The 115,343-nt window shown below is 32.4% G+C and carries 66 protein-coding genes, 4 tRNA genes, 3 rRNA genes, 1 other RNA gene and 1 pseudogene (1 of these 75 cut by a window edge); 37 read left to right on the forward strand and 38 right to left on the reverse strand.

The genetic code is table 11. The features are described 5' to 3' along the window. Positions 1-142 carry the beginning of an arginine--tRNA ligase gene (gene argS, locus KTT71_RS02580; RefSeq protein WP_216782304.1) on the reverse strand. The gene continues 1,589 nt to the left of window position 1, outside the view, so 142 of the gene's 1,731 nt are visible here — the first part of the coding sequence; its start codon is at positions 140-142; the stop codon falls past the left edge of the window. A gap of 570 nt (positions 143-712) precedes the next feature. Between argS and ppk1 the strand changes: the two genes are divergently transcribed. From ppk1 to KTT71_RS02595, 3 genes are all read left to right on the forward strand, one after another. After that, on the forward strand, positions 713-2,779 hold the full coding sequence (gene ppk1, locus KTT71_RS02585; protein ID WP_216782305.1) for a polyphosphate kinase 1: 2,067 nt from the start codon (positions 713-715) through the stop codon (positions 2,777-2,779). Between the two features lie 23 nt (positions 2,780-2,802). Beyond that, the gene (gene ppx, locus KTT71_RS02590; RefSeq protein ID WP_216782306.1) at positions 2,803-4,323 is read left to right on the forward strand and encodes an exopolyphosphatase; all 1,521 of its coding nucleotides are present in this window, start codon (positions 2,803-2,805) and stop codon (positions 4,321-4,323) included. Positions 4,324-5,576: 1,253 nt separating this feature from the next. Next, positions 5,577-6,437 carry an N-acetylmuramoyl-L-alanine amidase gene (locus tag KTT71_RS02595; RefSeq protein ID WP_216782307.1) on the forward strand — a complete coding sequence of 287 codons (861 nt, stop codon included), beginning with the start codon at positions 5,577-5,579 and terminating at the stop codon, positions 6,435-6,437. A gap of 584 nt (positions 6,438-7,021) precedes the next feature. Here KTT71_RS02595 and KTT71_RS02600 read toward each other — a convergent pair. Continuing rightward, positions 7,022-7,765 carry a YebC/PmpR family DNA-binding transcriptional regulator gene (locus tag KTT71_RS02600; protein WP_216782759.1) on the reverse strand — a complete coding sequence of 248 codons (744 nt, stop codon included), beginning with the start codon at positions 7,763-7,765 and terminating at the stop codon, positions 7,022-7,024. A gap of 478 nt (positions 7,766-8,243) precedes the next feature. Further along, positions 8,244-10,028 carry an aspartate--tRNA ligase gene (aspS, locus tag KTT71_RS02605; protein ID WP_216782308.1) on the reverse strand — a complete coding sequence of 595 codons (1,785 nt, stop codon included), beginning with the start codon at positions 10,026-10,028 and terminating at the stop codon, positions 8,244-8,246. A gap of 1,054 nt (positions 10,029-11,082) precedes the next feature. Between aspS and thiB the strand changes: the two genes are divergently transcribed. From thiB to tilS, 4 genes are all read left to right on the forward strand, one after another. Then, a complete protein-coding gene (thiB, locus tag KTT71_RS02610) occupies positions 11,083-12,084 on the forward strand; it encodes a thiamine ABC transporter substrate binding subunit (RefSeq protein WP_216782309.1) in 1,002 nt (333 codons plus the stop codon). Continuing rightward, complete coding sequence (gene thiP / locus KTT71_RS02615; protein ID WP_216782310.1) at positions 12,060-13,664, forward strand: thiamine/thiamine pyrophosphate ABC transporter permease ThiP; 1,605 nt, start codon at positions 12,060-12,062, stop codon at positions 13,662-13,664. Before thiB ends, thiP begins: the two co-directional genes overlap by 25 nt. Beyond that, positions 13,661-14,380 carry a thiamine ABC transporter ATP-binding protein ThiQ gene (thiQ, locus tag KTT71_RS02620; RefSeq protein WP_216782311.1) on the forward strand — a complete coding sequence of 240 codons (720 nt, stop codon included), beginning with the start codon at positions 13,661-13,663 and terminating at the stop codon, positions 14,378-14,380. The genes thiP and thiQ overlap by 4 nt, the downstream gene beginning before the upstream one ends. 1,551 nt (positions 14,381-15,931) lie before the next feature. Further along, positions 15,932-17,266, forward strand: a complete 1,335-nt coding sequence (gene tilS / locus KTT71_RS02625; RefSeq protein WP_216782312.1) for a tRNA lysidine(34) synthetase TilS — start codon at positions 15,932-15,934, stop codon at positions 17,264-17,266. Between the two features lie 406 nt (positions 17,267-17,672). Here tilS and acpP read toward each other — a convergent pair whose 3' ends face one another. The 6 genes from acpP to rpmF form a co-directional block, all read right to left on the reverse strand. Further along, the gene (acpP, locus tag KTT71_RS02630) at positions 17,673-17,909 is read right to left on the reverse strand and encodes an acyl carrier protein (protein ID WP_216782313.1); all 237 of its coding nucleotides are present in this window, start codon (positions 17,907-17,909) and stop codon (positions 17,673-17,675) included. Positions 17,910-18,059: 150 nt separating this feature from the next. Then, on the reverse strand, positions 18,060-18,794 hold the full coding sequence (gene fabG / locus KTT71_RS02635; RefSeq protein ID WP_216782314.1) for a 3-oxoacyl-ACP reductase FabG: 735 nt from the start codon (positions 18,792-18,794) through the stop codon (positions 18,060-18,062). A 7-nt stretch (positions 18,795-18,801) separates the two neighbouring features. Next, positions 18,802-19,743: an ACP S-malonyltransferase gene (gene fabD, locus KTT71_RS02640; protein WP_420885575.1), complete on the reverse strand. Its 942-nt coding sequence runs from the start codon at positions 19,741-19,743 to the stop codon at positions 18,802-18,804. 97 nt (positions 19,744-19,840) lie between these two features. Continuing rightward, positions 19,841-20,791: a beta-ketoacyl-ACP synthase III gene (locus KTT71_RS02645; RefSeq protein WP_216782315.1), complete on the reverse strand. Its 951-nt coding sequence runs from the start codon at positions 20,789-20,791 to the stop codon at positions 19,841-19,843. Then, positions 20,782-21,825, reverse strand: a complete 1,044-nt coding sequence (gene plsX / locus KTT71_RS02650; protein WP_216782316.1) for a phosphate acyltransferase PlsX — start codon at positions 21,823-21,825, stop codon at positions 20,782-20,784. Before plsX ends, KTT71_RS02645 begins: the two co-directional genes overlap by 10 nt. Before the next feature lie 28 nt (positions 21,826-21,853). Then, a complete protein-coding gene (gene rpmF / locus KTT71_RS02655) occupies positions 21,854-22,024 on the reverse strand; it encodes a 50S ribosomal protein L32 (protein ID WP_216782317.1) in 171 nt (56 codons plus the stop codon). A 1,201-nt stretch (positions 22,025-23,225) separates the two neighbouring features. Between rpmF and KTT71_RS02660 the strand changes: the two genes are divergently transcribed. The 4 genes from KTT71_RS02660 (at position 23,226) to znuC (ending at position 27,417) form a co-directional block, all read left to right on the forward strand. Then, positions 23,226-26,133 (forward strand): 23S ribosomal RNA (locus tag KTT71_RS02660). A 106-nt stretch (positions 26,134-26,239) separates the two neighbouring features. Then, positions 26,240-26,355, forward strand: a 5S ribosomal RNA gene (rrf, locus tag KTT71_RS02665). Between the two features lie 40 nt (positions 26,356-26,395). Further along, a tRNA-Asp gene (locus KTT71_RS02670) sits at positions 26,396-26,472 on the forward strand. A gap of 210 nt (positions 26,473-26,682) precedes the next feature. Then, positions 26,683-27,417: a zinc ABC transporter ATP-binding protein ZnuC gene (gene znuC / locus KTT71_RS02675; RefSeq protein WP_216782318.1), complete on the forward strand. Its 735-nt coding sequence runs from the start codon at positions 26,683-26,685 to the stop codon at positions 27,415-27,417. A 970-nt stretch (positions 27,418-28,387) separates the two neighbouring features. Here the strand turns inward: znuC and ruvX are convergent. The 6 genes from ruvX to potA all read right to left on the reverse strand — a co-directional run bounded on the left by ruvX (position 28,388) and on the right by potA (position 34,959). Further along, a complete protein-coding gene (ruvX, locus tag KTT71_RS02680) occupies positions 28,388-28,813 on the reverse strand; it encodes a Holliday junction resolvase RuvX (RefSeq protein ID WP_216782319.1) in 426 nt (141 codons plus the stop codon). Then, positions 28,813-29,376, reverse strand: a complete 564-nt coding sequence (locus KTT71_RS02685) for a YqgE/AlgH family protein (RefSeq protein WP_216782761.1) — start codon at positions 29,374-29,376, stop codon at positions 28,813-28,815. Before KTT71_RS02685 ends, ruvX begins: the two co-directional genes overlap by 1 nt. A gap of 2,214 nt (positions 29,377-31,590) precedes the next feature. Beyond that, entirely contained in the window at positions 31,591-32,022 is a 432-nt protein-coding gene (tadA, locus tag KTT71_RS02690) for a tRNA adenosine(34) deaminase TadA (RefSeq protein ID WP_246543826.1), read from the reverse strand. A 162-nt stretch (positions 32,023-32,184) separates the two neighbouring features. Next, on the reverse strand, positions 32,185-32,979 hold the full coding sequence (gene potC, locus KTT71_RS02695) for a spermidine/putrescine ABC transporter permease PotC (protein WP_216782321.1): 795 nt from the start codon (positions 32,977-32,979) through the stop codon (positions 32,185-32,187). Further along, the gene (gene potB, locus KTT71_RS02700; RefSeq protein WP_216782322.1) at positions 32,979-33,836 is read right to left on the reverse strand and encodes a spermidine/putrescine ABC transporter permease PotB; all 858 of its coding nucleotides are present in this window, start codon (positions 33,834-33,836) and stop codon (positions 32,979-32,981) included. Before potB ends, potC begins: the two co-directional genes overlap by 1 nt. Next, complete coding sequence (gene potA / locus KTT71_RS02705; protein WP_216782323.1) at positions 33,829-34,959, reverse strand: spermidine/putrescine ABC transporter ATP-binding protein PotA; 1,131 nt, start codon at positions 34,957-34,959, stop codon at positions 33,829-33,831. Before potA ends, potB begins: the two co-directional genes overlap by 8 nt. A gap of 3,106 nt (positions 34,960-38,065) precedes the next feature. Here potA and rplY point away from each other — a divergent pair. The 5 genes from rplY to minE all read left to right on the forward strand — a co-directional run bounded on the left by rplY (position 38,066) and on the right by minE (position 44,175). After that, positions 38,066-38,362, forward strand: coding sequence for a 50S ribosomal protein L25 (gene rplY / locus KTT71_RS02710; RefSeq protein WP_216782324.1), 297 nt, complete (start codon positions 38,066-38,068; stop codon positions 38,360-38,362). A 1,282-nt stretch (positions 38,363-39,644) separates the two neighbouring features. Further along, the gene (trmB, locus tag KTT71_RS02715; RefSeq protein WP_216782325.1) at positions 39,645-40,358 is read left to right on the forward strand and encodes a tRNA (guanosine(46)-N7)-methyltransferase TrmB; all 714 of its coding nucleotides are present in this window, start codon (positions 39,645-39,647) and stop codon (positions 40,356-40,358) included. A gap of 2,017 nt (positions 40,359-42,375) precedes the next feature. Then, on the forward strand, positions 42,376-43,065 hold the full coding sequence (gene minC / locus KTT71_RS02720) for a septum site-determining protein MinC (RefSeq protein WP_216782326.1): 690 nt from the start codon (positions 42,376-42,378) through the stop codon (positions 43,063-43,065). Between the two features lie 26 nt (positions 43,066-43,091). Beyond that, on the forward strand, positions 43,092-43,919 hold the full coding sequence (gene minD / locus KTT71_RS02725; RefSeq protein ID WP_216782327.1) for a septum site-determining protein MinD: 828 nt from the start codon (positions 43,092-43,094) through the stop codon (positions 43,917-43,919). Continuing rightward, a complete protein-coding gene (gene minE, locus KTT71_RS02730) occupies positions 43,906-44,175 on the forward strand; it encodes a cell division topological specificity factor MinE (protein WP_216782328.1) in 270 nt (89 codons plus the stop codon). Before minD ends, minE begins: the two co-directional genes overlap by 14 nt. A gap of 795 nt (positions 44,176-44,970) precedes the next feature. Here minE and hha read toward each other — a convergent pair. Further along, on the reverse strand, positions 44,971-45,174 hold the full coding sequence (hha, locus tag KTT71_RS02735; RefSeq protein WP_216782329.1) for a hemolysin expression modulator Hha: 204 nt from the start codon (positions 45,172-45,174) through the stop codon (positions 44,971-44,973). Positions 45,175-46,061: 887 nt separating this feature from the next. Between hha and aroQ the strand changes: the two genes are divergently transcribed. The 12 genes from aroQ to rpsI all read left to right on the forward strand — a co-directional run bounded on the left by aroQ (position 46,062) and on the right by rpsI (position 63,428). Further along, the gene (gene aroQ / locus KTT71_RS02740) at positions 46,062-46,535 is read left to right on the forward strand and encodes a type II 3-dehydroquinate dehydratase (RefSeq protein ID WP_216782330.1); all 474 of its coding nucleotides are present in this window, start codon (positions 46,062-46,064) and stop codon (positions 46,533-46,535) included. A gap of 274 nt (positions 46,536-46,809) precedes the next feature. Continuing rightward, the gene (gene accB, locus KTT71_RS02745) at positions 46,810-47,226 is read left to right on the forward strand and encodes an acetyl-CoA carboxylase biotin carboxyl carrier protein (RefSeq protein ID WP_216782331.1); all 417 of its coding nucleotides are present in this window, start codon (positions 46,810-46,812) and stop codon (positions 47,224-47,226) included. Between the two features lie 11 nt (positions 47,227-47,237). Continuing rightward, positions 47,238-48,581: an acetyl-CoA carboxylase biotin carboxylase subunit gene (accC, locus tag KTT71_RS02750; RefSeq protein ID WP_216782332.1), complete on the forward strand. Its 1,344-nt coding sequence runs from the start codon at positions 47,238-47,240 to the stop codon at positions 48,579-48,581. Between the two features lie 1,823 nt (positions 48,582-50,404). After that, the gene (gene pth / locus KTT71_RS02755) at positions 50,405-51,025 is read left to right on the forward strand and encodes an aminoacyl-tRNA hydrolase (RefSeq protein WP_216782333.1); all 621 of its coding nucleotides are present in this window, start codon (positions 50,405-50,407) and stop codon (positions 51,023-51,025) included. 70 nt (positions 51,026-51,095) lie between these two features. After that, entirely contained in the window at positions 51,096-52,187 is a 1,092-nt protein-coding gene (gene ychF, locus KTT71_RS02760) for a redox-regulated ATPase YchF (RefSeq protein WP_216782334.1), read from the forward strand. 756 nt (positions 52,188-52,943) lie between these two features. Continuing rightward, positions 52,944-53,477 carry a peptide deformylase gene (def, locus tag KTT71_RS02765; RefSeq protein ID WP_216782762.1) on the forward strand — a complete coding sequence of 178 codons (534 nt, stop codon included), beginning with the start codon at positions 52,944-52,946 and terminating at the stop codon, positions 53,475-53,477. Positions 53,478-53,479: 2 nt separating this feature from the next. Continuing rightward, entirely contained in the window at positions 53,480-54,433 is a 954-nt protein-coding gene (gene fmt, locus KTT71_RS02770) for a methionyl-tRNA formyltransferase (protein ID WP_216782335.1), read from the forward strand. A gap of 1,638 nt (positions 54,434-56,071) precedes the next feature. Then, positions 56,072-57,733, forward strand: coding sequence for a glutamine--tRNA ligase (gene glnS, locus KTT71_RS02775; protein WP_216782336.1), 1,662 nt, complete (start codon positions 56,072-56,074; stop codon positions 57,731-57,733). Positions 57,734-58,890: 1,157 nt separating this feature from the next. Continuing rightward, entirely contained in the window at positions 58,891-59,844 is a 954-nt protein-coding gene (tal, locus tag KTT71_RS02780) for a transaldolase (protein ID WP_216782337.1), read from the forward strand. A 944-nt stretch (positions 59,845-60,788) separates the two neighbouring features. Beyond that, positions 60,789-61,451, forward strand: a complete 663-nt coding sequence (gene rnt, locus KTT71_RS02785) for a ribonuclease T (RefSeq protein ID WP_216782338.1) — start codon at positions 60,789-60,791, stop codon at positions 61,449-61,451. Between the two features lie 1,140 nt (positions 61,452-62,591). Next, entirely contained in the window at positions 62,592-63,020 is a 429-nt protein-coding gene (gene rplM, locus KTT71_RS02790) for a 50S ribosomal protein L13 (protein ID WP_216782339.1), read from the forward strand. A gap of 15 nt (positions 63,021-63,035) precedes the next feature. Further along, positions 63,036-63,428, forward strand: a complete 393-nt coding sequence (gene rpsI / locus KTT71_RS02795; RefSeq protein ID WP_216782340.1) for a 30S ribosomal protein S9 — start codon at positions 63,036-63,038, stop codon at positions 63,426-63,428. A gap of 811 nt (positions 63,429-64,239) precedes the next feature. Here the strand turns inward: rpsI and ffs are convergent. From ffs to dolP, 13 genes are all read right to left on the reverse strand, one after another. Beyond that, positions 64,240-64,336: signal recognition particle sRNA small type (ffs, locus tag KTT71_RS02800), an RNA gene on the reverse strand. An 807-nt stretch (positions 64,337-65,143) separates the two neighbouring features. After that, on the reverse strand, positions 65,144-65,785 hold the full coding sequence (gene udk, locus KTT71_RS02805; RefSeq protein ID WP_216782341.1) for a uridine kinase: 642 nt from the start codon (positions 65,783-65,785) through the stop codon (positions 65,144-65,146). Positions 65,786-69,055: 3,270 nt separating this feature from the next. Beyond that, complete coding sequence (gene rlmB, locus KTT71_RS02810; RefSeq protein ID WP_216782763.1) at positions 69,056-69,832, reverse strand: 23S rRNA (guanosine(2251)-2'-O)-methyltransferase RlmB; 777 nt, start codon at positions 69,830-69,832, stop codon at positions 69,056-69,058. A gap of 673 nt (positions 69,833-70,505) precedes the next feature. Further along, entirely contained in the window at positions 70,506-71,921 is a 1,416-nt protein-coding gene (pykF, locus tag KTT71_RS02815) for a pyruvate kinase PykF (protein ID WP_216782342.1), read from the reverse strand. Between the two features lie 1,409 nt (positions 71,922-73,330). Then, positions 73,331-73,407 (reverse strand) — tRNA-Val (locus KTT71_RS02820). A gap of 194 nt (positions 73,408-73,601) precedes the next feature. Continuing rightward, positions 73,602-74,975 carry an MATE family efflux transporter gene (locus KTT71_RS02825; protein ID WP_216782343.1) on the reverse strand — a complete coding sequence of 458 codons (1,374 nt, stop codon included), beginning with the start codon at positions 74,973-74,975 and terminating at the stop codon, positions 73,602-73,604. Positions 74,976-77,336: 2,361 nt separating this feature from the next. After that, on the reverse strand, positions 77,337-79,331 hold the full coding sequence (tkt, locus tag KTT71_RS02830) for a transketolase (RefSeq protein WP_216782344.1): 1,995 nt from the start codon (positions 79,329-79,331) through the stop codon (positions 77,337-77,339). A 286-nt stretch (positions 79,332-79,617) separates the two neighbouring features. Beyond that, the gene (gene cysB / locus KTT71_RS02835) at positions 79,618-80,595 is read right to left on the reverse strand and encodes an HTH-type transcriptional regulator CysB (protein WP_216782345.1); all 978 of its coding nucleotides are present in this window, start codon (positions 80,593-80,595) and stop codon (positions 79,618-79,620) included. 762 nt (positions 80,596-81,357) lie between these two features. Further along, complete coding sequence (locus KTT71_RS02840) at positions 81,358-82,974, reverse strand: peptide ABC transporter substrate-binding protein (protein WP_216782346.1); 1,617 nt, start codon at positions 82,972-82,974, stop codon at positions 81,358-81,360. A 1,898-nt stretch (positions 82,975-84,872) separates the two neighbouring features. Next, positions 84,873-84,945: transfer RNA gene (locus KTT71_RS02845), tRNA-Ala, on the reverse strand. A 96-nt stretch (positions 84,946-85,041) separates the two neighbouring features. Continuing rightward, a tRNA-Ile gene (locus KTT71_RS02850) sits at positions 85,042-85,118 on the reverse strand. 70 nt (positions 85,119-85,188) lie between these two features. Then, positions 85,189-86,731: ribosomal RNA gene (locus KTT71_RS02855) — 16S ribosomal RNA — on the reverse strand. Between the two features lie 450 nt (positions 86,732-87,181). Further along, positions 87,182-87,778, reverse strand: coding sequence for a division/outer membrane stress-associated lipid-binding lipoprotein (gene dolP / locus KTT71_RS02860; RefSeq protein WP_216782764.1), 597 nt, complete (start codon positions 87,776-87,778; stop codon positions 87,182-87,184). A gap of 1,585 nt (positions 87,779-89,363) precedes the next feature. On the opposite strand from dolP, the pseudogene KTT71_RS03495 reads away from it, so the two are divergent. The 4 genes and pseudogenes from KTT71_RS03495 to KTT71_RS03510 all read left to right on the forward strand — a co-directional run bounded on the left by KTT71_RS03495 (position 89,364) and on the right by KTT71_RS03510 (position 91,674). After that, positions 89,364-89,597 (forward strand): annotated as a pseudogene (locus KTT71_RS03495) (hypothetical protein). A gap of 456 nt (positions 89,598-90,053) precedes the next feature. Further along, positions 90,054-90,185 (forward strand): hypothetical protein, encoded by a 132-nt coding sequence (locus KTT71_RS03500; protein ID WP_420885576.1) that lies wholly within the window; start codon positions 90,054-90,056, stop codon positions 90,183-90,185. Next, positions 90,179-90,586 carry a hypothetical protein gene (locus KTT71_RS03505; RefSeq protein WP_420885577.1) on the forward strand — a complete coding sequence of 136 codons (408 nt, stop codon included), beginning with the start codon at positions 90,179-90,181 and terminating at the stop codon, positions 90,584-90,586. The genes KTT71_RS03500 and KTT71_RS03505 overlap by 7 nt, the downstream gene beginning before the upstream one ends. A gap of 827 nt (positions 90,587-91,413) precedes the next feature. Beyond that, positions 91,414-91,674 carry a hypothetical protein gene (locus KTT71_RS03510; RefSeq protein ID WP_420885578.1) on the forward strand — a complete coding sequence of 87 codons (261 nt, stop codon included), beginning with the start codon at positions 91,414-91,416 and terminating at the stop codon, positions 91,672-91,674. A gap of 528 nt (positions 91,675-92,202) precedes the next feature. On the opposite strand, the gene yciA is transcribed toward KTT71_RS03510, so the two are convergent. The 8 genes from yciA to lolC all read right to left on the reverse strand — a co-directional run bounded on the left by yciA (position 92,203) and on the right by lolC (position 104,053). Continuing rightward, positions 92,203-92,631: an acyl-CoA thioester hydrolase YciA gene (gene yciA, locus KTT71_RS02870; protein WP_216782347.1), complete on the reverse strand. Its 429-nt coding sequence runs from the start codon at positions 92,629-92,631 to the stop codon at positions 92,203-92,205. Between the two features lie 120 nt (positions 92,632-92,751). Next, positions 92,752-93,288 (reverse strand): septation protein A, encoded by a 537-nt coding sequence (locus KTT71_RS02875; protein WP_216782348.1) that lies wholly within the window; start codon positions 93,286-93,288, stop codon positions 92,752-92,754. A gap of 369 nt (positions 93,289-93,657) precedes the next feature. Further along, a complete protein-coding gene (gene glyS / locus KTT71_RS02880) occupies positions 93,658-95,727 on the reverse strand; it encodes a glycine--tRNA ligase subunit beta (protein WP_216782349.1) in 2,070 nt (689 codons plus the stop codon). Between the two features lie 17 nt (positions 95,728-95,744). Beyond that, positions 95,745-96,662: a glycine--tRNA ligase subunit alpha gene (glyQ, locus tag KTT71_RS02885; RefSeq protein WP_216782350.1), complete on the reverse strand. Its 918-nt coding sequence runs from the start codon at positions 96,660-96,662 to the stop codon at positions 95,745-95,747. Positions 96,663-99,355: 2,693 nt separating this feature from the next. Then, positions 99,356-100,201 (reverse strand): NADPH-dependent 7-cyano-7-deazaguanine reductase QueF, encoded by an 846-nt coding sequence (gene queF / locus KTT71_RS02890; protein ID WP_216782351.1) that lies wholly within the window; start codon positions 100,199-100,201, stop codon positions 99,356-99,358. 703 nt (positions 100,202-100,904) lie between these two features. Continuing rightward, positions 100,905-102,143, reverse strand: coding sequence for a lipoprotein-releasing ABC transporter permease subunit LolE (gene lolE / locus KTT71_RS02895; RefSeq protein ID WP_216782352.1), 1,239 nt, complete (start codon positions 102,141-102,143; stop codon positions 100,905-100,907). Positions 102,144-102,156: 13 nt separating this feature from the next. Further along, the gene (lolD, locus tag KTT71_RS02900) at positions 102,157-102,861 is read right to left on the reverse strand and encodes a lipoprotein-releasing ABC transporter ATP-binding protein LolD (protein WP_216782353.1); all 705 of its coding nucleotides are present in this window, start codon (positions 102,859-102,861) and stop codon (positions 102,157-102,159) included. Beyond that, positions 102,854-104,053 carry a lipoprotein-releasing ABC transporter permease subunit LolC gene (lolC, locus tag KTT71_RS02905; RefSeq protein ID WP_216782765.1) on the reverse strand — a complete coding sequence of 400 codons (1,200 nt, stop codon included), beginning with the start codon at positions 104,051-104,053 and terminating at the stop codon, positions 102,854-102,856. Before lolC ends, lolD begins: the two co-directional genes overlap by 8 nt. A 2,479-nt stretch (positions 104,054-106,532) precedes the next feature. Between lolC and hfq the strand changes: the two genes are divergently transcribed. The 3 genes from hfq to hflC all read left to right on the forward strand — a co-directional run bounded on the left by hfq (position 106,533) and on the right by hflC (position 109,971). Beyond that, on the forward strand, positions 106,533-106,784 hold the full coding sequence (hfq, locus tag KTT71_RS02910) for an RNA chaperone Hfq (RefSeq protein WP_216782354.1): 252 nt from the start codon (positions 106,533-106,535) through the stop codon (positions 106,782-106,784). Positions 106,785-107,719: 935 nt separating this feature from the next. Continuing rightward, complete coding sequence (hflK, locus tag KTT71_RS02915) at positions 107,720-108,970, forward strand: FtsH protease activity modulator HflK (protein WP_420885586.1); 1,251 nt, start codon at positions 107,720-107,722, stop codon at positions 108,968-108,970. Further along, a complete protein-coding gene (gene hflC, locus KTT71_RS02920) occupies positions 108,970-109,971 on the forward strand; it encodes a protease modulator HflC (protein ID WP_216782355.1) in 1,002 nt (333 codons plus the stop codon). The genes hflK and hflC overlap by 1 nt, the downstream gene beginning before the upstream one ends. 858 nt (positions 109,972-110,829) lie before the next feature. Here the strand turns inward: hflC and gap are convergent. Continuing rightward, on the reverse strand, positions 110,830-111,825 hold the full coding sequence (gene gap / locus KTT71_RS02925) for a type I glyceraldehyde-3-phosphate dehydrogenase (protein ID WP_216782356.1): 996 nt from the start codon (positions 111,823-111,825) through the stop codon (positions 110,830-110,832). Positions 111,826-112,460: 635 nt separating this feature from the next. On the opposite strand from gap, the gene KTT71_RS02930 reads away from it, so the two are divergent. Both KTT71_RS02930 and KTT71_RS02935 read left to right on the forward strand, forming a co-directional pair. After that, complete coding sequence (locus KTT71_RS02930) at positions 112,461-113,138, forward strand: Bax inhibitor-1 family protein (RefSeq protein ID WP_216782357.1); 678 nt, start codon at positions 112,461-112,463, stop codon at positions 113,136-113,138. Positions 113,139-113,647: 509 nt separating this feature from the next. Further along, positions 113,648-115,039: an MFS transporter gene (locus KTT71_RS02935; protein WP_216782358.1), complete on the forward strand. Its 1,392-nt coding sequence runs from the start codon at positions 113,648-113,650 to the stop codon at positions 115,037-115,039. The last annotated feature ends 304 nt before the right edge of the window (positions 115,040-115,343 follow it).

The raw sequence follows: 115,343 nt of genomic DNA on the forward strand, positions 1-115,343 counted from the left end.
CAACACCTATTATTCCATTAACCTGATAGTCCCCGAATTGTTTCTTCATAGTTTGAGAGACAAGAGGATTACTGTGTGCAGGAGCGCCCGCATCCTCCAGTGCCTGAATTACTTTAACTGAGATAATTTCTTTAATATTCAAATATTTACCTTAAATTTTAAAGGTATACTATGCAATCATCGATGTTATATTTAAACTATTAAACAGTGTATGAAGCACTAGTATAATATATAAGCTAAATATCTAAACTAACGGCATGAATATACGCACATCTCTTGAGAGATAGATATTAATATAGCAAGATTCTTTAAAATACATTGTACATTAGGATATTATTTTTAATAGATGTTTAGACAATCTATTTTCACTGAAAATAATTAGAATCAATTTATATGGTAAGACAATGGCTGAAATCACCCAAATAGGGCATTAATTCTTAATTTAGTTTTATATCTCTAGTTCAATGCAACCAAAAGAGAAAAAATGATAAAAGTAAAAATTGAAAAATCTATTAATCTATAGTTTATGAAATTTTAAAAAAATATTTTTTCAGGAAAAACGAGCAAAGCAGAATATAGTCCTAAAAATTATTAGTAGCTGTTAAAATAGAATTGACTATCTTAGTTAACTGTATTTCAAGGCCAGAGTACCTCTATAATAAGGAGAATGTATATTTCGCTTATATGATCACTATCTAATATTGGAGCAGAAATGAGCCAAAAAAAACTCTATATCGATAAAGAACTCAGCTGGTTATCCTTTAATGAACGTGTTTTACAGGAGGCAGCAGACAAGAAAAATCCTCTTATAGAGCGCATGCGTTTTCTAGGAATTTACTCAAGAAATTTAGATGAATTCTACAAGGTTCGTTTTGCCGATCTAAAACGCAGTATTCTTATAAGAGAATCACAAGGTGCTACCGATTCCTCGAGTAACTTACTTAAAAAAATTCAGGCCAAGGTTTTAAAGAACGATCAAGATTTTGACTGTTTGTATAACAATCTATTATTAGAAATGGCACGCAATAAAATTTTTTTAATTAACGAGCACCAGCTCTCTAAAAACCAAAAAGGATGGCTCCGTCAATATTTTAATGATCATTTGCGCCAGCATATTACACCGATCATAATAAATGATGAAACCAATTTAGTATCTTTTTTAAAAGACGATTATGCTTATCTGACTGTAGAGATTATTTCTGGTTCAGAAATCATATACGCCCTGCTTGAGATTCCATCCGACAAAGTAGAACAATTTATCATTCTACCACCGGAAACACCTCGCCGACGCAAGCCAATAATTCTAGTGGATAATATTCTGCGCTACTGTCTAGATGATATTTTCAAAGGATTCTTCGATTATGATGCACTTAATGCTTACTCAATGAAAATGACACGTGACGCCGAATATGATTTAATTACGGAAATGGAATCTAGTTTGATGGAGCTTATGTCTTCGAGCCTAAAACAGCGACTCACTGCAGAACCGGTCAGGTTTGTCTATCAGAGGGACATGCCTGATGAGCTAGTAGATCTGCTGCGATATAAATTAGGTATTTCCTCTTACGACTCCGTGATTGCTGGTAGTCGTTACCATAATTTCAAAGATTTTATAAAATTTCCGAATGTCGGCAAAGTTCATTTGGTCAATAAGCCCCTACCACGTCTGAGGCATATCTGGTTCGATAAATTCCGTAACGGATTTGATACCATTCGCGACCACGATGTTTTACTATACTATCCATACCACACGTTTGAGCACGTATTGGAATTGTTGCATCAGGCCTCGTTTGATCCTAGTGTGCTTGCGATAAAAATTAATATTTATCGTGTTGCTAAGGATTCTCGCATTATAGAATCTATTATACACGCAGCACATAACGGCAAAAAAGTTACCGTGGTTGTAGAATTACAGGCACGTTTTGACGAAGAAGCAAATATACACTGGGCAAAGCGTTTAACTGAAGCTGGTGTACAAGTTATTTTTTCAGCCCCAGGCCTAAAGATTCATGCCAAGTTATTCTTAATTTCACGCAAAGAAAAAAACCATATAGTTCGTTACGCACATGTAGGCACGGGCAACTTTAACGAAAAAACTGCACAACTTTACACTGACTATTCGTTATTAACTGCGGATGCACGCATCACTAATGAAGTGCGACGCGTATTTAATTTTATAGAGAATCCATACCGTTCCGTCAGTTTTGAACATCTAATGGTATCTCCACAAAATTCACGTCGTGTACTTTATCAACTTATTGATCAAGAAATTGCTAGCGCACAATCCGGGATTAGCTCTGGTATTACACTAAAAATAAATAACTTGGTTGATAAAGGTCTAATCTCTCGTTTATATACAGCTTCTTCAGCTGGAGTAAAGATTAGATTACTTGTCCGAGGTATGTGTTCTCTTATCCCAAATGCTATTGGTATTAGCGAAAACATTCAGGCAATAAGCATAGTAGATCGCTTTTTGGAGCACGCTCGTGTGTATGTTTTTAAAAATCATGGAGACCCGCTGGTATATCTATCGTCTGCTGACTGGATGACGCGAAATATCGATTATCGCATTGAGGTCGCTGTCTCCTTACTAGATCCAACTTTAAGGAAATGTGTATTAGATCTACTAGAGCTACAATTTAATGATACTGTTAAAGCCCGTTTTCTTGATAAAGAACTGAGCAACCGCTATGTGCCGCGTGGCAATAGACGCAAGATTCGTTCTCAATTAGCTATTTATGATTACCTAAAAGCTCTTGAACAACCTAGTCAAAAATAACCATTTAGCATTATAGGACTTTTATGTTGCTTACTAATCCTAATAATAAACCGCAAGAAATAGCTGCTATAGATTTAGGTTCTAACAGTTTTCATATGGTAATTGCCCGTATAGTTAATGGCGCCCTTCAAGTCCTAGGACGATTAAAAAAAAGAGTACATCTGGCCGATGGTCTTGATAGCAAAAATAATCTTACCCAAGCAGCCATGGAGCGTGGTATCTCTTGTCTGGCATTATTTGCTAAGCGCTTACAAGGATTTACTGAAGAAAACGTCTGTATCGTTGGAACACATGCGCTGCGTCAAGCAGAAAATGCAACAGACTTTCTCAAGAGAGCAGCAAAGGTTATACCTTATCCTATTAAAATTATCTCTGGACAAGAAGAAGCTCGTCTAATTTTTATGGGCGTAGCACATACACAGCCAGCAGAAGGACAAAAGTTAGTAATAGATATTGGTGGAGGATCTACGGAAATTATTCTTGGTACAGATTTCTGCCCGCTACTTTTAGAAAGCCGCCAGATGGGATGTATCAGCTTTGCACAACAGTTTTTCCCTTGTGGTAATATCAATAAAAAAAACTTCCAGAACGCGCGCGTAGCAGCAGCACAGATATTAGAAAATATGGCATGGAAATATCGTATTCAAGGATGGCAGGAAGCGCTCGGCGCCTCTGGGTCTATAAAATCTATTCATGAAGCCCTGATTGCAATGGGTAAAAAAGATGGTATGATTACATCAGGGCGTTTAGAGCTATTGTGCAAGGAAGTACTAAAATACAAAAGATTTAGTGAGCTCAATCTGCCGGGAGTATCAGAAGATCGATGCAGATTATTTGTACCGGGCCTTTCAATTCTATGTGGAGTATTTGACGCATTAGCGATTAAAGAGTTACGCTTATCGGGTGGCGCTCTACGCGAAGGGGTGCTATATGAAATGGAGGGTCGTTTCCACCATCAGAATGTTAGGAGTCGTACCGCGCTCAGCTTATCAGAACATTATAATATAGACCTAGAGCAGGCTCAGCGCGTTCTAAGTACGGTGCAACAACTGTATCCACAATGGATGATTCAAAATAATAAACTGGTACACCCACAGTTAGAAGGGCTTCTAGAGTGGGCGGCAATGCTCCACGAAGTCGGTCTTAGTATTAACCAAAACGGCATGCATCGCCATTCTGCTTATATCTTGCAGAACACAAACATGCCAGGCTTTAATCAAGAACAGCAATTACTATTAGCAACTTTAGTGCGTTTTCACCGGAAGAGTATAAAAATAGATGAACTACCAAGTTTAGCCCTTTTTAAAAAGAAACAGTATATTCCACTAATTCAGATTTTACGTCTTGCCACAATGCTAAATAATCAGCGTCAGTCTACTACCAAGCCAGCATCTCTAGAGTTAGAGACTGATGATTTTAATTGGATACTGCGTTTCCCAAAAGGATATCTCCAAGAAAATCAGCTTGTGCGATTAGATGTAGGGAAAGAACAGTTATATTGGAAGGATGCAGAAGGTAGGCGCTTATTAATTGAAGAACAATAAGAGATCAAATATCCAAATTATTTTTTCTAATCCATAAATAAAATGTAGACATTATTGCTTTAAAAATAATCTTTAATTATAGTATAATTTAATGAATAGAAGTACATAGCTTATAAAAGCTCTATAGTATTATTTTATAATACAAACATTCTACATAAGTAAAAACATACGATTAATCCTCTTCAATAAGTAGATAACCATGTTAAATATAAGATCGGGATTATTCCTATATCATTTAGATAATTATATAAATTTCATATAATAAAAACTAAAAGATAGAAGAAGGTGTATAACGATAATTTTCTAATTGATATTAGAAAGTATTAGAATTATTATATCCATGATAATTAGAAACATCTAGGAATCTGCAAGTACTATTAGATATTCATTTTATATGAGACCTACATCCCATAAGATGGGGTTATGCATAAAATGACAAAATTCTTATTAAGAATCTTTATCTTTACTAAAGATATTATTTAAATCAAAATATCGTTAAACATAACATGTTGCTAATCTAGCATTAGAATAATAAATTATGTTTTATATTAAAACTTAAGCACATCCAGCACCCTTATCTTACTCTCTTACTAAACTACAAAATATCTTATACATAGATTATGCTTGTTAGTTTTAAAAGTAATATTATTCATTATAAAATCTCCAGATTAATTTATATAACTTTAACTATCTTGTATTCTGATTATCGATTCATATGAAATATAAAATTATTTATTGTTCTTCATATATATCAGGAATCTTTCAGTCAGTAGGAAAAATGATTCAATGCATTATATATCACATATATATAGAGAAGATAGTTCTAAAAAACTCCGTGATTATCTTTTGGTATAGACTAACAAGGTTCTCATAAATATTCTGATGAATATTATATTGAATATCTATTAAATAGGCTAAAATAGTTCAGTAAACCTGCATTTCATCTAATGCAGAATGTAATTTTTTTATTACCTAATTACTGAGGTACTTAGTAAATCAGGGAAATCATTCTAATCAAATAAACAATATCTAGAAATAATAGATTTAATTGTTTATAGAAAAGTCCTTACAATATTCGCTAATTGAACTAAAATATTCAAGCAAATGATACTGATAAAATAAACTACGACATATGCATCCTCTATTAAAGAATGCTGGCAGTTAAAGGCACTGATTAATAACACCGGATTATATTTATCTGGTATTGATCATGAGATCATCTTTTTAAATATTAAATCTCGGAAATTTAAGATATGCAAAAACTAGTTAGGTTCGCTGCTATAGGGGCATTATTCACGATGTTATTGGTGGGATGTCAGAGTAATACACAAAGAAAAAATTATTTCATCGATCGTGGCACATATATGGTGGAAAATCACTATCGAGCACAGGGGAGTGATGAAAGAATTCGCTTCTTGTTTTTTCATTATACAGCTGAAGACTTTAATTCGGCACTTAAGACTTTAACAGATGAGAACGTAAGCGCGCACTATTTAGTGCCTGCAGATCCACCACAAAAAGATGGTAAATATGTTGTCTGGCAGTTAGTACCGGAATATCAGCGGGCGTGGCACGCCGGAGCCAGCGCATGGCGCGGGCGCACTAATTTGAACGATACTTCCATTGGGATCGAGATCGAAAATAAAGGCTACCAAGAAAATATACTAGGACGAATTTGGTCACCATATAATGCGCAGCAAACAGAGTTGGTCATTGCATTAAGTGAAGATATAGTAAGAAGATATTCAATACTACCACAAAATGTTGTAGGACATATGGATATAGCACCGCACAGAAAACTTGATCCAGGACCATTATTTCCATGGAAAAAACTTTATGAACATGGTATTGGCGCATGGCCAGATCAGGCCACAGTGCATAAGTATCTAGCTATGCGAGCTAAAGATGAACCAGTAGATCTTCTAAAGCTACAAAACAAACTTGTAGCGTACGGATACAGCATTGAAGCAAACAGAACTAACGATATAGAATCTCACAGCATAATAGCAGCATTCCAAATGCATTTTAGACCTGCAGACTTCCGCGGATTACCTGATGCTGAGACAGAAGCGATAGCAGATGCTCTCTTAGAAAAGTACGGAAGTAATCCCTAATAATCAATAATTTATAAAAGTTTATATTATCTTAGGAATTGCGTAAGAAAAAATCATAGCTGTTATCTCTACAAAGGAGATCCTTTACTCTTTACTTAACTCTGGTCTCATAAAACAATGAGACCAGAGTTAAGTAAAGAGTAAAGGTAATCAAGTTAAGGGCAGACCTTAAATATAGATTTAAGTAAAATATTTACAAGATAAGTCAATATAATAAAGACATATGATGTCATACATGATACATAAAACTGCAATGCATTATCATTAATATATAATATACCCTTGTATATACTACTATTTTTCATAGACTAGAAGGGTAGAGTTACATTTAAACTTATAGGTCTGCATAAACTATTTTACAGGATTTTATGTGTTATGTATTTACCATAATTAATTGCTAAATTAATAAGATATAGTAAAATACTCAATGATCTAATTCGCAAGAGAATATAAAACATTTGGAGAAGTAGATAAATCTCAGCATAATATATAAATAAGTAGGTTATCATATATAATATATTTAATAAAAATTATTTTGTATTCTACAAAATATTTATAGTGCTTATGAATACTATTATGTTATATCACGCATCAGCCCTAACCTTGATAGATAATTCACAATTATGATAGACTGCCTGAACATCATCGCAGTCTTCTAAAATATCAATTAGATGGGTTAATTGAGATATATCTTCTAAATCCATGTTTGCCATTATGCTAGGGATCATTAAAACTTCTGAGCATTCAGCTACTAGACTTTTCGAATATAATGCATTTTTGACTACACTGCATCTTTCCCATTGGGTAAATACATCGATAGCACCGTCATCATAAGCTACTACATCATCAGCTCCTGCCTCTAGCGCCGCATAAATCATAGTATCTTCATCTAGAGCAGGTGCGTAGGAAATTACTCCTTTTTTATTAAATAAATAAGATACGGAACCCTCAGCTCCTAGATTGCCCCCTATTTTAGTAAAGGCATGACGCACGGTAGCTGCAGTGCGATTACGATTATTACTGAGGCATTCAACCATTACAGCAGCACCACCGGGGGAATATCCTTCATAAATGATGGTTTCCATATTAATATCATTATTACTACCGATTCCGCGTGTTATTGCGCGCTTTAAGGTATCGCGAGTCATGTTATAGAATAGTCCTCTATCGATAGCGGATCGTAGACGTGGGTTGGCAGAGGAATCGCCACCGCCTAATCTAGCAGCAGTAACTAATTCTCGAATAATTTTAGTGAAAATTTTATCTCTTTTATAATTTTGTTCTGCTTTACGATGTTTAGTATTTGCCCATTTACTATGACCTGCCATATGCTTCTCCCGTATAAGAGTAAGAATTTTTAACATTACATTTTATTGATGATTCAATATTAGGAATGTCGTTGACAGAACATGTCTATAATACATTCTTTAGACAGAAGTGCATGAATAACAGTATTTTTAATCATCTGATCGTTGCTATATAACTTCTTGATCATCGTAGATTATTTTAGAATATTTATTCTATAATAAATCCATCAAACACAGAAGCAGCATTAATAGCAATACATCGCTATAAACGAATATACTACAGAATGTAATACATCTAAACCACCCATAAATGATTGTATGTCATCATCATGCGTAATTTAACTTATACTTAACGAAAATACAGAGGAGATTCTAAATATTTTAGATTACTAATATATGTCACTGTTATAAATAAATATTATTTTATGCTGTATCTGAATGAGAGGTAATTCAAAATTGCATGGACAGATTTATAAAATAAATTAATATTTTATATGTACTAAAATTTAGTCTCATCATCTTTTTGTGTATTGAGTAAATAGATATTGAGGTTTTGAAGTGATTTGGTATTCACAGAACTGGGTGCATCTGTCAAAAGATCAGCAGCAGCTGTTGTTTTAGGAAAAGCTATAACATCACGTATGTTAACTGCGCCAGTCAACAACATAGCTAAACGATCTAAACCAAATGCTATACCTGCATGTGGTGGTGTACCATATTTTAACGCATCGAGCAGGAAGCCAAACTTATCAAGTTGTTCATGCTTTGGAATTCCAAGAATAGTGAATACAGTTTCTTGCATTTCTCTGTTATGTATACGAACAGAACCACCGCCTACTTCATGGCCGTTTATAACCATGTCATATGCATTAGCAATTGCGCAAGCCGGATTTTCTTTCAGATCAGCTGCAGATAAATTCAGTGGTTCTGTAAATGGATGGTGCATTGCTACTAATCTTCCTCCTGTATCCTCTTCAAATGCTGGGAAATTGATTACCCATAAAGGTGCCCAGCTATTTTCATTAATTAATTTCAGATCATGTCCTACTTTCATGCGGAGTGAGCCCATAGCATCTGTAGCAATCTTGTAAGTATCTGCGCAAAAACAAAGGATATCTCCGTTTTGTGTACTAGTGCGCTTCAGAATCAAGTCTAATACCTCAGCATTGAGAAATTTACATATTGAACCCTGAACTCCTCTTATGCCTGCTAAGCAATCGTTAACCTTAATCCATGATAGTCCTTTAGCACCAAAGGTTTTAACAAACTGGGTATATTTATCCATCATATTGCGATTTATACTCTTTTGGCCACTTAATCGCATTGCAATTACGCGACTTTTCAAATCATTTGCTGGGATTGATAAAAAATTACAATCTAATTTTTTAAGTAGATCTGCAACATCTACAAGTTCTAAGGGATTGCGTAAGTCAGGCTTGTCAGATCCATAATATCGCATAGCTTCAGCAAACGTGATAACTGGAAACTTTCCTAGTTTCACACCTTGTATTTCATGCCATAGGGAACATATTAGTTCTTCCATTAGTTGACGAACTTGTTCTGCGCTCATAAAAGAAGTTTCCATATCGATCTGAGTAAACTCAGGCTGACGATCAGCACGCAAGTCTTCATCTCGAAAACATTTAACAATCTGATAATAACGATCAAAACCGGATATCATAAGCAACTGTTTAAATAGCTGTGGGGATTGCGGCAATGCATAAAACTTACCTTTATGTACACGGCTTGGAACTAGATAATCCCGCGCACCTTCCGGTGTTGCCTTAGTTAGCAACGGAGTCTCAATATCTAGAAAGCCATTCCTTTCCATAAAACAACGAATAAATGAAGTAATACGAGCGCGTACTCTGAGACGTGTGGCAATCTCTGGACGACGCAGGTCAAGATAACGATATTTTAGACGATTTTCTTCGCTGTTAATCTGGGCACAATCTATTGGCAAAGGATCAGAGCGATTAATAATAATGAGCTCGTTACCGAGGCCTTCTACTACACCGGTAGACATTTGTTTATTTTTTTGAGTATTTGGACGAGCATTGATGATACACTTAATTTGCACACAAAATTCGTTACGCAGCTCTGAAGCCTTCTGGAAGAGTTCCTGAGAATTTGGATCAAATAATATCTGCACTATTCCTTCACGATCACGCAGATCGATAAAAATTAAACCACCAAGATAACGTCTGCGATGCACCCAACCGCAAAGTACGACCTCTTGACCCTCATGGGATAAATTTAACTGCCCACAATAATGAGTACGCATACCAAGATCCCCTATATTTCATTTTTAACTTCATAGATAATGCCCCAAAAGCGAGCAAGATGCATACCTTTCTTAGTCCTGTTGATCTTTCCTTGCTATATAACTATTTCAATTATCTTGGTGTAATTAAATAAAATATTATAATATGCTTCTTTATTAGTAAGGAGGTCCAGAGACATTTAAGAGATTGATGTTAATTATTAAAATCCCCTTTTTTCTAATCTATAATCTATTCATAAGTTATGATAAGGTTATTGTGTTCATTATATAAACTAAGATTGCAGACCGCATAGTCATCACTTCACATCATATGTGATAAAATAATAGGCTATATAAAATATAACAAAAGAAGAGATATCAGATAGTATGTACTATGGAGATATAAATATGTAAGCTAAAAACAACTACACTTTGTAGATTATTTTTTTATTCCGTTGCCTTCTTAAAAGAGAACTAGCACTGGTTTAATACCATTTAATAAAATGTAAAAAAAGAAAAGCAGGAAAATAATAATAATTTTCTCTTAAATAATAGAGTTATTATATGGTTAACCAATAATTAGTTTGATTACTATCCCAAAAATATACTCAGTATAAAAAGCGATGGGTATGAGTTGTATTAAATAATCTATTAGGTTCTTTTTAAATAAGGCATATTTTATATTACTAGAATAGTACTATGAGTATAGTATAAATAAGACCATAGTTCTCAATAACTACAAATCCTGGATGCTATCATTAATGATTTATAATATTGTAATATTATATTTATAAACTGTGCTATTTAAATTAGATTAAAATTCTTTCTATGAAAGATAGCTAATAATAATTTTACATTATATTAGATGTCACAGACATACGTTCCTTTATATAGAAAAAATATTTAATTAATAACGACAATACACTGTATATGCAAGCCTGAACAGTAATTATTCCTGCTACAGGACGTCAAGCATCAAATACTTATCCATAGAATACCCATATAGATATGGTAATGGTATGATTTATGTTTACTTGAAAAACTTTGCGAACTGATCTAACTCACGGAGTGCAAAGTGTTAAAATTAATAATTGCTGCATTGATGATTATATCAACCTCTTTTAGAAGTAACGGTTCTAGCAAAAAACCCGTATTGACGGTTTATACATGTAATTCTTTTGCTGCTCAATGGGGTCCTGGTCCAAAAATAAAAGAATTTTTTGAAAAAAAATATGATTGTGAAATAAAATTTATAACACTAGAGTATGGAATATCGTTATTAAACCGAATACGTATGGAAGGTAAAAAAAGCAGCGCTGATATAGTTCTAGGGCTAGATAACAATATATTAAAGTCAGCGAAACAAAGTGGACTGTTTGTTCCTCATGGTATCGATACAAAGGAAATAATAATTCCTCATTACTCTCCTGATATTTTTTTTATGCCCTATGATTATGGCTATTTTGCTTTTATTTATAACAAAAATATGCTAAAAAACCCTCCAACTAGCTTAAAACAACTGATAGAAAGCCCCGCGAGGCTGTGGAGATTGATATATCAAGATCCACGCACTAGTAGTATGGGATTAGGATTGATTTTATGGATGCAAAAAGTCTATGGAGACCAAGCATCGAGAGCATGGACACAGCTAGCAAAACATACACTTACAATCACCAAGGGTTGGAGCGAGTCTTATGGTTTATTTCTAAAAGGAGAATCAGATTTAGTACTAAGTTACACTACATCTCCCGCGTATCACATAATTGAAGAGAAACAATATAACTATGCCGCTGCTGATTTTAGCGAAGGACACTATATGCAAGTAGAATTTGCCGCGCAATTAGCAAGCAGTAAACACCCTAATCTTGCACATAAATTTATGCAATTTATAATAACAGCTGATTTTCAAAATCAAATTCCAACTGGAAATTGGATGTATCCAGTCATAGCAAATATCCTGCCCGAAGGATTCAAACAGATAAATACTCCCCGAAAAGCACTTGAATTTAACCAAGAATATGTAGCTAATAATCGTGCGCAATGGATCCATACATGGCAAACCTCTGTAAGCCGTTAATACCATTATGGTTAATCCCTGGACTTGTAGCTACAATTACGATTATTGTAGTAGCGACGTCAGTATTCATTTCGCTATGGACTCATGCGCCACAATTAGAATTGTATAGTATGTGGCAAGATGATTATCTATGGTCTGTTGTACGTTTCACCTTTTGGCAAGCATTTCTATCAGCTGTTTCTTCAGTGTCCCCCGCGCTACTTTTAGCGCGTGCACTATTCTATCGCAGGTTTATAGGAAGACAACTATTCTTGCAGCTATTTGCTATGACTATAGTATTACCAATACTAGTGGCGATCTTCGGAATCCTAAAAGTTTATGGAAAACAAGGTTGGCTAGCACAAATTTATGGATTATTTGGAATTCATTATACCTTCTCTCTATATGGATTACAGGGCATTTTGCTAGCGCATATTTTCTTTAATATGCCCCTAGCAACACATCTATTACTACAAGCACTAGAGGAGATCCCTACAGAACAACAACAACTTGCTGCTCATCTTAGAATGAATAACTGGCAGAAGTTTATTGTTGTAGAATGGCCTTATCTCAAAAGACAGTTTCTCTCTGCTGGGGTGCTAATATTCATGCTTTGCTTTTCAAGCTTTGCTATAGCACTCTCTCTAGGAGGAGGTCCTCAGGCAACTACGATATCGCTCGCTATCTATCAGGCCTTGAGCTATGACTACGACCTAGGACGCGCTGCGTTTTTATCTATGCTGCAAATATTCTCCTGCTTTAGTCTGGTGCTATGTATCAAAAAAATAAGTGGTATTCTGCCAATATCTCATACACAACATATAAAGTGGCGAAATACAATAACAGGGTTGCCGTCACTATTCTGTGATATGCTTATAATTTTCTGTGCTCTACTACTGATTCTACCTCCACTAATTGCTGTAGTTATAGATGGGGTAAATCAGTCTGTTCCTGATACATTAATTCACCCCATTTTATGGCAGGCAATACTCACATCATTAAAAATATCTGTTTGTTCTGGTGTACTCGCAGTGTTTTTGACAATGATGTTACTATGGACTAGTCGTGAACTATACTTACGCCAACTAGGTTGGGTAGGGCAGAAGATTGAAATTACTGGTATGATGATATTAGGTATTCCGAGTATTATACTCGCGACTGGTTTTTTTGTCATGCTAACCGATACCATCGGTATTCCACAATCAGCATACGGAGTAGTTATTTTAATAAATGCGCTTATGGCTATTCCTTATACTCTAACAGTGTTAGAAAACCCTATGCGGGATCTCGCTCAACGATATAATCCAATATGCCTATCACTTCGCATACATGGCTTCAACCGACTTAGAATAATTGAACTAAAGCTACTAGCGCGCCCATTGTATCAAGCAATGGCTTTTTCTTGTGTGCTATCGATGGGAGATTTTGGTGTGATAGCACTATTCGGCAATGAAAAATTCCTTACACTACCCTTATATTTGTACGAACAAATTGGTGCCTATCGCACTCAAGATGGCTCAGTTACTGCATTATTATTGTTGATCTTATGTTTCTTACTATTTACGTTGTTACAATTACTCTCTGGGCGAGATAGATTATGATTACATTAGATAATATTAATTACGTTAATGAGCATCAGCAGATGCTTTGTTCTCTTCATATTTGTGCAAAAGAACAAATTACCATATTAGGACCTAGTGGAGCAGGTAAAAGTACTCTTCTTGCTTTAATTGCTGGTTTTATAATAACAAAGCAAGGCACTATTTTTCTTGATGGCATTAATCATACTAGAACCCCCCCAGGAAAACGCCCAGTATCTATAATGTTTCAAGAAAATAATCTATTTCCTCACTTAAACATTGAAAAAAATCTAGGTTTAGGATTAAGTACAACGCTAAATTTAAACAAAATACAAAAAAATAGGCTAAATGAAATTGCAGAACAAATAGGTATCCTTAATTGTTTGCATAGACTCCCATCACAGATTTCTGGCGGGCAGAGACAAAGGGCTGCCCTAGCGCGCTGCTTGCTTAGAGACCAGCCTATATTACTACTAGACGAACCATTATCTGCGCTGGATCCTGTTCGAAGAAATGAAATACTACAATTATTAGCGCAAGTATGTTCGCAAAAAAACATAACACTATTAATGATAGTACATAATTTAGATGATGCAGCGCGTATTTCTTATAGAACTCTTCTTGTATCCGATGGAAGATTTGTCTACGACGGTAGTACACAAGACCTGCTAGGTGGGAAAGATCCACAGTCAGCATCACTAGTGGGATTAGTAGCTAATAATAGAAATTTAATCTGAACTAATCGACGCCATACACTGAAGATATTTAATAAGAATCATCTTTATAGCAGCAAGTTGCTTTTACGAGAAAATTATTATAAAACCAGGTTATTTGAAATAATTATAGGAAATTATTATATAATAAAATCTGATATCTAGAACTAATAAGTTCTATATGCGCAGTAACATTTATTCACTATATCATGCAGATGATGACATATATTGACTTAATAAACTCTATCAAAAGAAAAAATAATATTTATTTAATAATAATTTTCAATTTTTATAAATCTTTTTAGCAGGCTGTATAATTAGAAACGTCTAGAGTTAATTTAAATAGAAGAGTGACATATAATAATTTGATGTAAAATATCTAATTAATCTTATAATAATAATTATAATAATTCATTAAACTTTAGATGCTACAATTAAAATATATTTTATTAATATATCGCATGTTAAGAATATACATATCTTTAGGAATTGAATTTATGAATATATGAAATTCATGCCAATTCAAACATAACGTATTATCTTCTGTAATAAAACAATATCGTCATATCATATTCTCCTATTAACTCCTAAAATGAGTATTATACTAACTATCTAATTCAATATTTAAGAAGTAAAGTAAACTATATTGCAATATTAATGGTCTAGATTATCATATCTTTGCTAATTCTAAAAACTACTACATTAATTAGAATAAATAGATTGATCTCATCGCGAATAGCTAGAAAGAAGCGTGCTTAAAATGATAAATGTTAGTTATTATGCAGCATATTATTTATAGATCTTCGATAAGCATTATCTAATTCAGGACTATATGCGGTGTCAATAAGAAAGTATATTCTTATATAAACCTTATGGCAGGAGGGAACGCAGCAACATATGGATTATCTCAAGAGATCTTATAAATAAGTAGAGCATATTAAAGCAATAGCTTTACTATAAATAAGATAAATCAATTAACAACAAATATAATTTTTTACTGTAAAACTTAGATGTTAATAAGATATATAATGCTTTGATGTTAAAAAAGTATTTAGCCACTTACCCCAAAATAAACGGAAATATTCTAACTAAAACAGATCAATATCGCAAAATATGGCAAAACATATTAAAACAGGGCAGATAATCAGCAGACTGAGTGAAATAGATCAAATTCTCTTAATGCACTAAGATAGATAGCTTATATATTAGATAATATATTTTATAATATGTTCTAAGCTCATGAATATTATGTAAATAATACATTAATCGAGATATCATAATGTTCGAAATTTGTAAGCAACACACAAAAATAACCTATTTCTGAAAACACAATGATCGGACATATATTGATTTTATATCAATGTATCACATGTTCAAGAAAGACGATCTGCTGTTCAATAATACCCAATAATATCTCATCATATTTAGCAATAAATTATAGAAAACATCCTAAAAAATCTATAGTAATTGGAATCCGTCATAAATTTATATAAGTCTAATAATATAGCTGATTATTTGATATAGAACAGATGGTTAACATGTTCAGATTAACTTAGCAGGAGTTATGTAAGCAATATGAACGGCGCAAGAATACAAATGCAAATTGCCAGCAAAATTACAGGATATTCGCATCTTATGGTTGCATTTAGCGGTGGTCTTGATTCAACCGTACTACTTCATGCTCTAATAGAACTTCGAATAAAGACTTTTCCTGACTTAAAACTACATGCAGTACATGTGCATCATGGACTCAGTCCACATGCAGATTCGTGGGCAGATCACTGTAAGTTAGTGTGCCGTGAATGGATGGTTCAGCTCAATGTGGTGAAGGTGAATATTGACTCCAAGCTCGGTGGGGTAGAAGCAGCAGCTCGCAACAAGCGATATTGGGCAATTGCTAACACTATGAATAAGCAAGATATTCTTCTTACAGCTCATCATCTGGATGATCAATCTGAAACTTTCTTCCTAGCTCTCAAGCGCGGTAGTGGTCCAGCTGGACTCTCTGCTATGGCTAGTTGCATAACATTCTTTAATAGCCAACATATACGCCCACTACTAGATATTAGCCGAGCACAGCTAGAAGAATATGCCAAATACAAAAATATTAAATGGATTGAAGACTACAGCAACCAAGACAATCGCTTTGATCGAAATTTTTTACGCTTAGAGGTTATTCCTAACCTGCGCAATCGATGGCCACACTTTACAAAGGCTGTAGCTCGCAGCGCTAAATTGTGTGCTGAGCAGGAAGATCTGCTCGATGAGTTACTCCAAGAATCTTTAAAAGCACTAACAAACAAAGATACATCAATTAACATTAATGGTCTGCTACAAATTTCTGAAGCTAAAAGATATGCTATATTACGCCGTTGGATCGCTTATTTTAAAGTCATGCCGCCCAGCAAAAAACAGTTGCAACGGGTCTGGTTTGAAGTAGCCATGGCTCGATTAGATGCTAAGCCACAACTCAAACTAGGAGAATACCAGATCCGTCGCTACCATCAACATCTTTATTTATTACCAATGTTGACCGTCTTAAAGGAAAAAGTTATCCAATGGAATCCAGACACCATTCTTCTGCTACCCGACGGTCTTGGAACATTACAATTAGATCACAGAGGTATATGCGTGCGCCAGCCAAAAGTAAATGAGGTCGTTTCTCTTCGTTTTACGGCTCATAGTAGAATATGCATCATTAACCGAACGCATTCGAAACAGATAAAAAAAATCTGGCGAGAGCACAATATTCCTCCGTGGGAACGAGAGCGCACACCTATGCTTTATTATGGTGAAGAACTCATCGCAATTTTAGGTATTTGTATTACTAAAAATGGGGAAGCTATGGTTCATGAGCCATTTTGGAAAATAAACTGGACTAAAAACATATGTAAATCTATCATACTTTAATTACAGCAGGTCATCTTATACGGATTATTTTAAATATTTTATCTTAGAATAGACTAGTAATAGCACACCTAAAATATAGGATATTCTTAATTAATTTCACAAGCAAAATATTTTAATAACTAGCAATATTTAGCAAATCTATATTCTTAGTGAGCATAGTACTTTATAAGAGATAAAAAATAAATTGCATAATCTCTGAATCAAATTACCAATTAAGTGCTTATAGCTCTTTGATTGCTTTCGAGCAGTGACCAGATTCATTATAGATCATTACAGATAAAACATAAATTATAATCCAGAGCGTAACATAATATTATAGATTAATTTTATCCTCCTATACATTAAATTAATACAAATATTATACAATAATATCAATATTACTGATATCTATCATCTCCTCCATGTATTAGTGATTGGCATACTCTATGTAATCAATTGCTGCTTGAACTGTAGTAATTTTTTCTGCTTCCTCATCTGGAATTTCAGTATCAAACTCTTCTTCAAGAGCCATAACCAGTTCAACAGTGTCAAGAGAATCAGCACCTAGATCATCAACAAAAGAAGCCGTATTTACAATCTCATCTTCTTTGACACCCAACTGTTCGATAATGATTTTCTTAACGCGTTCTTCTATAGTGCTCATACTATTAAATTTCCTGTCAAAACTCGCTTTCGCGGTTATTTTCGTTTGTATTGAAAATTGAACAAAATTCAACTTAAGTATACCGGCTAGTTACATTACAATATTGCACTATTTTGTAGTCATTACGACTCAAAAATAAATTTTTTAGTTTTAAATCATATAAATTCCACCATTGACATTTAAGCTCTCACCAGTGATATAGCCAGCATCATCTGATGCTAAAAATGCAACAGCGCTAGCTATTTCTTTTACATCACCCAAACGCTTCACTGGGATTTGTGAAAGAATGCGTGCACGCTGTTCTTCCGTTAATGCACGTATCATATCAGTCTTAACAAAACCAGGTGATACAATATTAACGGTAATGCCACGAGATGCGACTTCTCGTGCTAGAGACTTACTCAACCCAAGCAACCCTGATTTAGCAGCAGAGTAATTTGCTTGCCCTACATTACCCATTGCACCAACAACAGAACCAATAGTGATAATGCGTCCATAACGTTTTCTAATCATAGCGCGTAACACTGCTTTTGATAAGCGAAAGACAGAAGTAAGATTTATATCCAGAACATCCTGCCATTCGTCATCCTCCATACGCATTAATAGATTATCACGAACAATGCCGGCATTATTAACTAAAATGTCTATCTCGCCAAATTCAGCGCGAATACTATTTAAGACTAAATTAATAGATGCCAAGTCAACGACATTTAGGTTATATCCTTTGCCATGTTTAATGAGAGAAGCGCTAATATCTGCAGCACCATTATCGCTAGTTGCAGTGCCAATAACGAACGCACCACGAGCTACTAAAGTTTTAGCTATAGCTCGGCCGATACCACGACTGGCACCGGTAACTAATGCTATTTTTCCTTCTAAATTCATCGTTTCCTCATCTTACTGCTGAAAGAGCAGCTAATAGTGATGCAGAATCATTCATGGCCGTTGCTTTCATGGTTGCAATAATACGCTTGGTTAATCCTGTCAGGATTTTACTTGGTCCAACCTCTAGCAAATGATGTATGCCTTGAGCTTCCATGAATTCTACTGACTCGATCCAACGAACCGGGTTATACATTTGATAGACAAGTGCTTTACGTATGTCTTCAGGGGCAGTGATAAATTTCGCGTCCACATTACTGATAATCGCAAACTGAGGGGTATTAAATGTAACTCCTTGTAACGCTTCAGATAATTTATCTGCAGCAGATTTCATCATAACACAATGTGACGGCACGTTGACTTGTAGTTGCAGGACACGTTTTGCACCTGCAGACATACATGCTTTACTTGCATATTCAACAGCATCTTTATGTCCGGCTATAACAGACTGCCCAGGGGCATTAAAGTTCACCAAAAAAACCTCACCCACTGGAATTGAATACTCGCATATTTTAGCAATGGCCTTATCATTTAGGCCAATAACTGCAGACATTGCGCCAGTTCCTGCAGGAACTGCTGCTTCCATCAGTTTTCCACGTAGCTCAACTAGACTAATTGCCTCTTTAAAATCGAGCACTCCGGCACATACCAAGGCAGAATATTCACCTAAGCTATGGCCCGCCACAACAACAGGTGGCGGGCCATTCTGCTCTCGCCATACATAATAAATAGCGGTGGAAGAGGCTAGCAGAGCAGGCTGAGTCTGATGAGTTTTATTTAATTCTTCCGCTGGACCCTGTTGAACTAGTTGCCATAGATCGTAACCCAACACATCAGAAGCTTCAGCAAAAATCCGTTTTACAATAGCAAAGTTTTTGGCTAGATCAGAGAGCATACCAACAGATTGTGAACCCTGACCAGGAAATACCATACCGAATTTAGACACTTTCATATTTTATATATTATATGTTCGACTAAATAGATTAAGAGCTAATGATGCTGTATCTTAAAATACTTATAGCCATTTAGCATTAGAAAACTGTTAAAACTTAAAAACGCACTAAAGCAGCACCCCAGGTAAAACCGCCACCGAAAGCTTCAAGGAGAATTAACTGACCACGTTGAATGCGGCCATCGCGCACCGCTTCATCTAAAGCAGAAGGAACTGAGGCAGCAGAAGTATTTCCATGACGATCAAGCGTAACCACTACATTGTCTAATGTCATACCTAGCTTTTTAGCTGTGGCTCTAATAATACGCAAATTTGCCTGATGAGGAACCAACCAATCCAAATCACTGCGCTCCAGGTCATTAGCAGCAAGAGATTCATCTACTATATGCGTTAATTCTGTAACGGCTATCTTAAAGACTTCATTACCTGCCATGGTTAAGTACGCTTGATCGTCTGTATAACGCTGGCGATTTGGCAGAGTTAGCAATTCACCGTAATGTCCGTCGGCATGAATATGGGTAGATAAAATACCGGCTGTTTTAGATACGCCCAACAATACAGCCCCTGCTCCATCACCGAATAAAATAACTGTACCACGATCTTGGGGATTTAGAGTACGGCTTAAAGTATCCGAACCGATAACTAGGGCATACTTTACTGCACCGTTCTTAATATATTGTTCAGCAATGCTCAGCGCATATGTAAATCCAGCACAGGCTGCCGCAACATCAAAAGCTGCACAACCTTTGATCCCTAACATACTTTGAATTTGGCAAGCAGCGCTCGGGAATGCATGAGTAGCAGATGTTGTCGCAACAACTATAAGGCCAATATCATCTTTAGCTAGACCAGACATCTCAAGAGTGTCTTTTGCTGCCGCAAAACCCATGGTTGATACATTTTCATTAGAAGCTGCAATACGACGCTCACGGATACCAGTGCGCGAAACAATCCAGTCATTAGAAGTGTCAACCATACGTTCTAAATCAGCGTTGGTACGCACTTGTACGGGTAAATAACTCCCCGTACCGAGAATTCTTATATACATGTACTCTTATCTATTACTCTTGAGTATATAGCTTTGAGGCGCAACGCAATTCGCTGAGATATATGCCTTTGCACTGCCTGTTCGATAGCTACCTTGAACGCTTGCTGGTTTGCTGAACCATGGCTTTTAACAACTGTGCCACTTAATCCTATTAAGCAAGCTCCATTATATTGGTCAGGATTGAAGCTTTCTAAACGCTTAATGATAGTTACTTCTGTAAAGATCTGTAGAAGCCGTGACCATAAAGAAAGATTTCTTTTATCTTCAGGTGATTTAAGAAGAGAAAAAAACATACGAACTACACCTTCTATTGTCTTTAATGTAACGTTTCCTATAAAGCCATCACATACCAAAACATCGGTTTTACCAGTTAATACATCATTACCTTCTAAATATCCGACATAGTTAATATCTGGTGCATTTTTTAACATTATGGCAGCTTCGCGTATATTATTTAAACCTTTATATTCTTCTTCACCAATATTTAGCAGGGCAACTCGAGGAGTTTTAATGCCAACGAATTCCTCTGCAATCACTGAACCCATTACGGCAAACTGGACTAACATCGTACTACTACTGTTTACATTAGCTCCTAAATCTAAAACTACTGTCTGACCTTTTTTTTGATTTGGTAAGAGCGTCATTAACGCTGGACGTTCAATGCCTTCTAGAGGCTTAATAATAATTTTTGCTAAACCCATCAATGCACCAGTATTCCCCGCGCTAACTACGGCCTGAGCATGGCCATTACTAACCAAGTCTAGAGCAATGCGCATTGATGTGCCTTTGCTCACACGAATAGCGCGCGAAGGTTTGATATCATTAGAAATTATAAGATCAGCAGGAACTACACAGAGACGTCGTTTAAGAGAATAATTTGCTGTAGCAAGATAAGGCGCCATGGTCTTAGGTTGTCCAACAATTAGAAGATGTAGCGACGGCATAGATGCTAGTGCTTGTAACGCAGCAGGTACTGTGATACAAGGACCAAAATCCCCACTCATAGCATCTAAAGCCAGAGTTAGATCAGTCAAATGATCTCCTTATAAAAATATCTAATTATTATTTAATAATAATCTTACGACCGCAATAAAAGCCATCTGCAGTAGCATGATGACGCAAATGGTTCTCACCAGAGATCTTGTCAACAGAGATAGCATGTGTACCAAGCATATCGTGCGAACGACGCATGCCACGGCAAGAACGAGATTTTTTGTTTTTTTGTACAGCCATTAATCGTACTCCTCAATTGCAATACATTTATGTTATAGATGCTTCACTATAAGTTAATTTCAATTCTATAAGCTGCATAAAGATATTTCATAAAATATTATACTTACTTCAGTCTATTCAGACAATTCATAATTATTTTATCAGATATTAGAATACTTCAGTATCTAAGATATATTTAGTCATGAAGTTATTCGAGTATAATAAGTTATTAAAAGCTACAGTTAAAATTTATGCTTACTTCAAATTAACATTATCCCAACAAGTATTATAGATAATTACTATTGTTGACTTCTTAAGAACATGTCAATAAACATAATGTAATCTTCTTATATGATGCATAACTTTTATGAAAACATAGGTAGTGACGTTCATATTTTTACGATATTACAGAAAATACAAGACCTTTGTATCAAAGTGTCTGCAATAATAAATGCTTTACCTGAATTAATTAAAGTTTGATTATTTAGGAGAGATGTAACGTCTGAATTATAGCGTTATTTCATGAGAAATGGTAATAACATTAGTCATCTAATAAATGTAACCCTATTATATTGATGATGAATTTGATTACTCAATTCATGTATCTTATAACTGAATCAGCTTTCTAATGATTACCACAATAGAATTTTAAAAGAATTGTGAACCTATAAAAATTAATAATCTTCTCTATCGGCAGAAGATACTGCAATTAACTAGAATATCCAAAAATCTTATAGACAAAAATCCTAAAATTATATCTTGACTTCAAAAAAAAAAGGCTTATTATGTCTAGGTTAGAGTTAATCAGTATCTTCTTACAATTCATTAAACTATTATTTATTGCGATTAATAAAATTATATACAAGTATTCAACTGACCTAATATAATTTAATCTCTAATGCATTCTTGATAAACTTAAAAATTATAAAAATTTTAATGAGATTCTCTAATACAATGACTAGACATATTCTAGTAGAAAGCTGTTAATCCTTATTAAAACTAAGGCGTATTTTTAAAAAGATATAAAATAAAGTAAAAATGTCATCCCTAAAAATATCTTAAATTAAGTCTAAGATATCGCTCTTTTAACAATATGGAAAGCTGAACTTAAAAGTTATATAGACTACTAAATAAAGTCTATATAAAGCAGTCCTCAATTTTTTACAATTTTGAAGGTTATCCCGAAATATTATATTTACAAAGAGACATCTTCGGGTTGTGAGGTTAAGTGAATAAGCGTACACGGTGGATGCCTAGGCAGTCAGAGGCGATGAAGGACGTGTTAATCTGCGATAAGCGTCGGCAAGCTGATATAAAGCGTTATAACCGACGATTTCCGAATGGGGAAACCCAGTGCAATTTATTGCGCTATCATTAAGTAAATCAATAGCTTAACGAGGCAAACCAGGGGAACTGAAACATCTAAGTACCCTGAGGAAAAGAAATCAACCGAGATTCCCTTAGTAGTGGCGAGCGAACAGGGAACAGCCCAGAACCTTAATCAACGCATATGTAAGAGGAAAAAAATGGAAAGTTTTGCGATACAGGGTGATAGCCCCGTACTTTAAAATGCATGCGTTGTGAGTTCAATGAGTAGGGCGGGACACGTGATATCCTGTCTGAAGATAGGGGGACCATCCTCTAAGGCTAAATACTCCTGACTGACCGATAGTGAACCAGTACCGTGAGGGAAAGGCGAAAAGAACCCCGGCGAGGGGAGTGAAATAGAACCTGAAACCGTGTACGTACAAGCAGTGGTAGCGCCCTTGTGGTGTGACTGCGTACCTTTTGTATAATGGGTCAGCGACTTATATTTTGTAGCAAGGTTAACCGCATAGGGGAGCCGTAGGGAAACCGAGTCTTAACTGGGCGTCTAGTTGCAAGGTATAGACCCGAAACCCGGTGATCTAGCCATGAGCAGGTTGAAGATTAGGTAACACTAACTGGAGGACCGAACCGACTAATGTTGAAAAATTAGCGGATGACTTGTGGCTAGGGGTGAAAGGCCAATCAAACCGGGAGATAGCTGGTTCTCCCCGAAAGCTATTTAGGTAGCGCCTCGTGAACTCATCTTTGGGGGTAGAGCACTGTTTCGACTAGGGGGTCATCCCGACTTACCAACTCGATGCAAACTACGAATACTAAAGAATGTTATCACGGGAGACACACGGCGGGTGCTAACGTCCGTCGTGAAGAGGGAAACAACCCAGACCGCCAGCTAAGGTCCCAAAGTCATAGTTAAGTGGGAAACGATGTGGGAAGGCATAAACAGCCAGGATGTTGGCTTAGAAGCAGCCATCCTTTAAAGAAAGCGTAATAGCTCACTGGTCGAGTCGGCCTGCGCGGAAGATGTAACGGGGCTAAACTATGCACCGAAGCTGCGGCAACAACACTAAGTGTTTGTTGGGTAGGGGAGCGTTCTGTAAGCCTGTGAAGGTAGCTCGTAAGAGTTACTGGAGGTATCAGAAGTGCGAATGCTGACATAAGTAACGATAAAGCAGGTTAAAAACCTGCTCGCCGGAAGACTAAGGGTTCCTGTCCAACGTTAATCGAGGCAGGGTAAGTCGACCCCTAAGGCGAGGCCGAAAGGCGTAGTCGATGGACAACAGGTTAATATTCCTGTACTTTGTGTTACTGCGAAGGGGGGACGAAGAAGGCTAGGCTATCCAGGCGACGGTTGTCCTGGTTTAAGCGTGTAGGGGGTCAGAATTGGCAAATCCGTTCTCTCATCAACCTTGAGGCGTGATAACGAATCATTACGGTGATGAAGTAGTTTATGCCAAACTTCCAAGAAAAGCCTCTAAGCTCTAGGTAACATGAAATCGTACCCCAAACCGACACAGGTGGTCAGGTAGAGAATACCAAGGCGCTTGAGAGAACTCGGGTGAAGGAACTAGGCAAAATGGTGCCGTAACTTCGGGAGAAGGCACGCTGGCATGTAAGTGCAATTCCTTGCGAATGAAGCTGAAGCCAGTCGCAGATACCAGCTGGCTGCAACTGTTTAATAAAAACACAGCACTGTGCAAACACGAAAGTGGACGTATACGGTGTGACGCCTGCCCGGTGCTGGAAGGTTAATTGATGGGGTCAGCCGCAAGGCAAAGCTCTTGATCGAAGCCCCAGTAAACGGCGGCCGTAACTATAACGGTCCTAAGGTAGCGAAATTCCTTGTCGGGTAAGTTCCGACCTGCACGAATGGCGTAATGATGGCTAGGCTGTCTCCACCCGAGACTCAGTGAAATTGAACTCGCTGTGAAGATGCAGCGTACCCGCGGCAAGACGGAAAGACCCCGTGAACCTTTACTATAGCTTGACACTGAATATTGAACATTGATGTGTAGGATAGGTGGGAGGATTTGAAGTGTAGACGCCAGTCTGCATGGATCCAGCCTTGAAATACCACCCTTTAACGTTTGATATTCTAACTCCGGTCCCTAACCGGGATCGAGGACAGTGTCTGGTGGGTAGTTTGACTGGGGCGGTCTCCTCCTAAAGAGTAACGGAGGAGCACGAAGGTTAGCTAATCACGGTCGGAAATCGTGAGGTTAGTGCAATGGCATAAGCTAGCTTGACTGCGAGAGTGACTGCTCAAGCAGGTACGAAAGTAGGTCATAGTGATCCGGTGGTTCTGAATGGAAGGGCCATCGCTCAACGGATAAAAGGTACTCCGGGGATAACAGGCTGATACCGCCCAAGAGTTCATATCGACGGCGGTGTTTGGCACCTCGATGTCGGCTCATCACATCCTGGGGCTGCAGTAAGTCCCAAGGGTATGGCTGTTCGCCATTTAAAGTGGTACGCGAGCTGGGTTTAGAACGTCGTGAGACAGTTCGGTCCCTATCTGCCGTGGGCGTTGGAAGATTGAGAGGGGCTACTCCTAGTACGAGAGGACCGGAGTGGACGCATCACTGGTGTTCGGGTTGTCATGCCAATGGCATTGCCCGGTAGCTATATGCGGAAAAGATAAGCGCTGAAAGCATCTAAGCACGAAACTTGCCTCAAGATGAGTCTTCCCTGAGACCTTGAGTCTCCTAAAGGAACGTTTAAGACTAAGACGTTGATAGGCTGGGTGTGTAAGCGTAGCAATATGTTGAGCTAACCAGTACTAATGATCCGTGAGGCTTAACCTCACAACACCCAAGATGTTTTGATTGAGAGACTAATATTAAATTTCAGCTTATTTAGCAAATAAAATTAACTAGCTATATTACATAAGCTAGTTAATCAACAAATTTGCTTGGCGGCTATAGCGCAGTGGTCCCACCTGAACCCATGCCGAACTCAGAAGTGAAACACTGTAGCGCCGATGGTAGTGTGGGGTCTCCCCATGCGAGAGTAGGAAACTGCCAAGTTTCACATTAACACAAAGCATATAGCAGAAAGCAAATAGGTGGAGCGGTAGTTCAGTTGGTTAGAATACCTGCCTGTCACGCAGGGGGTCACGGGTTCAAGCCCCGTCCGTTCCGCCACTCATTTGCAATACAATAATATTTTATATCTAATTAATTATCTTCCACTAAAAAATAATATAAATAAATGACTATCTAAAAAATCAATTATCAAAATAGCCCTCATAACTTCAATAATTTAGATTCTAATAATATATTTTATAAGATACTATCTTGCAAGAAGTATAATAGTATCTCTCTCAAGATATTGCACCTAATAAGCAATATAAAATGTTAAATAAAAATAATATCTTAATATCCCTCCAAGACATTACCGTAAATTTTAATGATCGTAATGTACTTGCTCATATATCACTTGAACTCAGACCGGGACGAATTATTACTATTCTAGGACCAAATGGCGCCGGCAAATCAACTCTAGTACGTGTAGTATTAGGATTAATTAAGCCAACAGCTGGTTCTATTACTATCGCAAATAATTTAACTATTGGATATGTCCCACAGAAATTTCATCTAAACTCTGCCCTACCGCTAACGGTTAGAAGATTTATGTCTCTACATTCTAATGTAAGAAAAGAAGATATTCTGCCCGCTTTAAAGCGGGTTCATGCAGAACATCTTCTAAATCTACCAATGCAAAAGCTATCGGGTGGAGAAAATCAACGCATTTTACTAACACGGGCCTTGCTAAATAAGCCGGCCTTACTTATCTTGGATGAACCTACGACAGGTGTGGACGTTAATGGTCAGCTTGCGCTATACGATTTGATTCATCAATTCAGACAAGAAATTAATTGTTCTATTTTAATGATTTCACACGATTTACATTTAGTAATGGCAAAAACAGATGAAGTATTATGCCTTAATCAGCATATTTGCTGTTCTGGTACACCTGATATGGTTTCAATGCATCCTGCATTTATTGCAATGTTTGGCCATCATAAAGCTGATCAATTAGCTATTTATCGTCACAATCACAGCAATAGCAGAGATAATATTACTTAATATTTATTATCAGAGCTCCTACTTATATCAATTATTACTTCACTAAATATTTAGTAGCCTTTCTCTATTTCCCTTCTTAACTTATTGTTAACATTTTCTAGCAATTACAACGCGCAAGTATATTACTGCTGTATTTAGTTAATATATGCATATATCTTAAGTGATTACTCTTATAGAGTATAGGGGGTTAAGATTATCTTTTACAATTATAAAATAATTATCATGAGGAACAAGGGTATAGTCATTCAAAAAAACTACTGCTAGTATAAATACTAATAATTTTAATAAAAACTACAATTACAAAATACATAGTACTCAATAATTTTTAGATATAAGATAAATTATTTACTGAAAATCAATTCAAGTACAAAAATTACACAGATATATTTCTTCAATATAGCAACAGAGCAAAAAGATATATTTATCTATATTTGTATCATGTACAAAGCAAACATGCATACTAATTTAATAACATATTGTTCATGATACATAAAACTTATCATCAGATAAGTCATTAACTAGAATGCGATCAAGAGAGGTTCTAATAGTTTTAAGTAAAAACTAAATTACTAAAATAGGATAGTATTCAAAAAGGAAATAAATTAATAGTATCTACAATGATATACTATAGCCTAACAGGGCTAGTTGAGATATCAGCTATATCAATAAAAATAAGAATAATTTTAATCTAGATATGAATATCTTCATATGCAATATATGTTCACGAATATATTAAAAAATTATTTTTATCTTTTATTTGGATTGAAAAAATTTTAAGTTATATATAATAATTTTATATATTGTATACTTTTGCTAGTGAATATTCTTAATACTTTTAAGCCAAATAATATCTATTTGTTATAGAACAGCACGTTAGTTAGCACTTGATCTGTTTCTTAACAAATAAATATAAAAAGAACACATAACTTTAATATAATATGTTATCAGACTAGATACTGTGTTAAAATTTTTATAACTGCTGTCTGAACCAACTCTCCAAAATTATAACTGCTGAAACTGCATCTATATTGCTTTTCTTTAAAGCACGATAACCGCGATTGTTTCTAGAAAGAATATGAGAACGAGCTTCAGCAGTACTAAAGCGCTCATCGTGTAAAGCAATTTCTATCCCAAAACGACCATGAATACGATTAGCAAATTTTCGCGCCTGAACAGTAATTAGTTGTTCTGTACCATCTATATTTAGTGGTAAACCCACAACAACTAAATCTAGATGCCACTCTGTTAAAATTTTTTTTATTTTGGACCATTCAGGGGATCTTTGATTAGATTTAAATGAACCAAGCGGGCGTGCTATACCTGTAATTTTGTGTCCGATTGCAACACCAATATTTTTAGTCCCAAAATCAAAAGAGAGCACTGTTCCGTTTCTCATCAAGAATGTCCTATTGAAGTAACCATTTTATGAATATCTATCCCTAGTTTTTGGGGAGCATTAACCCAACGTTCTGCAATAGGAGTATGAAACATCAATTGATTATAGGCCATTACAGTAAGCCAAGAATTATCTAATAACTCTTGTTCTAGCTGACCAGAATCCCAACTACAATAACCAAGCGAAACTAAGACATCTTTTGGCTGATCTTTTGTTCCTAAAGTTTCTAGGACATCACGAGAAGTAGTCATCATGCATTCAGAAGATATTGCTACGCTAGAAGCGAAATGTAACTGTGGAGTATGTAATACAAAACCTCTATCTTCTGCTAAAGGACCACCATACATAACTGGTTTATCCAAATTATTATTGATGTCTCTCTGATCTAGATTAATTTTTAGTTTTTTTAATAATTTTTCTAAAGTCAGTCCCTCTAAGGGCTTATTGATAACTAATCCCATTGCTCCTTCTTTATTGTGTTCACATATATATATCACAGTTCGCTTAAAACGTATATCCTGCATAAAAGGCATTGCTATAAGAAAATGATGCGTTAGATTCATCATATTACGTTAACTCGCTATATTATCTGCATTTCTACTTAAATCTGTCTGGAGAATACTAGTTTTATTTTTCATTTCTAGTATAATAATTTATTTCCTCAATATTACCGAGGAGCCTCACATACATACTAGATTAAACATATATATGCAGAAAATTACATTTATAAAATTACATAATCACTATATTGAATAAATTTAAATATATTAATTATGTAATAAGGGTAATCTATAAAAGTATTAACTTATCTATGATGTATTAGCTATATTTTTAAAATAAAAGTATGAAAAATTCTTACTTAAATTGATATGCATACTGTTAATAATATAACTTCTCTATCAGAGTAATTGTTGATGAATTAGCAAACACAGAAACTATTTATAATGTAAAACATACTAATTACAAAAAGAAAAATACATTAATTCTTTTTATTTAATATCTTTAATGCTATATAATAAGAGATAGATATCCGAATGACTAGACTATATAGCGCATTCTATCAAATATATCGCATCAAATAAAATTATATATAAGAGCAAAAATAGTAGTTCTACACAATGATCTTTATGAAAAATTATCAAGTCAAAAAGTAGAATTATTGACACAAGACTCCCGACTAGCAGATAATAGAACATGCATTCTATGAAATACAACTGTAATACTTATAAGTAATATAAATAGTAATATTAGCATACAGAAATGACACGATAATTACTACAAAAGAAGGTAGATAACTAATTAAAGCAATCAATATAGAATACAAGTAAGAGTAGTACAGGTCTTAAAAGAAAAATAGAAGTACACTAAAACGCTAATTAATTTATGCGATAATATTAAAGTGTAAGATTTTCTTAAGTACAGCATTAATTTTAATTTAATATAAACATTCTTAATTTCTATTTTTCAATAAAATATCATTATAAATTCTCTAGGTAAGATATTGCAGAAGAAAATTTTAAAGAAAATTAAATATCCTCAGAATTGGCCTATAGCCTTACATTTCTTCTTTATGTTACAATAAGTACTATCCGTGGTCTAACGTCTCACATATATTAGTTCAGAGAATATATGATAAGACTATCTAATACGTATCAACATAATAAAAGTTCATAATAATCTAGCAAGTACCATAATAGTTAATACTATTATGGTAGATTACATATTGAATTATTTTGTTATGTAAGGTAAATATAAGAAGAAAATTTCTTAAAAATATCTTCTAAGAACATAAAATTATAGAGATAACAAATCTTAAAAAAGAAAAGACTGATTATATTATTTCAATAAGTGCCTGTGTTAGACACTATAATGCATAGAATTATGATAATATTATCTAATTACATTATAACTTATGATAAGTTTTAGTAATGAAAATCAGATTAAACGGTAAAATATAAACATTATCTTAATAGAGTAGTTTATAAAAATATTGCATATCGGATTATTTATTAGACGAGAATCTGCAATAAATAATCTTATAATTATTAAATATAATCATTAGATGTATAAAATTTTTGTAAAAATAACTACAAATAAAATATAACCATATTAATTAATATTAAAAAATTTACCACTCAGCTATAATATACTAAGAAACTAGATCAATAATCTAAAAATTCTTTATAAGCATTTGATTAAACTTCTTTTCAAAAAGAAAACGCAGCCTTAAATTCAGCACAACAAAAATTTATTCTAGTCTTTTTAAATAAATAAATTCATAAATAACACAAGAAATAGAAAGAGAAATATATAAAAAAATTTTTTTAGATAAATCTCTAAAATTAGATCTGGGATATCTCTAATAATATTAACTAGGATGTTAATAAATATTTTAAATACTACCATCATAAATATATAAGAAGTAAAATAATTATGTCGGCTATTTATAGCTTTAGTACCATCAATAAAATATCTCATCTAGAAAGAAAAAGGGATCAAATGTCATTGATATTACCTAAACTCATTATAAAATAATGAGACATTTAAAACTAAAATAGTATAATATCCAAATAAATTTAGATCATGAGAAAGGATATGCAAGCTATCTAATAGTTACAGCGTATAGTATAAGTATAAATTCAGAGGATCTTTTCTACATTTAGTAAAATTACCCTATGCATAATGCTAGATGAACAGTACAATAAAATTAAGACCAAGAAAAATGTCTTGAACTGCTACGATATTTTATGAAAATTAGGCACTAATATATCCAAATACTAAAAGCGTGTTCTATTTCTTTTACGAAGCTGCCGAAAAAAATCACTTAAAATATAAGAACACTCTTCATCCATTTCTCCTGAAGTTATTTCAATCTGATGGTTTAGCCTGGGATGCTGTAAAATGTCAAATAAAGATGAAGCCGCGCCAGTTTTTGTATTACTAGCACCATAAACTAAACGCTTAATACGACTATGGATCATAGCTCCTGCACACATTACACAAGGTTCCAACGTAACATACAGGGTAGAATTTAACAGACGGTAATTATGCAATATTTTCCCACCCGCCTTCAAGGCTATAATTTCAGCGTGCGCGGTAGGATCGTGGCGATTGATAGTGCTATTCCATCCCCGCCCTATCAATTGATAGTCCAGCACCAAAATAGCTCCGACTGGAACTTCACCTTCATTCCAAGCTCGTTTTGCCATGATTAATGCTTCCTGCATCCAATAGTTATCATTTATTTTATTTCGTTTTCTCAGGGCATTAACCTCTTGTATTTAAATCAGTTATTATGAATTTATAATCAAATTATTTAATAAATACCTCAGAAAACTAGCTCCTTTATATTTTAATGTTAGTAACATAATTTATGAAATCTTGCCTCGCCTATGTCCTGATCTATCACGAAGCATAACATAGCTTCCTAACACTAAGATAAGAGATAAAAATAGCAAAATAGTTGCAAGTGCATTTACAACAGGAGAGACGCCAATTTTAATCATCGAATAAATTTTTAACGGTAGAACATCATAGGTAGGACCACTTACAAATGAGGAAACCACGACATCATCCATTGAAAGAGTAAAACTTAGCAACCAACCTGCTATAACTGCAGGCATAGCAAGTGGTAAAATTATTTTTCGCAAAATAATTACTTCGCTAGCTCCGAGATCTTTAGCTGCTTCCAATATACGTACGTCGAACAATTTCAACCTAGAATATACGGTGATTACTACAAAAGGCAAGCAAAAGGTAATATGTGAAAACAATAAAGACCAAAAACCCAAAGAAATACCGATCACAATAAAAAATACCAGTAAAGAAATTGCCATAACGATGTCTGGTGATATCATTAATACAAAGAGCATGCTACTAATAAAAGGCTTACCGCGAAAATTATAACGGAAGAGTGCTATGGCCGTTAGTGTACCAATAAATGTTGCAAAAGTAGAAGAAAGTACTGCCATGGTAATAGAATTACCGGCCGCCTGAAGAAGTGTATCATTGTTGAGCAACTTTGAGTACCAATATACAGTAAATCCCTTCCATTGAGTCCCAAAACGAGAAATATTGAATGAATTGAATATTAAAATAATAATAGGAATATAGAAATAAGCGTAGACTGTGAATATAAATCCAAAACGTAACAGGCGTCCTACCACTAGAGTTCCACCTTATTGTTAATTAATTTTCCAACACGATAATAAATATATAGTAGAAATCCCATAACTAGAGTTAAGCATATACTAGTAGCTGAACCAAAAGGCCAATCAAGAATGTTTAAGAACTGACTTTTTATTACGCTACCTATTAATAGGTTATTTGCTCCGCCCAGAAGATCTGAAACGTAGAAAAGACCCAAAGCTGGCAACATAACTAGCAATGAGCCTGCGGCAATTCCCGGAAGTGTTAATGGAAGAATAATTCTTATAAATATCTGTAACTTGCTGGCACCCAGATCGCGAGCTGCTTCTAGCACTGCTTGATCAAGTTTCTCAATGCTAGAATATAGCGGCATTACCATAAAAGGCTGCATAATATAAATCAATCCAAGAATAACCGCTTCAGGCGTATACATGATTCTTAGAGGAATATCTATAATTCCAGTCCATATAAGAAACTCATTAAGATATCCTCGTGTACTTAAAAATATTTTTAATCCGTAAATGCGAATTAAAGAATTAGTCCATAACGGTACTATGATTAAGAATAGTAGAAGAGGACGCACTCTATTTGGCAACCGGGACAGAATAAAAGCAAAAGGATAACCTATCATTAAACAACAAAATGTAGCAAGAAAAGCCATATTTAGCGAGTGCAATAATATTTGGGCATACAACGGATTAAATAAACGTGTGTAGTTATCTACAGAAAACACCGGTTTTACTAAAGAGGCATCATCACGAGTCATAAAGCTAGTTACAAGAATCATCAAATTAGGAATAAAAACGAATAGGACAAACCAAGCAAGCACTATGATTATAGAAATTTTTTTAAAATAATTGAGCAATTTATTCATCAGCTAATACTACTTCCCAACTTTCTACCCAAGTCACCGACATTTTTTGATTCAATGGATGATCCACATCAGGATCATCTTCGTTAAAAAATTCGCTTACTAAAACTATCCTACCGCTTTCTAGTTCAACGGTAGATTCTAGAGTCATCCCTTTATAGTTACGTTCGCGCACGTAACCTATGATTCCGTCAAACTTCTCACTAGAATGCATTTCTTCAACACGCAAATCTTCAGGGCGTAGTAATACATTTAACTTATCTCCTGCACTTACTTTTATCGCTGCGTTAACGTAAATATTGCAATCACGTCCTTCAATACTGGCTCTGACACGGTGCTCATCAATACGATGCAAAACTTTGGCATGAAAAACATTAATCTCACCAATAAACTTAGCAACAAACAGATTTTTAGGATCCTCGTAAATTTCACGCGGCGTACCATCCTGTTCTATTTTTCCAGCACGCATAACTACTATACGATCTGACATCGTTAGCGCTTCTTCCTGATCGTGAGTAACAAAAATAAATGTGACTCCCAAATTACGCTGCAAAGCTTTGAGCTCATTCTGCATCTGCTTGCGTAGTTTATAATCTAGACCTGACAGAGATTCATCTAATAGAAGAACCTTGGGGTTATTTACTACAGCACGCGCAATAGCAACACGCTGCTGCTGACCACCGGATAGTTGGTGGGGCTTACGTTGTGCGCAATCTTCTAATTGCACCATGCATAGGGCCTCCAAAGCTCTCGGTAAAATTTCAGACTTTGGTCTTTTTTGCATCCGTAACCCGAAGGCTACATTTTCGAGCACGCTCATATGAGGAAATAGAGCGTAACTCTGAAATACGGTATTAACATGGCGATGCTCTGCTGGAAAATGAGTTATATCATCACCATCTAAAATTACTCTTCCGTCATCTACTTCTTCTAGCCCAGCAATAAGACGCAAAACAGTTGTCTTACCACAGCCAGAAGGTCCTATAATTGTCAAGAACTCTCCATGATTGATAGTAAGATCAAATCCATTGATAATATTTTTTCCATCGAAAGATTTTTTGATGCCTATCAAACGCACTACAGGCTTTGATTCCGAATTGTGATCTAGATAGGATATCTCTGTCATTGATTTTGTTACTCTATCTTATTGCTTATTATAGATAGAAAAGTCACTGAAAATACCAGCGAAATAGACTAATTGAAATTATATTTGGAATAGTTAAAATTATAATAATTTATATCTACAGATATATTATAATAAGTAAATTTATTTGTTTGCTATTATCATAATTATATAACTTAGCATAAGTTCATGATTTTTGAGTATCTTGTAGGGCAACTGCTCTAATCAAAAATTTAGGTCAGCATAATAGACTGTGTTCAGTGTAATTCAGAAAACATCTGAATATATTTTACTGTCTATAATTATATTTCAGCTTAAACAAAATAGTTTTGTGAAAATAATACATATTGTAAAATACTTTTCCTATGATCATTACATATTTCTTGTCAGGGCTTTGAAACTAGTCTTTATGTAAAATATATAAAATATTTTCTAATACAATATATCTAGAAAATCTACAATAACAAGATCTTACCTCATAAGTAATAAAGTTTTCTCAAAACTTATTATATAAATATATAGACATATTGCATAAATAAAGTCTAAAAATAAAATTATTATATCTTAATCTTCTAGAATAGAATTTTTTAAAAATAATTATTTTAATAATATACTAATATGATAATAAATTTTGCAGATCTAGCAAGTGACCAGAATACTTATTTTTTATTACAAATTAGTAATATATTAAAATTTGCTAGTCGTATCGAAATATCTATTCCGGGCCAGTATAATAATCTTTTAGTGAAAAGGTGTATAAAAAGGAATCACTAAAACCAAATATTTTTTAATCATCTTTCAGAGAAAATAAACTATAATAGCAATTTACTGCGCTACTCTAGTTGAATCACAGTATATTAGTAACAGAGAATTTTTGATTGAGTCAATATCATAAATACTAAAAAATTGTTTAACTTTTTAATTAATATCGACTGACAGAAAATATGTGATACATTTACTTATCTAGATTAATATCAGTAAAAAGATATTTAAAACTAAGTCTCTCTCAAATATGTAAATACGGAAATTCAGCTTAATACCTAATATTTATCTACGTATTTAAAAGAAAAAATTGGTGAAATAGAGCGCAATTTAAATATAATAAACAAATAGTGTTAAACTATTTAAAGCTGCGCTCATATCTTGATACACCATTTAAAATTGGATATATATCAAAGATATACTTGCAACTATTAACAATGAATTTTATGATATCGCCCCATAAGAAAAGAAGCTTTTTAGAGGATTAATAAAGGTATCATTATATATTAAACCTAGTTACTTTCAGGATAGATATTTTTTAGAATTATATGAATAAAATATCTAGAGTCACTCTAGAATCTTCTTGCTTTAAAATTAATCTACTCCTTATTAACCAAAACTTAGGCAAAATAACTTAAAGAAGTTCTTGATTAATAGAAGCTGCCCTTAAACACAAAGGAAAAATATATCTAGCGGATACTATGGATAAAACAATTTGTTTTTCTTACAAGTATCTGGAGCATCTTTATAAAAGATGCCTTGTTATATTTATTGATTAAACAACTTCCCGATCAAATAACTCTCTTTAAAACTAATGCAGCTATTGATAGAATGTAATTCTAATAATGTTAACTTTTAAAAAAGAAAGTAAATATTTTCCTAAATAATGATGCTTATTCAAGAGATAAAAGGTTTAATTATTAATAAAATCAGTTTTTAGACGTGATCATATAAGTTAACAGAATTAGATCTTGTCAATCTTGTATAAGAATTGCATTACTCAACGTGACAAAGAAAACCCGCAATAATAGAGATAAAATAGAATAAAATTGAATTTAGAGCGTAAACTTTCATGGTTCTAATATGAGCAGCATGAGCACTAAATATTATGCTTTCTAATAGTTCATTTGTAAATATCTTGTTAAGATTTTAGTAGATAGTATCATTATACAATAACGTGAATTAGTTAAAAAAGAAATATTTATTCTGTTATCATATTTAATAGACAAATAAAAACTGATTGTTTTAGTTATAATTTGACACATAACGCAACTCAAAGGATGCAAGAATTTACCAATATTTATTATTTTAAAATAAATCAGGATATAATAATTTTAAATAATAAGTATGCTCTAAAGAACTAAATTATGACTTATATGTAATATTTGATACTAATGCTTACCTTCCTCTTGAATAAAAGATAAGTATTATTTCATCGACATACAAGTTTAGAGTAACCTATTAATATACCCTAGGGATCTGTCCTAAAACTAAAACATATGCTTTATGTAGAATATAGGGATCGGCAAGCTATAGATGTGTTCTACTGGATAAAATGAGCATCTTATCTCTACCTTTATGACTAAATATATAAATAAATACTATCAGTAATAACTATGAATTTCATATTTTAAGTATCACACAACAAGGATGTCTTATTCATTATTTCTTTTACTATAGATCTTATCCTATCAATTATATATGGCAATGCTCATCATAATATTTACTAAACTTTAATGCATGCAACAACCTTAAATAAGGTCAAAGACTTTAAATTTATTATCATTATATTTATTGAATACTATACACACGCTTCCTAAAAGCTATTCTTACAGAGATGATACTATCAAATTTATTTAATCTTATTATATTGCAATTAGATTCATAAAATATGCTTAAATAACTCACTGTAGTATCATGTCTTATAATATCCTGTTATCATAAGAGGTCATGCAATGTAAATTAAGGTCTCTTCCTTTAAATACAATAATCCTTACTCATAGCCGTAGAATTGCTATATTAATGATATGTATCTAAAAATAGCTTGATTAGAATGATTTTAAGAAATCTTCTAATAGTATTTCACCAAAAACGCGTAATATTCCTTTTGTATTCCATTTTTATAGAAGTTTTTCTCTATAAAAAGAAGCATATAAGTTTATAAAGAAGATTAATGTAAGATACTGCTAAAAATTATAAGATAGTATTAACCTTATTTGTCGGATGCATTTGTCGTATATTGGGTATTTAGTTAGCATTTTTATTTTAATTATTTAAGATCAGCATTATCCTTTTATTTTTCAGATTAGTCTATCATACATCTAAGTCATATTAAGAGATATAAAATATGTATACTATTGAAGCAACTACACGCAAAGAACAAGGTAAAAGCTCTAGCCGCCGCTTGCGTACTATTGGTAGGTTACCTGCGGTTATTTATGGTGGCAAGGAAGAGGCAATATCCGTATCAATAGAACATGATATTATTTGGAACATGCAAGAGAAAGAAGATTTTTACAAAAAAGTAATTTCTTTAATAATTGATGGTAAGGAACACAGAGTTAAAATACAAGCTGTTCAGCGTCATGTCTTTAAGCGTAGATTAACTCATATTGACTTTTTCAGGTGTGCATTGCCGCAGTAATGAACTGTGTTTATAATCTAACTACTCAAAAACTTTGCGTTAATTAATTATAATTTAGTAAATATTATGATGAGCATTGCCATATATAATTGATAGGATAAGATCTATAGCAAAAGAAATAATGAATAAGACATCCTTGTTGTGTGATACTTAAAATATGAAATTCATAGTTATTACTGATAGTATTTATTTATATATTTAGTCATAAAGGTAGAGATAAGATGCTCATTTTATCCAGTAGAACACATCTATAGCTTGCCGATCCCTATATTCTACATAAAGCATATGTTTTAGTTTTAGGACAGATCCCTAGGGTATATTAATAGGTTACTCTAAACTTGTATGTCGATAAAATAATACTTACCTTTTATTCAAGAGGAAGGTAAGCATTAGTATCAAATATTACATATAAGTTATCACCTATTTATATATTAAAATGCATATTTTACAATGATGTTATAAAAAAATAATAAAAGATGGGGTACCAAAATTCTGGAGGATAAATGCAATCATCCTGTAAAATACGTCTAGTATAAAGACATCATAAGACATAAAATAACGCATGCACTTATTGATTACTTAGCGGTATCAGTGACCCAAATATTTCAATCTATTTTATATAACTTGTCCTTAGCTAGTTTAATTAAACAGAAATATCATACTCATAGTGTTATAAGATGTATTTCCCAAGATAATAATATAAGAAGCATAGTTCCTCTAAAAACTCGGCAGATTAATACTATTAAGAAAATAGTGATGGATTAGAACAACACTTAATAACAAATAAATTTCTGGAAAATACTTAGGCATGTAAAAGAAATATGCTCATTCTTCGTCCCCCTTATTATAATTGATAATATCAGGGAATATTTTCCCATTAAATCCTACTGAATAGCTAACTGATCTGAAAGAGTATTTAAATATTTAGGGTAAAAATGCATTAAATAAATATCATGACAAATTTCTTTTATTAAAAATATTATACTACTCAAGATATATTTCCCGATCCTAATGGATTTAATAAGCACCAGGAAATAATAAAATTTATATCTAAAATATACTAGTAATTATCGTATTGATATATCGTTGTAAACGAATAATAAACATAAATTATTTAATCTGCTTTAATAGACTATTATAATCTATAATAGCGTATCATTATTTATGCAAATGACTAGTGTATGCGAAATTGATTATTTTTTATTAAAAAATAGGCTTACGCCGAATGATATGTAATAACTTTAGTCTAACGAATCATTTCAAAGAAGATTAACGGTCTATCATGCATGAGATAATAACATCTACATTAGATAATCGAAATCATACTACTGACCGTATCCGGAGTTTTGTTTGCCGTCAACGGCGTCTTACCAAGAAACAACAATTTGCTATATATAATTACTGGCCAATGATTGGTGTGAATTTTCAACATCATGCACTAGATCTAATTTCATTATTTGGACGTGAAGCACCTACTGTACTGGAAATAGGTTTTGGTACGGGATTGTCTCTTGTCACTATGGCAGAACAGCATCCAGAAAAAAATTTTCTTGGAATTGAAGTTTACTATCGAGGAATTGCTGCATGTTTAGCGGCTGCTCATCAAGCGAACATCACTAATCTGCGTGTAATGCATCACGATGCAATTGAAGTTTTAGATAAAATGATCTCAAGGCAATCCTTGGACATGGTTCAATTGTTCTTTCCAGATCCATGGCCGAAAACTAGGCATCATAAGCGTCGAATTGTACAGACGATCTTTGCTCGGCAAATAAAGAGCAAGTTAAAATTGGGAGGATTTTTCCATATAGCAACTGACTGGGATAAATACGCTGAACACATCTTAGAAGTGATAAATAATATACCAGGTTACAAAAATATGTCTTTATACAATACATACATTCCTCGACCTGATTCACGTCCGGTAACAAAGTTTGAACTACTTGGGCAAAATTTAGGACATGCTAACTGGGATTTGTTATTTAAGCGTATCTAATAGCTAAATAATACACTTATATATCATAAAAATTTTTAATGCACTTATTTAGTGACCAAATATAATATTTTATAAAAATAATATATATTTTTAATGTTAAATCCTTTGTAGTAGATTAGTATGGTGAATAAATTATTAGAAAATAATTATAACAAAATCATATCATCCTTATTTATAACAAAAATAATTTTTTGAATCAATATCCTCTAGGTACTAGATATTTTTCTAGCTAAGAGATATCTAGCATAGATATGCTATATCATATTCGTGATATAAATAATTAATATCAACCAACACAATCTTAACTACCGAATATTTAACAATCTATAACAAAACCATTATTTATACTCGAATAAGATTATCGCATTTACAAGATTAGGGAGATATGCAATATAACATCCGGTTTGTAACAGTGCATTCAAATTATTCTATCTCAGGCATGAAATCTTCAGAAATATACTGAGTTAGTCAATGAAAATTGAGATTCGAATAGACTAATTCTATTTTATATGCAAATAGGAACACAATTTTATAAAATCTATTTTATCACCTCAAACATGCTACAACAGTACATCCAGATTACATAAAATATATATTAAATAAAATAGTATTTACCTTTAAATTATTTTTTGATATATTACAATGGGCAATGTAATTGTTAATATATTTGACCTGATGCTACTATAATACTTTTCAAGTACCAGTATGAAATTAGATAAAAATAAACTAATCATTGCAATCATCAATTATGACTAGTAAACCTGAATAAAATTATCTTTCTTATGATTCACATGAGAGTAGCAATATATTGATTACTTTCAGAGTATATAATAACCTCTAGAATTATTATAGTTTTGAGGGTTCAAACATATTGATGTTATCTCTATGTATCTGTAAATTATTTCGTTCTAAATCGTATTAGCAAAAGATAAAAAGCTATACTGTATTATAGCTAAATCAAACGATACAGTAGGTATCATATTCATGATCATTAAAGATGATATACCTTTATTTTAAAATAAACATATCATTATTAGATACAGCATATATAGTGCATTTTCAGAATTTCCTTCATTATGAAAAATTAGCAAAAGAATGTAATGAGGCGAACAATACTACCTGATATAACATGCAAGAGATAGCCTATAATTATTTCTTATAGTATTACAGGATATCTTATGATTCTTAGTAAAACATCTCATAGGAGATGATAACATGAGTACATATAATCTTTTCCTTGATATATATTTTATACTTATATCAACTATCTTAAAAGATTAAAGACTAATGAATCATGCCGATAAAAGTTATTACTACAGATATATATGATTGATGATAAAGTAGTTTAAATTCTTATATATAGCTGCCGATGTACAATCAAAGACAATATTAACCGTGAACTATAATGATCATAGCTATATAAATTAATATGAATAACTTGCCATTAAGAAGATATGTTTCTTCTTGTCCTTAATAAGGGCTGCATGATCTACTTAATATAATCAATGATTAATATATTAAAAGCGAGGTTGTAAGCAGTAATGATTCATGTAAAAAATTTTAATATATTAATATGACTTTTGAGGAAATAGAAGTAATAGTATTAAAGAATAGCTAAATTTATCTTTCACAAAGAGAGTTACGCGACTTATCTTAATAAAATTCTTGTGAAACCAACTATTAATCATAGCTATACTTTTCAGTCATAATTAATGCTCTAAAATCGAGCAAGGCACATTTCTATTCCCTCTTGAAATTTATTAAAATAAATATTTTATCTCATAGAAAGTTGTAGAAAATTTAAGCATCTAGCAATTGTATGTTTTCTTATTACATAAAGATATCTGTTAGATAACATAAATACTGAGAATAATAAAAAATATTTTTGTTTTAATTAATTTAGAAGACTGCTTATCTACATATAAGGCTGAATCTAACATACTTAATATATCAAATATTATGAAACCCTTATTAGGAATTATTGAAATTTAAAATTACTAAAATCGAGTCAATATAGATGACACAATCGCCAATAGAATTAAAAGGTAGTAGTTTTACTATTGCGGTAGTCTATTTATACAATGCACAACCCGAGATAATACGTGAGGCATTAATTAAAAAAATTACGCAACCCCCCGCTTTTTTAAAAAATGCACCTGTTGTAATTAACATTACACACGTTCCTCAAGATGCAAATTGGCAAAAATTACAACATGCTATCAGTGAAGCAGGGCTTCATGTCATAGGCGTGAGTGGTTGTACTCATAAAGGTCTTAAAGACGCGATAAAGGATGCAGGTCTACCCTTGCTGAGTGAAGGACAAATTATTAAAAAAACAATGGCTCCTGTGAATTTGCCAGAGCAATGTGCATCAGTCAAAACACGTATTATCAGTACACCTATAAGGTCTGGGCAACAAATATATGCACGAGACTGTGATTTGATTATTATCAGTAGCGTAAGTGCTGGTGCTGAAGTAATAGCCGATGGAAATATTCATATTTACGGTATGATGCGCGGACGCGTTCTTGCCGGTGCTAGCGGAGATACATCCAGTCAGATTTTTTGTACACACCTTGCCGCTGAACTAGTATGTATAGCTGGTCATTATTGGCTGAGTAATCAGATCCCTAAAAAATTTTATGGACACCCCGCTAGACTCAATTTTAGTGATAACGCTTTAACTATACAATCTCTTTTACTATAGCCCTTCCAACAAGGAATCCAGATAAAATGGCACGCATTATTGTTGTTACATCCGGCAAAGGAGGCGTTGGTAAAACCACATCTAGCGCAGCTATAGCCACCGGATTAGCACAAAAAGGGAAAAAAACAGTTGTTATCGATTTTGATATAGGATTGCGTAATCTAGACCTTATTATGGGCTGCGAGCGCCGTGTAGTATATGATTTCGTGAATGTTATTCAGGGTGATGCAAATCTTTACCAAGCGTTAATCAAAGATAAACGCACAGAAAACCTTTATATACTTCCTGCATCACAAACTCGTGACAAAGAAGCATTAACTCATAATGGCGTAGAAAGAACTCTAAAAGATTTAGTTGATATGGATTTTGATTTCATTGTCTGTGACTCTCCTGCAGGTATTGAAACAGGTGCTCTTATGGCACTATATTTTGCCGATGAGGCGATTATCACTACAAACCCTGAAGTTTCTTCTGTACGTGATTCCGATAGAATTCTTGGGATTTTAGCTTCTAAATCTCGACGCGCAGAGCAAGGTGCAGAACCAATAAAAGAACATTTATTACTGACAAGATATAATCCAGGACGCGTTCTCAACGGCGATATGCTGAGCATCGAAGATGTACTTGATATTTTACGTATTCCATTAGTTGGTGTTATTCCTGAAAGCATATCAGTACTGCGCGCATCAAACCAAGGAAAATCTGTTATACTAGATCAAAAGTCAGATGCTAGCCAATCTTATCAAGATATGGTTGATCGTTTGCTAGGTGAAGAACGTGCATTCCGATTTATTAAAGAAGAGAAAAAAGGCTTCTTAAAACGCCTTTTGGGGATAAAACATGGCATTACTTGATTTTTTCTTATCGAGAAATAAACCAACAGCTAATATAGCCAAAGAGAGACTGCAAATTATAGTTGCGGAGCATCGACGTCATTACTGCGAACCACAATATCTCCCTCACTTGAAAAGAGATATTTTATCTGTGATTTGTAAATATATTCAAATTAACCCAGATATGTTAAAAGTACAATTTGAACAAAAGGGCGATGATATTTCAGTATTAGAGCTAAATATCACTCTACCTGAAATAGGAGAAGATGATAAATGACTATATCAGTCTAAATTTTAGAAGATAAAATATACCTCATATGTATTGTAAAGAACTTTTAATAAAAAAGATATAAATCTCGTGAGTTAAAAACCTTATAACTGAGATGAATAATTGATTACTATTCTCTACAATAATTACAATAAAGTATGCTTTTTAAATATCTATTTTCCATAAAAATATATTTTATATAGCATTTAGTAATTATGATATATTAAAATGCAAGATATAAGATTATCTCTTTTATGCCTAAACACAGTAAATAGAGCAAACTTCATGCTTCATCTTATATTAATAAGATAACTATATCTTGAGAAAACACCGTTTAGAACAGGTACTGTGATATCAATCATCACATGTATCATTTATATTACTCCGCTATTAATGAGCATACTTAATATCTTGCTTGATGATTCAGGAATACAAGAAGCAGGATAGTATCCACATACATGAATAAATATACACGCATTAAATGTATAAGATACTTAAACAAATATCTTTGATTATATTATCTTAAATATGAACAAAAAGTTCATCTTTTAGATGATATAAAATATATTGCCGTATTAAAATTAACCGAACATTAGTGTAGGAACAGATGCTCGAATGGCTTATAACTAAATGTATGAAGTCATTTACTTCAGTTTGAATAAGACTAACTATATATAATATAATTAGTTAGTAATATTATTACTTTTATAAGCAATTCACTTCTGCACTGGCGGCATACTATGCTGACCCATATACTCAGCAAGCTGAAATAAAATCTGTTCTACTAAACCTATGTTGAAATTATTATTTAATATACTTCCAGACCTCGGCAGGGATCTTGTCATAAAGCTTGTTCATCGTTATCTCTGCTAAACGATGATCAGATGCCGAGTAGAAAGTTTCTAGTTCATCGTTTGAAAGCTCATACTTATTTTTTTCTATTAGGCGCTCAAGAGTGTATAGTGTAGTACACTTGCGCAAACGCATAAGGTAATATTTTTTAGTCATAATAAGTTTTAATACCAAAGTAAAATGAAATACAGATAAGAGCATCTCATCTGCTCAATCATAGAAATACATACTTCTACTACTTTTAGTCAATAAAATTAAACTATAGAAAGACTATTTTCTGCATTATGTGATAATACGCTATCGATGCAATCCCAAATAACGGGAATTTTTATTAGGGTTAGTGCTATACGAATTAATTTTGATAAATCAGTCTAATGGTGCCATAAAGTCAGGTGACTATATCAATATTTGATATCTAAATGTTACAATTCTATTAATCAACATAGCTATAAGACAGAGTGATATACTTAAATTCATATATTTTTGGCCACAAGACCCTTTAATAAAACGCAAATATTGCGCCAATTTATAATCAATGACATAGGTTGTATATATTTTATTGATAATCACAAGTAATACAGTCTATAAAAGCCGCTTAGGTACTTAAAAAAAGTTCATGTAATTTTGATGTTAATGATCTAAAAATAGAGATATCCTTAGGAGCTATTAAAATCTACGTGATACCTGAAAATGAGAGCAGGTAGCTAATCAATAAACATAATTGTATTACTGAATAGAAGAACTTATTAAAACCCATATTTCTGTGTTACTTTATTAAAGTTTATTTACCATATAATACAAGTATAGTTGTAGAATTATTAATATTTTTTCTAAATTGACCTAACTAATTTAGCAATTACACAGTTACTTCCTAAATCTTGTACTGATTATGTCAATATATACTAGCAATGTTGCCTAACATTATTATAATTTTCTTGGATCTTATAAGCTAATAGTTGTTATAAATTTATATCAAGTGATAAAATCTGTAATATGAATTATTTTATCTAATTATCGTCTAATTATCAGGAGACACCAAAATTATGGTAGATAAGTTCAATATTCTGCTTTTAAACGGACCTAACCTTAATTTATTGGGCACGCGTGAACCAGATAAATACGGTAGCACTACGTTAAAGGAAGTTATTAATTCTCTAGAAGATACTGCTAAGATACTAAATGTTTCTTTGACTCATGTGCAGTCTAATATCGAATTTGAACTCATCGATCGTATTCATGCCGCAAATAATAAAAGCGATTTTATTCTTATTAACCCGGCGGCATTTACTCATACTAGCATAGCGATGCGAGATGCAATACTGGCAGTAAATATCCCCTTTATAGAAATTCATCTATCGAACATACATGCTAGAGAATCTTTCCGTCATCATTCATATTTTTCTGATATTGCTATTGGCATAATCTGCGGTTTAGGTATTAATGGATACACGTTAGCACTGCAAGCGGCAGTGAATTACTTAAAAATTAATTTAAAACATTACAATAGCCTGTATTAAAAATATTCTTGATCAAAAAATATCAGCCAATTCCCTAAGCACTTATTCTTTTCAAGATAACCCGAAAGATATGCAGTTATATAATAGGGTATAACGGTACATTACTCTTTGACTAGTACTTAGGTGATTTAATGTTATATACTCGATAATAATTTTTATAAATATCCAAAATATTATCTAAAGATATCAATAAGTCTTATACAGATGGTTCTGCTTATAATTAAAGCCACTTGCATAAGCTATTCTAAGACATAATAAAATTACGGAATTACACATGGATATTCGTAAAATAAAAAAACTGATCAGACTAGTTGAGGATTCTAGCATTTCTGAGCTAGAAATTGCTGAAGGTGAAGAATCAGTACGGATTAGCCGTACTACTGCACCTATCGCCTTACCAGTAACACAATCTTACTGTAAGAAAAATTCTACTGAAATATTACCAGCGGAAATTAGACACCATATTGTACGTTCTCCTATGGTAGGAATTTTCTATAGCAGCCCACATCCAAATTCAAAATCATTCGTTGAAGTTGGGCAAAAAGTGCATTTAGGAGATATACTATGTATAGTAGAGGCAATGAAAATGATGAACCATATTGAAGCGGACAAATCTGGTGTGGTAGCAGCAATTTTAGTGGAAAACGGTCAACCTGTTGAATTTGATGAGCCCCTCGTCCTGATAGAATAAGGAAGCGATTTATGCTAGATAAAATTATTATCGCAAACCGAGGAGAAATAGCGCTCCGCATTTTACGAGCATGTAAAGAACTGGGTATTAAAACTGTTGCAGTACACTCCACGGCTGATCGCGATCTAAAGCACGTTCTACTGGCAGATGAAACTATTTGTATTGGTCCTGCACCATCAGTGAAAAGCTATTTGAATATACCTGAAATAATTTCTGCAGCAGAAATTACTGGTGCAGTAGCTATTCATCCGGGTTATGGATTCCTGTCCGAAAATGCTGATTTTGCTGAACAAGTCGAGCGTTCTGGTTTTATCTTTATTGGTCCACGCTCTGAAACTATACGCTTAATGGGTGATAAGATTTCTGCTATTAACACTATGAAAAAATCCGGTATACCTTGCCTGCCAGGCTCTGACGGTCCATTAAGCGACGATATTTTAAAGAATAAAGCCATTGCTGAACTTATAGGATACCCAATAATTATCAAAGCTTCTTCAGGTGGTGGTGGACGTGGAATCCGTGTTGTTCGAAAACCTCAAGAACTCGAAAAGTCTATTAATATCATTAAATCAGAAGCTAAGGCATCTTTTGGAAATGCAACCATTTATCTAGAAAAGTATTTAGAAAACCCAAGACATATAGAAATACAGGTAATAGCGGATGAGCAAGGTAATGCAATTTCTTTAGGTGAGCGTGACTGCTCTATGCAACGTCGCCACCAAAAAATTATTGAAGAAGCTCCTCCGGGCATTCATAGATCACTCAGCTCTTACATCGGAGAACGTTGCTCTGCAGCCTGTATAGATATTAACTACCGCAGCGCAGGTACTTTTGAATTTCTATTTGAAAACGAAGAGTTTTATTTCATAGAAATGAATACCCGTATTCAAGTTGAACACCCAGTTACTGAAATGATTACTGGAGTTGACCTAATAAAAGAACAGCTACGCATAGCAGCCGGCTATCCTTTATCTGTAAAGCAGCATGAAGTTCAGGTGCACGGGCATGCAGTAGAATGTCGCATCAATGCTGAAGATCCTGATACTTGGCTACCAAGCCCGGGTAAAATAACGCGCTTTCATGCTCCTGGTGGATTTGGTGTTCGATGGGAATCTCATATTTATGCAGGCTATACCATACCTCCATACTATGATTCAATGATTGGCAAACTTATTTGTTACGGAGAAACACGAGACGTTGCTATCGCTCGCATGAAAAATGCCTTAGCAGAATTAATTATAGATGGAATAAAAACTAACATTAATCTACAACAAAAAATCATGAATGACGAGAATTTTCAAAATGGCGGCACGAATATTCATTATCTAGAAAAAAAACTAGAATTGCTTAAATAATTGATTAGTATTGCCTCTCTCTTTTAAGCTCAAATATCGTTATTAGTAATATATCACATAAATCCTCAAACTTTATAATCTTTATTATGCACATACCAGTTGATATTTCTATTGTAGAATATTCTATAGCCATTGATTCTGTTTATGAATAGAGAATCATAGATATGCAGATGCATCCAAAAATATGTTCTGCATAATTTCTATAATAAAACAATTTACTGTATTATTGTCTCATGCAGTATTTTATTTTTGACTAATCTGCTTATAACTTTTTCAGGTTACAGATCAAAATGATCATTTCTAGTATGAGATGTATTGCGTACTACCTGGAAAATACATATATATTTAAAATCTAAAATAACTTACTTTATCCTTTTAAGAGGATTATTCGGATATCTTTAATAGACAACATGTTTGTAGAAACAACCCATAGACTATGATAATTGTTCTGAACATGTAAATTAATATTTCATGAGTCTGTACTAAGAGTATCTAGTTATGTAATTTGACTCCTTCTTATACGCATTTTATCTAAAACTAATTAATATGCATTTGTTTTAAAAGTCAAGATTATGAGTAATTTTCATAAAATAAATTGTATAAAAAATATAGTTATAACTTAACAGGATTTTATCCAGAGCAATATTGATAAAAATTTGGTCAATCTTACACTAATATTATCAGATCTTTTCAGGATATATGATACTACAATACAGTATTTATATTCACAGATTTGTTTATTATATACATTCAGTAAGTTCATTAACATATACATAGAAGAGACCGCTAAGAGTATAGTGATAAGATGATTATATAAATTTATCTAAATAAATATTGATAATATTCGTTATGTAAAAGTGCTGCTGAGAGATAAAGTAAAATAATAAAAAATACGATATATAAATTTTAGTGGTATTTTAAATATATTATATTGTCTTTATGCCTTCTTCCGGCAGGCACTTATAAAAAATTTTCTTACAACGTAAGGGAATATATTTATCAGAATATATCACTTCGCATCTAATCAATGCTTTATTGAGCAATAATTTTAGGAAAAATAAGACGTTCGAGGTAAAATGAAGAAATATATTGCTTCACATTTATTTTTTTGATAGAGAGATATTCTAGATAAGATCCTTTAAAATCCTGACCTGAGTCTATAAAGTATAAGTCCAGCATGATTAGTCAAGACATTAACATTCTCAGGCCTTATCTACTGCATTGTATTATCTAATATAATACGGATAAGCTACAAAACAAATCGTTAAAGATCTTTCTTCTGATCCATTCCTAGAATAAATGAATTTTATTTTATATGACAATAAAATAAATTCTTAAGGTAATACCGATAAGCAACACTAAAAAATAAATATTAATACAGCAACATATTCTTAATTATAATTAAATGACGTAAAATTTATTATTTTTAACATCTTATGGATAAAGATGTAGTATGTTTGATGTAAATACAAAATACTTGCAACGATCAAAACTAAGATAAAAATAATATCATAAGATTCAGGAGCTAATTTTAATAAATACTATTTTTGTTTACGCGATAGTATTTATAATAACGATGCTGACAGGAGAACATTTATACTTAAAACCAGTTATAATTAACATTTTGGCATAAAACAATCAAACATATAACAACACAACTCAGATAAATAATCATAAGTTTTTATTATTAGTGTATATACTAATTAATACTTATCATGTTGAAATATTTCAAGTACATGAGCCTTCAAACTTATTTTTGCATCAATATTACATATAAATTAAATGCAAATTTAAAGCTCTATCTATGATAGGTGGAACCAAATTTGACTATTAAACTTATTGTTGGACTTGCAAACCCCGGTGCAATTTATGCTCACACTCGCCATAATGCAGGTGCATGGTTTGTCGACATGCTCGCGAAGCGTAATGGAACTTCCCTGAAAGAAGAAAAAAAATTTTATGGTTATACTGCTCTCATCAGGTTATTTGGTCAGGACCTTCGGTTACTAATACCGACCACTTTTATGAACTTAAGTGGCAAAGCAGTTGCTGCATTAGCGACTTTTTATCATATTCAGCCTGACGAAATTCTAATAGCTCACGATGAGCTAAACCTCCCTCCAAGAGTAATCAAATTCAAAATAGGCGGAGGTCATGGAGGTCATAATGGGCTAAAAGATATTCAGAATAAACTAGGTAATAACTCAGAGTTTTATCGTTTGCGAATTGGTATTGGTCATCCAGGAGATAAAAGTAAGGTTATCGGCTTTGTACTAGATAAACCATTAAATAGTGAGCTGAAGCTCATTGAAAACGCTATCGATGAAGCAATTAACTGTACTACAATACTAGCAAAAGAAGGCATAGATCAAGCGATGACCCGCATGAACGGATTTAAATCTATATCGCACCGATTAATTCAGAAGTCTTTTGTAGATAGATAACTAAAAATATACTTTTAATATCCAATAAATAGATATTTTATTGATTATTAAACAAATAAGGTTATAAGATATGGGCTATAAATGCGGTATTGTGGGATTACCAAATGTTGGTAAATCCACCTTGTTTAATGCACTTACTAAATCATGTGTTCAAACAGCGAACTTTCCGTTTTGTACTATCGATCAAAACACTGGAATTATTCCCATACCTGACACACGCCTAGATGAACTAGCTGCGATAGTAAAGCCGAAACATATTATACCAACTATCATAGAATTTGTTGATATAGCAGGTTTAGTAAAAGGTGCCTCTAAAGGAGCAGGTTTAGGTAACAAATTCTTAAGCAACATCCGGAATACCGAAGCTATTTGCCATGTAGTGCGCTGTTTTAAAAACGAAGCTATCATTCACATTAATAATAAAATTAATCCTTTAGAAGATATCGATATCATAAATATCGAGCTAGCGCTAGCTGATCTAGAAATATGTGAACGTGCAATCCAACGTGCACAGAAAAAAGCGAAAGGAGGTAATAAAGATGCAAGAACCTTATTAAATATACTAGGAAAATGTTTAGCACAACTAGAGAAATCTGGTATGCTGCGTGTACTAGATTTAACAGAAGCAGAAGAACAAAGTATTAGCTATATAAATTTTCTTACTTTAAAACCCATAATGTATATTGCTAATATCAACGAAAATGGATTGCAAAATAACCAATATTTAAACCATGTCTATGAAATAGCTGCTAAAGAAAACGCTGTGGTAATTCCTGTATGTGCTACTACAGAATCTGATATGGCTAAATATGATGATAATGAACGCAATGAGTTGATGACTCAGCTTGGACTAAAAGAAGATGGTGTCAAGAAAGTGATTTGTGCTGGTTACGATCTACTGAATTTACAGACTTACTTTACCGCAGGTATGAAAGAATTACGTGCATGGACTATCCCTGTTGGCGCTACAGCATCACAAGCGGCCGGTAAGATACATACTGACTTCGAAAGAGGATTTATCCGTGCTCAGACCATTTCTTTTAATGACTTTATAACCTACAAAGGTGAGCAAGGTGCGAAAGAAAATGGTAAGATGCGTTCAGAAGGAAAGAACTATATTGTTCAAGATGGTGATGTCATTAATTTTTTGTTTAAGGTATAATTTAATTTAAATGTTTTTAATTACATCCGAAATATATCGATAGTCAAACTATTTTATGAAATAGTTTGACTATAACTAAACTAAATACACCAAGATCTGTCTAAAATAAAGACCATATCTATATCTTCTTATTATAAGATTATCAGATTCAACCATAAATCATAATAAACTAATAATCTATAAAGAGCATAATAGTATTGTAACAATATTTATTGTTGCAATCACTGCATTCTAGAAAACACTAGTATTTTATTATAATAAAATACATTAATAGATATAGCATCTAACCATATCTGCTAATGTACCATTATACCAACTAATATTTTATTCATAGTACTATTATAGTTATAATATAACTTGAGTCTGCTTGCTCTAAACTATCTTCAATCTAAGAAGTTTTGTCTTTATAAGAAATTAGTAATTATTTATTAAAATATAAACATCTAATACTATGTTTTAAAAATAGCAAAGAATAAAATTCCATGCTTTTAGTAAGTCATGACCAAGACGTATTTCTTCAAAATTTAATCTATTTAATTACTAAAAGTATATCAATAATTAATTAAATGTATTATATTGATCTCTAATGCAGGACAATATACATAATGTATTTTTATCACTACATGTGAATAGATAAAGATATATTTTGTTTCAATACTGCTGAATCTTCATAAGATAAATCATCTTTGATAAAAACTACTTTATCTATAACCAGTAAGTAGTAAAATATTTATTTTAGAAACAATAGAATAATTTATAATGGTTTTGCAGTTACTACATTTTCCTGATGCACGGCTTCGCACTGTAGCAAAGCTGGTAAAAGAAGTTACACCTAAAATCCAGTATATCATTGATCAGATGATCTATACTATGTACGTAAAAGAAGGTATCGGTTTAGCTGCTACCCAAATAAACTTTCATTATCGTATTATTGTCATTGATATTTCTGGAAAAAAAGAAAAACCTTTAGTGCTAATCAATCCTGAATTAATATCAAGAAGCGGGGAAGCAGCCATAGAAGAAGGTTGCCTTTCAATTCCGATATATCGTGCGCTAGTTCCACGGTCTGCACATATACAAGTTCAAGCTTTAGATCGTTATGGAGCTCCTTTTGAATTAGAAGCAAATAATCTTCTGGCTATTTGTATACAACACGAAATAGACCATTTACTTGGAAGGCTATTCATTGATTATATCTCGCCTCTTAAACGACAGCGTATAACCAAAAAGCTGCAGAAACTTTATAAAACAGAGGATAAAAATAATTTTTTACAATTGGTAGGAAAATAATATTGTCTAATTTTTTGCGCATTATTTTTGCGGGAACCCCCGATTTCGCAGCCCATCATCTAAGTGCTCTTTTAGCCTCAAGACATAAAATAGTGAGTGTATTTACACAGTCAGATAAACCAGCAGGGCGTGGCAATCAGATAAAAGCAAGTCCTGTAAAGATTTTAGCAGCAAAATATGATATACCTGTGTTTCAACCGGTATCTTTAAATCTAATAGATAGTCATAAATTGATTTATGATCTTCACTGTGATGTAATGGTCGTAGTAGCTTATGGCATAATCTTGCCTAAAAATATACTAAATGCACCAAGATTAGGATGCATAAATGTGCATGGTTCATTACTTCCCCGCTGGAGAGGTGCAGCACCTATACAGCGCGCTTTATGGGCTGGAGATAGTAAGACTGGCGTGACTATCATACAAATGAACGCTGGTTTAGATACCGGAGATATACTACATCAGGTTTCTTGTGTGATCACGAAAGAAGATACTAGTAGATCAATATATGATAAACTAGCAAATATAGGTCCTCCTGAGTTACTCAGCATACTTGCAAAATTAGCCGACGGCACTGCAACCCCTAAAAAACAGAATGAACTACTTACTACTTACGCAAAAAAGCTAACTAGAAAAGAAGCTCTTTTAGATTGGACTCTGCCGGCTAAATATCTTGAACGTTGCATTCGTGCTTTTAATCCATGGCCTGTAAGCTTTTTTATTATTCATGGCCAAGCAATTAGAGTGTGGAAAGCAGAGGTCATCTCCGACAAACATAGTTATACTCCTGGGACTAACATAAGAGCAGATAAAAATGGCATTGCCGTTGCTACATCTGAAGGCGTTTTACTAATGACTAATCTACAGCCTTCAGGAAAAAGAAGTATGTCCGTGCAGGATTTTCTGAATTCTAGGAGAGACTGGTTTATTCCAGGAAATATATTAAATTCTGTTTAAGAAATAATTCTCAAGGTAAGAGATAAAATATTGAGTTTATGAAATATCAACAAAGAATTATATACTAGATTAGTATTTAGTGAATGTATCTAATCTTAAAAATATTCTTGTCATAAATCTATTCGCAATGCATCTTAACTGAAAACTCAGATGAATTACTAAAGCATATCACTCAATAACCATACAACATAGCGCATCTTGCTATATTTAGACATTGTATATCTCTGTACTCTTACCGTATATCTTGGCTGAAAGTATGTTAGGATCCCATAATATCCAATATGTAATAGCAAATAGTTATAACTTCAGATATACAGCTAACTATCAAAATATTAGAGCAATAATATATTTACAAAAATATCTAAAAAATATAAGACATACCTAGCTTGGTCTATCAAGTATTTATTTTTATCATGATGGAAATACAGTCATATCTAAATATGTATAACAAAGATAATATAATTATTTTTCTTTCTAAGAGTCCTCTTGCATGATTGTTATATTCATCTATCACGATTTTATCGTTTTACTCAAAACTATACTATTTATTCTATAAATCTCTGTAGTTATAGTTATATAGATGAATAAACATGATATCTCGCTATTTATTATATAGCAACATTCTCGTCAGATAATTTAGATGCTACAAGTAGCTACAAAATTTTATATACAGGTATAGTAAAACCGCGAAAATCACTGTCAATAATTTAAATAGAAGAGTTCTACAAGAGACCTGCGATTTATAATATAGATATCATCTAATAGATATCTTGCAAATATATAAATATAAGATATAAAATGATCATTTTCTTGGATATAACAATCATAGAATAATAAAAATATTTGCAGTTTCTCTTTAAAGAGACAGCAGGTACGATCTAAAGATCAAACTAAAAAGATTCATACAAAATACACCTATTTTAATTATTTATATTATTTACTCAAACTATATCAGGAAAAATATAAAAATCTAAGCGCATATTATATAGATACATTTTCTAAAAATACTAGATATGCAGTGAAAGTAGACTAGAGAATTAGAATATATATTTCTTAAGAGTACAAGTAAGCATAGAGCAAACATCATCATATGATAAAACTGAATACATTATTAAAACTCTCAGACTTTTTTACCATAAGGTATTTATGGATTAAGTTTTCTAATAAAATCTTATTAATTCTGGAATACATCTAAATAAAATAAAATTTGTAATAATACATCAGCTCTCCTGATAAATATTTTATTAAATAACTAAAAATATCATAAATTTAATAACCTGTATTTATTCTTATCTTGCAAAGATAAGAATAAATCGGCAAGTCTGATATACAATATATCAATATTATCGAATCTAATAGCTTAATATGATATCCAAGAAATATCTAATAATATGCTTATTGTGTAAATACCATATACCAAATAGGAGAGCTGGAGTGTTTGGACTTTATTTTTCAAAATATACTATTATAGATTTATTGCATGCATATTAAGTGTGTTAATAACTCTAGAAAAACGATAAATATAAATTAAAAAATAGAGCATCTGTTATTTAATATCAGACATGTAAAAAGAAAACAGCAGTAGATAGTTAATACTAACTAATATAGTGTGAACATAGATATAATGCAGGAAAAAAAATGAGTACCAGTAAATTACGCACAAATAACTTTATCTACCAAATTATTAATCAAGATCTAGAATTTGGCAAACATCATGAAATTCATACACGTTTTCCACCAGAACCTAATGGTTACCTGCATATTGGTCACGCTAAATCTATCTGTCTGAATTTTGGTATTGCTAAAAGATATCAGGGTCAATGTAACCTACGCTTTGATGATACAAACCCTCTGAAAGAAAATATTGAATACATTCAGTCAATTAAACGTGATATACAGTGGCTAGGATTCCAGTGGAACGGTCCAGTACGTTATTCTTCAGACTACTTTGATCAACTATACCAGTACGCTATAGAACTTATATTAAAGGGTCTTGCATATGTTGATGACCTAACACCTGAACAGATCCGCAAATACCGTGGTAGCCTTACTTCACCGGGCAAAAATAGCCCATATCGCAACCGAAGCATTAAAGATAATTTAGCACTTTTTGAAAAAATGCGTAACGGCAAGTTTGCTGAAGGCAGATCATGCCTTCGAGCCAAAATAGATATGTATTCTCCATCAATAGTTATGCGGGATCCCGTTCTCTATCGCATTAAACTTGCAGAACACCACAATACGGGTACTAAATGGTGCATTTACCCTATGTACGATTTTACCCATTGTATTTCCGATGCACTTGAAGGTATAACACACTCATTATGTACTATGGAATTCCAAGAAAATCGTCGCTTGTATGACTGGGTGCTAAATAATATCAGTATCACAGCACATCCACGTCAATATGAGTTTTCTCGTCTAAATCTTGAATATACGATCATGTCAAAGCGCAAATTAAAAATACTTATTACAAAAAATATAGTAGAGGGTTGGGATGATCCACGTATGCCAACAATTGCTGGCCTGAGACGTCGTGGTTACACTCCGGCATCTATCCGTGAATTCTGCCGCCGCATAGGAGTTACTAAGCAAGATAATAATATAGAAATGGCTCTTCTAGAATCTAGTGTTCGTGAAGATTTGAATACAATTGCACCACGTGCAATGGCAGTCTTAAATCCTGTAACAGTAGTCATTCAGAATATGCCCTCGGACACAATAGAGATAATAAACGTACCAAATCATCCAAATAAGCCAGAAATGGGTTATCGTGATGTACCATTTACTAAAAATATTTATATAGATAAATCAGATTTTCGCGAAGAATCCAACAAAAACTATAAGCGTTTAGTGCTGGGTCAAGAAGTGCGCTTGCGCAGTGCCTATGTGATCAAAGCAGAACATGTTGATAAAGATGAGTACGGCAATATTACTACTATTTACTGCACCTATAACCACGATACATTAAAAAAAAATCCTTCTAACAAAGTGAAAGGAGTTATTCACTGGGTTTCTGTAAGTTATGCAATACCTGCTGAATTTCATTTATATGATCACTTGTTCAGTACTGCTAACCCAGATGCAGCAGAAAACTTACTATCTGTCATTAATTCTAACTCTTTGATTATAAGGAAAGGTTTTGTAGAATACAGCCTGAGGAAAGCAACTTATAATACTACATATCAGTTTGAGCGTGAAGGTTATTTTTGTGCAGATTACCGTAAATCCAGACCAGAACATCTAGTGTTTAACCGCACTGTGCGTCTGCGTGATATCCGGACTAAAATCTTAGCATAACTATCATAGATTTATCTGACATACTTATATTAAAGTTATTTAAAGAATAAAATGATATTAATATAATTTAAACTATTTCCTACTTTACATAAAGTATTGGTTTTTTACAAGAACATAAACATTAATAGTAATTAATGCAGTGTTTTTTAAATTTACAGATCATATCTTAAAAATTAATATTGCTATTAATTTTTAAGATAAAGAAATGAGACATAAAAACAAAGCAGAATCGATCAGGCAACTGGTAATCCATAGACATATATCACTTTTTATATAAATAATTTTAACAGTTATGATCTTAAGAGGAGGGGACTGATATTCACAACAGGTTAGCAAACTTAATCTTTAGAGATGGCATGTTTTTAATGACAAACAAATTTATTACCATTTTACGCAGGGGCTGCTTTTGATAAGATCAAAAAACGATATATAGAAGTAAATCCTCTATACAGAAAATTTCAAATACTATTGCTATTGGTAATTACGTGAAAAAATTAATAAATACAGATAATTTTATAAGTACTTTCATCTTGTAACTAATTCATTCTTTTATGATAAACTATATTTGATAGCTGATATCTAATTTTCTATAACCCCTTTTAAAAGATTTTTAAAGTAGGTGATATGTAAGCTTACATGAAAATGTGAATATTTATTCTTTAAACTAATATTTATATTCTATCTCACAGAAAGATGCGTGAACAACAATATGCAATCAGCAAAAATGTATGATTACAGCAACTACTTGTATAAGTATAGTTAAAAAATTCAAAATGCTTTATATGAGTATAAAAACTAATAGTAATCCTATACAGCAGGATAAAATATCCTCAAGGAGTAATAGAATAAAATAATTAGGAAATAATTAATATGAAACTCAATTATGCCAAACTTCAAAATTCATAAAAGATATAAGTTGCAATACAGAAAATCTATTATTACTATATAATCATACAATAACATTTAATTTCTTACCTATATAATGATACACAAAAGATAAGATCTTTTATGATGTGATATAGCTAGATAATAAACCGCCAATAATTTATGCGTAATGGCATTATTCCTTCAGGTTATCAGTATCATAGTTTAATAATTTAAGAGCAAACCATAATTAATTTTGCAATGGTTTGCTAAATAATAATGGAAACCCTAACATGACCGATAAACTAACATCCTTACGACAACTGACTACAATTGTGGCTGATACTAGTGATATCAATGCAATTAAGTTATATCAACCAGAAGATGCAACTACCAATCCTTCTTTAATTCTTAATGCAGCACAAACTGACGAATATAATAAACTAATTTATAAAGCTATAGATTGGGCGCGCAGTCAAAGCAAATATAAAACTCAGCAAATTATAGATGCATCAGATAAACTAGCAGTAAATATAGGCTTAGAAATTCTAAAATTGATTCCGGGCCGGATTTCTACCGAAGTTGACGCTCGTCTATCCTATGATACCGAAGCTAGCATAGTCAAAGCTAAACGTATAGTTAGAATGTACAACGATGCTAATATTAGTAACGATCGTATTTTAATCAAACTCGCTTCTACCTGGCAAAGTATTCGTGCAGCGGAATACTTAGAAAAAGCAGGAATACATTGCAATCTAACGCTATTATTCTCGTTTGCACAAGCCCGAGCTTGTTCAGAAGCAGGCGTATACCTAATTTCTCCATTTGTTGGCCGTATCTTAGACTGGCACCAAGCAAGAGCTAATAAACAGGAATACGCACCAAATAAAGATCCAGGAATCATATCTGTAAGCCAGATATACAAATACTATAAACAATATGGATATAATACTATTATTATGGGAGCAAGCTTCCGTAATATCAATCAAATTATAGAACTAGCTGGTTGTGACCGACTAACTATCGCTCCAGCCTTGCTCAAAGAGCTTTCTGAGGCTAATGGTGAAGTTGAACTTAAGCTACGTTATAACGATGAAATCAAGCAGCGTCCAGCACGCATGAATGAAACTGAATTTTACTGGAACCACAATCAGGATCCAATGGCAGTTGAAAAACTATCTGAAGGTATACGTAAATTTGCTATAGATCAAATCAAGCTAGAAGATATGATCTCTCAGTTGTTGTGATTCATTATTTAGGCATTTAGAAGTGCGTGTGATTTTTAGATCTAAAAATTACTTTTGTCATTATGACTTATGTATATCTTACCTAGATACAGTTTAGTTATTAAATTATGGATTAATTTAGATAAATATAAAATGATATAATTGCTACTACTGACATCTACATAAGATCAAAATATACTGCATACCGAAGTATTAGCTATATTGCCTTACAAGCATCTTCTGAATTACTAATAATTAATGTATTACAAAAAGAATCATGATATTTCTAGTATACCTATAAACTATTCATCTTTCTTTTCAAAATACAGGGCTCTCTCATACCTTGTATTTTGTCGGTACTGGAACTATTCATTCTCTAAACCCCATAAGATCTAAGGATCATACTATAATTAAATAAGCAATAATATCAATCTGTTAATGCACTAGTCTAATGCAATTAATATATATTGTATTGATGGTTCAATACAATATATTGCAATCTTTTATGTTATATAAATGTTTATAAATTCATATTAATCACGCACAGAATACGTATTGCTAACATCAAAATACTATAAAATAATCGTAGTGCGCTAGTAGTAATTCAACACTATATATAAAAAATAGTATTTTAGGATAGAAAAATAAACATTATTTAGTAAATCACATTGCCCAGGAAAGCAAGTAAAAATTTTAATATAATAGAGATATTCTATTATATTTTATTTAATATTAATAATCCTTGTATAATACTTACAAAGTATCATTTAAAATATCATTTTTAGCATAAAAATTAACTATATACTTTAGCAAAGTTTGGGATCAAAACTTTCGAAACAAAATAGAGCTAGTATATTGATCTGTATTTGTATATATTACAAAATAAGATAATATTTCTTTTGCTGCTTGCAACCTTCAAAAGTTGACATCATTAATATCGCATTTTATAAAGCAGAAAATTAACAATGGCTGAGACCAGCAATATAAATAAACTAAATAAGAGATTTCGCGGATTCTATCCTATTGTTATTGATATAGAAACTGCAGGATTTAATGCTAATAAAAACGCGCTGCTTGAAATTGCATTAATCACATTGCGCATGACTCACGATGGATGGTTAGAAACAGACGAGAAACTACATTTTCATATTGAACCTTTTCTTGGATCAGTCATGATACCTGAGGCTCTGGCATTTAATGGCATTGACCCAGAAAATCCGCTACGAGGCGCAGTAAGCGAAGACAAAGCGCTACACGCAATTTTTAAAGTAGTCCACAAAGGGATACGGGAGCATGATTGTAATCGTGCAATTATAGTAGCACACAACGCTCATTTTGATCATTCATTTTTGATGGCAGCGGCTGAACGTGTTGGATTAAAACGCAACCCTTTTCATCCTTTCGCTACCTTCGATACCGCGGCGTTAAGTGGATTGGTTTTCGGTCAAACTGTACTCGCTAAAGCTTGCTCTGCAGCTAATATACCTTTCGATATTGCACAGGCACATTCAGCTCTTTATGATACCGAACAAACCGCAACACTATTCTGCGAACTAGTAAACCGCTGGAAACGCATGGGAGGATGGCCACTGCCTATAAAAAATAATACAGCACAAAATCATTATTAATATCTTTAATTTTGAAACAATCTTCTAATCTAGATTATCTCTCTAATATTATTTAATTCACTTATATATAAATAATTATTTTCTGTGTTAACAGTTTTGTTGAGAATAATTCAAATTAACTTATTATATAATGAAAGGACAAGAATAACATATGAATGAATAAATAAAACTAACATCTAAAACTATAGAGCTAAGATCCAGAATAGACTGACTTATTCATAATGAACTAGTACATTGCCGATAAATATGCCTTCTTAAAGCTACTATTATCTGTTTATTATATTGTAGTTATATTACCACTGTAGTTATCTTCTGCCTATAAGATTAGGAGAAGTATTTCAATCTATGGTTTATAGATTAAGATCAAGAGTATAAACTATAACTTAAAATTTATGCGATAATATCACTCATTTTCTTAATAAGTCCATAGACAAAGATTGAGTATGGTGTACAATGTATCTCAAAGAAGGAAGCGAGACCTATATAATGATTTATTAAGACTTAGACAGTTATATCTATAAAAATACTGCGCGGAGTCAAGATAAATAAGATTAGTTCGTATCAAAAATAAGTAGTGTGTTAATTATTAATTACTGTTTTCTGTAGTTATTTATTGAAAATACATATCTAATTCAAATTAATGTAATGCAAAAAGCATGACTTAAGAAACAAATAAAGACAAATAACCTTGAATTAATCAACAAGAAGATGAATAAGCCAAAATCAAAAATATCTATATAAAGATATAGATTGATAGAGTAAACTAGCTAAGTTACTCAGCAAACAATTTCTTATAAATCTAACATACGTACAGTGATTTGATCTAAACATAATAAAAAGAAAAACACTCATAAAATAGCTTAAGCTAATAATATTAATTAGAAAGAAGTTCAAAATCTTTTTTATAATATAATTAACTTAATCAAAAACATTAAAAAGATTTTATCTTTAGATCCTTATTCTTTATACTATGCACAACGCATGATTAAATTTTATTTCAAATAAAACCTGAAAACATTAATTATTACAAAATTATTTCTTTATTGAACTATGATTATGCTATTTTTAATGCATTTACTTTTAAACCGGTAAACATTCAGTTAATATCCCATTTCTGTGATTTGAATCGGGTAAGTTTTCATGAAAACTTTTACAGCTAAGTCAGAAACAATCAATCGTACATGGTATGTAGTTGATGCTACAGGAAAAAAATTAGGACGTTTGGCTACTTCAATCGCTTCTCTCCTCCGTGGCAAGCACAAGCCGGAGTATACTCCACATGTAGATACCGGTGATTATATAATAGTTATAAATGCAGAAAAAGTTGCTATTACAGGAAATAAGCGTTCTGACAAGATATATTACCATTACAGCGGATACATCGGTGGCCTCAAACAGGTCACATTTGAAGAAATGATTAGTCGCCACCCTGAGCGTGTACTTGAAACTGCGGTTAGAGGTATGTTACCTAAGGGATCATTAGGTGGTGCTATGTACCGTAAATTAAAAGTTTATGCAGGAAACCTACATAAACATACGGCACAGAAACCACAAATTCTTGACATTTAATTGGAATAGAAAGCAATGTCTGAAGAGAAATATTACGGCACTGGACGGCGAAAAAGATCTGCTGCTCGAGTTTTTATTAAGAAAGGTAGTGGTGATATTTTAATTAATCAGCGCAACTTGGAGCAGTATTTTGGTCGTAAAACTGCTCATATGGTAGTACGTCAACCTCTAGAACTTGTAAAAATGGTTGATAATTTCGACCTTTACATTACAGTTAAGGGTGGCGGTATATCTGGTCAAGCTGGTGCAATACGTCACGGAATTACGCGTGCTCTAATTAAATACGATGCACTCCTGCAAGGTACATTGCGTACAGCTGGGTTCGTTACCCGTGATGCTCGTCAGGTTGAACGTAAAAAAGTAGGACTGCGTAAAGCACGTCGTCGTCCTCAGTTCTCTAAACGTTAATCAATATATATTGCAAGCGACAAGTAATATTGTAATTTACAGCTTGCCGGTAGGCATGCAAAAAGAATCCATGCTAATAAAATTGCACAAAATATTTCGGTAAGCTATTGCGACATTATTAAAAATGCACTAATAAGTGTTCTCATTCTGTACAGGGGAGATAATAAGATATTATCATTTTAAGGTCAGTAACAAATTTAATAGATAAATTATTTATCTCTAAATATTTATATAATGAAATAAATATAATTAGTACCTTACAATATACTTATTTTCTGTAAAATATAGTTATGTACATTATTTATGATAAGTTAATGATATTAACTAACGTAGTGTACTAGCCTGATTTAATCAATTATATAATCTATTGCATAGATAACTAGGCTGTAATCCTTATATTGATATCCTCAGCCAGGAATTATTATTCTACATAAAAATGAGTAGGATCATTTAATTTCTTTATCCTTATCAAGGCACCTACTACACTAATTTTAGGTGATTCCACTTACATAAAAGACCTAATTTGCAGGATCTGCAGATATTTCTCTTTTAAGAAATAGAAAGTACAAAATATTATTTACTATAATAGGGGGTTTATTTAATCAATTTCTTATCTATGTCAATCATCATTTATAATGATTGTTACGCAGAAAACCTAAAATAAATCCAATAAAATCATAATAATCCCTTTAAGGGATTCTATAGTCCTAAAGACTAATTTAAAAGATCTACATTCTATTTACATATGTCTGAATAAATGGATGATATATTATTAGATAATCTAAATAAATATTTGAGTGAGAGGTGAAGGAACTGCTAGCTTAAAACCAGCACCCACTTATCTTGCTACGGCTGCTTCTTTCCAGATCTGACCGAGTTCACAATTTAGAGTTGCAGGGAAACTAACAGAACCTTCGTTGTTAGATTTTTTCTAACTAGACATAATCACATAGTATCATAGAATATACTACATTACAATTATTATTTTATATTCAACTGGCTCACTGAGCTTAATATGAACAAGACTTTATTTGCTGATAAAGTAATTAATAAAGAATTAATGCATAAAATTATGCTGTTATTTAGAGAGCAATCCTTCTTAAATCACATTATCTACTATATAAACATCTATATAAATATTCTTAATATCTTTATTTTATATGAAATATATTTATATTTCTTGTTGAGCTATTATTAATATTGAGTTATTTTTATTTGAAAAGACTTAAAATATCAAATTACTTTTTCTGCATAAATTATACGACAAAAATAACTTAATGTGCTTCACTGAAGATATTATAATGTATTCAGGAAATTATACAATTTTTTATCTTTATTAAGGAAATATAAAAATTTAGATAAAATATAAAATAATTCAGGAATATAGTACTATGCAGAAGTAAACTATATTCCGTGAGTTATTTTATTTTAAAAAGAGTATGAAAAAGCATGAAGTCATCTTGATTGATCTATGCCTCCAGAAAGAACTTGTATAATATTTCTGCTAGAAATATTATACAAACAAAAAAATACGAAAAACATAAAAGAGATGATTTTCTTAAAATACCAATATGTCTATAATACAGGAATATCATATACTTCAATAATATAAAATCTTAGAACTGATTATGCAATAAAATATATCATATTCTATCATTCAAACAGTGCTAATAGACACAAAGAGCCAAAATACTGTTTAATGTCTTTTAATTATCTTATTTGAAAAACTCACTAATTTTTGCCTTAAGGATGTCTATAGCAATACGGTTCTTACCGCCACGTGGCACTATAATATCTACATATTGTTTAGAAGGTTCAATGAACTGCAAGAACATAGGGCGAACTGTTCTCTGATATTGATCCATAACTGAATCCATTGAACGACCGCGCTCTTTTACATCACGTCTAATACGGCGCATCAAGCAAATATCTAACGGTGTGTCAACAAAAATAGAAAAATTGAGTTCATTACGCAAACGAGCATCTGTTAACAATAAAATTCCTTCCAAAATGATAACTTTTTTAGGCTCTATATGAATAGTACCTTGCTTACGCGTATGTTCCACATAACTATATTGTGGAAGCTCCACGGATTGACCCACTTTAAGTCTTTGTAAATGCTGAAGTAGTAAACTATGGTCCATCGCATTTGGATGGTCATAATTAGTTCTAATACGGGCTTGCATTGTAAGCTCAGTCTGATCTTTATAATAACAATCTTCTGGGATCACACCGATGTTTTCTTCACCTACTTTCTCGGATAACTCAAGATAGAGTGTATTTGCGATCAAACTCTTACCTGAAGCAGATGCTCCTGTGATCCCAATAATAACGCAATTATAGGAATTATTAGTCATATATAAAGACCTATTGTTAAATATCTAACGGGAGGCTTAGTAAAGAGATCATTATTTACTGCCTGCCTATTATAATGTATCATTGAAGAGGTGAATAAAATTCATACATTATTCTATAAATTATAATAATCTTTTTTCAATAAAAAACCAGAGAAGATTTATTACATAAGAATAGATGGGATAAACGATATGATCTCTTATTCTAGATAAGATTAAGATAGGATTAGTAAAATTTCTCATAATAGCGCTTTACCAGGTGTCTTTGTTATCCCAAATAATTAGATACTAAGACGTGTTATCTCCCTAAGTTCACTAACTATTCCTAAAAACTAGTAAATAAGTATTCTATAATTATCTATCAATATAGATTCAAAGAACATTTATATATCTTGGTAGATATCATATAACTAAAGAGAATTGGAGTAGTCTGATCTTTTTAAAAGATTATCACCTATACATTAATATGATAGATATTTATTTGCATGGTAATATAAAATATGATTAGAAAATCTATGGATTTCTCTGGTTATTTGAAATTACGAGAGAAAATATCAATATCTCTGTAAAAACAACTAAAAATAAAAATATGTTTTCTATATTTTATAAGTCAATAGGAATTGACCTTAAGAAGGTTATGAATAATTTAGTTAATAAACTTAATAGGATTTTATATAGTATGCAGATAATCTGCAGTTCCTGATTCTTGACATTGATGTTAATTATCACATACAGACATATTGCAAAATATCTGATAGGAGTTATCTGGAAGATCTCCTATAAGTATTTTGGAAATGCATATCTCCTCATACATTAATCATCAATTATATCTAAGAGATTATCCAATTAATATGATCTTACTGTTACAGTAACATTAATACTAATCTTTTGGAATCCTAATATATACAGAAGTTTTTCATAATATCTAATATCGATAATCTAAAGTTACTCAGGATTAAAGAAAACTGCTTAATACCATAATATCGTAACTGATATTATTCATAAACTAATAAAAACTTTAATAATACAGAAAGATGTTGACCTGACAGAGAAAGTAAAGTTATTTAATTGATTCAAAAGTGTATTTTTAAAAATATGTTAAGCTTATAATCACCATGAATTACTAGAGTGTATTCTATAATGGGATAAAAAAGGAGCTATATATTTTATAAAAAAGCATGTGAATTTCTTTCTTTAATAAATATTAAGGAATAGCTTAGCAAGTATCAGACATAGATAATCGTTATATTTCATATGATTCTTTTAAAAATTATATTGGCTTTGCAATATATTAACTGAATGATATTTATAGATAACGGTTTCGGCGCTGCTCTCAAAAGATTTTACATAAAATCAATACTGTTACAGTAGTAAGATGTTAAGTATAAAATACAGGAAATGACTAATATTTTAATCTAAAAATTATAATAATCTATAAAAAATGAAATGCGATGAGTAATACTAATCTATTATGTTATGTATGTAGCTGACTAACATATTAAAACTAAATATTATAAGCATAATCTATACTCGCTACAGTATCTTATCTTTCTGATCTGTGCTTACTTTGATATAAGGAATGTATTTCTTAAAGAACTCATTCAAGTAATAATAATTAGTTCTATGGTCTCTACATAGAATATAGATACCTAGTATTAAATAAATAATAATCTTAAAATTTAGTACTTTAAATATGATAGAATATCAGATCCAGGTAAAATATACTCTGCGCTAATAAAATTAATATTAATCCTTTAAAAGGAATAATCTTAACAAGATTGTTACGTTATTAGCAAATCAAAAAGTTCTAGAGTTTATTAAAATCAGCAGCAATTGATCTATATCTTAAATTAGAAGAGTATTTAATTATGCTTCTTTTTAAATGTATATTTATTAAGGGATAAATCCCCGTCCAGGAGGAATTGATCATGGTGAACTGTATAATAAAAGTCTTCAACTGATAAGATCATCTTTATATCTTAGCAAAAAAATATATTAGTAGAAATTATCTTATATCATATAAAATAAATCCTACAGTAACTAACTTTATAAGTTAATATTCAAATGTTTATGAAATGTTTTATTAATTATACAAGAGCATGGTAGCTTAACTGATTTTTAATTAAAATATATACTTAATTTATTATGGTACTAACCGAATAAAAAAATTAAATATCACAAACAGCTGATGTTTACTTTGGTAAATTGCAGCGAAGGTAGTCTTCGAGACTTAATATATGTAAGGTGGAAGCAATAAATATTCACACAATTATTATTACTAGCAGGAATCATGTTCAGTTAGAAAAGGAAATAATGCTTTGTCTGATCAAGTAAAAAGACAGCTATTACTCTCCTCTTGTGTTCTATACGATGCAAACCATAGGATAATATCCACAAGAGTTATACAAAATGATTGTTTAAATATGCATTTAAGATGATTAATATAAGAGCTTAATGCATTAGCTAATAAGTATTTAATCAATTAACATATCTTTATTAACTATAAAGATATCTGTTTTCTCCTTTATGTGATCTTTTCTGATTTCCTGAATCATAAAACATCATATTAATAATTCTTTTATAATGCATCTAGTGTGTAAACATAAAACAGATCCTCAATGATATATTATTGCATACTTCATACTAAGTTATACTAGCGCAAATGCAGCAAAAAATTTTCAGAAAGTATGATTTTAACACCCTTGTTTAAAAAAATATTGTTATATTTAAAGAGTAATTTCAATGACTCATCATTCCATGATGATCTCACTTATCTAGAAATAGACTGCACGACTTTACTTGTTTGGTTTATTTAAAATATTTTACATGGTTGCAAATAGGAGCGACTTAATACACAAGAATATACTATAAAATAAATACAAAAAGCTAATATTATTACTAAAGTCATTCTAAATAAACAGAATATATATTTCCTCTTAATAGTTATGTTTAAACTTTAAGGATGATACTAATATATAGAGTATAGCCTAGTATGGCTACTATAATAGCAAAACTCAAGCAACATATTTTAAATCTTTCTTATGGTAATACAGGAGACTATGTCTCCTTACAGATAAATCATCTGTCTAACAGAAGATCCTTAGTATATATTTATAATTTTATATATCTCACTAGTACATACATAATATTTGAGAGAATTTTATTTTCAGAGCAGATTGCAATAGTAATATCGTGCTCTTCAGTGCTTTTACTAAGATTTTATCCTTATTTGTATGAGGCTTTTTTTGTAAAAAACACATAAGATACTAGAAACTACTCTACATTAATAGTTAAATCCTTACAGGAAAACTGGCTACGCTGACGGACTAATTCAAACAAGCATATACCTGTTGCAACAGAAACGTTTAGAGAAGCAAGGCTACCAGCCATTGGAATTCTAATCAACTCATCACAATGAGCGCGAGTTAAACGACGCAAACCATTACCCTCAGAACCCATTACTAATGCCAGCGCAATTTGGCTAGTGATGTTAATTTGGTATAAGCTTTTATTAGCTTCAATAACAGTTCCAAAGATCCAGACTTTATGATCCTGCAAATAACGCATAGTGCGTGCTAAGTTGGTTACGGGAATTAATGGAACAGTTTCCGCGGCACCACAAGCTATTTTTTTGGCTGTTGCATTCAATTGTGCAGACCTATCTTTGGGAATAATAACCATATCGACAGCGGCAGCATCAGCGCTACGCAAACATGCTCCGAGATTATGCGGGTCGGTTACTCCGTCCAGAATCAGGAGTAATGGAGGATTCTTCGACTGTTTAAGCAAAGAGGGCAAATTTTTTTCCTGATACTCTCTACCTTGAAGAACACGTGCGATAATCCCCTGATGCACCCCACTTGCCGCTTCTTTATTCAACCAACGACGATGAGCTAACTGAACAACAATACCTATTTTCTCAAGTTTTGCGATTAGCAGCATAAGATTACGATCTTTATGACCATGCATTACAAAAACCTCAAGAAAACGATGCGGTTCGCATGTAAGTAAGGTTTGAATAGAGTGAATACCGTAGATAATTTGATTCATCATTTGTCATACTATAATATTAACTACCTATATCAATTTCTTATAAAATATATAAGTATTAGATTTTAGGTAGACATAAATTTATCCTATTTCTCACTAAAATCATATCATTGCTTCTAATGATTTTATAAAATTTTTTTATTTTTTAAAGAAAAAATAGATGAATTGTGCTAATTGCTAGAATTAATAAAGCTATTCCGATCTAAAGATTGTATATTAGATAATTATCAGATATCTAAGAATACTTTTATTCAAAAAAGTACCTAATAAATCACAATACTATTTATGCTTTCCCGACTACCTTATATACTTATCCATGAGAAATGATAAAATATTACTCTAAATATGGATATTACGAATATCTAACTAATACTAAATATATTAGAAATAAAAAGTTCGCTCAATAAACAAAAGATACTTAAATTATATTTTGTTATGAAATATATAATTCAATATTATTGAGCATAACTATATTAATATTAAGGATAAGCATCAATAATAGTTAGTTTAATAATACAATTTATCCCTTGCTCTATCACTACAAGTCTTATGATATGCGTTATTTATTAATGAGTATATGACGATATCTATTAACAAATTAAGGAATTAAAATATTATATACAGATATGATAATAATAGAGAGTAACTATTTGTGACCTCTATTATTTATATACTAAAGTACGTGCACGGAAACTGTATTAACCGTATTATTTGACACTAGCGCACCAGAGATCATAACTACAATATCACCCTTTTGAGATAAACCGCTTTCAATTGCAATTTTTTTACCTATAAGGTAAAAATGATCTATAGAAGAAATATCTTTAATAAGTATAGGCACGACGCCTTTACTTAATAACAGCTGGCACGAAGTTACTGGATCAGTAGTCAAGGCTAGGATCATCGCATTCGGGAAATATTTGCGCACAGCTTTTGCAGATTTGCCACCCAAAGTTGCAATAACAATCAGTGGTGAATGTAATTTTTCAGAAGTTTTAACTGCTGCACAGCAAATAGCTTCAGTAATATTCATCTGATAATTACGATCAGTAGTCTCTATGCGGCTCTTCATGACACGGTCTGTACGCTCACATATAGTCGACATAATAGTTACTGCTTCCACTGGATATTTACCCTTAGCACTCTCGCCGGAGAGCATAACGGCATCAGTGCCGTCTAGGATTGCATTAGCAACGTCACCTGCTTCTGCGCGAGTTGGACGTGGTTTTTTAATCATTGAGTCTAGCATCTGAGTAGCAGTGATAACTACTTTACTTGCTCGATTACATTTTGCAATCATCATTTTCTGCGCGAAGATTACTTCCTCAATAGGGATCTCAACACCGAGATCACCACGAGCGACCATAATACCGTCAGAAACTTCTAATATTTCTTCGAAGTTTCTGAGACCTTCTTGGTTTTCTATTTTGGAGATAATTTGGATATTTTCACCATTATGTGCCTGCAGATGTTTACGTATTTCCATAACATCGGAACCTTTACGTATAAATGAAGCTGCGATAAAATCAACACCTTGCTCACATCCAAAGAGCAAATCACTCTTATCTTTTTCTGCGAGAACTGGAAGTTTAATAGACACTCCTGGAAGGTTAATACCTTTATTTTCTCCTAAATCACCTGCGTTCAATACCTTACATACAACTTCACGTTCCAAAACTGCAGTAACTTCCATAGAAATTAAACCATCGTCAACTAAGATAGTATCACCTTTTTTTAGATCACAGACAAAACCGGGGTATGTCACAGCAATACGATTTGCATCCCCTGGCATACTATAAGGATCAGTTGTAAATGTAAAGGTCTGCCCTAGAGTCAAGACTGCATCTTTGCCATCCTTTAGCTTCATAGTACGAATTTCTGGACCTTTAGTATCTAATAAAATAGCTGCTTTCTTGCCAGTATTTTTCATTACAGCACGGAGATTTTTGATACGATGACCGTGTTCTTCATGATTACCGTGCGAGAAGTTTAATCGCATAACATTCATACCTGCATTCAGCATTTTATTAAGCATGGCTTCTGATTCAGTCTTAGGACCAATGGTGCATACTATTTTAGTCTTTTTCATAAAATTTACTTTCTGCAAATTATTATATTTTATTCAAAATGCGCTTCTAGAGCACCAATAAAATTCTGAGGTGATATATGATATATTATATGGTTGCAAGGTTATCAGTCTAAGACGATAAATCTTAGGCATCAGCAATATAAAAATAATTTAAAATAGACCTTTACTCTGCAATACTTTTATTCAATTAATTAGTCTAATAAGGATATACTAACTTGGCGTAATATTTTTATGCGTTAAAGCGCTATCCAGTATTTTTTATTCTCTATAACGTGAATAGTACTGATTATAGATAGCTACAAGATTATCTTAAGATAAGATCAAGCTAAAATTAGAACTGATAAGTTATCTAAACTAATTATTTACCATCCTAACCTGTCTATATAAATAATAGTGTAATTTAGTATGATAGACCAGTTTATATTACCACCCAAATTCTTCTTTTGCCAATTAATAGTAATATTTTAATATTATTGATCTAGCAAACATATTATAATAATATATTACTCTTATATATGGATATATCATGTTTATAACTCTTTTATCGCAGCAATAGAGATTATCAATACTATTAATAGAGCAAACCCTTTTTTATTTATCACCATAAGGTTCGTAAGATTGCAGAACCATATGCGAAGTCACACAACATATAAAAATAAATAATCTTATATCATTGATTACCTTACATCCTGTTTTGGCTAAAGCGCATAATCAATATCTTTTATAATCGATGCTATTATATATCAATGTACTTTCCCTCTTGTTTTATTACAGCAGTTTTACGGAAGAGGGTTTTAACATTATATAGACAAGATAGTATCTAAAAATATTTATCCTCATATTTATATTTTTTTCTCGCCCAATACAATGCTGCTAGGAAATATAAAATAAGTCATTATATATTGAAACATATCTCGAAGAACATAGCAGGATAGCAAATAATAATAATTATTGAGATGGAACATGCATGGAAATGCATAGTTTAATTATTAATGAATCAACCATACCTTTAGAAAAGGCTTGCTACAGGATTGTGTCCTTTTAGGAGATCTCTGTATTAATTTTAAATCTTCTGTTCTTTTATTTTAAGTAATTTTTTAAAAGACCATAATAATGGCGATAAGAACACATGCTATAAGTTTGATATATTTTAACAAAATGATATATAAAGAGGATAATAAAATAATAAAATTATTAGGGCGTATTTAATATATATATACTTGATATGTCTATATTGCTTAGCAATAAACATTGTTATAATAGACATTATAACTGATCGATATAATAATACTAAAGTTTATATGCAAACAAAAAGTCTATGATTATTTAACCTTTAGGAGTCATCTACCTGCAATCAGATCTTTTAACATCCATTAATTAAATAAAAATGAATGCATAGACAAAATAAATGGTGCGTCCGAGTGAATTTGAATCACCGACATCCACCATGTCAAGGTGGTGCTCTAACCAACTGAGCTACGGACGCATCTTTATTTTGAACTACAAAATATTATACAGCAATATATTATAAATAAAATTAACAGAACATTAAAGCACTGATAGCTTAAAATGCTATATTTATTAAATTTATATAATTATTAATTATAGGAAAATCTTGCTCAAACTAGAATTTGAGACCTTGAAGATTCTAGTATATTAGATATCTTTCTATTGCGCATACTAATGAGCAGCCCGTTGTAAGATCCATACTGCTGGTTGATTCTGTAGCCAGCGTATGCGTAACGCAATCATAATAGCAGCAGCAGTTAGACCTATAATAAAACCGGTCCAGAAACCGCTTGGTCCCATAGCAGGAACTATATAATTTGTCAAAGCTAGAATATATCCGATAGGAAATCCTAAGAGCCAATAAGCTGTAAAGGTGATAAAGAAGATGGAGGCAGTATCTTTATAACCACGCAACACTCCACTACCAATAACTTGTATAGAATCAGAAAGTTGGTAAATTGCTGCTAAAAGCATCAAATGCGATGCCATAGTAATCACTTCCGGATTATCATTATAGAGGAATGCTATAGATTCACGGAATATGACTGTGAAAACAGCAGTGCATGCAGCCATGATCATCCCGACTGCAAGACTAGCTCGGGAAGCAATTTTTGCGTTATCTGCTGAACCTTCACCCAAGAGATAGCCGACTCGTATAGTAGCTGCTACTCCTAACGACATGGGCATGACAAACATCATAGAACTAAAGTTTAGGGCAATCTGGTGACCAGCTACTGCAACAATACCGAGTGGTGAAACTAAGAGCGCTACCACTGCAAACAAGGTTACTTCGAAAAATAGCGCTAAAGCTACAGGCATACCAATATTGATTAGGCGTTGAATTGTAATCCAACGCGGTGCTTCTATGCTGCGTTTAGGGCGCAGATCATAAAAATTTGAGGAGTGGCGGACATACCAACGCATAATAAAGTACATGACCCAATAAACGGTTCCTGTTGCTACACCGCATCCAACTCCACCAAGAGCTGGAGCACCTAACTTACCGTAAATAAAGATATAGTTAATAGGAATGTTTACTAAAAGACCTATAAAACCTATAACCATGCCTGGCTTAGTTTTGGATAAACCCTCACACTGATTACGTAGCACCTGGAATAAGAGATATCCTGGTGCGCCCCACATTATAGCATGCAAATATCCTATAGCTTTATTAGATAAATCATAATCAATATTACGCATCATATCGATGATATGTTTGGCGTTATAAAGTACCGAGATGATGATAGTTGAAATAACTAGTACTAACCAGAATCCTTGTTGTACTTGATGCCCTATCTTATCGCGTTGACCAGCACCATTAAACTGAGCAATAATAGGTATAAGAGCTAATAACAAGCCATGGCCGAATAGAATAGCTGGTAGCCAAATAGAGGTGCCAATAGCAACTGCTGCCATATCTATAGCACTAACGCCACCTGCCATAATAGTGTCAACAAAACCCATGGCAGTTTGTGAAATTTGCGCAATAATAACAGGAATAGCCAAAGTTAATAGGCTACGCGCTTCTATCCAATACTTCTGCACGTATACACCTTTATATTTTAAGATGGATAAAGGAAAGATCAGTAAAGACCTCTTTGCAAGAAAAACTAAATATAAAAATTCTATATTCAAAATAAATATAAAAAATCAAATAAAAACTAAGAAAATGAAATTATTCTTAGGATAAAATCGCCATCATATATTGATGCTTATACTATTATCGTTATGTGAAATACTCGTTAATTGATAAAATTATTAACCTGCAATATACCGTTCAGAAATAGCGCTAAACATGCATATATAGTCAATCTCATAGGCATAAAATATACACAAAATGCTGACCTATTATTATCAACACAATAAAATTGTGTATTGTTAATGATGAATGAAGATATGCTAATATATTGAATACATATATTTTATTTTATGCGTTAATTGAAGAAAATTCTAGAAAATTTTTATAAAACAGGTTATTGAAAATACTTATGTATATTTACTAGCGTCATTCAGTATATAGTTACGTTAGTATCCATTGCTAAAAACTTAAATTTTCTTACCTATGTATTAAAAATTCTAAAAAATAGATTCTGCTAGATCTATATCTTGCTTCATCAGTAGTTCATAATACTTGCTGTTTGACTGTTGCTAGGATTGAAGGCAAGTTAGTGATTTTTGATTTAATGATATAGATAGTGCACCTTACTAACCTAGGTCAAGTAATAGGGCTGGATGCTTAGTTTATCTGAATCATGCGACAAAATTCAACGAAGAATAGGTAGTCCTTACTATATTAGGAATATATAATAAGGACTCCTGAAATTGTGAATATTATTATTTCAAAAAATCATTATTAATTTTTTCAAAATGCAAATTAATAAACTTATAAAATACTTTTTGAAAAAAGTATTTACCGGCATTCCTATCTTAGTTTAACTATTAATTTTGTGATCAACAACCGTTTCTGTGTATATCTTATCCAAAATATTTTTTACTTACTACCTTAAGGTCGAGTTGCTTAGAGGCTAGAGTAATTATCAAGACCAACTGGCAAACACAGGCAGTCCTAAATAATTTAGAGTACTTTTGTCTTTTTATAGATTATATTAATAATAAGTAAAACAAACAAATAAATATTTATCTATAAATAAAGTAAAGCAACTTTTTTCTTATAAAAGAAAGAATAGCATGATTAAGATATGTATACAAAAGACATAAGCTTAAAATTTCGCATCTTATTAAATTTAGATGTAATAATAGTTGTGGATGTAACTATAAACCTTATAAACATCAACTTTCTTTTTCAAGAAATGCTATAAAATAGCAAAAATCAATAATTTATAATGATTTCATTATAACTACTAAAACATCACTTAGAGAAAAGAGCATTAGAAAGAAATATGCTAATCCGTTATTTATTTTCTCATGTAATTAAGATTTTTATATAAAGATAGTTGACTGCAAAATGATATATGAGAAAAATAAATTAGCATACCTTCTATCTATAATAAAATACAAATAGAAAGTTGCAGATGATATTTTAATATTCAGCACATCTATATATATTTTATCAACTTACTAAGATATTAAAATATAATTTTAAATAGAGATATTGAAATTTATATCCATAAATCCTTTATGAAAATCTCTATATGATTTTTAAAAGATTGTGAATTTTTTATGTAATTATATAATTTAATTATTGTTTTACGTATCAGTAAATGCTTAAAGAAGCTGTATGATAGGATCAATCATAATATAGAAATCTTTAATTTTATGATACTTGATTTTATCTATAGCTCATATCAAAGTATATGAGTGATGTTAAGTGAACATAATTTAACATATATCACACTGTATATATGTTGCATAAAAATGAATCGTATTTTTAAACTATATTTATAGTAGAAAACATCCTGAATAATCTATATAATCTTTAACTAGATGATGTTTCCTGTTATTTATTTATAACCAAATAGATTATTTGTATTTTTACAATCTAACAACTAAGGGTAGTAAAAATTGCAAAATAATAAATCTTTACTTATCTTCAGATAATGTGATATTTCTTTAGAAATATTAACAAAAAGTGACATACAATCTTCATTAGCATTAGGATTAATAGTCATTGTTATATTTAAATGCTCAGAAATATTCTTATAAATAATTTATTGATTATCTTTATCTATTAAATAAATTACTTCCTATTAAGCATACTGCAGTCTTCCTAAGAAACTTGATAATATTTTATATAAATAATAGTTAATAATTTTCTATGCTGTTCTATAATATGCAGATAACCTAAATTATTTAATGAAAAGAGCAACTAATAGTTGCTATTAAAATCAGAAATAGCAAAAACGGAATTACTACAAAACTCCGTTTTTGCTAGAAATAAATATCTGACTACTTGATCAATTCTTTGGCTGTAGCAATAATATTCTCTGTAGTAAAACCAAACTCTTTAAACAATACATCAGCTGGTGCTGATGCTCCAAATGTAGTCATACCAATAATACCGCCATCTAAACCAACGTATTTATACCAAAAGTCAGAAATACCAGCTTCTATTGCAATACGAGCAGTAACTTCCGGTGGTAATACAGATAAACGATAGTCAGTATCTTGTTTATCAAAAACTTCGCTAGAAGGCATAGAGACTACTCGTATTTTGTGTCCTGCAGATATCATTTTACTTGCAGCTTGCATGGCAAGGTTAACTTCTGAACCGGTTGCAATAAAGATGAGCTCTGGGTCTCCAGTACAGTCTTTTAGGATATAACCCCCGCGAGAGATATTACTAACTTGCGTCGGAGTGCGAACCATCTGTCGTAGATTTTGTCGAGACAATATAAGAGCAGATGGACCATCATTGCGCTGAATAGCACACTGCCAAGCAACAGCAGATTCGACCTGATCACATGGACGCCATGTATGAATATTTGGTGTTAAGCGCAGCATTGATATCTGTTCGATAGGTTGGTGAGTTGGGCCATCTTCCCCTAAACCAATAGAATCATGAGTATAAACGAATATATTTCGAATCTTCATTAATGCTGCCATACGCACTGCGTTACGTGCATATTCCATAAACATCAAGAAAGTTGCACCGTATGGCAAAAATCCACCATGCAATGCAATTCCATTCATAATAGCAGACATGCCAAATTCACGCACACCATAATGTATATAGTTACCAGATATTGCTGTGTTGAGGGACTTAGAGCCAGACCAGATAGTCAAGTTACTTGGGCTTAAATCAGAAGAGCCACCCAAAAATTCTGGAAGAAGTTTGCCAAAAGCCTCTAGAGTATTCTGTGACGCTTTGCGACTAGCAATATTAGCAGGATTTTCTTGCAAATGATTAATAAATTTTTTTGATTCTTTAGTCCAACAAGCAGGAAGTTCGCCTATTACGCGACGTTTAAATTCAGCAGCGAGCTCAGGAAATGAATCTTGATAAGAGGACATTTTTGTATTCCAATCTCTTTCTTTATTCATACCTGCCGCCCTAGCATCCCATTGAGTATAAATATCTTGAGGAATTTCAAAAGGGGCATAATTCCATCCCAATGCTTTGCGAGTAGCTTCGATTTCAACTGTACCTAATGGCGAGCCATGTGATTCGTGAGAGCCCGCTTTATTTGGAGAGCCAAAACCTATAGTAGTTTTGCAGATAATAAGAGATGGTTTATCTTTTATGTTGCGCGCTTTTTCAATTGCATTTTTGATATCATTGCGGTTATGCCCATCGACGCCGCAGATAACATTCCAACCATAAGATTCAAAACGATTAGTAGTGTTATCAGTAAACCAACCTTTAACATGACCATCAATAGAAATACCGTTATCATCATAGAATGCTATCAGTTTTGCTAACCGTAGGGTACCTGCTAAAGAACAAACTTCATGAGAAATTCCCTCCATCATGCACCCATCCCCTAAAAATACATAGGTGTAGTGGTTAACTATTTCATGATTAGGGCGATTAAACTGCGCTGCTAAAGTACGCTCAGAAATGGCCATACCAACTGCATTGGCAATACCCTGTCCAAGTGGACCAGTAGTAGTCTCAACACCAGGAGTATAACGATATTCTGGATGACCGGGAGTTTTTGAATGCAGCTGGCGAAACTTTTTGATTTCATCAATTGGCAGATCATAACCAGAAAGGTGTAACAAACTATAAATTAACATTGATCCATGACCATTTGATATAACAAATCGATCACGATCAACCCAATCTGGATTGGCTGGGTTGTGGTTCATGTAATCACGCCACAGAACTTCCGCGATATCAGCCATTCCCATAGGAGCGCCTGGATGACCAGAATTAGCTTTCTGTACAGCATCCATACTAAGTGCACGGATCGCATTGGCAAGCTCTTTACGATAAATCATTTTATACTCCAAATAAGGATTTTAAAATATAGGTTTCGAAGTTTTTCATAAACTACCTCTCAAAACCGCAATACCTAAGACAAGATGAACGTGTTAAAATTATATAATCTCTTACAACAAGATATTAATAATAATTAATACAGATTCTATGAGAATTAAATATATAATAAAGGAAAACTTCTGTACTTTAAATTAGAGTAAAAAGATCTATATTAAAGATATTCCAGGGGGGATTTCTTAAAGAGAATATGAAAATAAATATCCTACAAATTAATTGTGATTAATCTTATGATTGAATAGGCAACTCAATATCTTTAAACATATTATCTATTTCTTTATTGGAGCGCAGCATCAGAGCAGCATCTACAATGTCTCTTGTTAAATATGGAGCAAAAAGCTCGATAAAATCGTACATATAGCTACGTAAGAAAGTACATCGACGCAAACCTATCTTAGTCGTACTATAAGTAAATATATTATCGCTAGCTATCGTTACTAGATCGGAATCTTGGATTGAATCGACTGCCATATTAGCAATCACTCCAACACCCAATCCTAATCGTACATAAGTTTTAATTACATCTGAATCTGTAGCGGTGAAAACAATTTTAGGAGATAGACCTGCACGATTAAATGCGGTATCTAGTTCAGAACAACCTGTAAAACTAAAAGTATAAGTCACAATAGGATATTTTGCTAACTCTTCTACAGTAATAGATTTTTTGCTAGCTAAAGGGTGGTCTACCTTCACAACTACAGCACGATTCCAATGATAGCAAGGCAGCATAATCAAATCTTCATAGAGGTCAGGAGCTTCAGTAGCTATTGCAAAATCTACATATCCTTTGGAAACAGATTCAGCAATTTGTAGAGGTGATCCTTGATGCATGTGCAGGGAAACTCGCGGATAACGCTTAATAAAATCTTTAATTACTACAGGTAAGGCATAGCGCGCTTGTGCATGAGTTGTCGCAATATACAATGAACCCTGGTCCGGATAAGTATATTCACCCGCAATAGTTTTTATCCCATCAACCTTAGATAGCACTTCACGTGCAATTCTGATAATTTTCTGCCCTACTGGCGTAATCTGAGTTAGATGCTTTCCGCTGCGAGAAAAAATCTGAACACCCAGTTCATCTTCAATCATGCGTACTTGCTTACTAATTCCTGGCTGAGATGTATAGAGACTTTCTGCGGTTGAAGATATATTCAGATTGTGGTTAACAACTTCCACAATGTAACGAAGCTGCTGTAATTTCATATCTGATACCTTTCTAGGTTAGGACTCTTAGCGCAATAATAGTCTTAAATAAATGGTATTGTTAAATATAGGCTATTTCATTCATTTTTAACGCATTTATCATACATAGACTAGAATAAATTATAATTCATTAATAAAAAAATTTTTTCGACATACCATTTTATTAATTTATACATAACATGTAATTAGCTCATAACTGATGACAGCATAGGATATTCTCGTATGATACGAGCATACATGCAGTGGATTACACATAATATGCAAACAGAATAACAGAAAAAGATCTACGTAAGTCATTGTTATTGATCAGACAGAATATACAACACAGAAGTTTATGCGTAACTAAATAATAAGGTAAATTACTATAAGTCATGACAGCTTTAAAAACAGCTAGAGCCTAAAAATATTTTATAAAAAATGTAATTTTTATCAGCACACATCAAAATGATTCTATGTAATCATAGACTAAGTTGCTTCGACTAAACTTAAATTACATTATAAATTTATTTATTTCTACAAAATTATTTCCAGATCAGCCATACAAATATAAAGATCTATTTGACTGCTCCCAAAACAAACTATATTAACTCAAGAATAAGTATAAAATCATATTTGACTAAATATGATTGTCAAAAAAGCAGATAAAAATTTATAATAAATAAAAGAGCATAAATAAAGATAAGATGAATCAATATTTTAAATTCTGCATTTTTTAAACCTTGTTTTTATAAAACTAATAACAAGTATCGCCCTTACACTAGACTAGTGTTTTAATATGTACATACTTCGACTATATGCTACATCTGATGTATTATTGATAGGATAACCTTTAACCCAGCTCTTTATTAAACGACCATTAGTATATTGATAGATTGGAGCAACAGGAGCCTGTTTAGCAATCAACTGCTCAGCCTGAGCATAAGAATAATTACGCTTAATAGGATCAGTTTCTTCAGAAGCTATTTGCAACAGTTTGTCATAATCAATGCAACTAAATTTAGCAATATTTCCGGTATGCGTGGAAGTCAATAGTGATAAAAATGTTGATGCATCATCATAGTCTCCTATCCATGATGCTCGTACCACATCGAATTTACCAGTGTTGCGACTATCTAGGTATGATTTCCACTCCTGATTATTTAAATAAACTTGAGCTCCAAGAACTTTTTTCCACATAGATGCTATAGCAATTGCAATATTTTGATGGTTTTCAGATGTATTATACAATATAGTTAGTTTTAGTTTTTTCTTTTCTCCGTATCCTGCTTCTTTCAGCCAAGATTTTGCTTGCTTATTACGTTCTAACTGTGTTAATGCATGAATATGAAGTGGTATATCCTTAAATCCAGTAGTTACATTCGGAGTAAGTTGATAAGCTGGTTTTTCACCAGTACCTAGTACTTTATTTGCGATAATATCGCGATCTATTGCATATGAAAGCGCAAGTCGAACACGGACATCATTTAATGGCGGTTTCTGTGTATTAAATGCATAATAATAAATTCCCAATTGATCAGGCGTATAAACCTGATCGGGAATGTCTTGCATCAATTTGTGGTACATATTTTTAGGGAATGATTCAGTTATATCAATGTCACCCGCTAAATATCTTTTAGTCGCAGCAGATTCCTGATTGATGGGAAGAAATGTCACTTTGCTCAGCACTGTATTTTTATAATCCCAATAGAAAGGATTTGGCTTAAGTACTATTTTTTCATTCACTATACGCTCTTGCATAGAAAATGCACCATTACCAACTAAATTTTCTGGCTTAGTCCAATTATTACCATATTCTTTAACTTTTTTTTGTGGAACTGGAAATAAGCTAACGTTAGATAGAAGGCTTATAAAGAACGGAACTGGTTTATCAAGTTGAATAATTAATGTATGTAAATCAGGTGCAATTACCCCTAGCTTATTAATGGGTAATTTGCCATGAATTATATCATTAGCATTAGCAATCCCAGCTATTTGAGCAATCCAGGCAAAAGGAGAAAGCGTTTTAGGATCTACCAAGCGCTGCCAGCTATAAATAAAATCACTGGCTGTTACCGGATCACCGTTTGACCATTTGGCATTATTGCGCAACTTAAATACATAACGTTTATGATCAACAGTATGCCAGCTTTGGGCTACTCCTGCCTCAATATTGCCTGATGCTCCCACGTTAACCAAACCCTCGAACAAATCACGTAGAACTTGCGCCTCCGGTAGGCCAACAACTTTAGCAGGATCTAGCGATTCCGGTTCATCCTTAATATGACGAACAATTTCTTGTTTTTCTGCTAGCTGATCTCCAGCCAGAACCTGAGCAGCTTTTGCTTTTATAAAGCTTGAAGCCATAAATGCAGCTAATATGGTCAGACGGAAAAGATGCATGAATATAAAACCTTATAATATATAGAAAGTTATTAATATGACCAACTGACGTGTTTTAGTTTATAACATTTCTTTAATATGGTCTATTTTGTTTAGATTTATAATCTAAATTGATTCAGAAAGCAGATAAATAAAAGTATTTAGACTCATGACATTATCAGTAACATTCTTACATGATACATGGTATAATTAAGCTAGCAATAAACAGGAATATCATATCTGAATTAGGGATAATCTTATTTTAATACGGCAGTCCGTTAGATACTTTCTCTTTTATAATATTTTCTTAAAACTCATAAAATTTCTTATTAGATATTATCACTATAAAGACACTAGAATTCTGATAAATAATTTCTCTGAGTTATAGAAACACTAAGAACTATAGATTTTTATAGCATTACCTTAGAAATCAACAATGAAAAATTTTATAGATAGTTTTAAAACTTCATAAAATCAGTTTTATTTTGGTCCCTGTATTTCTAACTTAAATTATGAATATATCAGTCAAGAAGTAATGAATAAATAAAAATTATAAAAATATGTTTTTTATATTTATTCTATATATTGATTAATCTAAATTTATTGAAGAAATCAACCAATAGAAACAGCATTCCAGGAATATAGTATAATTGTCTAATCCAGATCCTAAATTGCAATATCATTCTCATGGCTAATAGATTTGTAGCGTACTGGGATTTATTGATTTCTAACTTAGAGCAGTGTTAGAATTTTTATAGAATTAGGTAATATTTTAAATCATTTAAGTTTGGCATATTACCACATAAGCAGATAAATTTGATTTGATCATAATATTTATTTCTTAAATTTATTAATGATAGCAGACCTTAATCGTAATCAATGTTTTATTAAGACATCTTATGTCTATAGATAAGATCGTTATTATACATGATGAAATAATAGAGAGGTTTTACTTTGTATTAAGACAGTAAATAATAATTGTCTTCCGTCAAAGAGTGCTACTCTTGATAATTTATATATATTTTGCATTTTTAGAAGTTGTATTATATTCTATAATTTTATCGAGATCACAGTATAAAATTTTATTAACTTTAAGAGATTACAATCACTATCTTACCTATACATATAATAACATTATTTGCTTATATTTGCTTCGTTTACTTTGATAAAGATATCAAAATATTTTTAAAGTATCACTTTATAAATTATGGAATAAATTTTATTTTTTAATTAAAAATATCTAAGATAATATTATTAACGCAATGATCTGAATAACGATTACAAGAACTCTATATCATTTTATATATAAAATGATATAGAGTTTAACCTCTATAAAAACTGTTGTATAACGAAAGTATATTACAATTAAAGAATGCGGTAAAAGCGCGTTAAAATTTATGTACTTTAATGATAGCTGATGTATATCGAATGAATATACCAATAAAATTATATCAAAATTTAAAATATGTACTTAAATTACCTGGTTGGAGATAAAAAATATTTTAATCCAGAAGAGAGTAAAAATTTGATTAATAAAATTATAACCATATATAATAATTAATAGTTGTATCAGAAGAATTAAGTTATTGTCTTTATTTTAAAGGTAAATACAAAATATTATAAAGTAAATTTAAGAATGTTATTGCATAATCTAAAGTATTATTAATTTATATTATACTAATGTTTATAATAGATTTATTAGTTGCTCTAAGATATTCTTTATAATATATTATTAGTAGTATATTTGATGAATATCAATAAATATATGCGTAAATTAATAGTTGTAAATAAGACGAAAAGCGGAATTATTTCCTCAGTTTTAATAATTACTGCGAATAAGTAAAATAAATTAATTTTAGAAGATCTAATATAAAATTTTTTATAATGATTAATTATTGAAGATTTAACAGGAGCTATTGTGGAGCTATGCGGGTTCGAACCGCAGACCTCCTGCGTGCAAGGCAGGCGCTCTACCAGCTGAGCTATAACCCCATGCGGTATAAATATTAATTTTAATTCAGCATAGAACTGCTATTTCTTGAACAGGAAGCAATAGCAGTTCTATGCTGAATTTTTTATAAAATAATCTGGTAGGCCTGAGTGGACTTGAACCACCGACCTCACCCTTATCAGGGGTGCGCTCTAACCACCTGAGCTACAAGCCTATATAGGGTATATTCGCTAGTTTTTATCAGACAATCTGTGTGGGCACTGCATTTAACGTTATCTTATATTTAAGGAGGTGATCCAACCACAGGTTCCCCTACGGTTACCTTGTTACGACTTCACCCCAGTCATGAATCACAAAGTGGTAAGCGCTCTCCCGAAGGTTAAGCTACCTGCTTCTTTTGCAACCCACTTCCATGGTGTGACGGGCGGTGTGTACAAGGCCCGGGAACGTATTCACCGTAGCATTCTGATCTACGATTACTAGCGATTCCGACTTCATAGAGTCGAGTTGCAGACTCCAATCCGGACTACGACATACTTTGTGAGGTTTGCTTGTTCTTGCGAGTTCGCTGCTCTTTGTATATGCCATTGTAGCACGTGTGTAGCCCTACTCGTAAGGGCCATGATGACTTGACGTCATCCCCACCTTCCTCCAGTTTATCACCGGCAGTCTCCTTTGAGTTCCCACCATTACGTGCTGGCAACAAAGGATAAGGGTTGCGCTCGTTGCGGGACTTAACCCAACATTTCACAACACGAGCTGACGACAGCCATGCAGCACCTGTCTCAGAGCTCCCGAAGGCACTAAGCTATTTCTAGCTAATTCTCTGGATGTCAAGAGTAGGTAAGGTTTTTCGCGTTGCATCGAATTAAACCACATGCTCCACCGCTTGTGCGGGCCCCCGTCAATTCATTTGAGTTTTAACCTTGCGGCCGTACTCCCCAGGCGGTCGACTTAACGCGTTAGCTCCGGAAGCCATACCTCAAGGGCACAACCTCCAAGTCGACATCGTTTACAGCATGGACTACCAGGGTATCTAATCCTGTTTGCTCCCCACGCTTTCGCACCTGAGCGTCAGTCTTTGTCCAGGAGGCCGCCTTCGCCACTGGTATTCCTCTAGATATCTACGCATTTCACCGCTACACCTAGAATTCTACCTCCCTCTACAAGACTCTAGCTGACCAGTTTCAAATGCAATTCCTAAGTTAAGCTCAGGGATTTCACATCTGACTTAATTAGCCGCCTGCGTGCGCTTTACGCCCAGTAATTCCGATTAACGCTTGCACCCTCCGTATTACCGCGGCTGCTGGCACGGAGTTAGCCGGTGCTTCTTCTGCGAGTAACGTCAATTACTTCAGCTATTAACTGTAGCACCTTCTTCCTCGCTGAAAGTACTTTACAACCCGAAGGCTTTCTTCATACACGCGGCATGGCTGCATCAGGCTTGCGCCCATTGTGCAATATTCCCCACTGCTGCCTCCCGCAGGAGTCTAGACCGTGTCTCAGTTCCAGTGTGGCTGGTCATCCTCTCAGACCAGCTAGAGATCATTGCCTAGGTAAGCTATTACCTTACCTACTAGCTAATCTCATCTGGGCACATCTAATGGCGTGAGGCCCTAAGGTCCCCCACTTTGGTCCTAAGACATTATGCGGTATTAGCTACCGTTTCCAGTAGTTATCCCCCTCCATTAGGCAGTTTCCCAGACATTACTCACCCGTCCGCCGCTCGTCACCGAGAGAGCAAGCTCTCTTGTGCTACCGCTCGACTTGCATGTGTTAGGCCTGCCGCCAGCGTTCAATCTGAGCCATGATCAAACTCTTCAATTAAAAGCTTGATTTGCTTAAATGAATTAAGCAATGCTTGAGATTAATATCAAATAATTAAAATAATTTATTATCTGGTTAATCATCAAAAATTTAACATTTTATTGCCCGAAGACAATAGATATTGTTTAATGAGTGCCCACACAGATTGTCTGATAAATTGTTAAAGAGCATCGCCAATATCTTATTATTGACGAAAGATAATAATCATATCCTTTTAAATAAGAATGGTCAATCTTTTTTTTAAAAAAAAACAAATATTAATAATAAATAATTTTACTTATTTTTTCTAATACTTATTAGAAATTATAAAGGATGACTTGATAGTCACAAGCATTTATTTTATAAAAATCGTTACTTATCATATAATCAACACAGATGTTTTTGCACTACATAATCAAGTATTCAGGAGCAGGATACTTTAATAGATAAAGACCGTTAGTTAACAAGTGCTTATTTTAAGATATTAAATGCGGTAGTAACTCGCTTAACTCCATCAATATGACTAGCAATTTTCGCAGCAACCTTACTTTCTTTAGAAGTAACTAGACCTAGCAGGAATACTTCACCATTCTCAGTTATTACTTTTATGTTAGGAGACTTTATAATATCGCTAATTAATAGTTCTGAACGAACTTTAGTAGTAATCCACAAGTCATGTGATGCTGTTTCTAAACTAACCGGTTTTTCATTGCGTATTTCGTTGTATACTGCATTCCTACCATTCATATCAATTGCTATCTGTTGAGCACAAGTAATTAGTTCGTTTGATGGTGCTTGCCCAGTTAACAAAATATTCCCCTGGTAAACAGTAACACTAATACGTGCTTCTTCTTTTAATTCTTTATTTTTATAAAGTGCATTAAATACACGAGACTCTAAAGTACCATCATCGACTTGTGTACCTAGACTCCTTGGATCAATAGCAGTTTTAGCCGCAAAAGCTGCTCCACCAATAACGGTAGCAGCAAGACATCCGTGAAGAAATAAACTAATTATAATGACGAGTGCAATTGGAACATAACCGGTTAGGGGAAGATCCTTAGTCATCATGACTCCTTAAATCATCTGCAATAAGAAAAGAAATATCTTAGTTTTTATTTGATGCAGAAGCAATGATAGAACAGTTATACTGAGTTAGATTCCTTAATAATTAAAATAAGAATATTTACAGTATAAAATATTAAAAATATTTCTTGCATTGATCTAGATTTATGAAAATGATTAATCAACGTTAATAATTTTTGAGATCGTTGCGAACAATGATCATATCATCATAGACAGTAATATAGTACATATATATTAAGATGTCTTAATATAATATTTTCTTGTTAATTCATAATTTTGGTTCAACCAATAGAGAAGTGTAAAAGCAATTTTTATAATATCTAAAATTTCTGGATAAATTAACTATGACTGGATGCATTCATTGTGATTTGTATATTTTCTTTTGACTATTACTCCTATGAAACAATCAACAGTCAATTATACCTCTTTATGCGATTTCGTGATGTTGTCATAGTTTTTATAAAACTAACATAATGGACATATTGGATGAAATCTTGCTTAGACATTTGTAATCTATCAAAAATTATAATACAGATAAACAACAAATAGAAAACTTTTAAAAAATCTAATTTCTTTTTAGAGCGAGTCTTTTATCAAACTATTCTTAAGTAATAGGAATTAAATTATAAATTATACAGATACCATACAACCTTAATCGATATGTAAATATTAGACTCATGTAGTCAATAATTACTTTGTAGATTGTTGATGTCTATTGAGTAGACACATGATTAAATAGAATTATCTATTCTGGTAATTTAATTATAACACAATATAATCTTCAAACTCCAAATTTTACTTCAGTGTGTAAATTACTAAATATTTTGAATACATAAGTTAAATGTAGATACAATATTTATTTAGATTTAATTATGAGATCATTCATATTTTAAGTAAGTTTAATCATACCTCTAAAATAGGTAAATATTAAGCAATTAACTAAATAAAATATTAAATGTTAGAAACATAATATTGTTTTATATCAGCTAAATCCCTTATTCTAATAGATGTTCTTTTCTCATGTCATCATATAAGATGATGATGTAAATTAAACCAAAAACTAAAAATTAAAAATAAAAAAAGCAAGAAGAGCGATAGAATAAATTTATTCAGCGAGAAATAATGTATGCATAAAATAGAAATATGGGATGCATGCATCCCATATATTAAAAAATATGAATCTAGTGATTCCAGACAATAAGCTAATTGTTCTAGCTAGACTACCAGGATCGGGAACTCTTATCTAGTATTTGATACCCCTACTCCGAAGGACAACGATGCTATATTGACTCAATGTCGATCTATGCGCGGCAATTTATTTCGTTGATGCCGAAACCTGATGTATACTATATGGATGGTTTATTACTAGCTATTTAATTGAACAGAAAGCTAGTGCTCATAACCCTAGATCTAACGTCAGAACTATGACTAATATAAATGATTAAATAAGACTTATATTTGCTAGAATTACTAATATACACTGCCCAGATCACAGCATTTTGTTAGTTATACAAACTGTTATCCAATTAGTAGATAATATTTATATGTAATCATAAGACAAATTTTGATGCTCTTGGCGCCGATAATAAACGATTCCAAAGGTCTCTATAAAAATACTCTGTCAAATCTAGCAGCACTAAGATATATACGTGCAAGCATCGATGGCGAAGTTTATGACTAATGAGATCCTCCCAAAATAGAAATGCATAAGAAACATACAGTTGAAGTTGTTGTTGATCGCTTTAGGATACGCTATGTTATATCTCAATGCTTAGTCGAATCTCCCAAAACTGCTCTTTAGCTTTCTTTTAGCTCTGCCATCATCGCAGATATCAATGATGCTACAGAACCATAATTACTATTTTCGGCTAATTTTGCCTGTCCGATTTGTAACTATAGTACGTGGGAACTAGAACCAAAGTATATTTCATCTAATAATCTTAAGGACTGCTACCCAATTTGCCACAGCTTAGGTATATAAGAGTATTTTGAGAAATATCGCATTATAAAAATTACCCGTTATCTTTAGATAATGGCCTATTATAGATTGTAATAAACGTGATTCCTGTTCTTTACAGATACTATAGTCTATAGATCGTCATTATTATTTAATCTAGATTCCCTATTCGATAATGTGGATGAGGAGACACAGAAGCATCGCTGTACGATTCTGGTGAAGAGTTGATTAATTTTAAGCATATCAATAATCTATAAGATATTCATATATAACCGTACTTCTAAAGGCGTACTGTGTAATATGCAGCGTCTTTATCAGGACGCTGCATATTACACAGTACGAAAAGAGATGTCACATTTTGTCAAAACCCGTTGCTATCCTGCATGGTACGGTACTAGGTTACGAAAAACTCTAACAACATCTTTGTGGTAAGAACCACACTGCTAGAAATTTCTGATTTAACCATCAAAAACACGATTGAATTTCTTCATAATATCAAACTGCAAGGTCATATTGCAAGAATTGCTAAAAATATTACAAAAGATATGAAAGACTGTCTATTTTTAGTCAACGTAGGCTTAAGCTATCTAAGTATATCACGCAATGCGAGAACGCGCTTCAGAAGAGAAGCACAACGTATCCGCTTAGCACAGCAGATTAAAGTAGGATTGATGGGTATCATTTACGTCCTAGATGAACCCTCAATAAGGACTATACCAAGAGAGATAATACTCCGTCTTCTAAAAATTCTTATGCATTTATGCGATCTAAAAAATATTGTCATGGTGGTTGAGCATGGCGAAGATCATACAATAATCAAATTATCTAATTGAAATAAGACCTGGTGCAAGAATTCACGGCGGAAAAGTAGTTGCCCAAGACTCAGTTAAAAACTTATATCAGCAGTAGAATCTGTAACAGGCTAATTTTTAAGCAGAAAACATAAAATTACAGTTTCTACTCAGCGCATAAATATTTATAATACCAAAATAATAAAGCTGATTGGTGTTAGTGGTAATAACTTGAAAATATGACGTTAAACATACCGATAGGTCTATTGACTTATATAACATGAGCTGCTGTTTCAGGTGAGTAGACGCTTATAAAGCGATACCTTATTCCCTATTGCGCAACGCTAAGTAAATGGTGCTAATATATCTAAGCTAGTATCTTATTTCAAGGTAGAAAGCAGGGAATATTGAGATAAAGTAATCTAAATTAACCAAACACCTATCGTTAGAACGCTGCGCTCAAATCTAGTAACTTATACTGGTATATTTGTGTTAATATGTAAACTATTTGTCCGCTGTATTAAAGTAGCGTGCTCGTGGATACAAATATAGAACGATTTAGTTTTAATATTCAAAGAGGACACTGTGAAGCCTTTCCAGATGAGGCATAATTAAAGCAGAAATGAACTTCCTATTGCATATCTACGTAACATGTGATCAGTGTAATACTCATCGGTATAATCGTGAAACGCTAGAGATCAACTATAAAGAGAAAAAATACAAAATTTTGGATATGATGTTTGAAGAAGAATACGAGTCTTTTATAAAGTCCCCGCTATTTCTCGTCAAATAAAAACCTTGATTGATGTAGGTTTGCCTTAGATCTTTTCAGATCATCCTGAAACGACACTGTCTGGTAGTGAGGCGCAGTGCTTAAAATATTCATAGAACTCTTAAAATACAGTACCGGTAAAACATTTTATATTTTAGATGAGCCAACTGCGGGTCTACACTTCTCTGATATTGATAAACTCTTAAAAGTATTGTATCAGTTACGAGATCATAGTGATACGATCTTAGTAATTGATCATAATGTAGACGTGATTAAAACTGCAGATTGGATAGTAGATTTAGGACCAGAAATTGGTAAGGATAAAGATAAATTATCTTTTCAGGAACGTGAGAAATGATAACTAAATGCGAGCAATAATATACAGCTATATTCTTAAAACCCATTCTCAAAAACTCTAATAAGCAGATCAAGGGATATAAATTTCATGCAATCAAAGGCTAAGTACATAACCATTAATATACTTAGATCACTAAGTTATACTCATAAAACTTAGAAATATATCGTATCCTATGATGTGTGAAATGATATATCAAGATTATGAAAATTTCCTTTTAATAAATCTTATAATAATCATGAAGCTTTTAAGATCTTTTATAGGTATGTTTATGAATGGGGATAATTGAAATAATAACTTTAAAAAAACAATTTTTAAAAGATATTTAAGAATCTAACGCAATTTATTATAATTTTTTATTATTTATACTCCTAATTAAATCAATATATAGCTAAATTAAAACCGTAATAACATACTAATTAATCTTAAAAATGATAATAACAAAATATTGTACATAAATATAATAAAATTATTATTAGTTATTTAAGTGTATAATTTTTTAGTTAACCTGACTATATCGCTATTTATAATTCAGTCATCTAATTCAATAGACAAATCTTTTTTACCTGCAGGTAAAGTACGTGATTTATTTTGATCATCAATAGCAACATAAATGAATACCGCTTCTGTAGCACAGTATCCTTGACCAATAAGATCTTCAGATAAGTTTTTTACCCAAATTTCTATATTTACCGTAATTGAACTACGGCTACTACGAATACTGCGAGCATAACAAGACACTACGTCACCGACAGATATAGGTTTAAGAAAATTTATGCCATTAACAGCCGCAGTAATAACCCTACATTCTGCTAGTCCTTTCGCTAAGATTGCACCTCCAATATCCATCTGGGACATAATCCAGCCCCCGGAAATATCACCATTGACGTTAGTATTAGCTGGCATTGCCAAAGTACGAAGGACCAGCTCTCCCACCGGGAGACGATATTTTTTACTCATACATTATTCATTAGTGTTAGTTTTTAGCTGTATTAATTCTATTTTGAAATAGGATTAATATCACGCAAATAGATAGAACACGGTATCTCCATTTTTGAGATATATTTTATTTTAAAAGACTTATTTACTATTTTTAGGCATATGAAAATAGATATATATGCCACTTAATAACGTGTTGATCAGAGTTAGAGCAGTAAGACCGAATACTTTAAAATTAACCCAGACGTTTTGAGGAGTCCATAACGCAACACAGATGTTAGCGATAGCACAGAACATAAAAAATAAAGACCAAGCATTATTTAAGCGATACCATACCACGTCAGGAAGAGAAATATCTATGTTCAATAGATATCGAATTAATGGTTTTTTACAGACTCTTTGACTCAAGATCAAACCAATAGAGAACAGCATATAAACTATGCTTACTTTCCACTTGATAAACAAATCGTTATGAAACACTAAAGTAAGTGTGCTGGAAACTACAACCATGAAAAAAGTGATAAGCGTAATTTTTTTTACTTTGCCATCTCTTAACCATGTTAAAATAACATCGATAGCTGTAGCAATAATCAATGCTCCTGAAGCATAATAAATATCATATATTTTATAAAAAATAAAAAAAACTGCTAGTGGCAAAAAATACAAAAGTTTTTTCATATACCTATCCATAAATCCGTTAAACTATTTGTTATACCATTTTAGTATGTTAAATATCTCTTCTAGCTACAGAAGGGCTTATTAATATGCTATTAATAACACAACATGTTAGAATAAATACATAACCTTTTAAATATACCAAAACTCTCTTTAATCATAATAGATAAGATACTATAAAAATTAATAGAGAAAATCAAAAAAATGTTTTCTGAGCTCAATAACAAATAATAGTTTTGTATTAAATATTATTAGTCAATTATTTTATATTTTATTTCTTTTATCAGTATTTTCTCTCGTTATTATTAAACTTATGAGATAGATAGGAGTAAAATTAACTCAATATGAAATTCTTTTTAGTCTAGGCATACCCTACTGAAGCACAGAAATATCAGCAACCTGAAGAAATAAATCTCGTATATTGCTCAATAAAGTTAAGCGGTTTCTTCGAATTTTTTCATCATCGTCTAGAACCATTACCTGTTCGAAGAAAGTATCAATAGGAACCCGCAGCTTAGCAAGTTCAGATAGCGCTTCTTGGTAGAGACCGTCAGCACAAAGAGTCTTTAACTTATCACTGAGAACAATTAAAGAATCTGCTAGCTTGATTTCTGCTGCTTTTTTCAATAATGAGATTTGAATAGTTTCTTCTAGAAATTCAGTCGATTTTGCCAAAATTTTAGATACACGTTTATTAGCAATAGTTAGTGCTGTATATTCAGGCAAAGTACGAAAATGAGCAACTGCTTTTATACGAGCTTCAAATTCAGCTGGCTTATTTGAATAGCACGACAAGACTGCCTGAATAGTATCTATCTCATAACCTGCTTCATGATACCATGAACGGAAGCGACCAAGCATAAAATCAACGACATCATCTACTACATTAATATTAGTAAGCTTATAGCCATACAAATTTACAGCTTTTTCAGTCAGAATAATTAGATCTAGTGGTAATTTTCTCTCAACAATAATCTGCATAATACCCAGAGCTGCTCGACGCAAAGCAAATGGATCTTTATCACCTTTTGGGCGTTGATTGATACCAAAAATACCTGTGATAGTATCTATTTTATCAGCGATAGCAAGAGAGCATGATATCGGATGTTCTGGCAGAACAGCGCCGGCATATATAGGCCAGTACTGTTCTCTTAGCGCAATAGCAACTTCTTCTTTTTCACTGTCGTAGCGCGCGTAGTGCATACCCATTATGCCCTGTATCTTAGTAAATTCAGATACCATATTAGTCATCAAATCGCATTTAGCCAAAAGGCCAGCGCGGTTGGCTAAATTAATATCAGCACCAATCTGGGATGCAACCCAACTAGATAACACGACAAGACGATTAGTTTTATCACGCAATGTACCTAGATCTTGCTGAAAAATCACGCTTTCTAAAAGAGGGAGATTATCTTCTAAACGTTTTTTGCGATCCATATCAAAAAAAAACTCAGCATCAACCAGACGCGAACGTACAACTTTCTCGTTACCAGAAATGATATATGCTGGATTTTTAGGCTCAATGTTAGTGACAAATATAAAATGTGGCAATAATTTACCTAAGACATCATAAATCGGGAAGTATTTTTGGTGATCCTGCATAGTACATACTAGAGCTTCATTAGGTATCGAGAGGAATCTCTTTTCAAACTTAGCAGTTAGCACTACTGGCCATTCAACTAGAGACGTTACTTCTTCTAATAGTTCTTCATTAATATCAGCTATACCACCTATTTTCTGAGCTGCTTGCTCTGCATCACGTCTTATGATCTCTTTACGAATCTTGTAATCTGCTATTACTTTGCCTTTGTCTATAAGTATTTGTGGATATTGGTCAGCATTCTTAATAATAAACTGATTTGAGCCCATGAAACGGTGCCCCCGTATCACGCGATCAGATTTTACACCCAAGATATTTGCGGGTATTACGTTGCTACCAAGTAATAAAGTCACTGTATGAACTGGACGCACGAACTGATTCTCGCTGTTACCCCATCGCATCATTTTGGGAATAGGCAGAGCTCTTAAAGCATCAGAAACAAGGCTAGGTATCAATTGCGTTGCACTATACCCTATCCTATTAGCACGAAACAATAGCCATTCACCTTTATCAGATATTGATCGCTCGGCATGATCTACAGTAATCCCGCAGCTACGAGCCCAAGCTTCAGCTGATTTAGTTGGTTTTCCTTCAAGATCAAACGCCTGAGCAATGGCAGGACCGCGTTTTTCAATTTTACGATCTGGCTGAAATAAATGCAGTGAGAAAACTTTCAACGCTATACGGCGTGGCGCCGCATACCAAGTGACTTCTCCATGTGCTAGGTATGCGTTATCTAGTCCAGTTATAAAATTAGCTGCAAAAGATTCTGCCAAAGAACGCAGTGATTTCGGAGGTAGTTCTTCAGTGCCGATTTCCGCTAGAAAAGTTTCTTGGATCATGGCTACCTTAAAGATTTTTAATTTATAATGGTGTTCTTACACATCGGAAAGCCTAGTGCCTTTCTTGAAGCATAGTATGCTGCAGATACTTCCTTTACTATGCTGCGAATGCGTAGAATATAGCACTGACGTTCGGTAACAGCAATTGCCTTACGGGCATCTAGCAAGTTAAAACTATGGGCTGCCTTTAGAATGCATTCATATGATGATAAGGGTAACGGTTTTTCTAAACACAATAACATCTTAGCTTCTTTCTCATAATGCTCAAAACAAGAAAAAAGAAATTTTACATCTGCGTATTGGAAGTTATAAGTAGACTGTTCCACTTCGTTTTGATGGAATAAGTCTCCGTAAGTCATTGTACCTGTTAAGCTAATATTCCAGACTAAATCGTAAACGTTATCTAATCCTTGAACATACATTGCAAGACGCTCCAAGCCATACGTAATCTCACCAGTAATAGGTTTACATTCTAAACCACCAACCTGCTGAAAATAAGTAAACTGAGTAATTTCCATGCCATCAAGCCACACTTCCCAACCTAACCCCCATGCACCTAGAGTTGGGTTTTCCCAGTTATCCTCGACAAATCGGATATCATGCACTAATAAATCTAGGCCTAACTCTTTGAGAGAATCTAGGTAGAGCTCCTGAATATTGTGAGGTGATGGTTTAAGCATAACTTGAAATTGGTAATAATGCTGTAATCTATTAGGATTTTCTCCATAACGACCATCAGTCGGACGGCGAGAAGGTTGAACGTAGGCAGTTGCAATCGGTTCTGGCCCTAATGCCTTTAGACAGGTCATTGGATGTGATGTGCCTGCGCCAACTTCCATGTCTAGTGGTTGAATAATAGTGCATCCTTGGCGCGCCCAATAATTCTGAAGATGCCATACCATACCTTGAAAGGTTGTAGTATCAAAATTTTGCATATTAAATTGAATATATTAATATTTCTTAAAATGTAAGTGTATTAAGTACTTTAGTTAACCTAATAAATTAAGTACATAAAATTAATAGGGTTTATTCATTAAGCAGTTATCTCAAAAAGTTTGGAATATATTTCATATAAATCGTTGCGTGCAACAGACTAGAACAAACATAGACAAGTACTGCGCAAAAATCCTAAGTAAGTTATAATTCTATACTATAGCACCATAAATTTAGTAAAATTAATAATACTTTATTGGTACGAAAATTAAAAGTTGTGGCATGCCAATATCCATCTAATTTATTTAGATCGTAAAAGGATAAAGATTGATTGCACTGATATATATTAGTAAACAACGTAAATTCATTTATTGAAATACATATCTTTCTATTTTCTTTCTAATACATTTAGTTAAACATTGATTACTAGGACAAGAAAGATTTATCAGATCATTGTAGAAGTCTATATTTATTGTGTACATTAGACTTCTTGCTCTTATTTTTATAAAATACCGAATGTAATACAGTCTAAAATAGCTCTATATCCAAGCAATAATGCTGACCATCTATACTTTTTTAATATCAGAAAAAATTCTTTTTTGCATTATTATTTCCGTAGAAAATAAAAGATTAGGATATAAAAGTGCATAATAAGGATATCTTATGCTTATATTATTACATGAATTTATCATCAATAAACAGGATATTAAAATATCCTAAATGCTAATAAACGATCTGCAGTAGATTACAACATAATACATTATGTTTCTATTCTTAATAGCTTTATATTTTATTTTAGATAATTTTCCGAAAAGAATACATAGTAAAACACATACAGTTAACTACTGATATAGTGTATAGATATGTAAATTTAGTTACTTCTATATCTTGCTTCATAAGATTCTTACGTCGATCATTATGTTTTAATGATTCAATGCAATTTTGAATGATGCATCTTTATTATCAATGCATAAAACATATGTTTTCATTCAATATAGTACAAGCAAGAAAAGACTGTTCTTGAATATAAATATTCATAACATACAAATGTTTATCAAAAAATTATATTCTTGCTATTTAGCAATCCTCTTAATCGAGTATTAGCGATACTGCTAAGTATCAGTAAGAGAGATTATCATAAGATCTGTATCTACATACTTTCTGCATAGTATGATAAAATCATGTTTATGACTAAACTATTGTAAGTGCGATTTACATTAGAAGATGATTTACTAGTATTCATCGTTAGACACTGATAATATTATTTTTATTTTTATTTTTTCTTTATATTTAGGCTATTATCAGTAGCCACTACCATACTAAAATCAAATTAGCCAATTTATACTGTATCAGTAAGATTGACAAGGAACTAGTTCTGATTATATCATCATATAGTTTTTCTGTATCTCTAAATATTACTTATTTGTGTATATATTTTAAAAATAAATAGAAATAGATAATTTTACGGATACTAGAATCTTATAAATAATATAAGTTACCACACGATCTTTATCGGTAAGATAAATATCAGTAAGATAAATAATAGTTATTCTAGGAACATTGTAATAAATTTGGGGCGAACTAATGAGTTAGCTAATTGATTATCACTCAATGCATTATACTTATAATATTATATTAATCATTTAACCCCATCTAATAATGTTATTAATAATAAAACATAAAAGAGCAATTTTTTCATATCATTATTAAAATACAATTAGAAATTTATAATAAAATATTCTATAGAGATAAATTTTTCCTAATTATTATAGTGATATTTTTGTTATAAGCAACTGTTAGATCTACCTGTTCTTTGAAATAGAGTGAACAACTGTTTTCTTTAGATAGGCACAAAATGTTTAAAGTAACCTAAGCTATTTATCTAACAATTTGCTATACTTCATTTTTTATTTTTATGAATTTAATAAAATAAAAATTAGATTAATAGTACTTTTAGATTACTCATTCAGCCTGAAACTAATTTTTATTTTAAAAAGCATAATAACTATTTTGGGATGATTTCTATATGTCTTAAATCCATATCTATTAGATAACAAAATACTCATTAGTATATTAGATATAATCTATGTTGAATGTAACACTAAAGTCAATCCTCTTAGTAAGATGGATATCAGATAATAATATATAGAAATTTTCTATACATGAACCGTAGAAAGTATTATTTTATATTCATGTTTAAGGGTAATACACAACATATAATGTATGCATACCACAGTTTACCTTAAAATAATAGGATAGCGTTACAGCAAGAATACTTAAAAAATTATCGTACTACTTAATACTTAAGAAGATCTAATAAAAATCTTGATTTACATGGAAGCAGATAGATGCGCAAACTGCAAGCAATCATTGTATTCGCATGTATTCAGATATATGTATTAGTGTACTACTATGAAAATAGTAGTATATCATTTTATTTAACGTCTATGCTATAATATATCTATATTTATAATAATTTATGTTTTTTAAATTAAATTCATTAATCAAATGGATACAATATTTTATATTTAAGTCTCTTTTATAACTAACTTGTTACAAATAATTCAATCTTTTGTTTTATTAGAAATATACTTTATTTAAAGCATTATCTATTATCTTGAATTAATTATATTTTCCTATTTTTAAATATACTTAGATTATAGTTATGTAGATGGATTTCTATATCTAAGAAATCTTACTGGCGGACAAGCCTACCTTTTGGCACGATAAACTTTGTATTTGTACGCCAAGGATTGATGTCAAGACCCCCGCGACGAGTATATCGAGCATATATACTCAGAACTTCAGGATAACAGAAGCGTTGAATATCTCTAAAGATTCGCTCAACGCACTGTTCATGAAAGTCATTATGATGGCGGAAAGCGATCAAATAGCGTAACAGAGCTTCAATATTGATATAGGGACCACGATATCGAATCATTATAGAGCCCCAATCTGGCTGATTTGTAATCGGACAGTTGGACTTTAACAGATGACTTAGTAAAGTTTTTTCAACGACATGAGCCTTGTCAACTGCATTTTTAAGCAGTTCAGAATTAAATTCGTAGTCACTTATTTCAATAGATTGATCATCTATGCATTCACCATTAAATTTTATGACAGGATGTACCTCAGAACTATTTAGAGTCGTCAACTGAACAGTAACTTTGCCTTGAGCGCAATCTGCTAAATCGCGTTGTAACGTATTCTGTACTGCACCCCAATCAGAAAAAATTGTCTGGTTAAAGCTATTCAGGTAAAGCTTAAGGCTTTTAGATTCGATCAAGTTATTACTCCAGGCATCCACCTCGACATATGCAATAGCAACCTGAGGTAAACCTTTGGTATTTAACCATGAAAGCTCGTAAAACGTCCAGATATCACCGCCTTCAAAAGGGAGCTTTTCTAAGGAATATCCTAAAGATTCACGATGAATACTGCGAGAAATTCTCTGGAGTAAGGTTATGTCATATTGATCGTGATACTTAGTGTTTTTGCCAAGGAGTAATCCCTCAAGAGAATCATGATATTGGTATGACATATATACCTACATTGTAAATAAGAGGAGCAAACTAAGAAGATAATTTAGATTTTAATTTAGTGCTATTCACTATTTTATCGAAATATCACTGTAAAAACACATGTATAATTGATGATAATATATACTGGCAAGATTAATTAATCTTATTTGATTGCCTAGATATACATAATAATCATTTGATAGAATAAAAAATTTTAACAAATTGTGTCAGAATGATTATTCTTGTTAATCTTTGTTAAAATTTCACAGTACTATGAATCTTATTAGCTGATATCAAAATATTTATAGATCTGTATTGCAGTGTACAGGACTGGATATGTAAATGTGTAAACCCTATGCCTCTTATTAGTCAATTGCTATTAACAATAATCAGATTATTAGAAGGGTTTTCTGTATACGCATAAAATATATAAAGTTATATTAATCAACCTAATTTCTATGACATAAGATAATGTATAATTATAGTTATACTTAAAGTAATATTTTTTGGGAAATAAAAATTAAAAAAATTACTTAATACTGCTAATATAATCAATTATTTACAATAAACTCAAGATCACTTAGATATTTCTGTTATTTATCTACAGCCTAATACAAGATCTTCAATCTTTGCATATAAAGGTCGCCTATTGAAGGTTATATATACATCCCTTCCTGGTTTTATATCATAATTATGCTAACTAGATGATATTCATCATATTAGTTATAGGATGCGTGCAGGATTAATGCGACTTGCGCTACCTGCTGGATACCAGCTGGAAGCCGCACTCAGAGTAATAGCCATAATAAACACTTTAACAACATCAAGATATTGAAGTTCAGTAGGAAGAAAATTAATGGGATATATATTGCCAGATAGTAAACGATATCCTGTAATTTTTTCTATAAACTTGTAGATATTAGTTAATTGGAATGAAGCTATTATACCTATAATCATGCCGAATAGACTACCCACTATTCCAGATAATAAACCGTACCAAATAAAGATAGATCGTATCAATCGATCTTTAGCACCAAGTGTGATTAACACAGCAATATTGCTACTCTTATCTTTTACAGCTATAACTAAAGTAGAAGCTATATTAAAACAGGATAATCCGATAACCAAGAGCATCGCTAAATATATAATAGCCCGGATCATCTGTATATCACGAAATATGTAACCATAACTTTTTTTCCAAGTGTTAATATAAACATCATTATTGATAACTTTAGCTGCATCAAATAGTATCTTATCAGCCTTGAATACATCATTCACTTTTACGCTTATACCAGTTACACTATCACCTAGATGATTATATTTTTGCCCATCCGTCAAAGGGACTATTGCTAAGCTATGATCTAGCATACCACTAAGTTCTAAGATACCGCTCACATGCAAACGAATTTCTTGGGGCTTTAATAGCTTCATCTGTTTAGAATTATTAGATAATATAACAGTTACCCAATCACCTTTTTGAACGTTTAGCATATCCGCAACACCTTTACCTAATATTACCTGATGTTCACCTCCTCTAAACGTCGACCAAGAATCTCCAATTACATATTGAGACAAAGAAGTAACGTAAGGTTCTTTTTTCGGATTAACTCCGCGAAATTGTACAGAAACTAGTTTGGTTCCACGTTCAATTAACCCAGTAAATGAAACATAAGGCGATACAGCAGCTATACCATTAACTTTAGTGATACAATTTAAGACTTCTTGCCAATCATTGAATGGTTGTTCTGCCGGATAAATTTCTCCATGGGGAACAACTGAAATAATTCGGCTATCTAGTTCTCGCTCAAAACCATTCATAGCACTCAAACCAACGATAAATACAGCAACACCTAAAGCAATACTGATTGTAGATATCATCGCGATTAAAGACAATATGCTACCACGACATCGCCCACGACTGAATCTCAGCCCAATCAGCAAAGATAATGATGAGATAGACATTATTGCGTTCCCATTAAGGAAATATTTTTTCTATATGACCGTCAATCATTTCAAACTGCAGGTTTAGTTTTTTAGCAAAATTCATATCATGTGTCACCACTAAAAATGCAATTCCTTCGCGTACATTTAGCTCGCTCAGCAAATTAATAATTTTATCAGAAGTTCTCATATCTAGATTCCCAGTAGGCTCATCAGCCAATACTAAGGAAGGATTATTTACTAAGGCGCGAGCAATAGCCACTCTCTGACGCTCGCCGCCAGAAAGCTCAGAAGGTCGATGATGGCTTCTTTTAGATAAACCTACTGTATCGAGAATTTCAAATGCTTTTCCCTTAGCTTTATGTTTTGCTAAACCACTAATTAACAAAGGCATCATAACATTTTCTAAAGCACTAAAATCTAGTAACAAATGGTGAAACTGATAGATAAAGCCGAGTTCACGATTACGCAACTCAGCTTTATCGGACAAAGACATTTTGTTGAGCAACTGGCCTTTAAAAAAAACTTCACCAGAAGTTGGAGTATCCAGCCCACCCAGAAGATGCAGAAGTGTGCTCTTGCCAGAACCGGATTGGCCCACAATAGCAATTGTATCACCCTGGTATATGTTAAAGGTGATATCACGGAACACATCAGTATGCAATGTGCCATCAGCATAAGTTTTACACAGATTTCTACATTTCAAAACCTCTTTATTCGAAGAAGCAGGATTACTCATAACGTAAGGCCTCTACAGGATCTATCACAGCAGCTCTATAAGCTGGGTATAAAGTAGAGAGCAGAGACATTAGAGCTGCCAATAAAGTAATTAGTACAACCTGCGAAATACTAATTTGAACTGGTAAAGAACCTCCAGACAACATTTTACTTAAACCAGGTATAAAATTAATTTGACTAGCAAACAGTACTCCAAAGAGAGTACCTAGAAATGCTCCTATAATACCTCTACTTGCACCCTGCAGCATAAAAATAGACATAATCTGTGGATGCGTTAGACCTTGAGTCTGCAAGATGGCGACCTCATTTTTTTTCTCCATAACCAGTATACTAAGTGCAGTAATTATATTAAAAGCAGCAATATCAACGATCAGACTTAAGAGTAACCCAAGTATATTTTTTTCCATCTTTACAGCTTGAAAAAGTTCTCCTTTTAGATCACGCCAATCTTCCCATTTTAAACCTTTCTTGAGATGCTGACTAACTAAATTATCAATCGTTAATGGGCTGTCCATATAAACTCGCCACCCGGTAATGTTACCTAATGGATAGCGCATCAGGCGCGAAGCGTCTTGCTGATTTATGAGTATCTGATATTGGTCAACCTCGCTATCAGCAGAGAATGTGCCCAACACCTTAAATAAACGATGGCTAGGAATACGTCCTGTAGGCGTAAAATAGCTAGCAGCTGGCACAATTATACGAATTTTTTCACCAAGCTTAATACCTAGTTTTCTAGCTAACTGATCTCCTAGAATAGCATTATATTTGCTAGGTTGCAGATCTTGTAAGGTAGCACCATTTATATAAGGAGAAAGTGGATCTTTTGAATCTGGATTAACCCCTAAAATAACTCCTGCTGCTACTCTATAAGAACTTTGCAAGACTGCATTGCATCTAGTAAGTGGTGTAATCCGGTTAACACCAGGAAGATTTTGGAAATCTATAGACAATACTTTTTTAGGATTAATAGATCCTGTTATCGATGTCACTAATGCGTGAGGTATAAATCCAAGAATGTTTTTTTCTAGGTTATGTTCAAATCCATTCATGACGGAAAGCACGATAATTAGCGCCATAACACCAAGCATAATACCTATAGTAGAAAACCAAGAGATAAACCGATAAAAGGAATCTCTGGTTCGTCCGCGCATATAACGCAGACCGATGAATAGTGCTATAGGTTGATACATAATGGTTAATACGTTACTTGTAGGATAAAAGAAAAGATAGATAATACTCATAACGCTTACCGCTTCTGTTAGGGAGCAATATTATCTTCTTTATAGTTTTAATAGACTATCATGATTTTATACAATTTTTATACTATCAGATAGTATTGATCTAATTTTCTAATAATTATCAATATATATTCAATATAATAATATTTATTCAGCTGTATTAACAGCAATAAGTATAGGCAACTTTATCTGAAAATTGATAAAAAGCATTATATCCCAAATACTAATAGAAATATAAAATTCATAGAACATTGAATTTAAAAAATACTTGCAATCAAGAAAAGTATATTTTGCAGACTATATTCGCTGATCAAACTAATTTATTAGTAATTTTGACCCTAAGAAGATTATACCTTTATTTCTTTCTCAACTACTAAAATACTGTAGTTAACCAAAAAGATTATACTATGCGGTTTTCTTTGTGGAATATTATGGCATATTTAATAATAATATAAATAGCTATATTATATTTTTCTGGAATATCATACATATGTTTTTAAAGAATTAATAAATCTAGCATTTTTATCCAACAAAAGTCTTGTTTTTAAAAATATTTTATCTGATCTTTAAATAAACATGTGTCTGCATGAAAGTCATAAGCTGATATATTAATCAAGTAATTTTATGTATTGTTAAAACACAATTATCATACATGATATAATTTATAGCTATCAATAACCCCCAAAATGTCTATTAGGCATCTATAAATAGTCATGAGATCTCCCGCAATATTAATGATATACATCAATTATGTATACATGCATTAGATGAACGATGTTTTTAAGATCGTATTTTTGTTATACTGTCTGCTAGATTAGTAAACCATGTAAATATCCTATTACTTTAATTAGCTAACTTAGAACATTAGCATGGAGCAACGTTTAACATTATTCATATAATTAATAATAGCAGTACTAAGGAGATCGTAGATTTTTGCACTGGAAAACGATGCAGTTGCTTCAACAGCTTGTATCTATAACAACTCTGATAACTAACTGATCTAGTCATACGCTGTATTCACTTCACTCCATATAATACTCTTATTGTAAAGAGCTATAAATGGGTAATCTAAAGTTTTAATACATGACGTAATATAACACCTATAAGATAGGTGTTATTCCTTCTCCTGAGATTCAATAAGCATCTATTTATTGAATAAACATATAAACCACAATATGATAATACTAATGACAGTAGATTTTTAAGAAGTGGATATTTTAGAAATGATTAAACATTTAAAAATACTTAATGATTAATATAAAAATAGTTTGCATTGATGTCCTATCTATATAAGATGATATACAGAAATTATATTATTTAATCAGCCTACTGCTATAGTAGAAAAAAATAATGAATCTAAAAGTAGTGCGATATCTAAAATATCCAGGATCAATATCAAGTTTTTAAATATTTCTAGACTGGCATATAGTAGTACTACAAGGAGTAATAGATAGATGTAAACTCTTGTCAAAGAAAAAGTTATATCTATAGATTGTTCAAATATTAAGCAATACTATTAAAAATAGTATATCTCTACTAATTACTAATTTTTATTTTATAAATATAATAAACTAATCTCTTAATGAAATACTATATTTTATATTAGAAATTCACTTAAACATGAGAATATAGTTGTAATATTTGTATTATACTGATCTTGAACCCAATTACATCATGACAGAAAGTGTGCGCGACTATATTTGATAATATAGTTATATTATATGATTCCTCAGATTGAATCAGATTAATAACATCTAGTTACTAAAATTTATTATTGATTGAGCTTAATTCAATAAATAGAACGTCAGACTAATCACCTAATAATAAGAGCATTTTCAGGATAACACCCAATAGGAGTAAATAAAATTACTACTTAGTTCTTACTATAAGTAAATCTTTTTTAATACAGATTACTGTTAGTATGATGTCACATCAGATTCACTATATCATACCTGCAACCCAAAATAACAATAGAGATCTTGTAGTATAATGACCTGACAAAGCAATCATAATATAACTCTAATTATAAAATATATATTTTGCTTCTAATGTAAGTAAAGAAGATGATTTAATATAGTAAATTTTAAGACCAAACTTCTTATATAGTTTCATGCACTAGTCAGTCATGTTGCAAACTCAGACGGATCTTGATAAGACTACGTCTGGGTTTGCTTCTTGTAAGTAGAGTAATCACTAGTGTATTCCTAAATTAATTCTATATAATTAGGCTTATTATTTTATGGTAAGACCTATAGATCTTGAATCAGGTAAATGCGCAATACATATGCTGATAATAAGTAAATTTTAGGCATGTTGCCTGCAGCGAAGATTATTTATTTGATAATACGCAGTAAAATTTTATGAACTTTATTTTAATGAGAAATAATAGAATGCTTGGTAACAAGCAACTACCAAATAAGGAAACAATAGAATGGCTAAGGGACAATCTTTACAAGACCCGTTACTCAACGTACTGCGTCGTGAACGTATCCCTGTTTCGATCTATTTAGTAAATGGTATCAAGCTGCAAGGACAGATTGAATCTTTTGATCAATTTGTGATTCTGTTGAAAAATAATGTTAGCCAATTGGTTTATAAACATGCAATTTCTACGGTTGTTCCGTCTCGTCCTATTTCTCATTATGGGAGTAATTCCGAAAATATAGGAAGTAATAATCATTAATCTCATCTAACATATATTTCAGATACTACTATAGCTAAATAAAACTTCACTGTTTGCTTGTTCCTTGGTATCAGAAATTTTCAATAAGATCTTATTGTGGGTGATTTTTCGTGTTATTAGCGAACGATTTGTCAAAAATAATTTAACGCTTGTTTGAGCGTTAAGCAGATAGTAACATTATCTATTTTGGTTTGGCATGCATTTTAATAAAACAGAGGTATTCTACATCTTAAGATCTATTGAATAAAATTTTTAAAAGACTTTTATGTAGATAAAAATTTTAATAAAATTGAAAATCACGAGTTCTAAATATTCTTTTGAACGAATGGTTCTCTGTTGCTCATGTCATAGAAAGAATCAACAGCGTGTCGTTCTTCGTTTATTATCTCTAATCATATTTAATAGGATAGTTATATTAAACATAATATGCATCTGATGTAAATTTTAATAAAATGTCACTGACAAAATTAATAATATATCAAATACAATAAAAATCAATGGCAGACCTTTAGTGTTTAAAATACAAGCATTGTATATGCTGAATTATTTTAAGTTTTACATCGTAATATAGCGATGATTGTTTAAATATCCAAAGATATATTCTATAAAATTAAGTAGAATTTACTTTTTATTCTCGCGCTTGATAATACACTGTTATAGAACACATAGCTAAAATAAAAGTTACAATAATTTTAACTACACTACAAATTTTAACTACACTACATAAGTATCTTATATAAGAATTTTTGATATTAGAAAATAGAAAAGAAGATTTATAAATAACATTACGGTATTAAAAATATAATATTAATAATAAATTGATATAAATTATATAAATACCTTATCAATAAATAATACTATTTAAGAAACATTGTTTAATGTCGGATACCACAAGAAGATTTAATAATACCCATGATGAAAGAATGGAGCAAAAAATGGTGCTGAAGCATCCTAGCAATAACGAACAGGACCGCGACCCTTGGGGGCATAGAAGAACTAATACCGATAAATCCAGGGAGCACAGTAATAAAAGTAATCGAGGTCAGAGTCCACCAGATTTAGATGAAATCTTTCGTAACATAAGCAAAAAAATAAGTAGGATGTGCGGTAAAGGCACGAGTTCTATTAATACGTCACAAACACGAACTCCTATAAATAACACTGTTATAATCTGTTCTATTGCAGCCTGCGTACTAATTTGGGCTGCTAGCGGTTTATATACAATTAAAGAAGCTGAACGTGGAGTAGTGATAAGCTTTGGAAAATTTAATCATCTAGTACAACCAGGGTTAAATTGGAAACTAAATTTTATTGATGAAGTCACGCCAGTCAACGTAGAATCAGTACGTGAACTAGCAGCTTCTGGGGTAATGCTAACTTCTGATGAGAATGTGGTACGAGTTGAGATGAATGTGCAGTACCGCGTAACTCAGCCAGAAGCATACTTATTTAACGTTACTAATGCTGATGATAGCCTGCGCCAAGCAACTGACAGTGCTCTACGTGCAGTAATTGGCAAATATTCAATGGATAAAATTCTTACCGAAGGACGCACTATTATTCGTACGGATACTCATACAGTCCTTGAAGAAACCATAAAACCTTATAATATGGGAATCACTCTATTAGATGTCAACTTTCAGACAGCACGTCCGCCAGAAGAAGTTAAAGCAGCATTTGACGATGCTATAGCAGCACGCGAAAACGAACAACAATATATCCGTGAAGCAGAAGCTTACAGTAATGAAGTACAACCACGTGCTAACGGTCAGGCACAGCGTATTCTTGAAAATGCGCGGGCTTACAAAGATCGTACTATCTTGGAAGCACAGGGTGAAGTAGGTCGTTTTATACGGCTATTACCTGAATACAGGTTATCTCCGGAATTCATGCGTGAACGCATGTACTTAGAAACGATGGAACATATATTAAGAAGTAGCCGTAAATTGCTAATTGATAACAAAAGCAATCAATTAATGGTCTTGCCTATAGACAAACTAATTCGGAAAGACCAAATAAATCAGCACTCTAAATCTAACAATCGTGATACTGGCCTCATTCCATTAGACTCAACATCTCACAGGAATGCTAAGAGATCCAGTGATGGATATGTGAATAATAACATGATAGACCAACGTCGAGCAAATGCCCAGCGTAATACTAATCGAAAAGGAGAGAATAACTAATGCGTAAGTCTTTATTACTCGTTCTGATTATCAGTCTACTTATCTTATATACATCGCTTTTTGTGGTTACTGAGGGCCATCGTGGCATTGCAATGTGTTTCGGTAAAGTTCTGCGTGATGATAATGCTACACCTTTGGTTTACTCTCCCGGTCCTCATCTTAAAATACCATTGATACAGTCTATTAAAATGCTTGACGCTCGCATACAGACTATGGAGAACCAAGCGGATCGATTTGTCACCAAAGAGAAGAAAGATCTGATCGTTGACTCTTACATCAAATGGCGCATTAGTGATTTCAGCCGTTACTATTTAGCAACTGGTGGAGGAGATATTGCTCAAGCTGAGGTGCTATTAAAGCGCAAATTTAGTGATCGTCTACGCTCTGAAATAGGACGACTAGATATTCAAGATATTGTTACAGACTCACGTGGTAAGCTTATGAAAGATGTACGTGATGCTTTAAATAATGGCACGGTAGATCACAATAGTGTAAGTGATTCAGATGATGCAATTGCTAACTTTATTAAACATGTTGAAAATAAAAACATAGATAAACAAATAATCGCAAACTCTAACAGCATGAATGCTCTTGGTATTGAAGTTGTAGATGTTCGCATCAAGCAAATCAATCTACCCTCTGAAGTTTCTGATGCAATTTATAAGCGTATGCGAGCAGAGCGTGAAGCCGTAGCCCGTCGTCACCGTTCACAAGGTCAGGAAGAAGCTGAAAAATTACGTGCTACTTCTGACTATGAAGTAACGCATACACTAGCTGAAGCGGAACGTCATGGGCGCATTACTCGTGGTGAAGGTGATGCGGAGACCGCAAAACTATTTGCTAATGCTTTTAGACAAGATCCAGAATTCTTTACGTTTATACGAAGCCTTAAAGCCTACGAAAACAGCTTTCAAAATGGTGAAGATATTATGGTTCTTAGTCCAGATAATGATTTTTTTAAATACATGAAATCATCGAATGGCAATAAAACTACTAAATAATACTTATCCGAAGCATAAAATATATTATTACAGCAGATTTCTCATAGTAAATTCTCATAAACCCGTTATTTTAAATTAATTATTTTAATAATACATCAAATATTATAGACATATAACTCCCTCTCTAAATATTTAAGTAAATGAAAAATCAAGTAATCTCCTGAAATATTTTATTAGAGTCAACTTCTTGCTAGCATGAGTATAGATACAGGATTCGTAATCATTTTATATACTTTATTAAGAATAAGGAAATACATCAAAATTCTTAGCTTCACACGATATACATGCAAGATAAACATAGTAAAACTGTAAAATATGTATTAATTAATAATGTTCTTACCTAGGAGCAATATAGTGATCACCTGTCAATGACAACTATGCACAATGCTACAAGAAGTTTTATCTAAGATAATTTTATCTAAAAAAGAATAATATCATTAGGAAAATCAAATTTTGTAGCAATGGAAATATATATAAGCTATTAGTTAGCTAAGATAATAATAATATTTTAATTATATATTATAGTTATTATTGCTGGTTTGTTAAAGAAGGTACTTCTTTTAAGGAAGAGAAATTTTAAATCAGCCAAATTAATTAAATCAAACTAATATAATATTAAAAATATTAATATGCCATTACTAAATAACCTAAATTAGCAGGAGCATACTATCCTCATTTATTAAATAAATGTATCGCTTATATATAAGAATGAAGGCTTCATATTAGTCATATAAAATTGAATTGTAATAGTTCAGCTATCTTCATCAAGTAGTTTTTTCTTTTATATCGAATGATTATTATCAAAGAAATTAAAAACATAATGGGCAAAATCAGGCCCATTATGTTTTTAAAAATATATTATCTAGAAATAAGAGCGATCAGATCTAACACTTTATTTGAATAACCAGTTTCATTATCGTACCAAGAAATAAGTTTAACAAAGTTATTGTTTAGAGGTATACCAGCTTTAGCATCAAATACCGAAGTACAGCTCTCGCCATTGAAGTCATTAGAAACAACATCATCTTCAGTATAGCCTAAAATACCTTTCAGCTCTCTTGCTGCAGCTGTTTTCATTGCTTCACAAATATCTTTATAAGAGCATGGTTTTTCTAAGCGCGCAGTAAGATCAACTACAGAAACATTTGGTGTAGGCACGCGGAATGCCATACCAGTTATTTTACCATTTAATGCTGGGATTACCTTGGAAACTGCTTGAGCAGCTCCTGTAGAAGAAGGTATAATATTTTGCAATACCCCTCGGCCACCACGCCAGTCTTTATGAGAAGCACTATCAACAGTTTTCTGAGTAGCTGTAGTGGCGTGAACAGTAGTCATCAGCGCTTCGCTAATACCGAAATTATCGTTGAGTACTTTAGCCAAAGGAGCTAAACAGTTAGTAGTGCAGGAAGCGTTAGAGACAATGTCTTGACCCGCGTAAGTTTTATCATTTACACCAATAACAAACATTGGGGTATTATCCTTTGGAGGACCAGTAAGAACTACTTTCTTAGCCCCGGCATCTATATGCTTACGTGCATCATAATCAGTAAGAAATAACCCAGTAGCTTCAGCAATAACGTCAGCTTTAACTGCATTCCAATTTAAATTAGCAGGATCTCGTTCCGAGGTCACACGGATAGTTTTTCCATTAACCACTAGATCACCATCTTTAGCTTCAATCATACCATTAAAACGACCGTGAGTAGAGTCGTACTTAAGCATGTAAGCCATATATTGATTATCTGATAGATCGTTAATTCCAACTATTTCTATGTCAGATCTTTCTTGAGCAGCCCGAAAGACAATACGACCTATACGGCCAAAACCATTTATACCTACTTTAATAGTCATATATTCCACCAGCTTATATTAATGATAAAAATATTTCTGTAAAATTATAAAAATTTATAAGCCCTTGCAGGACTTGATATTGCTCGATTTCATAAATTTATATAAACTAAAGAAAAATAAATAATAAGAGCAATTATAGACAAACAACTTTTAAAATTATATCAAATACTAATCTAAATCTGTAGATGGTTTATTAGCTTCTTTTGCTATTATCAAAAATATTTTTGCGTCCATACTATTAAGATTTAACAATTTAGGTATTCTATTGCATATCTTATTATACATATAGATAATCACAAAGTATTTAAGCATATGCATATAGGCAATAGTAGATTCATGCAGAATGCAGGGAGAAATAATCTTTTAATACAATAAATACTTGACTTTATATAAAGCTATATGAATATACAAAACTTTGAGTTAAACTGTAATCAGCAGAAGTCTTGATGGTTTTAAATTTATTTTATTCTATTTAATATATTATAACTCTACATCAGAGATGTAATAAAAAAATTTTTTAAAACTGTTATTTTTTTTAAATTAAGAAGAATAAAATATATCGCATATATGACTAATTTAGACTATAATTTTTATATTAATTGTTTCCTTTAATTACTTGCAGAAGAGAAAATTCTATGAGCCGTATTGTTCTTTCACGTTCTTCTTCATCTTCCCGCAATACTTTGTCACTGAGCACAAATAAAGTACTGCGGAATACCTACCTATTGTTAGCGCTCACGCTAACATTTTCAGCATTAGTTGCCACTGCAAGTACCGTTTTCATGATGCCAGCACCCGGCTTGTTAATAATGCTGTTAGGATACTATGGTTTGATGTTCCTAACCTATAGATTATCTGATCGGCCAGAAGGTATTATAGCAGTATTAGCTCTAACAGGATTTATGGGTTATACTCTTGGTCCTATTCTTAGCTCATTTATAAGTCACAATGCTGGCGATTTAATAATGTTAGCATTAGGCGGCACAGCTACTGTATTCTTCTGCTGCTCGTTTTATGTACTCACTACTCAAAAAGACATGTCTTTCCTATCTGGCATGATGATGGCCGGTTTTGTTGTTGTACTAATGGCGGTTATTGCAAATTTATTTTTACAAATCCCAGCTCTATCACTAGCTATTAGTGCGTTATTCGTACTATTTTCTACTGGAGCCATCCTCCTGGAAACTAGTAATATTATTCATGGAGGTGAAACTAACTATATACGCGCTACTGTTAGCCTATATGCTTCTCTATACAATATTTTTATAAGCTTATTAAATATTTTAGGTGTAACACGCAGTGATGAATTATAGTAGAGATTTTTGCTAAAATCTTATAGGGTGCTATAATTTATGGGATATTTATTGCTGTAATTAATATATTTATAACTTGTTTAAGATATGATATTTATGAAAATATCTATCCTGACATTTTTTATATGAGACGATTTACTCTTGGCATGAGAGAACATTATATCTCATGCCAAGAGTTTAATACTGACATGAATAATACATTACTATGCACTATAACAGTAAATATTAAATAATTGAAAATAACTAGAACTTCTAAAGTACATTAATATATTTTAGGATGTACTCTAATATTTAGATATATCAATTTAGTCTAGAGAGCCCCAAATAACTGATTAAAAGAATTGGCCCGTTTCAGCACTGGTTGTAAAAATAAGCTAATTATTAATATATTTCTTCAAGAAATATTTTGAAATCTTTTTATATTAACTACATGATAGTTCAGTAAAATAATATCTAATAATTCTCTCAATACAGCGCAAAAGTGGTTTATAATAGACATTGAGGTTGCAATGATTGATGTTCGGATGACATCAGAAGAACGCAAAGCCATATGGGGACTAGGAACTGTATTCTCACTAAGAATGCTTGGAATGTTTATGGTTTTACCCGTGCTTAATACTTATGGTGCATCATTAGTTGGATCCTCAAAAACCTTAATTGGTGTCGCAATTGGTATTTATGGTTTGACGCAAGCTATTTTTCAGATTCCTTTTGGTTTATTTTCAGATTATATCGGACGTAAACCATTAATCATATATGGTCTTATTATTTTCGCCTTAGGTAGTTCTCTTGCCGCAATGACAAATTCTATTTGGGGGGTTATTATCGGGAGATGCCTGCAGGGATCTGGAGCTATCTCATCTCCGATCATGGCACTATTATCAGATCTTACTCGAGAGCAGAATCGAGCAAGGGCAATGGCTTATATTGGAATGAGCCTTGGATTGACTTTTGCTATATCTATGGTTTTTGGTCCTATTATTGCTCGTGCTATTGGCCTATCTGGACTCTTCTGGATTATTGCTCTGCTAGCAGTGGGTGGGCTGATTATTACGACTTTCTTTATTCCTGAAGCTAAGCAACACATATTAAATCGTGATTCTAACATAGTGAAAGGAAGATTTAGTATAGTACTAGCTAACAGTCGATTACTTCCGATCAACCTTGGAATTATGTTTTTACATATCTTATTAATATCAAGCTTTGTCGTTCTTCCGCCACTTATGGAAAATGCTGGATTAGCGCACGAAAATCAGTGGAAAGTATATTTATTCATCATGATAATCTCATTATCCTGTGTAGTTCCTTGTGTGATTTATGCAGAAAAACACCATCAGATAAAACGTGTATTTCAGATTTGCGTTATTTTAATGCTTATTGCTGAGATTATATTTTGGTGCTCAGGTTTAAGCCTGTACAGTATTTTCTTCGGTATGTTGATATTCTTTATTGCTTTTAACATTCTAGAAGCACTTCTGCCTTCTCTTGTCAGTAAAGAATCACCCACTGGCCATAAAGGTACAGCCATGGGAGTGTATTCAACCAGTCAGTTTATTGGTGTCGCCATTGGAGGTAGTCTTGGAGGGCTCTTGTATGCACATGTCGGAGTATATGGAGTGTTCAGCAGTTGTGCAGTCCTAGCCATCATTTGGCTAGCATTAATTCTTAAGATGAAAGATCCTCCCTACCTTAGCAGCATACGAATTATTATTCCAGATCGAATAAGAGCAACATATTGGCTAGAAAATAAAATTAAAAATTTATGCGGAGTATCAGATGTTGTTCTGATTCCACAAGAAAAGACGGCATATATAAAAATAGACTCTCAAGTTATAGACCGTGAGCAAATAGAGTCTTTTCTAGAAACACAAGACTCTGAGAAGTCAGATAATAAATTTTGATAAAAATACAAATACACTAATTTCAGCTAATCTTTATCTATTAAAATAGATTTATCATTTTAGACATCTCAAGCATTTTAATGGTTTTTATAGATCAATAAATTTTTACTAAAATAAGATATTTTTTACTTTCTATAGATTAATAATATCGTAAGATACCTAAGATACTGCAAGCAAAAACCTATATTAGGTAAATATTTGATCTATTTGAAAACAAGTTTATGACTACTCTTTAGTAGATCCGCTTAAAATAAAAGTAATATCTTTTATATTTTATTAATAATTTTAATCTGATAGAACAAGA

It is taken from the genome of Candidatus Profftia tarda, assembly GCF_904848675.1.
Taxonomy (GTDB): domain Bacteria; phylum Pseudomonadota; class Gammaproteobacteria; order Enterobacterales; family Enterobacteriaceae; genus Profftia; species Profftia tarda.

What these genes read in the sequence shown, in the direction of transcription:
- glyS (WP_216782349.1), bottom strand. Translation starts at nt 95,727, where the DNA reads ATGATCCAAGAAACTTTTCTAGCGGAAATCGGCACTGAAGAACTACCT.
- aspS (WP_216782308.1), bottom strand. Translation starts at nt 10,028, where the DNA reads ATGCGTACTCATTATTGTGGGCAGTTAAATTTATCCCATGAGGGTCAA.
- dolP (WP_216782764.1), bottom strand. Translation starts at nt 87,778, where the DNA reads ATGACTAAGGATCTTCCCCTAACCGGTTATGTTCCAATTGCACTCGTC.
- znuC (WP_216782318.1), top strand. Translation starts at nt 26,683, where the DNA reads ATGTTAAATAAAAATAATATCTTAATATCCCTCCAAGACATTACCGTA.
- thiP (WP_216782310.1), top strand. Translation starts at nt 12,060, where the DNA reads ATGGCAAACCTCTGTAAGCCGTTAATACCATTATGGTTAATCCCTGGA.
- potB (WP_216782322.1), bottom strand. Translation starts at nt 33,836, where the DNA reads ATGAATAAATTGCTCAATTATTTTAAAAAAATTTCTATAATCATAGTG.
- acpP (WP_216782313.1), bottom strand. Translation starts at nt 17,909, where the DNA reads ATGAGCACTATAGAAGAACGCGTTAAGAAAATCATTATCGAACAGTTG.
- hfq (WP_216782354.1), top strand. Translation starts at nt 106,533, where the DNA reads ATGGCTAAGGGACAATCTTTACAAGACCCGTTACTCAACGTACTGCGT.
- lolD (WP_216782353.1), bottom strand. Translation starts at nt 102,861, where the DNA reads ATGAGTAATCCTGCTTCTTCGAATAAAGAGGTTTTGAAATGTAGAAAT.
- KTT71_RS02645 (WP_216782315.1), bottom strand. Translation starts at nt 20,791, where the DNA reads ATGTATATAAGAATTCTCGGTACGGGGAGTTATTTACCCGTACAAGTG.
- trmB (WP_216782325.1), top strand. Translation starts at nt 39,645, where the DNA reads ATGCATGAGATAATAACATCTACATTAGATAATCGAAATCATACTACT.
- rplM (WP_216782339.1), top strand. Translation starts at nt 62,592, where the DNA reads ATGAAAACTTTTACAGCTAAGTCAGAAACAATCAATCGTACATGGTAT.
- yciA (WP_216782347.1), bottom strand. Translation starts at nt 92,631, where the DNA reads ATGAGTAAAAAATATCGTCTCCCGGTGGGAGAGCTGGTCCTTCGTACT.
- minC (WP_216782326.1), top strand. Translation starts at nt 42,376, where the DNA reads ATGACACAATCGCCAATAGAATTAAAAGGTAGTAGTTTTACTATTGCG.
- minE (WP_216782328.1), top strand. Translation starts at nt 43,906, where the DNA reads ATGGCATTACTTGATTTTTTCTTATCGAGAAATAAACCAACAGCTAAT.
- hflK (WP_420885586.1), top strand. Translation starts at nt 107,720, where the DNA reads ATGGTGCTGAAGCATCCTAGCAATAACGAACAGGACCGCGACCCTTGG.
- rplY (WP_216782324.1), top strand. Translation starts at nt 38,066, where the DNA reads ATGTATACTATTGAAGCAACTACACGCAAAGAACAAGGTAAAAGCTCT.
- KTT71_RS02840 (WP_216782346.1), bottom strand. Translation starts at nt 82,974, where the DNA reads ATGCATCTTTTCCGTCTGACCATATTAGCTGCATTTATGGCTTCAAGC.
- KTT71_RS02875 (WP_216782348.1), bottom strand. Translation starts at nt 93,288, where the DNA reads ATGAAAAAACTTTTGTATTTTTTGCCACTAGCAGTTTTTTTTATTTTT.
- ruvX (WP_216782319.1), bottom strand. Translation starts at nt 28,813, where the DNA reads ATGAGAAACGGAACAGTGCTCTCTTTTGATTTTGGGACTAAAAATATT.
- hflC (WP_216782355.1), top strand. Translation starts at nt 108,970, where the DNA reads ATGCGTAAGTCTTTATTACTCGTTCTGATTATCAGTCTACTTATCTTA.
- KTT71_RS03500 (WP_420885576.1), top strand. Translation starts at nt 90,054, where the DNA reads ATGCAGCGTCTTTATCAGGACGCTGCATATTACACAGTACGAAAAGAG.
- tadA (WP_246543826.1), bottom strand. Translation starts at nt 32,022, where the DNA reads ATGGCAAAACGAGCTTGGAATGAAGGTGAAGTTCCAGTCGGAGCTATT.
- tilS (WP_216782312.1), top strand. Translation starts at nt 15,932, where the DNA reads ATGAACGGCGCAAGAATACAAATGCAAATTGCCAGCAAAATTACAGGA.
- udk (WP_216782341.1), bottom strand. Translation starts at nt 65,785, where the DNA reads ATGACTAATAATTCCTATAATTGCGTTATTATTGGGATCACAGGAGCA.
- ychF (WP_216782334.1), top strand. Translation starts at nt 51,096, where the DNA reads ATGGGCTATAAATGCGGTATTGTGGGATTACCAAATGTTGGTAAATCC.
- accB (WP_216782331.1), top strand. Translation starts at nt 46,810, where the DNA reads ATGGATATTCGTAAAATAAAAAAACTGATCAGACTAGTTGAGGATTCT.
- glnS (WP_216782336.1), top strand. Translation starts at nt 56,072, where the DNA reads ATGAGTACCAGTAAATTACGCACAAATAACTTTATCTACCAAATTATT.
- ppx (WP_216782306.1), top strand. Translation starts at nt 2,803, where the DNA reads ATGTTGCTTACTAATCCTAATAATAAACCGCAAGAAATAGCTGCTATA.
- KTT71_RS02930 (WP_216782357.1), top strand. Translation starts at nt 112,461, where the DNA reads ATGAGCCGTATTGTTCTTTCACGTTCTTCTTCATCTTCCCGCAATACT.
- KTT71_RS02935 (WP_216782358.1), top strand. Translation starts at nt 113,648, where the DNA reads ATGATTGATGTTCGGATGACATCAGAAGAACGCAAAGCCATATGGGGA.
- lolC (WP_216782765.1), bottom strand. Translation starts at nt 104,053, where the DNA reads ATGTATCAACCTATAGCACTATTCATCGGTCTGCGTTATATGCGCGGA.
- pykF (WP_216782342.1), bottom strand. Translation starts at nt 71,921, where the DNA reads ATGAAAAAGACTAAAATAGTATGCACCATTGGTCCTAAGACTGAATCA.
- hha (WP_216782329.1), bottom strand. Translation starts at nt 45,174, where the DNA reads ATGACTAAAAAATATTACCTTATGCGTTTGCGCAAGTGTACTACACTA.
- rnt (WP_216782338.1), top strand. Translation starts at nt 60,789, where the DNA reads ATGGCTGAGACCAGCAATATAAATAAACTAAATAAGAGATTTCGCGGA.
- aroQ (WP_216782330.1), top strand. Translation starts at nt 46,062, where the DNA reads ATGGTAGATAAGTTCAATATTCTGCTTTTAAACGGACCTAACCTTAAT.
- cysB (WP_216782345.1), bottom strand. Translation starts at nt 80,595, where the DNA reads ATGAAATTACAGCAGCTTCGTTACATTGTGGAAGTTGTTAACCACAAT.
- queF (WP_216782351.1), bottom strand. Translation starts at nt 100,201, where the DNA reads ATGTCATACCAATATCATGATTCTCTTGAGGGATTACTCCTTGGCAAA.
- rlmB (WP_216782763.1), bottom strand. Translation starts at nt 69,832, where the DNA reads ATGAATCAAATTATCTACGGTATTCACTCTATTCAAACCTTACTTACA.
- minD (WP_216782327.1), top strand. Translation starts at nt 43,092, where the DNA reads ATGGCACGCATTATTGTTGTTACATCCGGCAAAGGAGGCGTTGGTAAA.
- fabD (WP_420885575.1), bottom strand. Translation starts at nt 19,743, where the DNA reads ATGAAAGTGTCTAAATTCGGTATGGTATTTCCTGGTCAGGGTTCACAA.
- rpmF (WP_216782317.1), bottom strand. Translation starts at nt 22,024, where the DNA reads ATGGCTGTACAAAAAAACAAAAAATCTCGTTCTTGCCGTGGCATGCGT.
- KTT71_RS02600 (WP_216782759.1), bottom strand. Translation starts at nt 7,765, where the DNA reads ATGGCAGGTCATAGTAAATGGGCAAATACTAAACATCGTAAAGCAGAA.
- ppk1 (WP_216782305.1), top strand. Translation starts at nt 713, where the DNA reads ATGAGCCAAAAAAAACTCTATATCGATAAAGAACTCAGCTGGTTATCC.
- glyQ (WP_216782350.1), bottom strand. Translation starts at nt 96,662, where the DNA reads ATGCAAAATTTTGATACTACAACCTTTCAAGGTATGGTATGGCATCTT.
- tal (WP_216782337.1), top strand. Translation starts at nt 58,891, where the DNA reads ATGACCGATAAACTAACATCCTTACGACAACTGACTACAATTGTGGCT.
- tkt (WP_216782344.1), bottom strand. Translation starts at nt 79,331, where the DNA reads ATGATTTATCGTAAAGAGCTTGCCAATGCGATCCGTGCACTTAGTATG.
- potA (WP_216782323.1), bottom strand. Translation starts at nt 34,959, where the DNA reads ATGACAGAGATATCCTATCTAGATCACAATTCGGAATCAAAGCCTGTA.
- lolE (WP_216782352.1), bottom strand. Translation starts at nt 102,143, where the DNA reads ATGTCTATCTCATCATTATCTTTGCTGATTGGGCTGAGATTCAGTCGT.
- KTT71_RS02685 (WP_216782761.1), bottom strand. Translation starts at nt 29,376, where the DNA reads ATGAATCTAACGCATCATTTTCTTATAGCAATGCCTTTTATGCAGGAT.
- accC (WP_216782332.1), top strand. Translation starts at nt 47,238, where the DNA reads ATGCTAGATAAAATTATTATCGCAAACCGAGGAGAAATAGCGCTCCGC.
- rpsI (WP_216782340.1), top strand. Translation starts at nt 63,036, where the DNA reads ATGTCTGAAGAGAAATATTACGGCACTGGACGGCGAAAAAGATCTGCT.
- gap (WP_216782356.1), bottom strand. Translation starts at nt 111,825, where the DNA reads ATGACTATTAAAGTAGGTATAAATGGTTTTGGCCGTATAGGTCGTATT.
- fabG (WP_216782314.1), bottom strand. Translation starts at nt 18,794, where the DNA reads ATGAATTTAGAAGGAAAAATAGCATTAGTTACCGGTGCCAGTCGTGGT.
- KTT71_RS02595 (WP_216782307.1), top strand. Translation starts at nt 5,577, where the DNA reads ATGCAAAAACTAGTTAGGTTCGCTGCTATAGGGGCATTATTCACGATG.
- thiQ (WP_216782311.1), top strand. Translation starts at nt 13,661, where the DNA reads ATGATTACATTAGATAATATTAATTACGTTAATGAGCATCAGCAGATG.